Below are 112,005 nucleotides of genomic sequence, written 5' to 3'. Positions count from 1 at the left end.
CCCCGAGTCCGTCGCCTTCGGCGAGGCTGCGCAGCTCAAGCCGCTGCGCGGCGGCGAAGTCATGAGCTGGAAGCTCGACTGAGTCCTCGGTCGCAAACCCGTTGAAGTGAGACGGTGGTTGGGGACGGCAGTGCGTGGGGTTCCGGAGCTTGACTCCGGGGCCCCACGCACTGGCGGCCAACGCACAGACGTCAGCAGGCAGGCAGGCGCCCTCACTTGAACTGATACGACGCCGACAGGTAGAAGAACCGTCCCCTCGGATCGGTATAGCTCGGGTCATACCCCGAGATGAAGAAGTAAGCCTGGTTCGAGAACGGCGGTGCCTTGTCGAACAGGTTCTTCACGCCGGCGCGGAGGGTGAGGGCGGAGGTGGCGTCCCACCCGCCCGACAGGTCCCAGAGCGAATATGCCTTGACCTTGTTCTTCCCGACGATCAGCCCGGTGTTGGTATCGATGGCCGAATTCTGGTCGTCGTAGCCGCTGGAGAACGAGTTGGCCAGATTGACGCTCCACGCTCCGCGGGACCAGTCGAAGTTGACGCGGTGCCGCCAGCGCTGGACGACGCCGTCGGTGACGAAGCGGCCCAGGTTGCTGATGTACGGATCCCCGTTGCCGGTCTGCTTCTTGGAGCTCAGCGTCCAGGTCCCGACCAGCTTCACCCCAAAGCGTCCCAGCGACGAGGCCGGTGAGCGGTACTGCATCGTGATGTCCAATCCCGAGGCCTTCTGCTTGCCGCGGTTTTCCTTGTGCAGCTCGATGTAGCAGATGTCGGAATCATCCGGGTCATAGTCGCAACCGGCGAGCCCCTCGTTCTCGTTGTAGCGATGCACCAGCGGCTCGTACTTGTCGAGGTTGGCGAGGATCACGTCATCGCCGATCGTGCTGATCAGGTTGCGCTTCTCGATGTGCCAGTAGTCGAGCCCGAGGCTCCATTCGGGCGTCGGATCGGTCAGCAGGCCGATCGAGAACTGACGCGACTTCTCCGGCTTCAGGTTCGGGTTCGAGTAGGTCCGCGTTTCCCAGTTGTTGGCGCAGAACCCGAGGTCGTTGTCGTTCTCCAGCATGCACACCGGATCGGGCAGCGTGGCGGTCTCGCTGGTCTTGACCGAGCGATAGAGGTCATTCATCGACGGCGCTCGGAAGCCCGTGCCGGCCGACGCCCGGAAGGTCAGGTTGTCCATCGGCGCGTAGCGCAGTCCCACCTTCGGGTTGGTCGTCGCTCCCACCTTCTGGTAATGGTCGTGCCGCAGCGCGAACTGGAGTTCCCATTCCTTGGTGATGGGCGCCAGCAGTTCGCCGTAGGCGGCCCAGACCTTGCGCGAGTTGTTCGTGAACTGCGCGTCGCCCGGCGTCGGATCGCCGAGGATCTCGTCGGAGATCAGCAGGTCGCTGGCGGCCGAACTGGACTTCTCGCGTCGCAGTTCCGCGCCGAGCGCCAGCGCCAGATCGCCACCGCCGAGTTTCATCAGGCTGCGCGTGGCCTTGACGTCGAGGCTGTCCATTGATCCGCGGGCGCTGCGCACTTCCTGGTTGATGTTGTTGTTCCGCAGGAAGGCGAGGCCGGCCTCGCTCGACGGACCGAAGGGGTTGAGCAGTCCGTCGGCGTAGGCCTGCAGGGTCTCGGTGTAGGGCAGGTAGCCGCGCACGTCGCGATCGGACACGCGATTGACGCTGTGGTTGTAGCCCCAGTCGTAGTCCCACGCGCCGACCGTGCCCGTCATGCCGACCACCACGCGACTGCCGGTGCTGATCAGCTCGCTGGCGCGGGGCCCGGCCTCCAGCATGCGGGTGCGCACGGTGATGAGGCGGTCGTCCGGCAGCGCGTCGCCCAGGCCCGTCGCGGCCAGCGCCGGGATCATCGACACGTCCAGGTCGGCGTCGATGCGGTTGCTGGTGCCCACGTACCAGCTCTTGCTGCGCGTGTAGGAGGCTTCGACGAAGGCCTCATGGTTGTCGGCGACCTTGAACACGCCGCGGCCCAGGAAGCTGCCCTTGTCGGTCTTCGGATAGAGCTCCAGGTCGCGCATGTAGTCGTAGGTGCAGCCGTCCACGCCGCCGATGCCCGCGGGCAGGTAGAGCGTGTGCGGCGGCTGGCAGTTGGGTGCGCTGAGGTTGATGTTGCGCGACGTGATCGGTTTGCCGTTGATCGCGAAGCCCTGCGACTCGAGGTAGTCGAATTGATCGCCGCCCAGCCGGATGTTGCCGGGGAAGCCCGCCGACGACAGCAGATGCGGCAACCGCTCCGGGATGCGCAGGTCCGAGATGAAGTCGCGCTGCGAGGTCCGCAGCGCGCCGGTCTTCTGGAAGTCCAGCACGCCCATCACGTTGAAGCGGTCGCGCGCCAGGTCGCCATGACCGGCGGCGATCGATGCGGTGCGCTTGCTGGCGCCGCCTTCGCCGGTCTTGCCGCCGTAGACGTCGACCTGCACGCCCTGGTAGTCCTTGCGGGTGATGAAGTTGACGACGCCGCCGATCGCGTCGGTGCCGTAGATCGCGGAGGCGCCGTCGAGCAGCACCTCGACGCGCTCGATCGCCGCGGCCGGGATGTTGTTGAGGTCGACGCCGTTGTCGTCCCCGGGCGACGCGAAGTTGGCCATGCGCCGGCCGTTCAGCAGCACCAGCGTCGAGGAGGTCCCCAGCCCGCGCAGGTTGGCCGAGTTGAAGCCCATCTGGTCGCGGAAGCCGCCGGTGCCGATGCTGACGCCGTCGGTCAGCGCGTTGCTCATCGCGGAGACGGTGGCCATGATCTCGGCCGCCGTCGTGACGCCGGCCTTGACGATGTCGCTGCGGTTGATCACCTGCACGGGCAGCGCGCCCTCGTCGGCGATGCGCTTGATCGCGGAGCCGGTGATCTGCACGCGCTGCAGCTTCTGCGGGGCGGAGGGGGCCGATGCGGCCGACTCCGGCGGCGCCACCTGCGCGTGCGCCACGCCGCACAGCGCGATCAGTGCCGCGGCCGCGCAGACGCGGGGCGCGAACGGCGGGCGATGCGTGGCGCGGCTGACGCGCGAAGTGCGGAGGGTCATGGTGGGCTCCCTGGGCCAATGGGGGTGGCTCTGTCGGACCAGTCTAGGGAGCGGACCGTCACGGACAAGGGTGATGACCCGCGACAGTCGCGACGAAGCAACTGACCTGTGACCAATGGTCACCCGTTGGGGGGTGGGGGAGGCTATGGTGGTGTGAGAAGCCGCCCCCGCGCGGCGGGAGGCTCTGACGATGTTCGATCGCTGTCTGCTGCGCCGCGCCGTCGGCGCGCTCCTGTTGTCGTGGACCGTGCTGCCGGCGCTCGCTGCGCCGCCCGCCACTCCCGCGCCGCCCCGGTCGGCGGCGACCGGGAAGACGGCCGCGCCGGCCTCCGCCTCTCCCGCAGCCTCTCCCACAGCCGCTCCCGCTACCACGGCCGCTCCCGCTGCCATGGCCCCATCGTCCGCGCCGCCGACCCAGGCAACGACTGGCCCCTCGTCCGATGTCCCCATTAAAGGCCACGCGATGGCCATCGGCGGCGCGCTGAAGGCCGACAACGACGAGGTCTGGAATCGCCTGATCGCGCTGGCCGGCGGACGCGGCGCGCGCTTCGTCGTGTTCGGCACCGCGGCCGAGGATCCCGAGGCCAGCGCCAAGCAGGTCGTCGAGCAGCTGCAGCGCCGCGGCGCCATCGCCGAGGCGCTGCCCGTCGCGCCGAAGTTCTCCTGGGTCGACCTCAACAAGGTCGTGCGCGACGCCGCGCTGATCGCCAAGGTGCGCAACGCCAAGGGCATCTTCTTCACCGGCGGCTCGCAGGAGCGCATCGTCGACGTGCTCTTCCCCGGCGGGCATTCGACGCCGATGCTCGACGCCATCTGGGACGTCTACCGCAAGGGCGGCGTCGTGGCCGGCACCTCGGCCGGCGCCGCGGTGATGAGCACGGTGATGTTCCGCGACGCGCCCAGCGTCATCAGCATCCTCAAGGGCCAATGGGAGGAGGGCAAGCAGATCGACCGCGGCCTGGGCTTCGTCGGGCCCGGGCTCTTCGTCGACCAGCACTTCCTCAAGCGCGGGCGTTTCGGCCGCATGGTGCCGTTGATGCTGGCCAAGAACTACCAGCTCGGACTCGGCGTGGACGAGAACTCCGCCGCCGTGATCCGCGGCGACGAGGTCGAGATCATCGGCCACAAGGGCGCGCTGCTGGTCGACCTGAGCGAGGCGTCCTCGGACCGCGGGCTCGGCGTCTTCAACCTGAAGAACGCCCGGTTGACCTACCTCGACCACGGCGACCGGATGAACCTGCGCACCCGCGGCGTCACGCCGTCGGCGGTGAAGCTGCGCGGGCAGAAGCTCGAGCCCGGCGCGCCCGACTACAAGCCCTACTACACGCTGCCGCAGTTCTACACGGACATGCTGGGCGACTCGACGATCTCCACGGCGATGTCCATCCTGATCGACAGCGTGCAGCCCGAGTTCCGGGGGTTGAGCTTCGAGGCCGCGCCCAGGGCCGGCGATACGCTGGCGGATCTGGGTTTCCTGTTCCGGCTCTACAAGGGACCGGGCAGCATCGGCTGGAGCACCGATGAACTCGGGCCCGAGGACTACACGGTGGTCAACCTCTACCTGGACGTGACGCCGGTGCGCATGCCGCTGCCGCTGTTCGGCCCCTGGCCCGGCGAGCCTCGCCCGAAGAAGCCGGCCGCGGCCGAGGAGCCCCCTGCCGGAGAGCGCCCCCAGCAGTGAGTCACGAGTGCCTGCAGGCCTGTGCCCCTCGGCCGCGCCCTGCTTGGCCGCCCGGGCGGCAGGCAAGGCCGTCCGGCATCCCGATTGCTGCCGGCCGGGGCAAAGCCGCTAGCATGCGGCGTCCGCTCTTCCTTGCTCTTCTCCTGGAGTCTCCTGCGTTGTCGCGAAAACCTCTCACCCCTGGGCGTGCCGCCGCCGGGGCGGTCCTGCTGCTGCTGAGCGCGGCACTGGGGCTGCCCGCCGCGGCGCAGACACGCCCCGCGCCGGTGGCGCCGGCCTCGCCCGTCGTGCCGCATTCACCGGCCCTGCCGACCACCCCGGCCGTCCCGCCCAGCGCCCCCTCGATCGCCGCCAGCCAGGCGATGCCGTCGGCGCCGGTCTCGGCCAGCGCGCGCCGGCTCTATGACCGCAGCCGTTCGCAGCTGCTGCAGGTCCGCACGCTGTACAACGGCAGCCAGGCCTCGGTGGGGTCGGGTTTTGTCGTCAGCGCCGAAGGCCACGTCATCACCAACTACCACGTCATCAGCCAGCACGCCCTGGAGCCGGAGCGCTACCGCCTGCAGTACCAGACGCCCGAAGGCGACGGCGGCGACATCGAGCTGCTGGACTTCGACGCCCGCCGCGACCTCGCGCTGCTGCGCATCGTGCGCAAGGGCGCCGCGACGGATCCCCAGGGCGATCCCAAGAACGTGATCGCCCGCATGACGGCCACGCCGCTGGTGTTCCGCAAGGCGGACCAGCCGCTGGCCAAGGGCGAGCGCATCTACTCGATGGGCAACCCGCACGACGTCGCGTTCGCCGTCGTCGAGGGCACGTACAACGGCCTGGTCGAGCGCAGCTTCGATCCGTTGATCTACTACTCCGGCTCGATCAACCCCGGCATGAGCGGCGGTCCGGTCATCGACGAGGACGGCGAGATCGTCGGCATCAACGTGTCCACGATGATCTTCGCGCAGCAGATGAGCTTCCTCGTCCCGGCGGAGCACGCGGCCGCGCTGCTCGCGCGCAGCCGCAACGCCGCGCCGATGAAGGGCGCCGCGTGGCCCAAGCTGCGCCAGCAGCTGATGGCCTACCAGGACGAGCTCTCGCGCAACTTCCTCGCGCAGCCGTGGCGCACGCTCACGCATCCGCGCTACCGCTTCCCGATCCCGCAGGAGGAGTACATGCGCTGCTGGGGCAGCGGCTCCTCCGCCGACGAGCAGGGCCTGCAGATGCAGCGCACGCAATGCCGGATGGAGCATGCGCTGTTCATCAGCGAGTCGCTGCAGACCGGCTACTTCGGCGTCACCGAAGAGGTCTACGACGGCAGCAAGCTCGGCGCGATCCGCTTCTCCGCGATCTATTCGGCGAGCTTCCGCAATGAACGCCTGGGCGGACCGGATCGCGACCGCACCGCGCCCTACTGCCGCGAGGACTTCGTCCAGCAGAAGGAGGGTCCGCCCTTGCGGGCGGTCGCCTGCCTGCGCGCCTACCGCAAGCTGGAGGGGCTCTTCGACCTGACCGTGCTGGTCACCAACGTGGACGCCGCGACCGAAGGCGCCCTCGGCCGCTTCGACGCCCGCGGCGTCAGCTTCGCGAATGCCACCAAGCTCACGCGTCACTATCTGCAAGGATTCGCATGGACCACGCCGCGGTAATCGAGATCGTCGACCGGGACGGTCATTGCCGGGAAGTGCACCGCGTGCGCGCGTGGCCGCTGCGCATCGGGCGGTCGCCGGATTGCGACCTCGTGCTATCCGATCCGCACCTGGCCGGCGCCCACGCGTTGCTGCACTGGGACCGCGGCGAACCGGCCGCCGAGCGCAGCGACGAGACCCTGGACGAGCAGGCCGCGCCTGCCGCGGGTGGCCCTGTGCTGGAACTGCTGCCCAGCCAGAACGGCGGATGGCTCGACGGACGCCGGCTCGCGGCGGGCAGCCGCGCGGCGTGGCCGTCGTCGGCCCTGCTGCAGATCGGCACCACGCGGCTGCGGCTGCGCACGGTCCTGGATCCCTTGCCGGCCGAGAAGCCGATGAACCGCGCCGACGAGCCCGTCAAGCGCGACGCGCGGCCGTCGTGGGCGCTGCCCGCCATGCTGGCGCTCTGGGCGCTGATGCTGTGGGGCTCCAACTGGGCAGGCAACGACGGCTCCGCGAGCTGGGTCGATACGGTGAGCGCGCTGCTCGCGCCGATCGGTGTGGCGCTGATCTGGTCGGCGCTCTGGGCGCTCATCACGCAGCTGTTCCGGCACTGGTTCGCGTTCGGCGCCCACCTGTGGCGGGCGCTGGTCGCGACGGTCGCCATGCAGCTGCTGGACCTGCTGCTGCCGCTGGTGGCCTACATGTTCAACGCGCCGCGGCTGCTGGCGCTGGAAACGGTGGTCATGTCGGTGGGGGCCGCATTGCTGCTGTGGTGGCATGCGACGGTGGTCTGGCCGCGCGCCTCGCGGCGCGTGGCGGTGGGCATCGGCGCGATGTGCCTCGTCGGCCTGGTGCTGACGGTGGGACGGCGCACCGAGCAGCAGTACTGGCTGGGCCCGAACTACATGGCCACGCTGGCCCCGCCGTCCTTGCGCCTGGCCACGCCGAAGCCGGTGGACAGCTTCATCGACGGCATGGACAAGCTCGAGGCCCCGCTGCTGAGGCAGGCCGAGAAGCGCAACGAGCAGGCCGGCGGCAGCGGCGACAACGAGGAGTAGGGCCTAGCCGGTGGTCATCGCGACCGGCGCCGCGCGTGGCGCCGCGCGCCGTCGCAGCCAGGCGACCACCGGCAGCTCGAGCCATCGCCCGATCAGCCACCCGCCGACGACGGCCGCCACGACGGCGATCGAGAAGGTCGCCACTTCCGGCAGTGCGCGATACACGCCGGCTTTTGCCAGCAGCGCCAGCACGATGTTGATGAGCAGGCAGTGGGCGAGGTAGAGCGAGTACGACACCGCGCCGAGCTGCGCGAGCGCGGCCGGCACGCGGACTGCATGGCGCCGTTCCATGGCCACGAGCGTGGCCAGCACCGACGCCGAGGCGAGCCCCAGCGCGACGCGTCCCCCGAAGGCATGCGCCCCTTGCGGCCCGAGGCGTTCGTAGAGCACGGCGGCGACGAAGATCGTGCCCACCATCCACCCCTGCCAGCGGACCAGCGGCAGCGTCGCGCGGCGCGCCAGCAGCCCGGTCGCGACGCCCATCAGGAACTGCAGGCAATGCGGGTCGCCGAGCTTCCAGGGCAGGGTGCCCGGCAGCGCGCCGAAGGTCTGCGCCACGACGAGCGCGGCCCACAGCCCATACAGCGCGAGGCCGCCGCGCAGGTGCAGCAGCAGCACGCAGAAGCTCAGATAGAACATCACCTCGTACTGCAGCGACCAGGCGACGCCGACGTACTCCGGCTCCTTCGCCCCGATCCACAGCAGCAGTGTGCCGGGGATGTCGTCGCTGCCGAGTTCCGAGACCGGCGTGCGGCCGGCCAGCAGCCTCGACAGGATCGAGGGTCCTGCGGTCATGGCCAGCACCATCCAATAGATCGGGAACACGCGCACGAAGCGCTTCCACAGGTAACCCGGCCAGCGCGCCGCGCCGCGGCCCAGCTCCGCGTGGTGGACGAAGGTGATGATGAAGCCGCTCAGGACGAAGAAGAAGTCGACGCCGACGTAGCCGAAGTCGAACACGCCGCCCAGCGCGACATGGCCGGTGAACTGCGGCACGCGCATCAGGTGCGTCGCGTGCATGAGCACCACCGCCAGCGCGGCGAGCGCGCGGGCGGCCTCGATCGAAGCCAGCTTTGGCGCGGCGGCGTGGGGAGACGCGTGTGACGCGTGTGACGCGTGGGGCGCGTGGGAAGGGGCGGTCGGGGCCATGAGGCGGCGGCGCGTCGGCGAGAGCCAGGACAGCTTCGCACGGTACGGCGGCACCGCGGCGTCGGTTCACCGGACGTCCCCCGGGACGGGGGAACCCCTCCAGGGGACAGCGTCGCGCGTGTCGACGCCCGGTCAACGCTCGGTCGACTTCAGTTGGCCGTCAGGCGCTTTTCCATGAAGACCGACAGCGGGTCCTCGGCATAGTTGCCGAACGGCGCGCGGCGGTCGTAGCCCAGCGTCTCGTACAGCTTCAGCGCCTCCGGCTGGTGCACGCCGGTCTCCAGCCGCGCCAGTTCGATGCCTTGCGCCCTGAGGTGGGACTCCAGCTCTTCCATCAACACCTTGGAGATTCCGCGTCCCCGGAAGTGCGGCTGGACGAAGACCCGCTTGATCTCGCCGTAGGGGACTTCCGCGTCGTCGACCACCTTCACCGCCGCGCATCCGGCCAGCCATTCCGCCAGCCACACGCCAATGAAACGCACCCGCGGCTGGGCCAGCGCGTGCGGATCCTCGAGGTGGTTGCTCTCGCTCGGGTAGAGGGCCGCCATGTACGCGTCCGACTGCGCCAGCAGGGACATCGCGGCGGGGCTGTGGGGGTCCAGAGGTTCGATCTGCATGGCCCGAAGGTAGCAACCGATGTGCCCAACCGGGCCGGATCCGCGAAAGACCCTGAAAAGTTCTGCAAGCCAATGTTTGCTTGCAGGTTTGTCATAAGCGTGAAGCAAGCCGATAGGCCGGATTCTGTGCGCGGATCCTCTTGCGATTTTCCGCGTGACCGCCATTCATCTGGGCCGGGCATCACTGCCCGGCTCGGTGCCACCTACCCGCCAGCTCTGCGAGCCGCATCAACGCTGGCCTACTTGGTGTTGCTGCGCGTAGAGATTGCCCGTTTCACCCGAAGCGGGCCTTGCCCGCGTCGGGTGGCTGCTCGGTCTGCGCTTGCGCGCAAGTCCGCGATGCTTGCGCCTCACGGACGAGAGGGCTTGCGCCCTCTCCCTCACAGAACACCCGATTGGCGGAACCCGCTTCGACTCGTCTCTGTTGCTCTGATCCTCGGCTTTCGCCGGGCAGCCGTTAGCTGCTACGCCGCTCTATGCAGTCCGGACCTTCCTCCAGTGCCGTGTTTCCACGATCGCACCAGCGGCGGTCTGGCTTGCTTCACGGGCGCGAGTTTACCCCGGGGGCGGGGGGGCTCAGGGCTGGCCGGCGAGCACGGCCTCGATGGTCCTCTGCACCGCCAGCGCCTCGGCGAAGCCCGGCAGGCTGTGCGAGTGTCCGTCCAGCATCGCCGACCAGTGGCTGAGCTGGTCCGTCATGCCGTTCATGCGCAGCGTCTCGGCGTCGCCCATGCTCTGGACGCGTTCGCCCTGGCGCTGCTGCGTCACGCCGAACCAGTCGCGCAGCTCGATCTCGCCTTCGCTGGCGCGCCACAGCATGCGGTTGTCGTCGGCGCGATCGCCGCCAAGGCTGGCGCTGATCGTCACCGGCACGCCGGCGGCGACCAGTTCCGCCTCCACCGCGAGCTCGGATCCGACGCCGTCGTCCGGGTACTCGACCTGGCTGCGCACGACCTTGGCCGGTCCCAGCACCCGCTGCAGCACGAAGATGAAATGCGACAGCACCTCGCGCGAGAAGCCGCCCTCGGCGCGCTGCGACAGCCAGGCGCCGGCGCCGGCCTGCCAGGGGCGCGGCCACGCGGCGAAGCGCAAGTCGATGGCCACGCCGTGCAGCGCGCCCATCGGCCGCCGCGATCCGGCGCCGAAGGCCAGCTGCAGCTGCGCCAGTCCGGTCGACGACGCGAGCGAGTAATTGACCGCCGCCCGCTGCCGCTCGCGCTCGATGCGCTCGATGCAGGCGCGCGCGGCCTCGAAATCGGTGGTCAGCGGCTTCTCGCACAGCACCACGAGGCCCGCGTCGAACGCCTGTTCCGTCAAGGCGATGTGCGGCCCCGGCGGCGTCGCGATGTAGAGGCCATGCAGGCCCGGCTCGCGGATCAGCGCCTCGGCGCTGGTGGCCGCGCGCAGCAGCGGGTCGTGGGCCAGCGCCTGCGCCAGCACCTCGGGGTTCTCGTCCCAGACGCGGGTCACCCGCAGCCGGGCGTGACCGGCCAGACGCGCCAGCATCCGCTGACCCATCACCCCCAGTCCGACCACCCCAATGCTCAATACGCCTGGCACCACGTTCCCCGCCCGAAGTTCCGCAAAAGTCCCGCAGTGTAGGGGCCCCGCTACACTGCCGGTCATCGCCCGGGACGCCCGGGCGACCCGCGCACGCTTCACCCGCAAGCGGCGTTCCCGGCCTGCATGACGGCCAGCTCCGCGGCTTGCCGGCGTTATCGTCGGCGGCTTCCTCGCACGCTCGCACCGCATCCACGCATGAACCCCGAAGCCAGCCAACTGTGGCGCGCCCCGCGCTGGGCCCTCGCCATCCTGCTGGCCGCGCTGGCCACGGTGGGGCCGTTCTCGATCGACACCTACATCCCGGCCTTCGCTGGCATCGCCCAGGCGCTGGACGCGACGCCGATCGAGATGCAGCAGACGCTGTCGGGCTACCTGCTCGGCTTCGCGGTGATGAACCTGTTCCACGGCGCGCTGTCGGACAGCTTCGGCCGCCGCCCGGTCGTGCTGTGGGGCATGGCGGTCTTCGCGCTGTCCTCGATGGGCTGCGCGCTGGCCGGCAGCATCGGCCAGCTGGTGTTCTGGCGCACGGTGCAGGGGCTGTCGGCGGGGGCGGGCGTGGTGGTCTCGCGCGCCATCATCCGCGACATGTTTCCGCCGTCGGAGGCGCAGCGGGTGATGTCGCAGGTGACGATCTTCTTCGGCCTCGCGCCGGCGATCGCGCCGATGATCGGCGGCTTCCTCTACGTGCACGCCGACTGGCACGCGATCTTCTGGTTCCTGGTCTTCGTCGGCGCGTTGCTGTTCGCGATCACCTGGCGCCTGATGCCGGAGACCCTGCATCGCGACCACCGCCAACCCTTCCATGTCGGCTCGCTGCTGCGGGGTTACCGCTCGCTCGTCGGCAGCCGCCGCTTCCTGCTGCTGGCGCTGGCCAGCGGCATCCCGTTCAACGGCATGTTCCTGTACGTGCTGGCCGCGCCGGTCTTCCTCGGCGAACACCTGGGCCTGGCGCCGACGCAGTACTTCATCTTCTTCCTGTTCAGCATCGGCGGGATCATGGGCGGCGCCTGGCTCAGCGGCCGGCTCGCCGGCAAGATCGCGCCGCGCAAGCAGATCCGGCGCGGCTTCCTGATCATGGGCTTCACGTCCGTCGCCAACATCGTCTGCAACCTGACGCTGCCGCACAGCCCGCTGTGGGCCTTCCCGCTGATCAGCAGCTTCGCGTTCGGCTGGGCGCTGATGGTGCCGGTGGTGACGCTGCTGGTGCTGGACCAGGCGCCCGAGCGCCGCGGCATGGCCTCCTCGCTGCAGGCCTGCATCGGCAGCGCGGCCAACGGCCTGGTGGCGGGCGTGCTGGTGCCGCTGGTGATGCACTCGATGCTCGCACTGGCGGTGACCTCCGCCGCGATGATGTGCATCGGGCTGGTCGCCTGGACCTGGGTCAAGCGCGAGGTGTCCGCGGCGGCGCCGCCCGCGTGACATCGGAACATCGGGCATCGGGACAACGGGCGACCCTCAAGATGCCCGGCCAGGCTCCGAAATAGACAGGGCGATCCTTCTGTCGTTCCCGGAGCTCCCTTTCATGTCTGACCGTCCCGCATCCGGTGTCCTGCTGCCGGCGGCCCTCTGCCTGTGCCTGCTGCTGCCTGGCGCGCTCCGCGCGGCCGAGCCTGCGCCTGCGCCCGCTCCGAAAGGGGAGGCGTCCGGGGAACAGTTGCGTGACCGCTTGGCGGACCGCCTGAAGGAGGACGCCGCCGCGCTCAAGCTGAGCACCAAACCGGCCGGCGCGGCGGTGGACGTGAAAACCGCCAACCCGGTTGACCTGCGCGCGCGCCGCGCCGCCAAGCCCGCGGTGGCGGCCTCCGCGGCGAAATCCTCGATCCCCTGGGCCTACACCGGCGAAGGCGCGCCCGACAAATGGGGCCAACTGCAGCCTGAGTTCCGCCAATGCGCGATCGGCACCCGCCAGAGCCCGATCGACCTGCGCGACACGATCAAGGTCGACCAGGAGCGCATCCAGTTCGACTACAAGCCCAGCAGCTTCTCCGTGGTCGACAACGGCCACACGATCCAGGTGAATGTGGCGGCGGGCAATGCCCTGACGATCATGGGTCGGCGCTACGAACTGCAGCAGTTCCACTTCCATCGCCCGAGCGAGGAGCGCATCAACGGCCGCCAGTACGACATGGTGGCCCACCTGGTCCACAAGGATGCCGAGGGGCGCCAGGCCACGGTGGCGGTGCTGCTGGAGCGCGGCCAGGACCAGGCGCTGATCCAGACGGTCTGGAACTACCTGCCGCTCGAACGCGGCGATACCTATACGGCGCCGGTTCCCATCGACCTCACCCAGTTGCTGCCGCGGGACCAGGCCTATTTCTCGTACATGGGCTCGATGACCACGCCGCCCTGCAGCGAAGGCGTGCTGTGGCTGGTGCTGCGCCAACCGGTGCAGGTGTCGTCGCAGCAGATCTCGGTGTTCTCGCACCTGTACCCGATGAACGCCCGGCCGCTGCAGGCGCAGTCGGGCCGTCTGATCAAGGAATCGAACTGAATCAGCGAAGGGTTCGTCTCTTCAATTTCTGAGCCGCGGAAAGCACTGTTTCCGCTTTGGGCCGAGGCCGTGACCACCGTCACGCCTCGGCCTTCTTATTGGTGGAAACCCTTGGTTGGAGGTGACGCTACCCGCACAATGCCGGCCTCCTCCCCCCCCCGGACTCCCACCGTGTTGAAGACCATCAAATCGCGCCTGATCGCCATCAGCATCCTGATCGTCGTGGCGGCCGTCGCGCTCGCCACCTTCGCCAGCTACTGGGCCGTGCGCGATCATGCGCGCCGCCAGGTGCAGGCCCAACTGACCGATCTGGCCACCGCCAATGCCGCCGGCATCGCCGCGTGGGTGAAGACGCAGAAGGACGTGGTCACCGCGATGGCACCGGCCGCGCAGCTCGAGGACCCGCGCCCCGTGCTGACGCAGGCCTTGCAGTCGGGCCGGCTGGATCTGGCCTACGTCGGCGGCGCGGACAAGCGGATGATCTCCATCCCCGACCGCCAACGCCCGGCGGAGTACGACCCGACCGGCCGCGGCTGGTACAAGCTGGCGTCCGGCACGGACCAGCCGGTGATCACCGCGCCCTACGTGGCGGCGTCGAGCAAGAAGCTGGTCGTCACCTTCGCCAGCGCGGTGCGCGCGGGCGGCGAACTCAAGGCCGTCGTGGGCACCGACGTGGCGCTGGACGACATCGTCGCGACGATGAAGTCGATCAAGCCGACCGCGAGCGGTTTTGCGATGCTGCTGGACAAGCAGGGCACCGTCATTGCGCACCCGGACGCGGCACTGACCTTGAAGCCGGTGAAGGACCTGTCCGCCGCGATCGACGGCGCGTTGCTGTCGACCGCCCATGGCGACGAGCCGACGCTGGCCGAGGTCGGCGCCGCCCGCTTTTTCCTGAAGGCCGTGGACGTGCCCGGCACGGACTGGGTGCTGGTGGCCGCAGCCGAGCGCAACGAGGCTCTGGCCGCGCTGTCCGACGTGCTGCGCAACGCGGGCCTGACGATGCTGGTCGTGACGACCGTGGCGGCACTGGTCGCCGCCGCGGCGGTCGGTGCGTTGCTCAAAGGCCTGGCCGGCATCAAGCGCGCGATGAACGACATCGGCGCCGGCCAGGGCGATCTCAGCCAGCGCCTGCAGGTGCGTGGCGAGGACGAGCTTGCCGACATCTCGCGCGGCTTCAACCAGTTCGTGCACAAGATCGAGCAGGTGATGCTGCAGGTGCGCGAGACCAGCCAGTCGATCGCGGTGGCGTCGCGCCAGATCGCCGCCGGCAACCATGACCTGAGCCAGCGGACCGAGGAAACGGCCAGCAACCTGCAGGAGACGGCGAGCTCGATGGAGGAGCTCAACAGCACCGTGGCCAACAGTGCCGCCAACGCCGACCAGGCGCGGCAACTGGCTGATACCGCCAGCCGCGTCGCGCGCCAGGGCGGCGAGGCGATGGGCCAGGTGGTCGCGACGATGCAGGACATCAGCACCAGCTCGCGGCAGATCGGCGACATCATCGGCACGATCGACGGCATCGCCTTCCAGACCAACATCCTCGCGCTGAACGCCGCCGTCGAGGCCGCGCGTGCGGGCGAGCAGGGCCGCGGTTTCGCGGTCGTGGCGAGCGAGGTGCGTGCGCTGGCGCAGCGTTCGGCCGGCGCGGCCAAGGAGATCAAGACGCTGATCACGGCCAGCGTCGAGCGCGTCGACACCGGCGCGCGCCAGGTGTCCTCCGCCGGCGAGACGATGAACGAGGTCGTCGGCAGCGTGCAGCGTGTGGCGCAGATGATCGGCGAGATCAGCCACACCGCGCAGGAGCAGAGCCACGGCATCGGCCAGGTGAACGTGGCCGTGGCGCAGCTGGACCAGGTGACGCAGCAGAACGCGTCGCTGGTCGAGGAATCGGCGGCTGCCGCGGAAAGTCTCAAGGACCAGGCGCAGAAGCTGGCCGACGTCGTCGGCACCTTCCGCCTGAGCGGCTCGGCGTCGACGACGTTCTGATCCCCGCCGTTCTTACCCCCTCTCCCGCTTGCGGGAGAGGGAAGGGGTGAGGGCCAGCGGCCTGCGCAGGATGGCGATGCCGGGCGCGCCGCTCAGCGCGCCGGATCGACCGCGTGGAAGCGCAGGAACATGTCGGTCGCCGAATCGGCCACCTGCCGCTGCTGCGCCTTGTCCAGCGGCGGCTGTCCCATCGTGATCTGCGGCCAGAAGGCGAAGCCCTTGACCAGGGCCTGCAGCTGCGCCGCGGCGAAGGCCGGATCCCCGTCCTTGAGGCGGCCGTCCGCCATCGCCGCGCGGATCCACACGGTCAGCGCTTCCTCTCGGCCGCCGAGCCGGCACAGCATCTCCCGCGCGCGTTGCGGCGCGTGGATCGCCTCGGCGATCAGGACCCGCGCCAGATCCAGGAACTGCGGGTCGTCGCTCATCGCGAGCTTCTGCTCGACCAGCGTCAGCAACTGCTCGCGCAGTGGCCGGTCGGCGCGGTAGGTCAGCTTGAGCTTCGCCTCGGTCGCGACCCAGAGCCGCTCCAGGATCGCGTCGAACAGGGCGTCCTTGCCGCTGAAATGGTTGTAGACGGTGCGCTTGGACACCTGCGCGCGGCCCGCGATGCGGTCCATGTTCGCGACCTCGAAACCATGCTCGCGGAACTCCGCGATGGCCGCGTCGACGATCGCCTGGCGCTTGCGGTCGGTCAGCCGCATGCGCTCGGCCTCGCCGTAGGCGACGAGTTCCTCGGGAGCGAGCGGCGCTGGCAGGGGGCGGGCGGCGTCGGAAGTCATGGGATCAATCTTACACCGGGGAGTTTACTTTTCAGGATTGAGCGTCTAGACTGCTGCAAAACTACACTGTGTAGTGCAAGTTTTCAAATGAGCCCTCAGTCTCCCCGCCACCCCGTCGTCCGCAGCGCCCGCGCCTTGTTGCCGCGCTCCTTGAGCGCGCTGAGCAGCGTTGCCGCCGTCCTGATTGTTGGAGCCCTCGCCATGACCGCTTCCCGCGTGATGTCCTCGCCCGCCGCCATCCCCTCGAAGGGCGTCTCCGCCCCCGCGCCGGAGGGCACCCAGCCCGCCGTCGAGCAGTCGCCGCAATGGGCGAAGGGCCAGTTCCACAACCCCGCGGTGGAGCCCGAGCAGGGCTTCTGGAAGACGATGGGCATCATGTGGGACTTCATGTTCCACAAGCCTGCCGGCACCGCGCCGGACACGCCCATCGAGGTGCAGGCGCTGACCAAGGCCCAGTTGCTGGCCGCGCCGGACCGGACGCTTTTCCGGCTCGGTCACTCGACGGTGCTGCTGAAGCTGCGCGGCCGCTTCTGGCTGACGGATCCGGTGTTCTCGGAGCGCGCGTCGCCGTTCTCGTTCATGGGTCCGAAGCGCTTCCACGCGCCGCCGATCGCCCTCGACGAGTTGCCGGAGATCGAGGCGGTGATCCTGTCGCATGACCACTACGACCACCTCGACCACGACACCGTGCTCGCGCTGGCGCCCAAGGTGCGCCACTTCGTGACGCCGCTGGGCGTGGGGCAGCGCCTGATCGACTGGGGCGTCCCCGCGGCCAAGGTGCAGCAGTTCGACTGGTGGCAGGGCACGTCGATCGCGGGCGTGCAGTTGACCGCGACCCCCGCGCAGCATTTCTCGGGCCGCAGCCTGAGCGACCGCAACTCGACGCTGTGGGCCTCGTGGGTGCTGATCGACGACGACCTGCGCGTGTTCTTCAGTGGCGACACCGGCTACTTCGACGGCTTCAAGGCGATCGGCGAGCGCTTCGGCCCCTTCGACCTGACGCTGATGGAAACCGGCGCCTACGACCCGCGCTGGCCCTACGTCCACATGCAGCCGGAGCAGACGATGCAGGCGCATGTCGACCTGAAGGGCAAGCGCCTGCTGCCGATCCACAACGGCACCTTCGATCTGGCGATGCACCGCTGGCAGGACCCGTTCGAGCGCATCAGCGCGCTGGCGCGGCTGCGCAACGTGGAGCTCGTGACGCCGGTGATCGGTTCGCCGTTGGCGATCGAACAGCCGGGGCCGACGCCGCAGTGGTGGCAGGGTGCAGCCGTCGCTTCGCCGGTCTCCACGGGCGCGGGCCAGCCGGCGGCCGCATCGACCGCCGCATCCGCTGTGACCCCCTGAGCCTCGGCCGCTAGGTTTCGAACCGCTCTCCCACCAAAAGCCCGGCCTGGCCGGGCTTTTTGCATGGCTCCCACTTTTCCGCCACTGTCGGACGGTGGATAGCTCATTGAGGCAGGGTGGGAGCGCGGCCGGCCCCCACATTGGTGCCTCCGCCTGGGGGCCGCTGTCCCGGTTTCAGGCGGGTACGACAGTCGATTTGAGTTGATCCATCACTTGCACTGCAGTTGTTAAGTCCTTCATTTTGAACGACTTTTATTTCACGCACTGGCTTGAAAATGGGAGCTAAGTAATTGATTTGATTGGGAAAAACGCCAAATTACCTTGACCGGGGCGCGGCCCGCCATTAAAGTGGGAGAAAGTGCAATTCGGTGGGGCAAAGTGGCGAATGTCGTGTTTCAGGGGGCGAGTGCCTTGGCGTTGGACGCCAAGGGGCGCTTGACCGTCCCTGCTCGGCACCGCGAGGTCCTGCAGGCGCTGTGCGGCGGCCAGCTCACGCTGACCAAGCACCCTGAAGGCTGCCTGATGGTCTTCCCCCGTCCCGCCTGGGAACAGTTCCGCGACAAGGTCGCCGCGCTGCCCATGTCCGCCGCCGGCTGGAAGCGCGTCTTCCTCGGCAACGCCCAGGATGTCGAGATCGATTCCGCCGCCCGCGTGCTGATCGCGCCGGAGCTGCGCACCGCCGCCGGGCTGCAGAAGGACACGATGCTCCTCGGCATGGGCAGCCACTTCGAGCTCTGGGACGCCCAGGCCTACGCCGCCCATGAGGCCGCCGTGATGCAGTCCGAGATGCCGGCCGTGCTCCAGGACTTCAGCTTCTGACCATCATGAGCGAGCAGTCCCCGTCCTCCGCCGCCCCCGCCTTCGCCCACACGACCGTGCTGCTGCACGAGACGGTGGACGGCGCCTTCACGACCCCCGACGGCATCTATGTGGACGGCACCTTCGGGCGCGGCGGCCACTCGCGCCTGCTGCTGTCACGGCTGGGGGAGAAGGGACGGTTGATTGCCATCGACCGCGACCCGGAGGCGGTCGCGGCCGCAACGTCCGGACAGACGCGGGTCGACGACCCGCGTTTCCACATCTGCCACAGCGCGTTCGCCGACATGGGCGCGCAACTCGACGCGCTGGGCGTCGACCAGGTCGACGGCATCCTGCTGGACCTGGGCGTCTCCAGCCCGCAGATCGACAACCCGGAGCGCGGCTTCAGCTTCCGCTTCGACGGCCCCCTCGACATGCGCATGGACACGACGCGGGGCGAAAGCGCCGCCGAGTTCATCGCCCGCGCGGAGGTGGACCAACTTGCACAGGTGATCCGCGACTATGGCGAAGAACGGTTTGCTCTCCCGATTGCAAAGGCGCTTGTGGCTCGCCGGGAAGGCGGGCGCCCTGTCCGGACAACCGCCGAGCTTTCCCAAGTCGTGGCTGGTGCAGTCAAAACCCGCGAGCCGGGCAAGGATCCTTCGACGCGCACATTTCAGGCTCTACGGATATTCGTCAACGCCGAGCTTGAAGAGTTGCAGCAGGGGCTGAAGGCCGCGCTGGCCAAGCTCAAGCCGGGCGGCCGGCTGGCGGTGATCAGCTTCCATTCGCTGGAAGACCGCATCGTCAAGAACTTCATCGCTGAACACAGCAAGGAAGTGTTCGACCGCCGCGCTCCGTTCGCCGAACCCAAGCCGCAACCGCTGCGCGCCATCGCGCGCGTCAAGCCCAGCGAGGACGAGGTGCGCGGCAACCCGCGCTCGCGCTCCGCCATCCTGCGGGTGGCCGAGCGCACCGACGCGCCGCTGCCGCCGCCGGTCGCCGAGGACACCGGCAAGCGCAAGAAGGGGGGGCGTCGATGATCGGCCGCCTGAACCTGCTGCTGATCGCCGCGGTGATGGTGTCCGGCATCTACATGGTGCGCAGCGCCTATGAATCGCGCCGCCTGTTCACCGAGCTCGATCGCGCGCAGACCGAGGGCCGCCGGCTTGACGCCGACTATCAGAAGCTGATGGCCGACCGCCAGGCGCAGGCGACCAACCTGCGCGTCGAGCAGGTCGCGCGCGAGCGGCTGAAGATGCGTCCGATCTCGCCGGCGATCACGTTCAATCCGGAGGCGCCGGCGATCGAGGCCAGCGGTGTGCGCGGTCGTGCGCAGCCTCCAGTGCAAGGAGCCGCCCGATGATCGGCAAGCTCCGCAAGAAGCTGGGCAACAGCGCCCGGAACGCCTCGCGCAACGCAGCGCGCAACGGCTCGACGCGTGGCGTCAGCTATTCGAGCAGCCCGCTGCTGGCGTCGAAGACGCCGCCGTGGCGCTCGCGGTTCCTGGTCGCGCTGGTGGGCCTGGCGTTCGCCGGCCTGCTGGCGCGCGCGGCCTACATCCAGCTGATCGGCGAGGACTTCTTCCAGCGCCAGGGCGAAGCCCGCTACGCCCACAAGATGGAGCTGCCGGCCAGCCGCGGCAAGATCAGCGACCGCAGCGGCCAGGTGCTGGCCGCCAGCGTGGCCGTGCCGTCGATCTGGGCCTTCCCGAAGGAAGTCGACACCGATCCCGACAAGCGCCGCCAGCTCGCGAAGCTGCTGGACATGTCGCGCGCGGAGCTCGACAAGCGCCTCGACCCGGCCAACCGTTTCGTGTTCCTGCGCCGCCAGGCCGACGACGAAACCGCCCGCAAGATCAAGGAACTCGGCCTGAAGGGCGTGTTCCAGGACCGCGAATACAAGCGCCAGTACCCCGAGGGCGAAGCCGCCGCGCACATCGTCGGCTTCACCAACATCGAGGAGCAGGGCCAGGAAGGCATCGAGCTCGCGTTCCAGAAGGACCTGCAGGGCCGCGACGGTTCGCGCTCGGTCGTGCGCGACCGGCTGGGCCGCGTCGTCGAGGACATCGGCGAGCGTGTGCCCGAGACCAACGGCAAGGACATCGAGCTGTCGATCGACGCGAAGGTGCAGTTCTTCGCTTACCAGCGCGTGCGCGACGCGGTGGCGGAGAACAAGGCCAAGGCAGGCTCGGTGGTCGTGCTGGATGCCCACACCGGCGAGGTGCTGGCGCTGGCCAACTTCCCGAGCTACGACCCGAGTCACCGCCAGAACCTGTCCGGCGAGCAACTGCGCAATCGCGCGCTGACCGACGTCTTCGAGCCGGGCTCGACGATGAAGCCGTTCACGACCGCGCTGGCGCTGGAGACGGGCCGCGTGCGTCCCGACACGCTGCTGAGCACCGGCCCGCGCAGCGTGGTCATCTCCGGCTGGTCGCCGACCGATGCGCACCCGCACGGCGACCTGACGGTGACGCAGGTGATCCAGAAGTCCAGCAACATCGGCGCCGCGCGGATGGCGCTGATGATGCAGCCGCGCGAGATGCACGAGATGTTCACCGCGATCGGCCTGGGCCAGCGGCCGCAGATCGACTTCCCCGGCGCGGTGACCGGCAAGCTGCGCCCTTGGAAGAGCTGGCGCCCGATCGAGCAGGCGACGATGAGCTACGGCTACGGCCTGTCCGCGTCGCTGCTGCAGCTGGCGCGCGCCTACACGGTCTTCGCGCGCGAGGGCGACATCATCCCGATCACGATGACCCGGCGCCCGGCCGACCAGCCGGTGAACGGCATCAAGGTCTTCAGCCCCAAGGTCGCCGCGGACATCCGCGGGATGCTGCAGATGGCGGCAGGCCCGGGCGGCACGGCGCCGCAGGCGATGGTTCCCGGCTACAGCGTCGGCGGCAAGTCCGGCACGGCGCACAAGCAGGAAGGCAAGGGCTATGCGAGCCACAAATACCGTTCGTGGTTCGTGGGCATCGCACCGATTTCCAAGCCGCGCATCATCGTCGCGGTGATGGTCGACGAGCCGAAGAACGGCCAGTACTTCGGCGGCGCCGTGGCGGGTCCGGTCTTCAGCCAGGTCGTGGCGCAGACGCTCAGATTGCTGGGCGAGCCGCCGGACCTCGACGTGAAGCCGCAGATCGTGGCGCAGCAACGGCTGCAAGCCGTCGACGAGAGTTTCTGAGCGGGCACGAACCATGTTGATGCATCTGAAATCCCCCGAAGCCGCCGCCCGCTGGCTGCAGGAATGGACGCCGAGCGGCCAGCTGCGCACGGACAGCCGCGCCGTGGGCGCCGGCGACGCGTTCATCGCGTGGCCCGGTTATGCGAAGGACGCGCGGCAGTTCGTCGCGGGCGCGCTGTCGGCCGGCGCGGCGACCGCGCTGGTCGAGCATGCGGGTGCCGCCGAGTACGGCTTCACCGACGCCCGCATCGCGTCGCTGCCCGACCTGAAGCTGAACTGCGGCCGCATCGCGTCGGCGTTCTACGGCGAGCCGAGCAAGCGCCTGAACGTGCTCGCCGTCACCGGCACGAACGGCAAGACCTCCAGCGCCTGGTGGATCGCGCAGGCGCTCACGCTGCTGGGATCGCGCTGCGGCGTGATCGGCACGCTGGGCGTCGGCCAGCCGCCGGTACCCGGCGCCACGACGAATGCCTCGATCGAAGCCACCGGCCTCACGACGCCCGATCCCGTGCGCCTGCAGGAAGCTTTCAAGCGCATGGCCGATGACGGCTTCGGCGCGTGCGCGATCGAGGCCTCCTCGATCGGCATCGAGGAACACCGGCTCAGCGGCACCACCATCCAGGTCGCGCTGCTCACCAACTTCACGCAGGACCACCTCGACTACCACGGGGGCATGGACGCCTACTGGGTGGCCAAGCGCAAGCTGTTCGACTGGGACGGCCTGAAGGCCGCGGTGCTCAACATCGACGATCCGAAGGGCGTCGAGCTCGCCGCCGAGTTGAGCGCTGCCGGCCAGCTCGACGTGTGGACCTACGGGCTCAACCGGGCCGATGCGCGCCTGAGCGCGATCGACCTGCGTCACGACGCGCACGGTCTCGCCTTCACGCTGCGCGAGGGCACCGCGACGGTGCCGGTGCAGACCGGCCTGATCGGCGACTACAACGTGTCCAACCTGCTCGGCGTGATCGCCGGTCTGCGGGCGCTGGGCCATGGCCTGGAGGACATCGCGCGCGTCGCCGCGCTGGTGACGCCGGTGCCGGGCCGCATGCAGCGCGTGGGCAGCGGTCGTGAGCTGCCGCAGCTGGTGGTCGACTACGCCCACACGCCGGATGCGCTGGAGAAGGCGCTGAGCGCGCTGCAGCCGCTGGCCGCCGCGCGCGGCGGCGAGTTGCGCGTCGTGTTCGGCTGCGGTGGTGATCGCGATCCGACGAAGCGCCCGCTGATGGGCGCGATCGCCGCGCGCCTGGCCGCGCACGTCGTGCTGACCAGCGACAACCCGCGCACCGAGGACCCGCTGAAGATCCTCGCCGACATCGAGGCCGGCCTGCCGGCGGGTGTCGCGCGCGAAGTGATCGCGGACCGTGCCGAGGCGATCACGCGCGCCGTCGATCAGGCGGGCGCGCGGGACGTCGTGCTGGTGGCCGGCAAGGGGCATGAGGACTATCAGGAGATCCACGGCGAACGCCGGGCGTTCTCCGACGTGCAGGCGGCGCGTGCCGCGCTGATCGAGAGGGCCGGGCTGTGAGCGACACGACCCCGATCAACGCCGGCTCCGCCGCTCCGGGTGCATCGAGTGCGCTGAGCGCGTCGAGCGAATCGAGCGCGCCGATGATGACGCTCGGCCGCGCATTCGAACTGCTGTCGCCGCTGCTGCCGGCGGCGACGCTGGTGGGCGAGCCGTCCACTCCGCTGCTGCGCGTGCACACCGACACGCGCTCGCTGCGCGCGGGCGACCTGTTCGTCGCGCTGCGCGGCGAGCGTTTCGACGCCAACGACTTCCTCGCGCAGGCCAAGGCCTCCGGCGCGGCCGCGGCCATCGCCGAGCGCGGTCTGGCCGAGGCCGGCCTGCCGGGCCTGCTGGTGCCCGACGCGAAGGCCGCGCTGGGCCTGCTCTCGCAAGCCTGGCGCGAACAGCATCACCTGCCGGTGATCGCCGTCACCGGCAGCAACGGCAAGACGACGGTGACGCAGATGATCGCGTCCATCCTGCGCGCCTGGCTGGGCGACGCGGCGATGCTCGCGACTGAAGGCAACTTCAACAACGAGATCGGCGTGCCGCTGACGCTGCTGCGCCTGCGCCAGAACGAGGCCGCGTGGCATCGCGCCGCGGTGGTCGAACTCGGCATGAACCATCCTGGCGAGATCGCCCCGCTGGCCGCGATGACGCAGCCGACGGTGGCGCTGGTCAACAACGCGCAGCGCGAGCACCAGGAGTTCATGCACACCGTCGAGGCGGTCGCGCGCGAGAACGGCGCCGTGATCGGCGCGCTGGGCACGGCCGGTGTCGCGGTATTCCCCGCCGAGGATCCGTGCGCGCCGGTGTGGCAGTCGCAGGCCGTGGGCCGCGCGACGCTGAGCTTCGCGCTGCAGGGCCAGGCCGACGTGATGGGCCGCGCGCAGTGGGTCGCGCCGACCGATGCGAGCGTGATCGCCGGCGGTGCGGGTCACTGGGCGATCGAGATCCTCACGCCCGCCGGCGCGATCCCGGTCGCGCTGGCGATGGCCGGCCAGCACAACGTCCGCAACGCGCTGGCCGCCGCGGCCTGCACGCTGGCCGCGGGGGCGCCGCTCGCGGCGATCCGCGACGGCCTGCAGTCGTTCAAGGCCGTGAAGGGCCGCTCGGCGCTGCAGACGGCGGTGTGGCAGGGCCGCCGCATCACGCTAATCGACGACAGCTACAACGCCAACCCCGACAGCGTCCGCGCCGCCATCGACGTGCTGGCGGAACTGCCGGGCGCGTCCTGGCTGATCCTCGGCGACATGGGCGAGGTCGGCGAGCAGGGCCCCGCCTTCCACCAGGAAGTCGGCGCGCACGCGGCCGACCAGGGCCTGGCCGCGCTGTGGACGGCCGGCGCCGCCGCGCGTGACGCCGCGACCGCGTACGGCGCGGGTGCCCGCGCGTTCGACACCGTCGCCGGGCTGATCGGCGCGCTGAAGGACGCGCCGCAAGTGCAGAACATCCTCGTCAAGGGTTCGCGCTTCATGAAGATGGAACAGATCGTGGCCGCCTTGCAGTCCGGCGGCCCAGGAGACCCCCATGCTGCTTAGTCTGGCCCAGTGGCTGCAGGCCAATTACTCTGAACTCGGGTTCCTCCGCGTCTTCAGCTACATCACCTTCCGCGCCGTGATGGCGGCGCTGACGGCGCTGCTGATCGGCCTGGCCTTCGGCCCGTGGGTGATCCGCCGCCTGACCGAGCTCAAGATCGGCCAGCCGATCCGCGAGTACGGCGTGCAGCAGCATCTGGCCAAGAGCGGCACGCCGACGATGGGCGGCGTGCTGGTGCTGATCGGCATCGGCATCTCGACGCTGCTGTGGTTCGACTGGTCCAACCGCTTCGTCTGGGTGGTGATGCTGGTGACGATGGGCTTCGGCCTGATCGGCTGGGTCGACGACTACCGCAAGGTGGTCAACAAGGACCCCGAGGGCATGCGCAGCCGCGAGAAGTTCCTGTGGCAGTCGATCATTGGCCTGATCGCGGCGATCTACCTGGCCTTCAGCGTGTCGGAGACCAGCTTCCTCGGCGTCGTGCAGCTGTTCTTCCGCTGGGTCACGAGCGGCTTCTCGACCGAGCTGCCGCCCAAGGCCGACCTGATGCTGCCGTTCTTCAAGTCGATCAGCTACCCGCTGGGCGTGTTCGGCTTCATCGGCCTGTCCTACCTCGTCATCGTGGGCACCAGCAACGCGGTGAACTTCACCGACGGCCTGGACGGCCTGGCGATCATGCCGGTGGTGATGGTGGGCTCGGCGCTGGGCGTCTTCGCCTACGTGACCGGCTCGTCGGTGTACAGCCGCTACCTGCTGTTCCCCTACATCCCCGGCGCGGGCGAGCTGCTGATCTTCTGCGCCGCGCTCGCGGGCGCGGGGCTGGCCTTCCTGTGGTTCAACGCGCATCCGGCGCAGGTGTTCATGGGCGACGTGGGCGCGCTGGCGCTCGGCGGCGGCCTGGGCACGCTGGCCGTCATCACGCGCCAGGAGATCGTGCTCGGCATCATGGGCGGCGTCTTCGTCGCCGAGGTGCTGTCGGTGATGCTGCAGGTGACCTGGTTCAAGTACACGAAGAAGAAGTACGGCGAGGGCCGGCGCATCTTCAAGATGGCGCCGCTGCACCACCACTTCGAGAAGTCGGGCTGGAAGGAGACGCAGGTCGTCATCCGGTTCTGGATCATCACGATGCTGCTGTGTCTGGTCGGCCTGGCCAGCCTGAAGTTGCGCTGAGCGGGAACGGAACGACGATGTCCTCCCTCCACTTCCCGGCGCTCTTCCAGGATCGGCACGCGCTCGTGCTGGGCCTGGGCGACTCCGGGCTCGCGATGGCGGCCTGGGCCGCGCGCCTGGGGGCGCGCGTCACGGTCTGGGACAGCCGCGAGCAGCCGCCGCAGCTGCCCGCGCTGCGCGAGCGCCTGCCCGACGCCGCCTTCGAGCACGGCGACTTCTCGCCGGAGCTGCTGGGCGCGATCGACCACAGCTGGGTGCTGCTGAAGAGCCCCGGCCTGTCGCCGCTGGATGCGCGCCTGAAGCCGCTGCTCGCGCGGGCGGAGGAGATCGGCCTGCGCGTGCGCGGTGAGCTGGAGCTGTTCGCGCAGGCGCTGGCGGAGCTCAAGACGCTGTACCGCTACGAGCCCGGCGTGCTCGCGATCACCGGCACGAACGGCAAGACGACGACGACCAGCATGACCGCGCTGCTCGTCGAGCGCGCCGGCCGCCGCGTCGCGATGGCCGGCAACATCGGCCCGACGCTGCTGGGGACCTTGAGCGACGTGCTCGACAAGGAGCCGATGCCGCAGCCGAAGGACGAAGCAGTCGCCGATGCGGCGACCGACGTCGATGCGGCCGAAGAGGCGATCGTCGACTTGGCTGTCGAGGCGGTGGTGCCCGACGATGACGCTGCCGATGTCGCCATCGACGATCCGGCCGATGTGCTGCTGGCGCCGGTCGACGAACCGGTGGTGGAAGCGCCGACCGACGACCGCACCGCGCTCGAGACGGTCGCCGACCTGCTCGACGAGCAACCGCTGCCGATCAAGCCGCCGCCGCCCAAGCCCGCCGAGTTCGAGGTGCTGCCGCAGGTCTGGGTGCTGGAGCTGTCGAGCTTCCAGCTGGACGGCGTGAAGGGCTTCGAGCCGAGCGCCGGCGCGGTGCTCAACATCACGCAGGACCACCTGGACTGGCATGGCGACATGCCGGCCTACGCGCGCGCCAAGGGCCGCATCTTCGGCGAGCACGGCGTGCTCGTGATCAACCGCGACGACCCCGAGGTCGAAGCGCTGGTGCCCGCGCCGATCACCGTCAAGCAAGGCCGCGGCCGGCCGGCGAAGGTCGTGGAGCGCAACGTCGTCCGCTTCGGTCTGGACGCGCCGCGCCGTCCCGGCGACTTCGGCTTGCTCGTCGAGAATGGCATGGCCTGGCTGGTCCGTGCCCGCGAGCAGGAAGAAGAGCTGAAGGGCCTGAAGCGCCGCAAGGACGATGACGAAGACCTCATCATCCAGCGCCTGATGCCCGCCGACGCGCTGCGCGTGCGCGGCCGCCACAACGCGGCGAATGCGCTGGCGGCACTGGCGCTCGCCACGTCCATCGACTGCCCGCTGGCCCCGATGCTGCACGGCCTGCGCGAGTACCGCGGCGAGCCGCATCGCGTCGAGTTCGTCACCGCGATCAAGGGCGTCGACTTCTACGACGACTCCAAGGGCACCAACGTCGGCGCCACCGTCGCCGCCGTGATGGGCCTGGGCGCCGACCGCGCACCGGCCAAGCTGGTGATGATCCTGGGCGGCGACGGCAAGGGGCAGGACTTCTCGCCGCTCGCGACGCCGATCGCGCTGCACGCCCGCGCCGTGGCATTGATCGGCCGCGACGCGCCGCAGATCGAAGCCGCGCTGCAGGACAGCGGCGTCGTGATGCATCGCCACGACTCGCTCGAGGCCGCGACGCACTGGGCGCTCGCGCAGGCGCAATCGGGCGACAGCGTGCTGCTGAGCCCCGCCTGCGCCAGCCTGGACATGTTCCGCAACTACGCCCATCGCGCCGAGGTGTTCATCGCCACCGTGCGCGAACTGGCGGAAGACGAGGGCCTCATCGGATGAGCGCCGCATCGATCTTCGACAACCTGAGCGAGCGCATGCGCGCGCTGGCCTCGCGCCGCGGCATGGGCGCGGGGGCCGCGGGCGCCGGTGGCGCCGGCAGCGTCGACGTGCCGGTGCGCGACTGGGTCTCCACCTCGTCCGGCCAGCCCACGCGGCTGCTCGGCTTCGACCTGACGCTGATCTGGGTCGTGCTCTCGCTGCTGGCGCTGGGCCTGCTGATGGTCTATTCGGCCTCGATCGCGCTGCCGGACAACCCCAAGTTCGCGAAGTACCAGCCGATGCACTTCTTCGTGCGTCAGAGCCTGTTCATCGTGATCGGGCTGCTGGCCGGCTGGATCACCGTGATGGTGCCGGTGAGCTTCTGGGAGCGGCACGCGCCCAAGATCTTCGTCGTCGCGCTGGCGCTGCTGATGATCGTGCTGATCCCGCACGTCGGCAAGGGCGTCAACGGCGCGCGCCGCTGGCTGCCGCTGGGGGTCATGAACTTCCAGCCGTCCGAGCTGGCCAAGCTGGCCATCGCGATGTACGCGGCCAACTACATGGTCCGCAAGATGGAGGTGAAGGAGAACTTCGTCCGCGCCGTGTGGCCGATGGCCGCCGCGCTGGCGTTCACCGGCATGCTGCTGCTGGCCGAGCCGGACATGGGCGCCTTCATGGTCATCGCGGCCATCGCGATGGGCATCCTGTTCCTGGGCGGCGTCAACGGCCGCATGTTCTTCCTCAGCGTCGCGGTGCTGATCGGCGCTTTCGTGCTGATGATCACCTTCAGCGATTTCCGTCGCGAACGGATCTTCGCCTACCTGAACCCGTGGGACGAGAAGTACGCGCAGGGCAAGGCCTACCAGCTGACGCACTCGCTGATCGCCTTCGGGCGCGGCGAGTTCTTCGGCCAGGGCCTGGGGTCCAGCCTCGAGAAGCTGCATTACCTGCCCGAGGCCCACACCGACTTCCTGCTCGCCGTCATCGGCGAGGAGCTCGGCTTCATCGGCGTGGCCATCGTGATCTTCGCGTTCTTCTGGCTGTCGCGCCGGCTGTTCCACATCGGCCGTCAGGCGGTGGCGCTGGACCGCGTCTTCGCCGGTCTCTACGCGCAGGGCATCGGCATCTGGATGGGCGGCCAGGCCTTCATCAACATGGGCGTGAACCTCGGCGCGCTGCCCACCAAGGGCCTGACGCTGCCGCTGATGAGCTACGGCGGTTCCGCCACCGTCCTCAACTGCGTGGCATTGGCGATCTGCTTGCGAATCGACATTGAAAACCGCCAACTCATGCGAGGAGGCCGAGCATGAGCGGCTGGACACATCGTGGCCAGCCGGCCGCGCGAAGCGAGGCTTTGCGGGTTCGGCGCAGCCAGAATAGACAACTGATGCGAGGGGGCCGCGCATGAGCACGCGTCACCTCGTCGTGATGGCCGCCGGTACGGGCGGTCACGTCATTCCTGGACTGGCCGTGGCCGCCGAGATGCAGCGCCGCGGTTGGACCGTGTCCTGGCTCGGCACCGAAGCCGGCATGGAGAACAAGCTCGTGCCGCCGTCGGGCCTGCCGATGGACCGGCTGTCCTTCGCCGGCCTGCGCGGCAAGGGCCTCAAGCATTCGCTGCTCGGCGTCGTGCGCCTGTTCAAGGCGCTGGGGCAGAGCGCCCACATCTTCAGCGCGCGCCAGGCCGATGCAGTGCTTGGCATGGGTGGTTATGTCTGCTTCCCCGGTGGCCTGATGGCCTGGGTGATGCGCCGTCCGCTGATGCTCGTGAATGCCGACGCGGCGCTGCTGCTGTCCAACAAGGCGCTCGCGCCGGTGGCGAAGAGGATCGCCTTCGGCTTCGACGGCCTTGCCGCCGCGCAGCAGAAGAAGAGCGTCGTCACCGGCAACCCGGTCCGCGCCGAGATCGAGGATCTGCCCGCGCCCGAACTGCGCTTCGCCGATCGCAACGGTCCGCTGAAAGTGCTGGTGGTCGGCGGCTCGCTCGGCGCGCGCGCGATCAACGACGTGCTGCCGCAGACGCTCGCGCTGTGGGACGAACACCAGCGTCCGCTGGTCACGCATCAGACGGGCGAAGCCAACTTCCCGCTTGTGCAGGCCGCCTACGCGAAGGTCGGCGTGCAGGCCGAGGTCGTGCCCTTCATCAACGACATGGCGCAGCGCCTGTCCGAGGCCGACGTGGTGATCTGCCGCGCCGGCGCGGTGACGGTGTCCGAGCTGTGCGCCGCGGGTGTCGCCAGCATCCTGGTGCCGCTGGTCGTCAGCACGACCTCGCACCAGCGCGACAACGCGCAATACATGGCGCAGCACGGCGCCGGCACGCACCTGCCGCAGGGCGAGCTCAGCGCGCAGGCGCTGTTCGACCTGCTCCAGCAGCCGCGCGAGCACTGGCTGGCGATGGCGTCGAAGGCGCGCTCGCTGGCGCGCCCGCGCGCGGCGTCGCGCGTGGCCGACGAGCTCGAGGCGCTGGTGAATGCGCGGGACGCGAAGTCCGGCAATGGAGTGCGCACATGAAGCACGCCATCCAACGCATCCACTTCACCGGCATCGGTGGCGCCGGCATGAGCGGCATCGCCGAGCTGCTGGCCGCGCAGGGCTATCGCGTCAGCGGCTCCGACCAGGGCGAGAGCGACACCACGCGCCGCCTGCGCTCACTCGGCGTGGACGTGAAGATCGGCCACGCCGCCGAACACGTCGGCGCGGCGCAGGTGCTGGTCAAGTCCAGCGCGATCAAGGCCGACAACCCCGAGCTGATGGCCGCGCACCAGCACGGCATCCCGGTGCTGCTGCGCGCGCAGATGCTCGCCGAGCTGATGCGCCCGCGCATGGGCATCGCCGTCGCCGGCACGCATGGCAAGACGACGACCACCTCGCTGCTGACGACGGTGATGCAGCAGGCCGGCCTCGATCCGAGCTACGCGATCGGTGGGCAGCTGCTGGCCGCGGGCGCCAATGCGGCGCTGGGTGGCGGGCTGCACATGGTCGTCGAGGCGGACGAGTCCGACGCCTCCTTCCTGCACCTGCTGCCGCAGCTGGCGATCGTCACCAACATCGACGCCGACCACATGGACACTTACGGGCACGACCTGGCCCGTCTGCGTCAGGCCTTCGTCGACTTCCTGCACCGGATGCCGTTCTGGGGCGCGGCCGTGCTGTGCGGCGACGACGCGGGCGTGCGCAGCATCGTGCCGATGCTGTCGCGGCCGGTGATCCTGTACGGGCTGGACGCGGGCAATGCCGTGCGCGCGACCGACGTCAGCGCCGAGGCCGGCGGCGGCATGCGCTTCAACGCGCTGCGCCGCGACCGCCAGGGTCGCGAGCTGCCGCCGCTGCAGGTGCTGCTGCGCCTGAACGGCCAGCACAACGTGCTGAACGCGCTGTCGGTGATCGCGATGGCGATGGAGCTGGGCGTCGACGACGCGGCGCTGCTGCAAGGTCTTGCCAACTTCGGCGGCGTGGGCCGGCGCTTCCAGTCCTATGGCGAGCTGCCGGTGCTGGCCACAGGGGAGGGCGCCGATGCGGCCTCCAGCGGCGCGGCGGGCGTGGGCACCGCACTGCTGATCGACGACTACGGCCACCACCCCGTCGAGATGCAGGCCGTGCTGAAGGCTGCGCGCGGCGCCTATCCGGGCCGTCGCCTGGTGCTGGCCTTCCAGCCGCACCGCTACACGCGCACCCGCGATTGCTTCGAAGAATTCGCCGACGTCCTCGCGCAGGCCGACGGCGTGCTGCTGACCGAGATCTATGCCGCCAGCGAGTCCCCGCTGCCCGGCATCAGCGGCGAAAGCCTGGCGCGGGCGGTCACGGACCGCGGCACCGCGGCGGGCTTCGTCGGCGACTGGCAGGGACTGCCGCAGGCGATCGCCCACCAGGCGCGCGCCGGCGATGTGGTGATCGTGATGGGGGCCGGCTCGATCGCCGCCGTCCCCGCGCGCACCGTTGAACTCATGATGAAGGGAGGCCGCGCATGACCACGGACCTCGACAATTCCTCCGCCCCCTCGGCGCCGTCGGCGCTGTATCAGCAGCTCGGCATCGCCGGCATCGATGCGAAGGCGCTCGGCAAGGTCGCCGTGCTCTTCGGCGGCGACTCGGCCGAACGCGAGGTCTCGCTGATGTCCGGCGGCGGCGTGCTGGCCGCGCTGCAGTCGGAGGGCGTCGACGCGCACGCCTTCGACCCGGGCCAGCGCAACCTGCTCGAACTCAAGACGGAAGGCTTCCAGCGCGCCTTCATCGCGCTGCACGGCCGCCACGGCGAGGACGGCACGGTGCAGGGCGCGCTCGAGCTGATGGGCATCCCGTACACCGGCTCCGGCGTGATGGCTTCGGCCATCGCGATGGACAAGATCACCACCAAGCGCGTCTGGCTGGCCGACAAGCTGTCGACGCCGCGCTGGGTCAGCCTCAAGCGCGGCGAGTTGCAGCGCGAGCGCGTCCGCACCGTGCCCGATGAACTGGGCCTGCCCATCTTCGTCAAGCCGCCGCACGAGGGATCCTCCATCGGGGCGAGCAAGGTGATGGGCTACTCGGACATGCAGGCGGCCGTCGAACTCGCCGCGAAGTACGACGCCGAAGTGCTGTGCGAGGAATTCGTCGACGGCGCCGAGCTCACCTGCCCGGTGCTGGGCGAGGGCGCCGACGCGATCGCGCTGCCGGTCATCGAGATCCGCGCCGAGGGCGGCAACTACGACTACCAGAACAAGTACTTCACCGACACGACCCAGTATCTGGTCGGCCAGTTGCCGGCCGACGAGCAGGCCCGCGTGCAGGACCTGGTGCTGGCGGCCTACCGCTCGCTGGGCGCGCGCGGCTGGGGTCGCGTCGACGTGATGCGGCGCACCTCCGACGGCCAGCTGTTCCTGCTGGAGATCAACACCTCGCCGGGCATGACCTCCCATTCGCTGGTGCCGAAGGCGGCCGCCGCCGTCGGCATCTCCTACCCGAAGCTGTGCCTGTACCTCCTGTCGCAATCGCGGCTGGACAGCCAGGCCTGAACGGACACCGGGTCACCCCCCACCAGCCACCCCCATGGGCGCCACCTTCACCCACACCGCCAGCCCGCTGCCGCCGGACATCCGCGTGATGAACGGCGTGGCCGGCCTGCTGCTGGCCATCGTGGCGCTGGCGGCGGGGGCCGTGGGACTGCATTGGCTGGCGCGGCAGCCGGCGTTCTCGATCAAGTCGATCACCGTCGAGGGCGACGTCAGCCGCAACAGCGGCGCGTCGCTGCGGGCGAATGCGCTGCCGCGACTGAGCGGCAACTTCCTGACGATGAACCTGCAGCAGGCGCGCGCCGCCTTCGAGGCGGTGCCCTGGGTGCGCCACGCGACGGTGCGCCGCGTCTGGCCGCTGCACCTGGTCGTCGCGCTCGAGGAACACCGCCCCGCCGCCTATTGGGAAACCAAGGCCGAAAACGCGGACGCCGACAGCGAGGCGGTCGTCGATACCCGGCTGGTCAACAGTTTCGGCGAGGTCTTCGAGGCGAATCTCGGCGACGTCGAGGACGAGGATCTGCCCACCCTGGCCGGCCCCGCGAAATCCTCGGCCGCGATGCTGGCGATGTGGCGGCAACTCGACCCGCTGACCCACGGAAAACTGGACGAGGGTGTCGCCCGGCTGGATTTGTCCGGCCGCGGCTCCTGGAAGGCGACGCTGGAAAAGGGCGCGATCGTCGAACTCGGCCGCGGCAGCGAGGCCGAGGTCGTCGCCCGGTATGGCCAATTCATCGCCAGCATTCCCCAGATCACCGCCCGCTACCGCACCTCGCTGGTATCGGCGGACCTCCGCCACGAATCCGGATACGCGGTCCGGCTCGCGGGCGTGACGACGGTTACCACTGCGCCCAAGGGCGCCAAGAAGAATTGAGGACAGGCATGGCCAAGGAATACAAGGATTTGGTCGTCGGGTTGGACATCGGCACCGCCAAGATCATGGCGGTGGTGGCCGAGGTGATGGGGGACGGCCAATTGCGCATCGCCGGTCTGGGCGTCGCGCCCAGTCACGGGCTCAAGCGCGGGGTCGTGGTCAATATCGACGCCACCGTCCAGTCCATCCAGCAGGCCTTGAAAGAGGCCGAAATGATGGCCGACTGCCGGATCTCGAGGGTTTACACCGGGATTACCGGCAGCCATATCCGCGGCCAGAACTCGACCGGGATGGTCATCGTGCGGGACAAGGAAGTCACGCCGGTGGATGTCGCCCGGGTCGTGGAAACCGCCAAGGCCATCAATATTCCGAACGACCAGCGCCTGCTGCTGGTCGAACCCCAGGAATTCGTGATCGACGGCCATGAGGTGAAAGAACCGATCGGCATGAGCGGCGGCCGGCTGGAGGTCAAGGTCCATATCGTGACCGGCGCCCAGAGCGCGGCGGAGAACATCGTCAAGTGCGTGCGTCGCTGCGGGCTGGAAGTCGAGCAACTCGTGCTCAATCCTAGCGCTTCCAGTTTGGCGGCACTCACTTCCGACGAGCGCGACCTGGGCGTGGCGCTGGTCGACATCGGTGCCGGCACGACCGACGTGGCCATTTTTACCGGCGGTTCGATCCGCCATACCGCGGTGATTCCGATCGCCGGCGACCTGATTACCAGCGATATCGCGATGGCGCTGCGCACCCCGACCAAGGATGCGGAGGAAATCAAGGTCGAGCATGGCGTGGCCAAGCAATTGCTGGCCGATCCGGCGGATCAGGTCGAAGTGCCGGGTTTGGGCGACCGGGCACCCCGGATGCTCTCCAAGCAGGCTTTGGCCGGGGTGATCGAACCTCGTGTCGAGGAAATCTTCTCCCTCGTCCACCAGGTCATCCGGGAATCCGGCTACGAGGAACTGTTGTCCTCCGGAATCGTCCTGTCGGGCGGTTCGTCGGTGATGCCGGGGATGGTGGAACTGGCCGAGGATATTTTCCTGAAACCGGTGCGCCGGGGAAATCCGACCTACAACGGCGCGTTGTTCGACATGGTGGCCAATCCCCGTTCGGCCACCGTGATGGGATTGTTGGAGGAAGCGCGGCTGTCGCGCACACGGGGATTCAAGGCGGCGCAGCAGGCGGGGTCCGTGAAGACCTTGTTCGGTCGCGCCAAGGACTGGTTCCTGGGGAATTTCTAAGAAGCTGGCACTGACCGGCTCACGCTTTCTTTACGACGTTTGAGGGTTTTGCCCCCTAAAAAAGGGTGGATCCCACTTCTATTTTGCTGATGGCAACTGCACAATATGGACAGGAGGTTTGATATGGCGATCGAGATGATCGAAGAGTTTGATCAAGGCACCCAGATCAAGGTGATCGGCGTGGGCGGCGGCGGCGGCAACGCGGTCGAGCACATGATCAGCCAAGGTGTCCAGGGCGTGGAATTCATCGTGGCCAACACGGATGCCCAAGCCCTGAATCGCTCCAAGGCCGATCAACTCCTGCAACTGGGCCATACCGGCCTGGGCGCCGGTGCGAAACCCGAGGTCGGCAAAACCGCCGCCGAGGAAGCCGAGGCGCGCATCCGCGAATCCATCACCGGCGCGCACATGCTGTTCATCACCGCCGGCATGGGCGGCGGGACCGGCACCGGCGCGGCGCCCGTGATCGCCCGCGTGGCCAAGGAAATGGGCATCCTGACGGTGGGCGTCGTCACCAAGCCGTTCGAGTTCGAAGGCAACCGCCGCGGCAAGGCCGCGGACCTGGGCCTGCAGGAACTCGAGGCGAACGTGGACTCGCTGATCGTCGTGCTCAACGACAAGCTGCTGGAAGTGCTGGGCGACGACGTCACGCAGGACCAGGCCTTCGCGCACGCCAACGACGTGCTGAAGAACGCGGTCGGCGGCATCTCCGACATCATCCACATGCCGGGCCTGGTCAACGTCGACTTCGAAGACGTCAAGACCGTGATGAGCGAGCCGGGCAAGGCGATGATGGGCACGGCGGTCGCGGCCGGTCCGGACCGCGCGTCCAAGGCGGCGGAAGGCGCCGTGGCCTGCCCGCTGCTGGAAGGCATCGATCTGTCCGGCGCGCGCGGCGTGCTGGTGCTGATCGCGGCCAGCCGCAACAACTTCAAGCTGGCCGAGAGCCGCAACGCGATGACCGCGATCAAGCGCTACGCCGCTGAAGACGCGCACATCATCTACGGCACGGCCTACGACGAATCGCTGGGCGACCAGCTGCGCGTCACCGTGATCGCGACCGGCCTGAGCCAGCGCGCCGCGGCGCGCCAGCAGCCGCAGCTCGTCGTGCAGCAGCCGCAGCTGCGCACCGGCACCGACAACATGCCGGTGCTGACGCAGCCGGTGGTGATGCCGGGTTCGGCCGCCGCGCAAGGCACGCCGGCGGCGGCGCCGATGTCGGCGACGGACTTCGGCGGCATGAGCGTGCCGAGCGTCTGGCGCCATGGCCGCACGGCCGCGGCGAAGGTCGAGGCCCTGTCGTCCAACGGCATGGACGAGATCGAGATCCCGGCCTTCCTGCGCAAGCAGGCGGACTGAGACCGAACGCTCTCGACGCCATCAGCTTCAAGGCCACGTCCGCCAGGACGTGGCCTTTTTTCTTCCCGTGGCCGCCAGGGCAGCGCTTTGGGCGCCCCGCGTCGTTGCGAATCCTCGTCATAGCGCCGCTATGACTCCGGTTCGCGCCTAGCGGTGCATCCCAAAGCACTGCCCTGGCGGCCGCGGGAACGCGCCCGCGCCCGCGCCCGCGCATTTGAGGGATGCGGGGCGTCTGTTGCAAATGAACGCTCGTGCCACTCGGTGAACTTCGGCACACTGGCGCGCGATCACAAGACAGAGCGAATGCATGGTCCACGGTGAGGTTGGGAAAACGACGTCGGCACTGCCGGCCGCGCGTGCGCGGCGGGCGTGGGCGTCGCGCCCGTCGACACCGCTGTTGATCGCGCTGCTGGCCAGCGTGGTGCTGGCGCTGTTCGCGTTCATGCCCGAAATGGGCCGAGCGCAAGGCGGACAGCCCGCGCAGGCGACCGGCGCGGCACCCCCCGCGCAGGTCTTGCAAGCGTCGCCGCTCGGACCGGCACGGCCGGTGCCCGAGGCGGCGCCGCTCGCCGGCGCGCAGCGCGCGACCGAGGCGGAGGTCGCCACCAGCGACTGGACGCAGGATCAGCTGAAGGCCTGGTGGCGCTCATTGCGTGTCATGGACGGCGCGAACGGCGCGCTGCCGCGGGGACTGCTGCCGCCGGAGGACCCGGCGGCGTGGCAGCGGATCCGGCTGCCCGAGGTGCAGCAGCGCGAAGCGACCCAGGACACGAGCGACGTGCGCTTCCAGATGCGCTGGTACCGCGTCCGCTACGCCGCGCCGAACGGCCGCTGGCCGACCAGCGTCGCGCTCTACATGCCGCGCCTGGTGGCGCTGGCGGCGGCGGTGCTGGTGAAGACCGACGACGGCTGGCGGCCGGTCTTCGACAACCAGTCCGGCGCGCGCGAGCAATGGGTGCGGCCGCTGTGGGTGGTGCTGCCGTCGGCGCTGACCGAGATCCAGCAGGCGCGCGAGATCGAGGTGATCATCGCGGTCCCCGTGATGCAGGCCGGCTACTACTCCGTGTCCAGCGTGTGGCTGGGCGCGCGCGAGGACCTCGAGCCGCGCCACGACCGACGCTGGGTGCTGCAGATCGGCGTGCCGCAGGCGACCGGGCTGACGCTGGTGACGCTGGGGCTCTTCGCACTCGTGCTGTGGGTGAAGCGGCGCGAGGACCCGTCCTACCTGCTGTTCTCGCTGGCGACGGTGGCGTGGCTGGTGCGCAACCTCCACTACCACCTGGACCTGCCGCGCACGCGCGACGCGCTCGAATGGTTCTGGTGGGTCACGCACGCCTCGATGTCGTGGGTGATGCTGCTGACCTTCCTCTTCGCGCTGCGCTTCGCGCGGCAGCGCTTCACGCGCTTCGAGCGCGGCATCGGGCTCTTCGTGCTGGTGTCGAGCCTCGCGTCGATGCCGCTGTGGGGCAACGGTTTCGACGCGCTGGTGCTGCTGCACATCTGCAATGCGGTCGTGGGCCTGGCGGGCACCGGCTTCGTGGCCAGCGTGGCCTGGCGCCAGGGCACGCGCGAGCTGCGCGTGATGGCCGCGGCGCTGGTGATCGGCGTCGTGCTGGGCGTGCACGACCTGGGCCTGCTCGCGGGCTGGTGGTGGCCGGAGCACATCTACCTGATGCCGTTCGCGACCCTGGTGATCCTGGCGAGCTTCCTGTACGCGGTGCAGTTCCGCTACATCGAGGCGCTGCGCGGGGTGGAACGCGCCAACGGGGAACTCGCGCAGCGGCTGCAGGAGCAGAGCGTGCAACTGAGCGCGCAGCACGACAAGCTGCGGGAGGTCGAGCGCCAGCAGGCGCTGCTGCTGGAGCGGCAGCGGATCATGCAGGACATGCACGACGGGCTGGGTTCGTCGCTGCTGTCGGCGATGGTGGCGGTGGAGCAGGGCTCGATGCCGCAGGATCAGGTCGTGACCGTGCTGCGCGAATGCGTCGACGACCTGCGGCTGGTGATCGACTCGCTGGAGCCGGTGGGCCACGACATCGTGTCGCTGCTGGCGACCATGCGCTACCGCTTGGGCAAGCGGCTGCAGCTCGGCGGGCTCAAGCTGGAATGGGACGTGCACGACCTGCCGCCGCTGGAATGGCTGGAACCGCCCGACGCGCTGCACGTGCTGCGCCTGATGCAGGAGGCGCTGACCAACGCGCTGAAGCATGCGAGAGCGTCGCGGGTGCGGGTGGTGACGCGCGACCTCGGCAAGCGCGTGGAGATCCGTGTCGAGGACGACGGCGAGGGCTTCGACGTGGCGTCGATCGCGCAGGGCCGCGGGCTGCGCGGCCTGCAGCGCCGCGCGAAGGTGCTGGGCGGATTGCTGCGCGTGGACAGCAGCCCCGGGCACGGCACCGTCGTGACGCTGAGACTGCCGGTGGCGCGCGCCGACCATGAGGCCGTGATCCAGGCCGGCGCCCAGCAGGGTTGACCCCGTTTTGGGACAATACGTCCATGATCAAGCAACGCACCATCAAATCGCTGACCCGTGCGGTCGGGGTCGGCATCCACAGCGGCCAGAAGGTGGAGATCACGCTGCGCCCGGCCGCGCCCGGCACGGGCATCGTGTTCCGGCGCGTCGACCTGGCCCAGCCCGTCGACATCCCGGTGAACACGCACAGCGTCTGCGACACGCGCATGGCCACGACGATCAGCCCGCAGGGCGATCCGGGGTTGCCCAAGGTGCAGACGATCGAGCATCTGCTCTCGGCCTGCGCGGGCCTGGGGCTGGACAACCTGCTGATCGACATCAACGCGGACGAGGTCCCGGTGCTGGACGGATCGGCGGCGAGCTACGTCTTCCTGCTGCAGTCCGCGGGCATCGAGCTGCAGAACGCGCCCAAGCAGTTCCTGCGGGTGAAGAAGCCGGTGGAGGTGCGCAAGGGCGAGGGCAAGAGCCTGATGTGGGCGAAGCTGGTGCCGCACCACGGCTACACGCTGAGCTTCCAGATCGAGTTCGACAACCCGGCGGTGTCGGCGACGGGCCAGCAGTATGTCTTTGACATGGGCAGCGGCCAGTACAAGCGCGAGATCGCGCGGGCGCGCACCTTCGGCATGACCAAGGACATCGAGCTGATGCGTTCGCGCGGGCTGACCTTGGGCGGCAGCATGGACAACGCGATCGTGGTCGACGACTACCGCGTGCTGAACGCCGAGGGCCTGCGCTACGACGACGAGTTCGTGAAGCACAAGATCCTGGACGCGATCGGCGACATGCAGGTCGTGGGCCACCCGCTGCTGGCGGCATACACCTCGTTCAAGGGCGGGCACGCGCTGAACAACCTGCTGCTGCGTGAGCTGCTGTCGGACGCCGAGGCGTACGAGATCGTGACCTTCGAGGACGAGCGCGACGCGCCGGCGGGATTCGCCGAGCTGGCGCCGGCGTGGTGAGCCCGAAGGATCGCTGAAGGTGCTCGTCTTCCGTCTCGTCTTCGCGCTGCTGCTGGCTGGTGGCCTCCTTTGCTTCGCCGTCTACATCGGCACGAGGCAGCCGATCTGGCGCCGCCGCGGCATCCTGCTGATCAAGTGGACCGTGATCGCCGGCATCGGCTTCTTCGCGGTGCTGATCCTGGAGCGTTTGGTGCTGCTGGTGTAGCCGAGCTCCGCGCTCCTCCTCCAACGAAGAAGGCCGCTCATCGAGCGGCCTTCGCACTTTCAGGGCGGGAGCATTACTCCTCCAGCGCCTGCAACTGCACCAGCCGCTGATAGATCCCGCCGTCGATCGCCATCAGCGCGTCGTGCGTGCCGCGCTCGTCGAGGTGGCCGTGGTTCAGCACCACGATCTGGTCGGCGTCGCGGATCGTCGACAGCCGGTGCGCGATCGCGATCACCGTGACCTGGCCTCGCAACGCGCGCAGTGCCTCGCCGACCTGCGCCTCGGTGGCGCTGTCGATGTTGGCCGTCGCCTCGTCCAGCAGCAGGATGCGCGGATCGCCGGCCAGCGCGCGGGCCAGCGCGATCAGCTGCTTCTGCCCCGTCGACACCGCCAGCCCGCCGTCGCCCAGCCGGCTGTCGTAGCCCTGCGGCAGGGCGCTGAGGAACTCATGCGCGCGCGACGCGCGGGCCGCCGCCTCGATCTTCTCGTCGGAGATCGCGCGCCCCATGCGGATGTTCTCGCGCACGCTGCCGGCGATCAGGTACGGCTCCTGCGGCACCAGGCCGAGCGCCGCATGGAAGGTCTCGTCGGGCAACTGGTCGAGCGGCTGTCCGTCGATCAGGATCCGGCCCTGCTGCGGTTGGTAGAAGCGCAGCAGCAGCGCCAGCAGCGTCGACTTGCCCGAGCCCGTGTGGCCCGCGATGCCGACGAAGCTGCCGGCCGGGATGTCGAGGTCCAGGTCGCGCAGCACCGGCTGCTCGGGCTTGTAGGCGAACTGCAGGTGCTCGAAGCGGATCGCGCCCGGGCCGACCACGAGGTCGGGCCGGTACGACCGGGGCTCGCAGGGCTCGCGCAGCAGCGCGCGCACGCGCGACGCGGCCACCAGCGCCTGCTGCAGCTGGCTGAACTGCATCGTGATCTGGATCAGCGGTTCCACGACACGCGCGATGTAGGCGAGGAACGCGTACAGCAGCCCCACCTCCAGGCCCGACAGCTCGCGCAGCCCGAAGCCGTAGATCACCGTGACGATCAGCAGCACGTTGAGCAGGTCCAGCGCCGGGCGCAGCAGCCAGGCGTTGGCGCGCAGCTCCTGCACGCGTGCGTCGAGCTGCGCGCGGTTGGCGGTCTCGTAGCGCGCCGCGAAGCGCTGCGCGGCGCCGGCCGACTGCAGCATCGCCATGCCCGCCATGCTCTCGGCCATCTGCGCGTTGAGCTCAGCGCGCAGCGCGCGGGCCCGCTGCACCGGGCCGCTGCTCGCGCGCTGGTAGAGCCAGATGATCCCGGAGCTCGCCGGCACCAGCGCCAGCACGATCAGCATCAGCCGCCAGTCCAGCCAGGCCATCGCGACCAGCGCGCCGGCCACGACGATGGTCGAGTCCAGCATCACGAACAGCACCTGCCGGTACAGGTTGTTGACCGCGTCGGTGTCGTTGGTGATCCGGCTCAGCAACTGGCCGGTGATGCTGCGGTCGAAGAAGGCCATCGGCTGCGCCAGCACGTGCGCATAGACCTGCTCGCGCAGGCGCAGCACCGAGCGCCGCGCGACCGAGGCCATGCGGCGCAGTTGCGCGTAACGCAGCAGGCTGGCGGTCCAGCCTGCGAGCAGCATGGCCCCCAGCAGCAGCGCCATCGGGCCGAGCTCGAAGTTGCGCGTCAGCACGTGCGCATCGATGAAGTGCTTGCCGAGGATGGGGCCGATCGCCTCCAGCGACGCCGCGACCACCAGCCAGCCCAGTCCCTTCACCAGGCCGCGGCGCTCCGGCGCGGCGGCCTGCGCCAGCAGCGCCAGCGCTTCGCGCGGCGAGTGGTCGTTCTGAGCGCTCTGCGCGCTCTTCTCAGGCGGCGTCAAGGCTGGCCTCCAGTTGTTGATAGCGCCACTGACCGGCATACCAGCCGCCCAGCGTGAGCAGCTCCTCATGACGGCCACGTTCGACGATGCGGCCCTGCTTCAACACGACGATCTCATCGGCCTCCATGACCGCCGACAAGCGATGGCTGACCACGGCGAGGCTGCGCTCGGGATGCCGTTGGCGCAGCCCGCGCCAGTGGTCGAGGATCTGCGACTCGGTGCCGCTGTCGACGGCCGACAGCGCATCGTCCAGCAGCAGCACCGGCGCCTCGGCCAGCAGCGCCCGCGCGATCGCGATGCGCTGGCGCTGGCCGCCGGACAAGGTGACGCCACGTTCGCCGACCAGCGTGTCGTAGCCCAGCGGCAGCCGCGCGATGTCGTCGTGCACGGCGGCGAGTTCGGCCACGGCCAGGATCTGCTCGCGCGTCGCGTCCGGGCGGGCGAGGGCGATGTTGTCCGCGACCGAGGCCGAGAACAGGAAGGGCTCCTGCGGCACCCAGGCGAGCGCGCGCCGCAGCGCCTCGAGGCGGATCTGCGGCGCGGGGATGCCGCCCAGGCGCACGGTGCCCGCGTCGGGCTCGTACTGCCTGAGCAGCAGACGCAGCAACGTGGACTTGCCCGATCCCGTCGCGCCGACGATGCCCAGCGTGCGGCCCGGCGGCAGCGTCAGCGCGATGTCCTCGAGCGTCGGCTGCGTCATGCCGGGGTAGCGGAAGGACACGTGCTCCCACGTGATGCCGGCGTGCGCGGGGACGTCGCTCGTCCCGGTGTCCACCAGGCTGACCGGTGCATCCAGCACGGGTTGCAGCCGCGACCAGGCGGCGCGTCCGCGTTCCAGCAGCGACAGCACCCAGCCCGCGGCGAACATCGGCCAGATCAACTGGCCGAGGTACATCGTGAACGCGGTCAACTGGCCGATGCTGATGACGTCCGTGCCGACGAGCCACGCACCGACGCCGAGCGCGATCACCGTCGCCGCGCCGAGCGATAGGCCGACGGCCGGCTCGAACATCGCTTCCCAGCGCTGCGCCTGGTAGGCGGCGTCGCCGGCGTCGCGGGCCAGTTCGCCGAACTGCTCGCGGCTGCGGCGCACGAGGCCGAGCGCGCGCACGGTGCGCACGCCGGCGAGGCTGTCCTGCACCTGCTGGTTCAGCGCGGAGAAACGCTTCAGCGAATCGGAGGAGGCGACGTGGATCCGCGTCGAGATGCGCCAGAAGGCGTAGGCCATGAACGGGAAGGGCACCAGCGCGGCCAGCCCCAGGCGCCAGTCGACACCGATCGTCATCATGCCGAGCACCAGGATCAGCGTCAGCGAGCCGTCGAAGGCGGCGAGCAGCGCCTCGCCCGCGGCCATCTCGATGGCGTCGACGTCGTTGGTCGCCAGCGCCATCAGGTCACCAGTGCGCTGGGCGTGGAAGAACGCGGGGCCCTGATTCGTCAGTTGCGCGTACAGCCGCATGCGCAGCTGGCGGCCGAGTTCATAGGCGGTGCGGAACAGCGCCAGGCGCCAGCCGACGCGCAGCAGGTAGATCGCGAGACCGGCCAGCACGAGCAGGCCCAGTTGTCCGATCAGCTCCCAGCCGGCGAGGCGGTGCGAGACCAGCGCGTCGACGACGTGGCCCACCTGCCGCGGGATCCAGACCGTCAGGACGGCGATGGTGCTGAGCATCAGCGCGCTGGCCGCGTAGGGCCGCCAGTGGCCGCGGATGTGGCCGACGATCAGGCGAGAGAGGGACGACGACATGGCCGCGCATTGTGCCCGCCGGGTCCTGACCGCCGGAAGGTCAGGGCCATGGTCCGGGCGAGCCTCAGGGCGCGGAGGCCGCCCGCGCGATCATGCCGATGCGCGCGTGGACCAGATCGGCGAGCACGCGCAGGCGCCGCTCGTCGAAGCTGCCGCTGAGCGCGTAGGCCAGCTTCCCGTCGATCCAGTACAGGCTGCGCGTGGTCTGGCCCGCCTCGACACGCCGCATCAGGCGGAAGGCCACCGGCGCCTCGGGCGAGCTCGCGCCGGTGCTGACGTAGAGCGTGAAGCGTTCGCCGGCCTCGTTCTCGTACATGAACTGCGCGCGGGCCAGCGCCGCGCCGACGGATGCATCGTCGCCGGCGGGCAGCAGGCGGCCGCCGACCAGCTTCCAGCCGTAGTCGCGCAGGACCGGCGCGTAGAGCGGCTGGCCGAGCCGCTTGCTCAGCCATTGCATCAGGTGATCGGCCTGGTCGGCGCCGACCTCGACCGGATGGCGTTTCTCGGGCTGGTAGACGGCATGCGCGATGGCGGCGTCGCGGACGTATTCCGGAATTGAAGGATCGCGGCCGGCGGCGCGCGCGGCCGCATCGGCGGCGGCCATTGCGGCGGCTTCCTTCTTGCCGTACCACCAGGCATGACCGCCCCAGCCGCCCGCGGCGCCGGCTCCCAGGCCGACGGCCAGCAGCAGTGCCGCCGCCCAGGCGCGCGGCCAGCGTGAGGCATTGGCCGCCGGCGGGCGCAGCGCCGTCGTGAGCGACGCCGGCACGGGTTCGTCGAGCCAGTCGCGATGCAGCGCCTTCAGCGACTCGCGCTGTTCGCGCCAGCCGAGCACCTGCTGCGCGGCGCGTGGGTGGCGCAGCAGCCAGTCCGCGACCTGCGCGGCGCGTTCGGGCGGCAGTTGTCCGTCCACGTACGCGTGGAGGGTGGATTCGTCGAAGTCGATGTCGTCGGGCGTCATGATGCGGCGCTCATTTCACCACCCGCAGCGGCGGGCGGCCCGATGCGGCGCCGTCCATCGACAGGCGCAGCCGGTCGCGGGCGCGCGACAGCCGCGACATCACCGTGCCCACCGGCACGTCCAGGACGCGGGCGGCGTCCTGGTAGCTCAGTTCCTCGACGCAGACCAGCAGCAGGATCTCGCGCGAGGCCGCCGGCAGCGCGGCCAGCGCCCGTTCGAGGTCCAGCCGCAGGGCGACGCGCTGCTGCGGTTCGTCGATCGTCGGCTGCGGGGTGTCGTCTTCGTCGAGCGAGTCGTGCAGCGCCTCGCGGGCGTCGCGCCGCTGGTTCAGGTAGAGGCGGTGCATCAACGTCAGCAGCCAGTTGCGCAGCGCATCCTGGCGCGCGGGCCCCGGCTCGGCATGGAACAGCGCGCCCTTGCGGGCGGCACGTTCCAGCGTGTCCTGCAGCAGGTCGTCCGCCCGGGCATGGTCGCCGCACAGCAGCCGCGCGTGGCGGCGCAGGCGGGGAAGCAGCGGCAGCGCTTCGTCGAGGACCAGAGGCATGGGCGAGACGGTCTGCGAGCCAGGCCGTTTATGGCTTTGCAGCGTGCCAGACCTGGTTGACGCCGTCACCGCTGCGTTCGCCCGGCTTGGTGTCCTTGACCCAGAAGTACAGCGGCTTGCCCTTGTAGGCCCATTGCTTGGAGCCGTCGTCGCGGGTGATGACGGACCAGTCGCCGGAGGCCTTGTCCTCGGCGCGGGCCATCAGCGGCGGCCAGTTCGTGGCGCAGCCGCCGTTGCACACGCTCTTGCCGCTGCCGGCGGTGTCCTTGTCGAAGGTGTAGAGCGTCATCTCGTTCGGGCCGACCAGCGCGTCGCCCTTGGCGGTCGCGGGGGCCGACTGCGCGGCGGCGAGGCCGGCGGCGGCCATCAGGATGGCGGCGGCGGTCAGCGTGAGGGTCTTCGTCATGCGGAGTCTCCTGGGTTGAAGTCAGGTGGGGGGTATTGCATGAACACGGTGGGAGGGCCACTTATTCCAACTGACCTTCGTCCACCCTCGGAGGGATCGCCACGTCGGGGGCAGGCCCTTACGATCCGGCGGTCTCCGATCCGGGGACGTCCATGTTCACACGAGAAAGAGGGAGTGCCATGAATTTCGGCGATTCGATCCAGACCTGCCTGCGCAAGTACGCGGACTTCAACGGCACCGCGAGCCGGTCCGAGTACTGGTGGTTCGTGCTCTTCCTGGTGCTGGGCTCGGCGATCCTGAGCGTGTTCTCGGACAAGCTGAGCCTGGTCTTTTCGCTGCTGACGCTGCTGCCGTCCTTTGCCGTCGCGGCGCGCCGGCTGCACGACATCGACCGCAGCGGCTGGTGGCAGCTGATCGGCATCATCCCGCTGATCGGCTGGATCGTGATGATCTACTGGCTCGTCCAGCCAAGCCAGCCGAACCGCTACGGCGCGGGCACGGCGACGACGGCGTGATGATCACGCGCTGAGCCTCAGCACGTAAGTCCATCGCTTCTGGGGGCCGGCGGCACAGCCGTTGGCTTCGAGCAGTTCGGGGACGATCTGCTGCAGTCGATCGTCGAGCGTCACAAGGTCGCCGGCCTCGATGGCAAGTCCTGGCACCTTGGATGAGTGGGCGATCCAGACCTCGGCTTCGGGGTCGTGGTTGACGTCGATCTGGAATGGTTGAGGCATGGGTGCTCCTGAAGGTCGGGAGCAATCAATGCTAGTCAGCGATGTCCCCATGGTCTGCGGCATGGATTGGTAGGGGAGCGGTTTCAAAGCTAGTCTGCGACTACCGGAACGCGTGGCACCCGCCACTTCAGTTTGTCAGGATTGCCAGGAGACCCCCGCATGACCGACCGCGCCCAGGCGCTAGCCGCCCAGCTGATCCGCAACTTCCACGAGGCCGAGCTGACCTCGTTCAAGCGCGAGCCGATGTACGAGGCGCGCTCCGCGCGTCTGGCGCGCGGGACCGCCGCGCGCAAGCTCGGCGCGTCCTACGACATCGTCGAGCCCGGCAAGACCACCTGCCCGTACCACCTGCACTACGCGCAGGAGGAGATGTTCATCATCCTCGAGGGCACCGGCACGCTGCGCGTCGCCGGCGAGCGCCTGCCGATCAAGGCCGGCGACGTGATCTTCATCCCCGCGGGGCCCGAGTACCCGCATCACATCATCAACACCTCGGACGCGCCGATCCGCTACCTGTCCGTCAGCACGATGGAACAGCCGGAGATCTGCGTCTATCCGGACTCGAACAAGTTCATGGCCGAACACGTGCCCGCCAACGCGACCCAACCGTTCGAGGCCATCCGCAAGGTGGGCGAGGGCGACCTCGACTACTGGCACGACGAACCCTGAACCGGGCCGCCGCGCTCAATACGTCCGCGAGCCCTTGAACTGCGCGTGCTGCCGACGCTGCAGCGTCGTCTGCTTGCCCATCGCCTCGAAGGACACGCGGGCATGCGCGTCCATGATCGCGATGCCCAGCGCATCCGCCGCGTCCTTGCCCGGTTCGCCGGGCAGCTTCAGCAGCCGCGCCACCATCGCCTGCACCTGCGACTTCGCCGCGCCGCCGTGCCCGGTGATGGCCTTCTTCATCTGCACCGCGGTGTACTCCGACACGTGCAGGTCGCACGACACCAGCGCCGTCAGCGCCGCGCCGCGCGCCTGCCCCAGCAGCAGCGTGGACTGCGGGTTCACGTTGACGAAGATGATCTCCACCGCCGCGCAGGTCGGCTGGTAACGCGACACCACCTCGCGGATGCCGTCGTAGAGGATCTTCAGCCGGCCCGGCAGGTCGCCGGTCGGCAGCGCGTTGGTCTTGATCGTGCCGCTGGCCACGTACGCCAGCCGCGGCCCGTCCGCGTCGATGACGCCAAAGCCGGTCGTCTGCAGGCCGGGGTCGATGCCGAGGATGCGCATGCCGTCGACTCCTTCAAGTCTCAGGTGCCGGCGCGGAAATACCACCGCACCGAATGGAAGAACACCGGCGCCGCGAAGCACATCACGGCGATGCGGTCCAGCAGGCCGACCGCGCCGGTGATCGCGCTGCGGTTGCCCCAGGCGTTGATGCCCGCGTCGCGCTTGAGCGCCTGCATCACGAACACGCCGAAACTGCCGCAGCCCGCCGCGACGAACGCGGCGATCGCCGCCTGGCCCGCCTTGAACGGCGTGATCCAGTAGAGCAGCGCGCCCGCGAGCGCCGCCGTGAACGCGCCGATCCACCACGCCTTCATCGTGAACGAGCGGCTGATGCGGCGCGCCACCGGCTTGGCGCGGAAGCGGCTGGTCGCGATCGCCTGCGCGATCTGCCCGCAGGCCACCACGGCCACCAGGAAGAACAGCAGGAAGGCGCCGCGGCCCTCGTACTTCGGGAACTCGAGCAGCAGCAGCGCCGGCGCGTGCGACAGGCCGTAGACGCAGACCATGATGCCCCACTGGATCTTCGAGTTGCGCTCCAGGAAGCGACCCGGGTCGTCCGCCAGCGCGCTGGCCACCGGGATCGCCAGGAAACCGTAGACCGGGATCAGCACCGAGAACAGGTCGAAGTGGCGCGTGCCCACCAGCACGTACTGCAGCGGCAGGATCACGAAGAAGGCCATGATCAGCCCGCGATGATCGGCGCGGCGGGTGTGCAGCAGCGTGATGAACTCGCGGAAGGCCAGGAACGAGAACACGGCGAACAGCAGCGTCGCGCCCACCGGCCCGGACACCCACGCGGCCCAGAACAGGCAGGCGCCGACCCAGACCATGTTGAGCTCGTGCCGGAACCTGGCCCAGCGCGCCTGCCAGGCCTCCTGCTGGTCGTCCGGGCGCTCGCGCAGCGACCACAGCACCGAGCCGATGCTCACCAGCAGCAGCGCGCCGAACAGCACGACGAACAGGAAGGCGACCTGCTCGCCGCTGTTCAATGACTTGAGCCACCTCATTCCTTCCATCCTCCGGGACGCAGCGCCATCACCGCCGAGCGCGCGCGTTCCAGGAAGGCGCGCTTGTCCTCGCCGGGTTCGATCCGGATCGGCGCCCCGAAGGTGACGGTGCACAGGATGGGCACCGGCACGATCTCGCCCTTGGGCATGACGCGCTGGACGTTGTCGATCCAGGTGGGGATGAGCTGCACGTCGGGGAACTGCTCGGACAGGTGGTAGAGGCCGGCCTTGAAGGCCTGCGGCGCGCCCTTGTTGGAGCGCGTGCCCTCCGGGAAGATGACCAGCGAGTCGCCGCCCTGCAGCGTGTCGACCAGCGGCTCGAGCGGATCCTCGTCGGGTGTCGCGCGCGTGCGGCTCACGTAGACCGCGTTGAACACGGCGCTCGTGAGCCAGGTCTTGAGCGCGGAACTGGTCCAGTAGTCGCGCGCCGCGATCGGGCGGGTACGGGCGCGGAGTTCGCCGGGCAGCGAGGCCCAGATCAGCACCCAGTCGAAGTGGCTCTGATGGTTGGCGAAGTAGATGCGTTGTTCGGACGTCGGGGGACAGCCTTTCCAGTGTCCCTGCGCGCCGGTGATCAGGCGCGCCAGCCAGGACAGGAACAGGCCGGTGATTTCGGCAAGGACCATGGGACGGATTATCCCGGACTGCGGGTGGGGCGGCTCGGAGTCTCGTTCGGCCCAGGACCCGTCTGCGCCGACACCGGAGACGATGACTCCATTCAACGAGGGTTCCACGCCACGATGGCTCCACTCAACGAGGGGTTCAACTCAAGTAAGTCGGTTTCGTTGGAAATCTTGCAAGAACCGGTCATCGTCTCCGGCGGGCGTATGACAAGACACTGGGAGTCTTCTGTCCTTTCCGGTTACGCAGCACGCCGATGACGACCTCCACTCCTGCCCCAGCCAGCAAGACCACGATCGGGATGCCGCCCGTGCCCACCACGACGCCGGTGGCGGACCTTGCCCTGCCCGCCGCGTCCCTGTCCGCCGTGTCCCTGTCCGCCGGCGCGCCTGCATCCGGCGCCACCCGCAGGCCCCGAGGCCACCAGCCCGACGAGGCCGCTCCGCTGGAGGCGTCGGACGGCGGGAACGAGGCGGACGGCTCGACCGACGCCCCGACGGCGTCCGGGGAGGCACCGCCCGCGGCGACGGAGGACCCGGGCAAGGTGGCGGGCGCCGACGTCGGCGCCGACGCGGACGCGGCGACGCACCAGGCGGACTCCTGCCGCGAGGTCCACAGCGACGGCACGGAGGAGGATTGCCACCACGATGCCGTGTGGCCGTGGATGATCGCCGGCGCCGGGGTCCTGCTGGCCGGCGTCGCGAGCGCGGGCGGCCACGGCGGCGACAGCCATGCCAGCGACAGCCGCGCCTCGGCCGCCGGCACACCGTCGGCGCCCACGCCGCCGCCGTCCCCGCCCGCACCCCCCGCACCCCCCGCACCGCCGGAAGCCCCGCTGCCCGCGGCGCCGCGGCTGTCCACCAGCTCCGGCAAGGACACGATCGATGGCGCGGGGCATGTCGATGTCGCGCTCGCCTCGCCGGGCGGCGCGTGGGTGTACCGCATCGACGGGGACAACACCTGGCACGCCGGCCAGGGCAGCCGCATCGATGCCGCCACCTTGAGCCGCGGCGTGCACGCGGTGATGGTCGCGGAGCTCGACGATCAAGGCCGCCGCGGAGACGTCGCCACGCTCGCGGTCCGGGTCCACGACGAGGTACTGGCGCCGACGCTGACGCTGGCGCACGACAACGGCAGTTCAGGCAGCGCGTCGAACGACGGGCTGACCAATGACGGCACGATCGCCGTCTCCGGCCTCGCGCCGGGCGCGACCTGGTTCTACCGGGTGAACGACGCGGCCGACTGGGTCCAGGGCACGGGCGACCAGGTGCCGGGCAGCGTGCTCGTCGCGGGCCTGAACAAGGTCGAGGCCTTCCAGGTCGACGCCGGCGGCGAACATGGCCCGCTGAGCCACCTGACCGTGACACTGGACCTCACGCCGCCGGACGCGCCGGTGCTGCAGACCAGCAGCGGCACCGACCTGCTGAACACGAAGGACTTCATCAACGTCTCGGGCATTGAAGCCGGCGCGAGCTGGAAGTTCCGCGTGAACGGGCAAGGCGATTGGATCGAAGGGCAGGACGGGCGCATTCCCGCGACCGCGCTGTCGAATGGCGAGAACCGGCTCGACGTGCTGCAGGTCGATGCGGCCGGCAACCCGGGCGCCGCCGCGACACTGACGGTCCGCCAGGATCTGCATGCGCCGGACATGCTGCATGCCCACCTCGACGGTGGCCATGGCGATCTGGTGCCACTTCAGGGATCGGTCGTCCTCGACAACCTCGAGACCGACGCGACCTGGAAGTACCGCATCAACGGCGAGGGCGACTGGCACGTCGGCAGCGGCTCGCAGCTGGCGGCGAACTATCTGGTCGAAGGTCGCAATGACGTGGCGCTGATGCAGACGGACGCCTCCGGCCACGACAGCGCCGTGAGCGCGATCACCGTCACGCGCGACAGTCTGGCGCCGGACCGTCCCGACCTGGCGACCAGCAACGGCCTGCCGGCGATCAACGGACAGGGCAGCCTGCTGGTTCATCGGCTGGAGGACACCGCGACCTGGGAATACCGGATCGATGGCGGCGACTGGAAGGCCGGGACCGGAGATTCGTTGGCGGCCGGTGCGCTGCATGAAGGCCACCAGACCGTCGACGTGCGCCAGACTGACCTGGCCGGCAATGTGAGCGACGTCGAATCGTTGGCGGTCACCGTCGACAGCGTCGCACCGGACGCCGTGCTCGCGAGCGTCCACAGGCAGGGCGGCATCGCGGCGCCGGACAACCTGATCAATGCCAGCGGCTATGTCTCGGTCGACGGGCTCGAGCCGGGTGCGAGCTGGGAGTTCAAGGTCAACGGTGACGAGCATTGGCGCGAAGGCCATGGGACACAGCTGGCGACGCGTGTCCTGGATGAAGGCGCCAATACCGTCGAGGTCCGGCAGGTCGATGCCGCGGGCAATGCCGGGGCGGCGGACACGGTGCAGTTGTCCTTGGACACGACGCCGCCCGTGATCGAGGTGACGGCCCCCAATGCCCCCTTCGCGAGCGACTCGCTCCTGCAACTCAATGGACAGAGCGGCGTCACGGTGGCGACCCACGGCAGTGACGTCGTCGATGTGAGGATCGGCGGCTCCAGTTACGCCTTTGGCGCGGATGGCGGCGCCAGTTGGGCCGCAGACTACTTCAGCGCGGGACAGACCAGCAACACGCCGGCACAGAGCACCTTGCTGATCACGGCGTCCGACAAGGCCGGCAACACGTCGACCCGCGTGCTGACCGTGCGGGCGGACACGATTGCGCCCAACGCGCCGGACGTGACGCTGAAGAATGACACCGGTCCGTATCACGCGGACCGCATCACTGCGGATGGGACCGTGCTGGTCTCAGGGCTCAAGGCCGGAGAGTATGTCCACTACAGCATCGACAACGGTCAGCACTGGTCGGACTGGCAGAGCGGCGGAGAGATTCCGGGCTCGGCATTCGGCGCGGATGGCGACAAGCACGTGCTCGTGCAGTTGACCGACAGCTTCCTCAATCTCAGCCCGACGACGTCACTTCAGTTCACGCTCAACGCCTCGGTGATCTGACGGCCACGACCGGCCCGGTCAGCGGCTGACGCCCCGCCCTGCGCAGGGAGGCTTCCTCATTCAGCGCGGATCAACTGTGTCGCCTTCTCCGCGATCGCCACCACCGGCGCGTTCGTGTTGCCGCTGACCACGCTCGGCATGATCGATGCGTCCACGACGCGCAGGCCCTCGATGCCTCGCACGCGCAGGTGGTCGTCGACGACGGCCAGGTCGTCGTTGCCCATGCGACACGAGCCGACCGGGTGGTAGACCGTGTCGACGCGTCGGCGCAGCAGCGCCTCGATGTCGGCGTCCGCGTCCACGCCGGCGCTCCAGGTCTCGTTCTTCCAGAACGCCTTCATCGATGGCGCACGCATCAGATCGCGCGTGAGCTTGTAGCCCTCGATCAATTCCCGCACGTCCTCGGCGTCCTGCAGGAAGGCCGGATCGATCCTCGGCGCGGCCAGCGGATCGGCGCTGGCAAGCGTCAGCGCGCCGCGGCTGCGTGGCCTGAGCAGGCATACGTGACACGACAGCCCATGCCCCAGCCGCAGCTTGCGCGCGTGGTCCTCGACCAGCGCCACGACCAGGTGCAGTTGGACATTCGGCGCGGGCAGGCCGGGGCGCGTCGACAGGAAGCCGCCGCACTCGGCGAAATTGCTGGTCACGAGCCCGCGCCGTTCGCGGCGATAGCGCTGCAGCTGTCCGACGAAGCGGGCGCTGCCGCGCGCGGAGATGCCCGCGAGATCGAGGCAATCGGACTCATAACCGAAGACGAAGTCCGGATGGTCGTGCAGGTTGCGGCCGACGCCGGGCAGGTGGTGCCGCACCGCGATGCCGTGCGCCTGCAGCTGCGCGCCGTCGCCGATGCCCGACAGCATCAGCAACTGCGGCGACTGCAGCGCGCCGGCGCAGACAATGACTTCGCGCCTCGCCCGCAACGTACGTCGATGGCCGCCCTGCAGCGCCTCGACGCCAACCGCACGCCGCTCGTCGAGCACCAGCGACAACGCGCGCACGCCGGTCTCCACGCGCAGGTTGGGCCGCCGGCCCAGATGCGGTTCGAGATAAGCGCGCGCGACGCTCCACCGCTCGCCCTCGTGCTGCGTGACCTGATAGACGCCGAGGCCCTCCAGGTCGGCGCCGTTGAAATCCTCGAGGACCGCGTGGCCCGACTCCCGCGCCGCCGCCCGCCACGCCGCGTGGATCGGCGAATCGGTGCGCAGGTCCCCGACGCGCAACGGGCCGTCCTGCCCGTGCCACGGGGCGCCGAAGCGCTCGTTGCGCTCGGCCTGGATGAAGAAGGGCAACAGGTCGTCGTAGCCCCAGCCGACGTTGCCGGCCGCGGCCCATGCGTCGTAATCGCTGCGGTGTCCGCGCGTGTAGACCATCGCGTTGATGGCGGACGATCCGCCCAGCGCCTTGCCGCGCGGCTGGTAGCCGCGCCGGCCGTTCAGGCCGGACTGCGGCTCGGTCTGGAAACCCCAGTTGTTGAGCTTCGCGGCGACCTGCAGCACCCCGGCGAAGGGCGTGGTCGTGACCCAGCTGTCGCCTCGGCCTCCCGCTTCGAGCAGCAGCACGCGACAGCCGGGATCCTCGCTGAGCCGGCTCGCGAGCACCGCGCCCGCAGAGCCGCCGCCGACGATCACGAAGTCGGCATCGCTTCCGTCCGCCGCGCTCATGCGATCTTCTTCAGCAGGCCGAGGAGGCGGTCGAAGGTCGCGCCGTACGGCGGATGGAACAGCTTCGTGCCGGCGAAGCGCGACTGCAGGAACACCGGCTTGAGCTTGCTGAAGGTGTTGAAGCCCCAGACGCCGTGGTACGCGCCCATGCCGCTGGCGCCGACGCCGCCGAAGGGCTGTTCCTCCTGGCCCAGATGCCAGATGCAGTCGTTGACCGTGACACCGCCGGCATGGGTGCGGGCGAGCACGTCGTCGCGCGCGGCCTTGTCCTCGCCGAACCAGTACAAGGCCAGGGGCCGGTCGCCGCCGTTGACGTGCGCGATGGCCTCGGACGGATGACCGTACGGCACGATCGGCAGCAGCGGGCCGAAGATCTCCTCGCGCATGACCGCCATCTCGGGGGTGGTGTCGAGCAGCAGCGTCGGGACGAGGCGACGGTCCGCGGGGGCGTCGTCGTGCGTGGGTCGCAGCGCCGCGCCGCGGGCTTGCGCGTCTTCCAGCAGGCCCTTCAGCCGCGCGTGATGGCGCGGACTGACGATGGCGGTGTAGTCCGGATTGCCTTCGATGCGGGGATACAGCCGACGCACGGCGGCCACGATCGCATCGGCCAGCGGTTGCACGAGCTCCTTCGGTGCCAGCACGTAATCCGGCGCGACACAGGTCTGTCCGGCGTTGAGCAGCTTGCCGAAGGCGATGCGCTCGGCGGTGCGGGCGAGGTCGGCGCTGCGGTCGACGATCGCCGGCGACTTGCCGCCGAGTTCGAGCGTGACCGGGGTCAGGCGTTGCGCCGCGGCCTGCGCGACCAGACGACCCACGGGCGTCGAGCCGGTGAAGAACAGATGGTCGAAGGGCAGTTGCGTGAAGGCCTTGCCGACCTCCGCATCGCCGGTGACGACGGTCATCTCGTCGGGCGCGAAGTGCTGGGCGACGAGCCTGGCCATCAGCGCCGAGGTGGCCGGCGTCAGCTCCGACGGCTTGATCATCACGCGATTGCCGGCGGCCAGCGCCGCGAGCGCGGGCGCCATCGCGAGGTAGTACGGATAGTTCCACGGCGAGACGATGCCGACCACGCCGAGCGGCTGCGGCATCAGCCGGTTGCCGGCGGGCAGGAAGTGCAGGGCGGTCGGGGCGCGCTTGACGGCCATCCAGCGCTTGAGATGCCGCATCGCATGCCGGGCGCCTGACTGCACGGTGAACAGATCGGCCAGCAGGCTCTCGTGCCGCGAGCGGTGGCCGAAGTCGCGGGACATCGCGTCGGCGAGCGCCTCCGCGTGCTCGACGCTCATCCGCAGCAGCCGCGCCAGACGGTCCCGGCGCTGCGCACAGGTCGGCATCCGCTCGCGATCGAACGCGGCGCGCTGCTGCTCCAACACAAGGTGCAGGCGCTCGTGCAGGGCTTGGTCCATGGGGTGTCTCCGCCTTGTCGTTCTTGAATGGGAGCAAGCGTACGCCCGCTCCGCGGCCGCGCCCAGGCCGTGCGATCCCGAGTAGAGACCAATGACTAATCCGCGTCAGTCACTTGACGCATTTCGAGCATTGCGAGACTTTCAGTCCATGCGCGAAGGTGTGATCGTCGTTCCCGACGCTGACACGCTCTTCGGCTCCGCCACACGGGCCTTGGTGATCTATCTGCACTACGCCGGACTTGTCCGCCTGCGATGGAGTGGCGCGCTCCGAACTGATGCATCCAGATCAGTTGGGTCAGGGCCCTATTGCTCCAACAACGCAAAAGCCCGGCCGAAGCCGGGCTTTGTCTCGCGGGCTCCGAGGAGCCCGTCCGGATCGCCGCGAGGCGATCGCGGCGATCAGAAGCGGTAGCCGACGCCCAGCGTCACGCCGGTCGCCTTGACGCTGTCCTTGTTGTAGTAGCTGGTGTAGTCCAGCGCGCCGTACCACTGCTTGTTGAAGGAGTAGCTCACGCCAACGCCGTACGACACGTCGCCGTCGCTGTCGGAACCGGACTCGTTGCCGAAGCTGGACTTGATCTTCGTGTGCACGTAGCCCAGGCGGCCGAACACTTCGAAGCCGTTGCCGAAGTCGTACTTCGGCTTCAGGTACACGCCGTAGGCGTTCGAGACCTTGGTCTTGACGCCAAAGGTGTTGTCGTCCTTGACGCCGGTGGCCAGCATGCCTTCGACGGCCAGGTAGGGGTGCACGTTCCAGCCCACGAGGCCGCGCAGCAGGCCCGGCTCGAGGTCGGTGCCGCCGGCGTCGATGGTGATGAAGCTGTAGCCCACCTCACCGTACAGCTCTGGCTTCGGTGCTTGGGCTTGGGCGGCGCCGGCCAGCAGGAGGGCGGCGGCAATGGCGGAGATCTTTTTCATGTTTGCTTGCTCTTGAACAACAGCACCAGAACGGTGCCGGAGCGCAAGGTAGCACCGGGATCAGGGGAAACCCGATCGCCAGCGCCGCGAACATGTCACATTTCTTTCCGCAGTTGTCCCCGCGCGACGGCAAGACCGTCGCGGGGCCATCGTGGGGCGAGGGCCGGATGTGTGTTTGACGACGCCTTCACGCGACGGTGAAGGCGCGCTCGCACTCAATGACGGAAGTGGCGCACGCCCGTGAACACCATCGCGATGCCGCGCTCGTTGGCGGCGGCGATGACTTCCTCGTCGCGCATCGAGCCGCCCGGCTGGATCACGCAGGAGGCGCCCGCATCGGCCAGCACGTCCAGGCCGTCGCGGAACGGGAAGAACGCGTCGCTCGCCACGGCCGAGCCCGTGAGCGGCAGGCCGGCGTTCTCCGCCTTGATCGACGCGATGCGCGCCGAATCGATGCGGCTCATCTGGCCGGCGCCGACACCCAGGGTCATGCCACCGCCGCAGAAGACGATCGCGTTGCTCTTCACGTACTGCGCGACGGTCCACGCGAACATCAGGTCGTCCAGCTGCTGCGCCGTCGGCTGCAGCGTCGTGACGACCTTCAGGTCGGCCTTCGTCAGGAAGTGGTTGTCGGCGGTCTGCACCAGCAGGCCCGAGCCGACGCGCTTGACGTCCTGCGCGTTGCGGCCCTGGTCCCAGGGACGCGCGCCGCCCGGCGGCAGCGCGATCTCGAGCAGGCGCACGTTGACCTTGCCCTTGAAGACCTCGCGCGCCTCGGCGCTGAAGGACGGCGCCATCAGCACCTCGACGAACTGCTTGGACACCAGCTCCGCGGCGGCGCGGTCCACCTCGCGGTTGAAGGCGATGATGCCGCCGAAGGCGCTGGTGGGGTCGGTCTTGAAGGCCTTCGCGTAAGCCTCGGCCGCGTTCGCCGCCACGGCCACGCCGCAGGGGTTCGCGTGCTTGATGATCACGCAGGCCGGTGCGTCGAAGCTCTTCACGCATTCCCAGGCGGCGTCCGCGTCGGCGATGTTGTTGTAGCTCAGCTCCTTGCCCTGCAGCTGCTTGCCGGTCACCAGCGAGCCGGGCGCCGGATGCAGGTCGCGGTAGAGCGCGGCGGTCTGGTGCGAGTTCTCGCCGTAGCGCAGGTCCTGCACCTTGATGAAGCTGCTGTTCATCTGCGCCGGGTACTCGGACAGCGAGCCGTCTTCCAGGCGCGCGCTCAGGTAGTTGCTGATCGCGGCGTCGTACTGCGCGATGCGGTTGAAGGCGGCCACCGATGCGGCGAAGCGCGTCTTGTCGCTGGTCTTGCCGTCGGCCTTCAGCTCCTCGAGCACCTGCGCGTACTGCGACGCGTCGGTCAGCACCGTCACGTCCTTCCAGTTCTTGGCCGCGCTGCGGACCATCGCCGGACCGCCGATGTCGATGTTCTCGATGGCGTCCTCCAGCGTGCAGCCGGGCTTGGCGACGGTGGCTTCGAACGGGTACAGGTTGACCGCCAGGATGTCGATCGTGTCGATGCCGTGCTGCTGGATCGCGGCGACGTGCTCGGGCAGATCGCGGCGGGCCAGCAGGCCGCCGTGGATCTTCGGATGCAGCGTCTTCACGCGGCCGTCCAGCATCTCCGGGAAGCCGGTGTGCTGCGCGACCTCGGTCACCGGCAGGCCGGCGTCGGCCAGCAGCTTGGCGGTGCCGCCGGTGGACAGCAGGCGCACGTTCAGCGCGTGCAGCGCCTTGGCGAAATCGACGATGCCGGTCTTGTCGGAGACCGAGATCAGGGCGGTGAGTTGGGCCATGGGAGCTCTCTAAAGGGGATTCGGTTCGGCGCGCGGGGCTCAGATCAACTTATGTTCGACGAGTTTGCGGCGCAGCGTGTTTCTGTTGATGCCGAGCCACTCGGCGGCCTTGCTCTGGTTGCCGTCGCTGTGCTGCATCACCACTTCCAGCAGCGGCTTCTCGACAAGGCGGATCAGCATCTCGTGCATCGAGTGCGGGACTTCGCCGCCGAGGTCGCGGAAGTAGACCTCCAGGTTTTCGCGGATGCAGGAGTCGATCGGTTTGGGCGTCATGCCGTCAGCCTTCTTTCTTGGTCTTGGTGTTGTTCGTCGTTCGCGGCGGCGGCTGCGTCAGTGTTGTCGTCTTCGAGGCTGTCGTCGTTCGCCGGCAGGTAGGGCAGCCGGTCATGGTCGTCCGCCAGCGCGTCGAGCCAGTCCGTCAGCGCGCGGACCTGGTCGTCGCAACTCTCGAGGGTGTTCATGCGGCGGCGGAAGTCCTCGCCGCCGGGCAGCGCGCGCACGGCCCAGCCGATGTGCTTGCGCGCGCTGCGCATGCCGGTCAGTTCACCATACAGCGCGTAGTGGTCGTGCAGGTGCTCGATCAGCCAGCCCTTGGCGTCGGCGATGCGCGGTGCGGGCAGTTCCTCGCCGGTGGCCAGGAAGTGCGCGATCTCCGCGAAGATCCACGGGCGGCCCTGCGCCGCGCGGCCGACCATGATCGCGTCCGCGCCGGTGGCGGCCAGCACCTCGCGCGCCTTGAGCGGCGTGTCGATGTCGCCGTTGGCGACGACCGGGATGCGCAACGCCGCCTTCACCGCGGCGATCGTGTCGTACTCGGCGCGGCCGCTGTAGCCCTGCTCGCGCGTGCGGCCGTGCACGGTGACCATCGCGATACCGGCGGACTCCGCCGCGCGCGCCAGCGCCACCGCGTTCTTCTCCGCCTGGCACCAGCCGGTGCGCATCTTCAGCGTGACCGGCACGCCGCGCGGCGCGCACGCGGCCACCACCGCCTCGACGATCTCCAGCGCCAGCGCCTCGTCCTGCATCAGCGCCGAACCGGCCCACTTGTTGCAGACCTTCTTGGCCGGGCAGCCCATGTTGATGTCGATGATCTGCGCGCCACGGTCCACGTTGTACGCGGCGGCCTCGGCCATCATCGACGCCTCCGTCCCGGCGATCTGCACGGAGATCGGCGCCGACTCGCCCTCATGGTTCGCGCGGCGCGAGGTCTTCAGGCTGTTCCACAAGTCCTTGCGCGAGGTCACCATCTCGCTCACCGCATACCCCGCGCCGAGCTTCTTGCACAGCACGCGGAAGGGCCGGTCGGTCACACCCGCCATGGGGGCGACGAACAGACGGTTCGGCAGGACGTAGGGACCCAGCGTGAGAGGGCCGGGCAGCGGCGTGGGCATCGGGAACAGTGGGGCGGTTGCACAAAAATGAGGCAGAAGTATACCGCCCCCGACCCGCCCGTTCCCAGTTCCCGTCAGAGCGACGGCTGCTTGCGCCAGAGCATGAAGCCCTGCTCGACGAAGCGGTTCATCACGCGGTCCTGCGACAGCTTGTAGACCGCGCGGGCGATGCGGCCCCGCAGCTCCGGCGAGTTGCAACGCGAGCGGTGCGACAGCGTCACGTAAAGGCCCTCGCGCGCGATCGCCGGCATCAGCGGCTGGATCGCCGGACCGCCGTTGCGCGCGGCATAGGCCTCGGCCGGCGTGTCCTCATAGATCATGTAGTCGGCGCGGCCGCGCTGCAGCATCAGGATCGCCTGCTCGATGCTCGCGACCTGGCTGATCTTCAGCGACTGGCGGGCGTAGTTGTCGAACTCGACGCCGAAGCTGTTGTTGATCACCGTCACGCCCTGCTTGGGCGCGAGGTCGCTCCACCGCTTGTACGCGACCGGCGCCGCGGTCCGCGTCCAGATGACGCTGCGCGTCTCGCGGAACGCGGGGTGGAAGTAGTCCATGTACTCGGTACGCGGCAGCGTGAAGAAGGCGCCCGCGATCAGGTCGATGCGGCCCGCGCGCATCTCCTCCTGCACGCGGCCCCACGGCCCGACGTAGCGGGTCTCGATCGGGATGCCGATCTCCGCGGCGAACCACTGCATCATGTCCGCATTGGCCCCCACCAGCTTCTGCTCGTCCGTCGGATCGCGCCAGAGGTAGGGGGGATACTGAGGATTGCCGGACGCGATCAGCATCGGGCAGCCGGCGATCGGTGCCGGGGAAGTCTGCGGGGACGTCGACGGCCCGGGCGCCGCGCTTGCCTGTGGGGCGGACTGCGGCGGCGCGGTCTGCGCCATCGCGACGACACCCCACTGCGGCGGCCCGCCGGGCCCCGACCCGGCGACGGTCAGGCCGATCAACGCGAACGACGAGACGGCAAGGCGGCGCAAGGACATGGTCTTCAGATAATCCCACGCATGGAAGCTTGGCTGCAACAGATGATTCACCTGATGCTGGAGACCCTATCTCTCCCGCAGGTGGGGCTGGGCGCGGTGTTCGTCATCGCGCTGGTCTCGGCGACCTTGCTGCCGATGGGATCGGAGCCCGTCGTGCTGCTGCTGGTGCACGCGAAGCCGGAGCTCTTCTGGCCCGCGATCCTCGTGGCCACGGCCGGCAACACGATCGGCGGCGCGATCACCTGGTGGATGGGCTACGGCGCGGAACGCGCGTACGAAGCCGCCGTGCACCACACGCCGCGGGACCAGCGCGTGCTCGGCTGGCTGCGTCGCTTCGGTGCCAGGACCTGCCTGATGAGCTGGCTGCCCATCGTCGGTGATCCGCTATGCGCCCTCGCGGGCTGGCTGCGTCTGCCGTTCTGGCCTTGCGTGGCCTACATGGCGGTGGGCAAATTCATGCGCTACCTGCTCATGACCGCCATCGGCATCGCCATTTTTGAGTGAGCCGCGTCGGCCGCGGGTGGGTTGGGCTTCCCGGCACAATTCCGGGACCCAAGAGGAGACCCCCCATGAGCACCCCCAGCACCCCGGCGTACGACGCCCTGTGCCAGCGCCACCAGCGCATCCATCGTCTGTCCCACCTGCAGGCGATCGCCTCGTGGGACCAGTCCGCCTTCATGCCGGCGCGTGGCGCGCAAGCCCGCGCCGAATCGCTCGCCGAGATGGGCGGGCTGCTGCACCAGCTGGGCACCGACCCGGCGCTGCGCCAACTGCTCGACGACGCGGCGCAGGAGCCGCTCGACGACTTCCAGCGCGCCTCGCTGCGCGAGATGCGCCGCGTGTGGCGCTCGGCGAACGCGGTGCCGCAGCGGCTCGTGGAGGCGCGCTCGCTGGCCAACTCGCATTGCGAGCATGAGTGGCGCCATCAGCGCGCCGCCAACGACTGGACCGGCTATGTCGAGAACCTGCGCCCGGTCGTCCGCTACGCGCGGGAAGAGGCGCAATGCCTGTCCGATGATTCGGGCCTGAGTCGCTACGACGCGCTGCTCGACCACTACGAGCCCGGCATGCGTTCGGCCGACATCGACCGCGTCTTCGGCGATCTGCGCCAGTGGCTGCCCGGCCTGATCCGGCAGGTGATGGCGCGTCAGTCGACCGACAGCGTCATCCATCCGCAAGGGCCGTTCCCCGCCGCGTCGCAACGCGCGCTGGGCCTGGATGCGATGAAGCTGCTGGGCTTCGACTTCGAGGCGGGTCGCCTCGACGAGAGCGCCCATCCGTTCTGCGGCGGCGTGCCGGAGGACGTGCGGATGACGACGCGGTATCGCGACGACGGCTTCCTGCAGAGCCTCACCGGCACCATCCACGAGACCGGCCACGGCCGCTACGAGCAGAACCTGCCGCGCGAGTGGCTCGGCCTGCCGGTGGCCGGCGCGCGATCGATGGGCCTGCACGAGAGCCAGAGCCTGTCCTTCGAGATGCAGCTGGCCTCGCATCCCGGCTTCGCCGGACTGCTGCAGCCGCTGGTGGAGCGCCATCTCGGCCAGCAGCCGGGATTCGCCGCGGACAACCTGCACAAGCTGATGACGCGCGTCGCGCCGGGCTACATCCGCGTGGACGCCGACGAGGTGACCTACCCGGCGCACGTGATCCTGCGCTACGAGATCGAACGCCCGCTGATCGAAGGCGAGATCGAGGTCGAGGACATCCCCGCGCTGTGGGACGCCAAGATGCAGGAACTGCTGGGACTGGACACGCGCGGCAACTACAAGGACGGCTGCATGCAGGACGTGCACTGGGGCTGCGGGCTCTACGGCTACTTCCCCTGCTACACGCTGGGCGCGATGTACGCGGCGCAGTGGTTCGCGACGATGCGCCGCGAGCGGCCCACGCTGGATGCGGAGATCACGCGCGGCGAACTCACGCCGGTCTTCGACTGGCTGAAGGCCCGCGTGTGGTCGCAAGGCAGCCGCTGGGAGACGCCGGAGCTGGTGCAGCGCGCCAGCGGCGAGGCGCTGAATCCGGCGCACTTCCGCCGCCATCTGGAAGCGCGCTACCTGGGCTGACGCGACGCCGCATCGCCAATGGAAAGGGCACCCCGCGTGGGGTGCCCTTTTCTCCTTGCGCGTCCGCGGTCTCTACCCACGGCGCTCCCAACGAGTCGTCGAGGACTCGAATGCTGGATGACAGCTCGCCCCTGGCGGGGTCAGGCCTTGCCGGCGGCCTTGCGGCGCACGACGACGCCCATCATCCCGAGGCCGGCCAGCAGCAGCACGATGCTCTGCGGTTCCGGCACGGCGCTGACGCTGACGTTGTCCAGCGAGGTGCCGTAGGAATCGCTGATGCCCGCCGCGGCGAAGCGCAGCGTCATCGGGCTGCCGGTGCCGGTGAAGGTGGTGGTCAGGGTCTGCCAGGTGGTGGTCGTGTTGTTGCCGACCAGGCCGCTCAGGCCGCCGATGCTCCAGTCGATGCCGTTGCTGGCGGCGCTGCGGAAGTCGGGGCGGTTGGCGTAGGAGAACGACAGCGTGTAGGTCGCGCCCGCCACGGTGTTCAGCGTCTGGCTGATCCAGCTGTTGCCGGTGGTGTCGAGCTCGACGTAGTTGCCGCCGCTGAACGCGCTGCCCGCGACGTTGTTGCGGATCTCCAGGCCGTTCGGGCCGACGGTCCAGCCGGCGGTGCTGCCAACGATGCTGTAGCTGCCGTTGCCGATCGCGTTCGATTCGAAGCTGCCGTTGTTGATCAGGTTCACCGGGGCCGCCAGGGCGACCAGCGGGGCGGCGAAGAGGACGGCGGCGAAGAGGCGCTTCATGGGACAGGCTCGGGAAGTTCGACAAGAGGTGCGCAGGAGCGTCTGCGCTTGTGTCGAATTGTTCGAGACCGTCTCGCGGGTGCCATCCCCCTGGGCGATGGGGATGGCGATGCGTTTCGTGACGCAGTGCACGCCGCAGCGCGGCGCGCCGGGGTCAGGTGGTGCGCTTGCCGCCCTTCGTGGCGTTCGTGGCCTTCGCGGCCTTCGTCGTCGGGCGCTTCGGGCTGGGCTTGGTCGCCGGCTTGGGCGCCACGCCGGCCTGCGCGGCACGCAACATCGCGACTTCCGCGGACAGCGCCCCGATGCGTTCCTTCAACTGCGCGACGTCGTCCGCCGCCGGCACGCCCAGCCGTGTGAGCGCGCGCGCCACGCGATCCTCGAAGATCGATTCCAGCTTGTCCCAATGCTGGCCGGCACGCGAGCCGACTTCGCCGGCCAGATCGCTCATCCGGCGCGCGGTGGCGTCGAGCGTCGCCTCGGCCTTGCCGACGGTGGTGGTGCCCTGGTCCTGCGCTTTCGCGAACGCCGCCAGCCCGGCCGACCAGATCTGCTGCGCCGAGGTCTTCACCTGCTCCGCGAACGGCGTGTCCGCCGCTTCGGCCGCCTTGGCCTTGGATGCTTTGACCGCCTTGGCCGCCTTGGCCGAGTCTGGCGAGGCGGACCCGGCATCCTTGCGGCGGCCTTGCGCGGGCTGGGGCGCGGCCGTCTTCTGTTGCTTCTTGACCATGGGCATTCCTTGTCGTCGTGGGGCGAGGGATCTGAGGCCCGTCGCTCGCCGAGAACCGGACTATAGGCGGCGTGTCGTGCCTCACGCTGACTTCGACCTGACCCGCAACCCCCCATCGGGGCGATGGGTGCAGGGACCAGAATATTGGCCATGTCCTTGCCGCCCTCTTTGCCGACCTCGTCGCGGGGCCGCCACCCCGGCGACGAATTCCCCGACACCGTGCCCCAGCCGCTGACTGATCCGTCCCCGGCCCTGCCGCCGCTGGCGATGGCGGCCGAGCTGCCGCTGCGCAAGGGCGCGTTCATCGACTGTCCGCAATGCCGCGCGCCGATGCGCCACGTGAGCCTGCCCGGCCACCACGCGCCGGCGACGGTCGACATCGATCATTGCGAGCCCTGCGGCCTGGTCTGGTTCGACGCGCGCGAGTCGGTGCATCTCTCGACGGCCGCGTGGATCCAGCTGTTGCGCGACCTGAATCGCCTGCGCCGAAGCGACCGGCCGCATCAGCCGAACCGCGCCTGCCCGCTGTGCGCGAAGGCGCTGAAAGAGGTTCGCAACCTCACGCGCTACGGGCGCTTCCCGGTGCTGGAGTGCGGCAGCTGCGGCGGCCATCTGCATAGCCAGGCCGGCATGCTGGCCGAGCGCGGCCTGGTCCGCCCCCTGCTGCCCGGCGAACGCTACGCGCTGCAGGCCGAGAAGCGCACGCTGTCGTGCCTGAGTTGCGGCGGCCCGGCGGACGGCAAGAGCGAGGACTGCGCGTGGTGCAAGAGCCCGCTGCTGATGGTGGACATGCCGCGCCTGGCGAATGCGCTGCGCAGGCGCTCGCCGTCGGAGCCGCTGCTGATGCCCAACGGCGGCAAGCCGGTCGGCTGGTCCTGCCGCGGTTGCGGCGCGCCGATGGACCCGACGCGCGAGACGCGCTGCGGGGGTTGCCATCACACGGTCGTCGCGCCGTCGATGGACGACCTGGGACCCTTGCTCGACGCCCTCGAACACGATGGACAGGAGGCCGACGAGCAGCTCGAGCGCGAGCGCCGCGCGCGGCTGGCCTCCTATAACTTCGAGCAGCGCGATCCGGCCGGCGGCAAGCACGGCCTGTTCTGGAAGGGCAAGTACGAGAAGCGCTACGACGCGGAGAACGAGCGTCGCGAGGGCCGCCGTGATGGCGGGCGCGACTGGTCGTCGTCGGGTTGGCCCTCGTCCTCGGACGGTTCGCCGCCCACGCTGATCGAGATCGCGATGCGTCTGGCTTCTCTGTTGCTGAAGTGATCCGTGCGCGCCGTGAGCCTGGCGCCCGAATGAACACGCAGGGCGCGCCGTGGGCGGCGCCCGGTCAGAGTTCCAGCACCCCGATCGGCTTCGCGCAGGCCGCGGGCGTGCCGCCGCCGCGCACGACGAAGGGCAGCTCGCCCCACGGGCCCGAATCGCGCGGGCAGCCGTTGCGCAGCGTCCCGCCCGGGCAGCCGCAGCCCTTGGTCTTCACCAGCTTGTCCAGGGTCTGCGACTGCTGCGGATTGAGCTTGGGCAAGTCGTGCCGGAAGACCAGCTGCAGCGCCGTGGTCGGCGCAGGGGCGTCCAGCGCGGGCACCGGGCCGAGCAGCGTCGCCATCGACTGGGTTTCCTTCAGCGCGGCCGCGGGCTTCATGCCCTTGGCGCGGCGCAGATAGTTCAGCGCCACTTCCATCGCCGCGTAACCGCGCGCTGCCGAGGCCGTGAACGGCTTGCGGAACGCGGCCCCGTAGGTGTTGGCCACCTGGTCCCAGCGGCCGCGGTCGATCGTCAGCACCGGGCATAGCACGGCGTCGACGCGCTCCGACAGCGTCGCGTCGAAGTCCATCCAGCACGAGGTCCGCGCGCTGATCCGCAGGCCGGTCTGGCGGCGCAGGTCGGCGGCGATCTTCTCGCCGGCATTGAGCTCGATGCGGCCCAGCTGCAGCTGCAGGTCCTGGGCCTTCATCCGCTCCGCGTTGCTGGAGATGAAGGGGATGCCCGCGGCCCGCAGCGCGTCCGCGCCGGCGTTGATCTCGCACCAGTTGCCCAGCACGACGTCGACCTTGGCCTTGATGAACTCCTGGGAGATGGCGTCCGCCTTGCGGGCGTCGCAGCCGCTGTCCTTGACGATCAGCTTGGGCGCGGCGTCGCCGGGCCAGGTCTTGAGTGCCAGCGTCATGCCGAGCTGGAGTTCCTCGGCCTGCTCGGCGCTTGGATAACTGCCCGGCAGGATGACCCCGATGGTGGCGGCGGCGGCGGGCGCGGCGGCGCACAGCCATGCGGCCGGCAGCACGGCGACCAGGGCGCCGGCCAGGACCTTGCGGATGTTCATGACGATCCCTCTTGTTCTTCGTGGCCGTGGTCGGCCGTTCGTTGACTTTGTCGCCCGAACTGCTTGGTGGCGTCCGAGTCCGGAGGTATCGCCTGCGCGGAGGGCGCGCGCACTGGAGGTTTTCCCGGAAGTCCCCACGAATGAAAACGCCCCGGCGGGCCGGGGCGGTAAGACGTCACAGTCGTGACAGGAAGTGCGGCATGCGCGCAACGCAGGCCGTACAGCGCACGAGGCTCAGAGAGGCCAACCCTGCAGCACCAGCTTGCCACGTTGGCGCTGACTCTCCTGCAGCGCGTGAGCGCGCTTGAGGGTCTCGGCGGTGATCGGGCCGACGACGTCGGACAGCGTCGTGCGGATCTTCCCGGCGTCGACCAGGGCCGCGACCTCGCTCAGCAGGCGGCCTTGCGCGGCAATGTCGTGCGTCGCATGCATGCTGCGCGTGAACATCAGTTCCCAGTGCAGTGACAGCGACTTGCCCTTGAGCGCCATCACGTCCAGGTCGTTCGGCCCGAAGTCGTCGATCATCGCCAGCTTGCCCTGCGGCTCCAGCGCCTCGACGAGCCCCTGGAAGTGCTGCGGCGTGTGGGTGAGGCTGGTGACGTAGCGCAGCGGCGGCACACCGTGCTTCTGCAGCGCGGCGATCTGCGGGGCGATCGGTTCGCGATGGTTGATCACGTGGTGCGCGCCCAGCGCCTGGAGCCACTTGCCGCCTTCACCGTCCGGCTCGGAACTGGTGCCGATGACCGTCAGGTGGTCGTACCGGCGCGCCAGCTGGACCAGGATCGAGCCCACGCCGCCGGCCGCGCCGGTCACCAGCAGGCTGACCGGACGCTCCGGCTGCTGCTGCACCTGCAGGCGGTCGAACAGCAGCTCCCAGGCGGTGATGGCGGTCAACGGCAGCGCGGCGGCTTCGGCGTCGCTGAGCGAGGCCGGCGCCTTCGCGGCGATGCGATGGTCGACACACTGGAACTGCGCGTTGCTGCCGGGACGCGTGATGTCGCCGGCATACCAGACGCGATCGCCGACGGCGAAGCCGGTCACCTCCGGTCCGATCGCGCGGACCGTGCCGACGGCGTCCCAGCCGAGGATCACGGGCGTCGAGCCGTCGGCGCTGGCACGGCGCACGCGGATCTTGGTGTCGACCGGGTTGACGGCGATGGCGGCGACCTCGACCAGCAGGTCCTTCGGACCGGGGGCGGGCGTGGGCAGCTCGAGGTCGATGAGCGACTCGGCCTCGGTGATGGGCAGGGACTTGAAGTAGCCGACGGCTTTCATGGCGGGACTCCTGGAGGTTCGGATGGAAGGGAAAAGGTGGGGAAGGACGGAGGTAGCGGGATGCTGTGGGAACGAATGGTGAGCCTTCCGGCAGAATCAATGAAGAGCGCTGAATCGCTATCAGTTTCAACACGGGATTGAAGATCGCCGGAGGGAGCCGCCATGGACATCGAGAACACCGCCGAACTGCGCCTGCTGATCGAATGCGCGCGCGGCGGCAGCCTGACGGCGGCGTCGCGGCAGATGGGTATCACGCCCGCGGCGGCCAGCGCGATGCTGAAGAAGCTGGAGGCGCGGCTGGGCGTGCGGCTCGCCGAGCGCAGCACCCGGGCGCTGCGGCTGACCGCCGCCGGCGAACGGCTGAGGGACTACGCGCAGCGCGCGCTCGAGCTGCTCGATGAAGGCCTCGCGCTGGTCTCGGAGGGCGGCGACGAGGCTTCCGCCAAGGGGCGCGGGGCGACGGCGCTGCGCGGGCGGATCCGCGTCAGCGCGTCCAGCGACCTGACGCGGCGCATCGTGCTGCCGCTGCTGGATGATTTCCTCGACTGGCATCCCGGGGTCGAGCTGCAGCTCAACGTGGGCGATGCGCTGCAGGACGTCGTGCGCGACGAGGTCGACCTGGCCCTGCGGTATGGCGAGCTGGCCGACTCACGGCTGGTCGCGCGCAAGCTCCATGACGGACGCCGGCTGCTGGTGGCCTCGCCGGACTACCTGAAGCGGCACGGCCGGCCGTCGCATCCCGGGGAACTCACGCAGCATGAGTGCATCCGCTTCAAGATCGGCGACCGGCTGGAGCGCGAATGGCGCTTCTGGCGACGCGACGCGATGCAGGCGGCGCCGCTGGACGTGACGGTGCAGGGGCGCCGCACGGCGGACGATGGCGGCATCGCCCATCAGTGGGCCCTCGAAGGGCGGGGACTGACCTACAAGAGCTGCCTCGACATCCGCGACAGCCTGGCGAGCGGCGCGCTGGTCGAGGTCCTGCCGGACTGGGTCGGGCGGCCGATGCCGCTGCATGCGCTGATGCCCAGCCAGCGCTTCCTGCCGCAACGGCTGAAGGCGCTGGTGGATCACCTGGCGGAGGGCCTCAGGCGCTGACGCGCCAGGAGAGCGCAGGAGCGCGCCGCTCGGCAGCCGTTCAATGCTTGTGGTCGCCGTGACCCGCGTGCGGGTCCTTGGCATCGGGCGACACGACGGGGCCAGTCCTTGCCGGGGCCTGGACGGTGACCGTCGAGCGGGACTTGTCCGCGCTCTCGAACACGAAGGTCAGCGGCACCGCGTCGCCAGTCTTCAGCGGGCCCTTCAGGTCCATCAGCATCACGTGATAACCGCCGGGCTTCAGTTCCACCGGCTTGCCTGCCGACACCGCCAGCGCGGTCACCGGCCGCATGCGCATCACGTCGCCGTCCATCGCCATCTCATGCACCTCGGCCACGCCGGCCGCCGGCGTGCTGACCGAGATCAGCTTCACGTCCGTCGGCGACTTGATCTGCATGAAGGCGCCCGTCGACTTCTGCTGCGGCACCGTCGCGCGCACCCAGGCGTCGGCGACGACGACCTGGGCCTGCGCCAGACCGGCGGTCAGCAGCAGGGCGGGAACAAGTGCCAGGCGGGCAAGGGAACGGGTCTTCATCGGGGCGTCCAATCCAGGATCTATGACGATCCGGAAGTATCGGTCATCGCTCTTCGAGCGCGCCCATCGAGCGCAGGACCTGATGGACGATCTCCGCCCGTTTCGGGGAGAAGGCGGGATCGGTCATGTCCATGTTCAGGGCGAAGTAGACGGGACGCGCGTCGCGGTCCTGCTCCACCCAGCCGACGAACCAGCCGAGGCCCGGCCTGGTGCTGTCGGCCCAGCCGGTCTTGGCGTACAGGCGCCAGCCGGGACCCTGGTCCCGCAACATCACCTGGCGCGCGATGTCGTAGGTGCGGTCGGACAGCGGCAGCGCGCGGTCATGCACGCGGCGCAGGAACTCGATCTGGCCGACCGCCGAGATGCGCATGTCGCCGTCGAGCCAGAAGCGGTCGCCGATCGGACCGGCGACGGCATTGCCGTAGCGGAAGTCGCGCACGAACTGCTGCACCGTCGGCTGGCCGATCTGCCGCGCCAGCGACTGGAACACCCACACCGCCGACACCTTGTAGGCCGAGGCGAGCGTCTGGTCGCGATTCCAGTCCTCGATGCGGCGCTTCGTGCCGTCCCACTTGAAGGCTTGTGTCTCGTCCACGGCGGCGCCGGTCTCCAGCGCGATCAGCGACATCGGGATCTTGAAGGTCGACGCCGGCAGGAAGCCTTCGAAAGCGCGGACACTGTCCGACGCAATCCAGCGATGCGCGCGGGTGTCGAGCAGCACGAGCGTGCCCTTCGTGCCGAGCTCGGTGAAGTGGCGTTGCAGCTCGGGCCGGGTTTCCCAGCGCTCGCGCTGATCGGCGGGCACGGTGGCGACGGCGCCCGAGGCGGTGGACGGCGACTGCGCGATCGATGCGCGGCAGGCCGTGAGGGCGAGGCAGGCGAGCAGGGCGCTCGCCATCAGGCGTGGAAAGGACATGGCGGTCTCCGGTCTGTGAGGGATGCCGCCAGTGTGCGAAGTCCACCGACCCCGGACCGCATCGAAGTGACGTTACGCCCGTTGCGCCCGGTCCGCCCGTTGCGCCCGCCGCTCCCGTCCCTCCGGTTCCGCCAAGGCCCGATCACAGCGAGTGCTGCCGGGGCCGGAATGATGTGGGGGGTTCGCGGAGGCGATGCCCCCCACGTCGTGGAGTGCCCGCGCTCGACCTCCCGCCGTGTTCAAAGGACCTCACGCCTGCCGCGACTGCGGCATCAACGCCTCGGCCTCGTCGAGATAGCGCCGCCTGGCCCCTTCATCGCGCAGCTTGCGCGCCTGCAGCCTGGCTTGCCGCACGAGGTCGGTGGCGCTGAACGCATCACCTTCATCGAGCGCATGCCGCGCCCACAGCAACAGGAACGCACAGCGCTGATCAGCCGGGATCTGCGACTGCCGTGCCCGGCAGGAGGCCCAGCGCTGCGCCGCGAGGTCGCCGAATGACGTGGCCGGCAGGGGCAGGCCTTGCGTGGTGGCCAGTCGCTGGAGCGCCGCGAAGTCCAGGTGTCCGAGCGCCGCGAGCCGCAGCAGGAAGATGGTGTTCAGCAGCGAGCTGCGCCCCAGCTGCCAACGCGCGCAGAGCGCGTCGCTGAGCAGCAGCCAGCGCAGCGCGTCCTCGATGCCCGGCCCGTCGGCGGGCAGCAGGTCGGCCTCGACAAGCCGGCCGAGCGCGTTGGACAGATTGGCGGCGCAGACCTGGAGCGCGTCGGGCAGTCCGGCCAGCGAGGCGCTGCGCAGCGCGTCGCCGAGGCTGGCCAGCGACTGCGTCGCGAGCGCCGCGTCGCCGCGGGCGATGGCGAGGTCGCGCAGCACGATGCCGCGCAGGTTGCCGTGGTCGCAGCGCAGCGTGGAGTCGGCGGCGAGCACGTCGGGATCGACCTCGTCGAGTTTCTCCAGCGCGGGCGCCGCCTGGCCGAGGCTGCCGAACCAGTGCCAGGCCGCGAGGATGGCGACACGGGCGCGCAGTTGACGTCGCTCCAGGCGCGGCAGGCGGCTGTTGTTGAGCGTCTGACCGAGGTCGCGCAGCTCGTCCTGCAGTGCGGCCCAGTCGCCGAGCCGGCGCGCGATGCGGGCGCGGCGCAGGCCGAGCGCGGCGGCGGCGGCGTCGTCCCCCGGCGGCACGTGCTGCGCGGCCTGCTGCAACGCGAGGCGGGCGGGATAGAGTTCGCCGCGGTCGAGCAGGTAGTCGGCGCGGGCGAGCGCCTCGGCGTAGGCCAGCGGGAGCAGCGGCGCGGCGGCTGGCGCGCGCACCGGGCGCTGCTGGCCGAGCCATCGGGCGAGGGCTTGGCCGGTGGCGGGTTCGCCGTCGATCTCGAAGCGGCAGGTCGGCAGCAGCGCGGCGTTGAGCCAGAACGGGCCGCTGCTGCGGGCGCTGGCCTCGATCAGCGCGGCCAGCGGTCCGTCGTCGAGCAGCGCGAGCGCACGCCAGACCTGCGTGCGGTGCAGCTCGGCCATGCCGGCGATGCGCTCGCGCAGCTCGGCGCGCGAGCACGGGCTGTCGATGCGCGCCAGTCCTTGCTCGTGCGCCTGCAGCAGCGCGGCGAGCAGGCGCGGCAGCAGCCGGCCGCGCAGTTCGGGCAGTCCGTCGATGCGCAGCCCCTGCGGCAGCAACTGGATGCGATGCAAGGGCAGGTCGGCGGCCGGAGCGGCAGCGACGAGGGAGGCGGCGGGAGCGGTCATTGGAGGCGCATTCTGCGCCGGGTGCTTCGGCGGTGTGACGGCATCGGCGTAACGGGCGTTACGTGCGTAGGTTACGCGGGGCCGGCCTGTTCACCGCTGATCCGCTGATCCGCTGACCCGCTGACCCGCTGACCCGCTGACCCGCTGATTGCTGACTGCTCACAGTTGACCGTGGACCTTCTGCTGACCTGCCGATGTGCCGACGTGCCGACGTGCCGACGTGCCGACGTGCCGACCTGCCGACCTGCCGACCTGCGGATCTGGGTGTCGGCCGGCGGATGGTGGAGAGGAGGGTAACGAAACGTCAGGCCCGCCCCTTGCCTGTAGCTGTCCATCACAACTCGAGGGGACTGCCATGGTGGCAAAGAATGAGGCCTGGTATCCAGGCGAGGCCGATGTCGGTGGAATCGTCGCGCCCCGCGCGTCGACTTCCGCAGTGTCATGGGGCGCGGTGCTGGCCGGCGCCGCTGCCGCGGCGGCGCTGTCGTTGATCCTGCTGCTGCTCGGCGCGGGGTTGGGACTGGCCGCCGCGTCGCCCTGGGCCGGCGACGGCGCGAGCGCCGCGACGCTGGGCGTGGCGGGCATCGTCTGGCTCGCGTTCACGCAATTGGCGGCGTCCGGACTCGGCGGTTATCTCGCCGGCCGGCTGCGCGTGCGATGGCGCGATACCGACGCGGACGAGGTCCATTTCCGCGACACGGCCCATGGCCTGCTGTCGTGGGCGGTGGCCACGCTGTTCACCGCCGCCGTGCTGACCGCCTCGGTCGGCGCGATCGCCGGGATCGGCGTGAAGGGCGCGGCGTTGGCGGCCGGGACCGCGGCCACAGGGGCGGCGGCTGCGACAGCTGCTGCCGGGACTGCGGCGGATGAGTCCGGCGTGAAGGGCAGTTCTTCGGGAACCGCGCGGACCGCGCTGGGGAGCGGCGATTTCGGCTACTACGTGGACACGCTGCTGCGGCCCGCAGCGACGGCGCCGACAACGGCATCGACGTCCTCTGCGGCGCCCGCCGGGGCCAATCCGGCGACGCTGCGCGCGTGGCCCGATGCCTCGATGGTCCATGCGGACGAGCAGTCGTCGGCGTCGTTGAATCGTCTGCTCGTGCGTGCGTTGCGCGATGGCGGGACGCTGTCGCCGGAAGACACGCGCGCCGCGGGACAACTGGTGGCGCAGCGCACCGGCCTGACGCAAGCGGAGGCGGAGCGGCGCGTCACCGAGACGCTGCAGCGGGCTCGCGCCGAGGCGCAAGCCCTGGAGACCCGTGCCCGTGAAGCCGCCGACGCCGCTCGCAAGACGGCGCTGACGACGGCGTTGTGGATGGTTGTCGCGCTGCTGATCGGCGCGTTCACCGCAAGTCTGCTGGCCACCTTCGGCGGCCGGCAGCGCGACCTCATCGATTGAGACAAGGAGAACTCACATGCGATCGTTGCTGCTCTTTTTCCTGGGCGTGCCCATTCCCATCATCATCCTGATCGCGTTGATCAGATGATCACCGCGCGACCGCAAGCCTGCGGTCGCGCGATGTCCGCAGGGCGATGAGCGCGGTGCCCAGAGCCCTTCTCGGATCAACCGTACTCGACGTCGTAACAACTGTTGTGACGACCGCTATGGAGAGAGGCGCTCGCCGCCGAATTCAACATCTTTCGCCGCACCGAATCGAAAGACTGGCCGTTCTCGGCGGCAAGGATGAGGGCGTCGGGTGAAGGACCGAAGTCACTGTCTTCCAGGAATTCCCTCGATTGCTCCAACGACTGGTTGAACAGCGCGGTGATGATGTCGAGCGCGTCCGGGCGCATGTGATCGACGGCCAGGGCCTGGACGTTGTAAGGGTAGTCAAGGAAGTCCAGCATCTCGGGGATGTTGCCCGGCGGGGTGCCATAGGGCTTGATCTTGACGTCGCCGGCGGGAGCGAGCCTCAAGACAAGTGAGGCCACCATGGACTTTGCTTCCCGCGCCATGCGCAGCGTCTGCAGGCCGTCGGTGCAGGACTTGAGCTGGGTCCGCAGTTGATCGAAGCGCGTCGCCAGCTTCGGCGCAAAGCGTGGGCACTCGGCCAATTCGGTATGGTCCTGGACGTACCGGGCGCAATCCTCGATGTGGGCCGCCTTGCCCTTCAAGGTGTCCGGCATGGGGCGTCGGAAAAGTTCGGTGGCCAGCTTCTCGGCGGGTGCGTACTTCGCCATGCTCTGGACGAACACGTCCCCGCTCAGCGGATTGATGACGAAGGCTTCAAGGGTCGGGAGAGGAAACGACATGGACAAGGACGGTTGATGAGGAAGGGCCATGAGTCCGGCTCAACCTGGTCCGGTTCGCCATTTCCTTCAGCGGCCCTCCGTTCGTCCAGCGGGTGACATCAGTCGGTGTTCAGTTCATCGACCGAGTGGCGGTCATGGCTGCGGGCTCGGTGCTTTCGCCGTATCGACGCCATGTATCAGGCGCATGCGACAGCCGATCCGCCACGACCTTGAGGACGGCGGGATTCCAGACCAGGCCGCAATGGCTGCCGTCGACCTCGACGTTCTCGACCATCGGATGGTCCTCGGGCTGCACGCAGGCCTGCCATGCGACGACGCCGTCGCTGCGGCTGTAGATCGAGGTCGTCGGCACTTGCGGCGCGGCGATGAGGCGCGACTTGAAGTCGTCGTCGAGCACCGGCAGCGTGCCGTTGATCCAGCGGTAGATCAGGCTGACGTTGGTCTGCGTCGCCTCGCCGGTGATCGGCGTGCCGATCGTGATGACCTGGCGCACCGGCAGCGAGATGCGCTTGGCGATCTCGCGGGCGTAGATGCCGCCGAGGCTCCAGCCCACCAGCGACACCGGCTGCGACTGTCCGGCGACGAGCGCCTCGATGTCGGCGGCGAGCGTGTCGAGCCACAGGTCGATGTCGCCGGTGGGACCGGTGTTGATGCCGCGTCCCCAGTCGCGTGCCGCATAACCGAGCCCGTGGCAGAAGCCCACCAGCGGCGCGATCGACTGCGCGTCCGCGGCCAGGCCGGGGAACACGATGACGGGGTGTCCGTCACCGGGCGGATGGCCGCTGCGGTCCATCATGCGGCAGCTGGCGTATTCCATCGCGGCACGCAACGGCTCGATGCCGAGCAGGGCCCAGGACGGGGAACAGATGACCGGTGCCGGGACGGGCATCGCATCGGGAAGGGCGGCGATCTTCTTCATGGTCTTGAGGCCGCCTTTCCGGCGTGACCTGCGAGGTCGGCGGCGAGGTCGGCAGAAGGACAGTTGAGTCGATCTTTCCGCAAGCCGCGTTCCACGGGCATCCCCACAAGGTCGCATGTGATCGTCGGACGGGACCTACATCCGGGGGATGGGCTGCGATCTCTCCCACCATTGACGGAAGTCAGAGGGAGAGGCGGTTTTTCGGCGGCGTTGAGGGCTACGCTTTCCTTCATCGAGCACGTTGTTGTGCCGCGTTGAAGGAGTGGCTGTGTTGACGAAGATGAAGATCAGTACCGACTGCGCACCTGACGAAGTTCGAATTCCGCCGGAGATCCTCCAGCATCTGGGCATCGAGCCTGGGGAGGCGATCGATGTCGACTTCTGGTCGAACGGAACCTGCATCCTGCACGTCACCAGGAAGAGCAGTCGCATCGAAAGTATTGTCGGAATCCTTGCGGATCGGACGCGCAAGAGGAAGAAACTTGTGTCGCTGAAGCAGATCAAGAAGGCGATCGAGAACGGCTGGGCGGGGAAACGGTGATGAAGGTGACTGCCGACACCAACTTGCTGTGTCGAATCGTCCTCGATGATGACCCGTGTCAAAAGGCGCTTGTTGAAAAAGCGTTCGAAGGCGCAGACATGATCGTCATCGTGGTCGCCAGTTTGTGTGAGGTGTGCTGGGTACTGCGTTCGCAATTTTCGGTGAGCGCCGCGAACATCGGCCTTGCGATCCGACAGTTGCTGTTGATTCCTCGAGTCGAGGTGGATAGGGAAGCAGCCGATGCAGGGCTTGAAGTGTTGGACTTGGGGGGAGACTTCGCCGATGGGCTCATTGCCTTTGAGGGGCGCCGTCGCGGCGGTTCGATTTTCATGAGCTTCGACCGCGGCGCCATTCGAAGGCTGCGACGGCTGGGCTTCGATGCAAGGGCCCCCTGAGTCCCAGCCGGACCGGATCAATGAAAATCCCGGCTCTCCGTCCTCAACCGTCCCAGCATCGGGGTCAGGTCTTGCAGGTGTCCGGCGATCAGGTTGCGCACGTCGCCGCTGCGCTGCCACTTGCCCTTCACCGCCATCAGGCGCGAGTGCAGCATGACGTGCCGCTGCCGCTGCCACAGCGCGCGGTGGACGATGACCTGGATGTCGCCGGTCTCGTCTTCCAGGGAAATGAAGATCGTGCCCTTGGCCGTCGCCGGCTGCTGCTTGACCGTCACGATCCCGCAGCCGCGCGCCGGTCGGCCGTCGGGCAATTCGTTCAGTTCCTCGGCCGACATCCAGCGCTGTTCGCGCAGCAGCGGCCGCAGCAGCGACAGCGGGTGGCGGCGCAGCGTCAGGCCCAGCGACGCGTAGTCGAAGACGATCTCCTCGCCCTCCGGCGCCTGCGGCAGCGCGAGGAAATCCTCCTGCACCGGCGCAGAAGCCAGCAGCGGCGGCGGCGCATGCTGCGCGGCCGCATCCCACATCTGCTGGCGGCGGTGGCCGCTGATGCTGGTCAACGCATCGCCCGCCGCCAGCATCGTCATCTGCTGCTGGTTCAGTCCGGTGCGTCGCGCCAAGTCCTCCGCGTCGTTGAACGGGCCGTTCCGACGCTCGCGGCAGATCAGTCCCGCCGAGGCCTGCTGAAGTCCCTTGACTAGCCGCAATCCCAGCCGCACCTTCACCGGCGCCGCGTCGGCCGCGAGCGCTTCCTCTGCGTCGAGGTAGGGGTCGCCATCGTCTTCCACGACGATGCCGTCCTCATCCAGCGGCATCGCATCGATCGTGTCGGCGGCCGCGCCGCGCTGCGTCGGACGGATGACACGCCCATCCGCGCGCTCCAGCGTGCAGTCCCAGTCGCTGTGCATCACGTCCGGCGGCAGCACCTCGACACCCTTGCGTCTGGCCTCCTGCACCAGTTGGCTCGGCGAATAGAAGCCCAGCGGTTGCGCGTTCAGCAGTCCCGCCAGGAACTCGGCTGACCGGTGCCGCTTCAGCCAGCTGCTCGTGTAGACCAGCAGCGCGAACGAGGCCGCGTGCGACTCCGGGAAGCCGTATTCCGAGAAGCCCTTCACCTGCTCGAAGATCTGCTCGGCAAAAGACACCGGGTAGTTCCGTTCCCGCATCCCGTCGATCAGTTTCGCGCGGTACTTGTCCAGGTTGCCCTTGCGCTTCCACGCGGCCATCGAGCGTCGCAGTTCGTCGGCCTCGCCGCCTGAGAATCCGGCCGCGATCATCGCAATCTGCATCACCTGCTCCTGGAAGACCGGGACGCCCAGCGTGCGCTTCAGGACCGTCTCCAGTCCCTGCGGATAAACGACCTCCTCGAAGCCCTGACGTCGCTGCAGGTAGGGGTGCACCATGCCGCCCTGGATCGGCCCGGGACGCACGATCGCGACCTCGATGACCAGGTCGTAGAAGGTCTCCGGCTTCAGACGCGGCAGCATGCTGCGCTGCGCGCGGCTCTCGATCTGGAACACGCCGATGGTCTCGGCACGCTGGATCATTTTGTAGGTCTCGTCGTCCCCGTCCGGGATGTCCTTCAGCTCGAACGGATAGCGCTCGCGCTTGCCGACGAAGTCCAGCGTCTTGCGGATCGCCGTGAGCATGCCCAGCCCCAGCACGTCGACCTTGAGCAAGCCCACCGCGTCGAGGTCGTCCTTGTCCCACTCGATGACGGTGCGGTCCGGCATCGAGGCGTTCTCCACCGGCACCATGCGGGTCAACGGTCCGTGCGTCAGCACGAAGCCGCCCGGGTGCTGCGACAGGTGTCGCGGGAAGCCCAGCAGCTCCGACGTGATCTCGACCAGTTGGCGCACCGCGAGGTCGTCGGCCTCGAGCCCGGACTCGCGCAGCCGCTCGGCATCGATGGTCTGGCCGTCCCACCATTGATGGTTGCCGCACAGCGTGTCCAGCACCTCGGGCTCGAAGCCCAGTGCCTTGCCGACGTCGCGCAGCGCGCTCTTCACGCGGTAGGAGATCACCACCGCCGCCAGCGCCGCGCGTTCGCGCGTGTACTTGCGGTAGAGGTACTGGATGACCTCCTCGCGGCGCTCGTGCTCGAAGTCGATGTCGATGTCCGGGGGCTCGTTGCGTTCCTTGCTGATGAAGCGCTCGAACAGGACCTGCATCCGCGCCGGGTCGACCTCGGTCACGTGCGTGCAGTAGCAGACGATGGAGTTCGCCGCGCTGCCGCGGCCCTGGCACAGGATGCCCTGCGAACGCGCGAACTGGACGATGTCGGCCACCGTCAGGAAGTAGTGCTCGTAGCGCAGTTCCTCGATCAGTGCGAGCTCGCGCTCGATCTGCTCGCTGGCCGCGGCCGGCACGCCCTCGGGCCAGCGACGGCCCGCGCCCTCGTAGGTCAGACGGCGCAGATGACTGGCCGGCGTCTGGCCGTCGGGCACGACCTCGGACGGGTAGTGGTAGCGCAGTTCGTCGAGGCTGAATTCGCAGCACTCGACGACGCGCAGCGTCTCGGCGAGCAGGTCGGCCGGGAAGCTGAGCGCGAGGCGGCTGCGGTGGCGCAGGTGGCGCTCGGCGTTGCGGTCCAGCGCCTGGCCGCACTCGGTCAGCGGCTTGCCCAGGCGTGTGGCCGTCAGCACGTCCTGCAGCGGCTTGCGGCTGCGCACATGCATGGTGACGTCGCCCACGGCCACCAGCGGGATTTCGGTCAGCGCGCCGGCCTCGCGCAGGCGCAGCAGGCGGATCTCGTCGTCGGCGTGCTGGGGCTGGTCGATGCCCAGCCAGCAACGCCCGGTGAAGCGCGACAACAGCCAGCGCGCCATCGACAGCAATTGCGCCGGCGTCGCATGTCGGTCGGGGCAGGCGATCACGACGCAGTCGTCCAGCGTCTGCGGGCCGAGGTCGGCCCGCGTGCAGTGGTAGGTGCCCTTCTCGGCCGAGCGCCGCAGCCGCGAGATGAACTGACACAGGTTGCCGTAGCCGTTCAGGCTGCAGGCCAGCACCACCAGCGTGAACGGGCCTTCGTCCCCCGCATCCTGCTCGCCCAACGTGCCCGACGTGCCCAACGCGCCTGAGGCGCGTCCTGGGGCGCCGCTGGGTTCAATGAGGAACTGGCTGCCCACCAGCAGCTTCATGCCGTGCTGCTTCGCGGCCACGTGCGCGCGCACCATGCCGGCCATGCTGCACTCGTCGGTGATCGCGAGCGCGGCGTAGCCGAGCTCCTTGGCGCGCACGACCAGTTCCTCGGGCCAGCTCGCCCCCTTCAGGAAACTGAAGTTGCTGAGGCAACGCAGCTCGGCGTAGTCGGGAAGGGCCGAGGCGCCAGGGAGGGCGGACATGGTGAGCGGCCTGTACGAACGGAGGGTGCCTGATCAGGCATACATCCCGTGCAGGAACCACGCCTGCACGGCGGACTTGTCGTCGTCGCCGTTGCCCGTCCCGCTCAGCCGTTCCTGATAGACGGCCAGCACGCCGGCGTTCTCGTTGACGGCGATCCAGTAGTCGCGGGTGACCTTGCGGTGCGCCTTCGTGTCGGGGATGCGGTCCCACCAGCCGCCCTCGATGCGATCCGGCCCGACCAGCAGCGTCAACGGGCCCTGGTAGTGCGGCCGGTGCTCGCGCACCGCCAGCCGCAGCGGCGGGTCGAGCAGGAAGGCGGGCTCCGGCACGGCCGGCGCGCGCACCGCCGCCTGCCGACCCTTGCGGCGGGAGGCCGTCCGGCCGTCGCCGCAGGTTCGCCAGCGCGTCTGCCATTCGGGTCGGTGATCGTCACCCAGGACCGGCTGCTGCACCCGCTCAGGACCGAGCCGCGCGGCGATGCGTTCCAGGGTCAGGTACAGCGTCTCGCCGGTGCGCACCACGTCGGGCAGCAGCGAGCCGCTGTCCTCCACCAGCGCCTGCACGCCGACCGCCTCCAGCCGCAGTTCACCGACCGGCGCCAGCAACTGGGTCTTGGCCAGATGCTCGGCCATCAGCCGGCAGAAGTGTTCGAGCTCGCGGATCGGCTCGGCGGTGCGGATCGTGAGGCAACCGCCTTCGCCGGCGTCCTTGGCGCGCATCGAGTCGTGCACCCAGTGCAGCGTGACGCCGGTGGCGCCCGCATGGCGCGCCGCCAGCCAGCCGCACAGCCGCATCAGCAGCGGCCGCGTGCCCAGCAGCAGCGCGGGCGCGTGGTCCTCGCGGCAGGGGAGCTCGACGCGGGCGTGGAAGTCCTCGGGCAGCGCGACCCAGGCTTGCGCCTCGGGCCGCAGTCCGTAGGCCTGGTCCAGCATCGTCAGCAGCGCCGCGCCGAAGCGGCGGCTGATGCCGCCGCGCGGCAGCGCCCGCAACTGGCCCAGCGTGTTGATGCCGGCGCGGCTCAACGGTTCCGCGTGTTCCGCGCCAGCGCTCAGCGCCTGCAGCGGCAACGGGTCCAGCACCGCCTGCAACAGCCGCCCACCGAGGTCGAGCACGCCGCAACGCGCCAGTACCAGCGCGGCGGTGGCCGACGGCGCCCAGCCGATGCCCACGGCGCCCAGGTCGGGCGCTTCGTCGCTCAGGCGCGCCTTCAGCGCGGGCAGGCCGCGGAATAGCCGCAGGCTGGCCTCGACCTCCATCACGACGGCGTCCTCCATCAGCGCCACGCGCGGCGTGAACTGCAGGCACCACACCGCCAGGCCCGCCTGCGTCTCCGCGCAGATCCCCCAGGGATGCGGCGGCGGCGCGGTCGACGGGTCCTCAAACGGTGCCGGCGGACGAGGCGGCAGGATCAGTGCGACCCACAACATGGGAGAACTCCGGGAACAGGGTGAGCGCAACGGGCTCGTGGAGGGATTCGGACACCGTTTCGAGCAGGGGCCCGGCACTGCCCTGTGCCTGGCTGCCCCTCTCGTTGACGGCTTCGGCCACGTCGGCGACCGGCACCGTCATCGGCGCCACCGGGCGCATCGTGCTGGGCCGCATCACGCGCGGGGTCAGGACATGCTCGAGCCCGCCGGGGATCGAGGCCAGCCGCAGCGGGGTCTCGTGGGCGGGGCCTTTGCGCTTGAGGATCTGGACGTCCAGGGCCCAGTCGACATCGATCGTCGCCAGCACCCGCAGCGGCGCCGGCGACGGGTCATGGCGGGCCGCCAGCGGCCGGAACAGGAACACCGGTCCTTCGAACGACTGCGCCAGCACCTGCAGCCGCCGCAACTGCTCGGGCGCGGCTTGCGGCAGCCAGGCCAGCACCGCGCCGGCGGCGTTGGACTTGATCAGCTGTTCGGTGCACCAGAGCCGCTCCGACGGCGCGCGCGCGTCGATCCAGACGAGGTGGCGCTCATCCAGCCCCAGGTGCATCAGGCCGGGCAGGTGGGGGCGCTTGGGCGGTCCGACCATCGCCACCGCGGCACCGTCGGCGACGACGCGTCGGAGCGCCGGTCCCGCCAACCGCCATTCGGCCAGCGAGAACTGCGGCAGCAGCACTTCGGTCAACTGGCGTCCGGGCCAGCCGCCGCCCGGCAGCTCGCCATCCAGCGTGTCGAAACCGCTCGGCCAGACGGTGTCGGTGCCGCGGCCCAATTCGTCGCCGCGCCAGATCGCCTCCGCCACGGCAGGCGGAAGTGGGGCGAGAGGGGCGGACAGGGCAGGCATGGCGGGCGTCGTCGAGAGACAAAAACGCCGGTTGAGGAACCGGCGTGAGATCACTGTATGTGCATACAGTATAGGACGACGACAGCCCCGTCCAGGGCTGTTTCAACTCAAATCGGGAGAATGTCCGGATGGCCGGCCGGCACCTCGGCGGAGGCGGGCGACGTGGGAAAAGCGAGTACGAATCGCGTACCCCCACGGGCCGGCGCTTCCAGGCTCACGGTCCAGCCCAGGTGCTCGGCGACGCGCTTGACGATGGCCAGGCCCAGGCCCGCGCTGCCGGCGCCCGCCGGGTCGACCTGCATGAAGCGGTCGAAGATCCGGTCGCGCACCGCCGGCGGGATGCCGATGCCGGTGTCCTCGATGACCACGCGGCCGGCCTCGAGCCGGATGTCGACACGGCCCTGGTCGGTGAACTGGCAGGCATTGCGGATCAGGTTGCCCAGCGCGATGGCCGCGAGCTCGGGCCGCGCGGGCACTTCCAGGCCGGCGTCGGCGGACGCGGCATGCAGCGTCATCTCGACCTCCTTGCCCTTGAGCAGCGGCCGGCAGCGTTCCATCTCCTGGCGCAGCAGCGGCAGCAGCGCGGTCGGCGGCGCGCCGATGCTGGCCGGGTCGCGCGACAGCAGCAGCATCGCGACGACGCGCTCGCTGGTGTCGGCCGCGGTGCGCCGGATGCGCTCGGCCAGTTCGACCATGTCGTCGCGATCGTGCAGCCGCGCTTTCAGGATTTCGGCGGCGCCCAGCATCACAGCCAGCGGCGTTCTCAACTCATGGCTGACATCGCCGGTGAACCAGCGCTCGCGGTCCAGGTAGCGCTGCTGCGCCTCGGTCTTGGCCGCGAATGCGCGCGACAGCACGCCCAGTTCGTCGGTCGAGTCCAGCAGCGGATATTCGCGCGGCGCGGTGTCGGTCTCGACGGCGCGGGCCAGCGCGGTGACCGGGGCGACGATGCGGCTCGCGGTCAGTTGCGCCAGGAACAGCGCCAGTCCCAGGCAGCAGACGAAGGCCAGGCCGAGCAGGCCGTAGACGCCCGCCTCGATCTTGGCGAAGTCCTCGTCGCGGTCGGTCAGCACGAAGACCGTCCCGAGGTCGTCGCGGACCAGGGCGGTGAAGGTGGCGTCCTCCTGCGGCAGCGTGTACTTGCCCGGCGGCTTGCCGCGCAGTGCCTGCGGGATGGCATCGCCCTTGTAGAGCGTGACGCTGGGCGGCAGGTCGGCTTCCAGGCCCTGCTTCTCGCGGGCGATCAGCTCGTCGGCGGTGCGGTCCAGGCGCTGGTCGACGAGGCGGTCCTCGATGCTCGAGGCGATGCGCACCGCGGCGACCGCGAAGGCGCCGCAGACCAGCAGCGTCAGCAGCAGGAAAGCGGCGGCCACGCGCGTGCGCAGCGTGGTCGGCGCGGCCGTCGAGCGGCCGGCGCGGGCTTCGCCACGAGGGTGGCCGCGTGGATCGCCGGGGTCGCGCCGCGGCTCATCCCGCATCGGGCGACACCAGCCGGTAGCCGATGCCCGGATGGGTCTTCAGCAGCGGGACGGGGAAGGGCTTGTCCAGCGCCGCGCGCAGCGCGTGGATGTGGGTGCGCAGCGCGTCGCTGTCGGGCGGATCGTTGCCCCAGACCTCGCGCTCGAGGTCCTCGCGGCGGACCAGCTTGGGCGCTTCGCGCAGCAGCGCGGACAGCAGCTTGTAGCCGGTGGGCGTCAGCTGCAGCGGCTTGCCGGCGCGGGTGGCTTCGAGCGTGTCGGGATCGAAGCTGACGTCGGCGTAGCTGACCGCCGAGCTGAGGTTCAGGCCGTGCGAGCGCCGCATCAGCGCCTTGAGGCGGATCTCCAGCTCGACCAGGGAGAAGGGCTTGACGAGGTAGTCGTCGGCGCCGCTCTCGAAGCCGGTGACCTTGTCGGCGATCGTGTCGCGGGCGGTCAGCATGAGGATGGGGGTGGGGCGGCGGAAGTCCTTGCGCAGGCGCCGGGCGACGTCCAGGCCGTCCAGGCCGGGCAGGGTCAGGTCCAGCACGATCGCGTCGTAGGAGCCGGCGGCGGCCTGCGCCAGCCCGCCCAGGCCGTTGCGGGCCACGTCCAGCGCGTAGCCCATCGGCTCGAGGTAGGCGAACAGGTTCGCGACGATGTCCGGGTTGTCTTCGATGACCAGCAGCTTCATCACGAGGCTCTCGTTCCTGCGGCGCCGGGCGCCGCGTCGTCCTGAGGGACGGGACCCGTTGGGGGAGAGGTCCCCCCGCGAGACCCGCGGATGCCGGGAATGCTATGCGAGCGGGGCCTGTCCGACCTGTCCGCGGGCTGTCGGCACCGCCCTCGCGAGGGGCATCCCCCTGTGATGCGGACACAAGGTGGGCGATTGGCGCGCGACGGGCTCGAAGCTTCCTCGGTTCCATGCGCTTGGTCACGTTTCGTGACGCAAGTCCGGGCCTGTCACCGACCGCCCGGTCGACGCTGCACTTGAAATCCGGGTTGGGCGCATAATTTGAGGGTTAACCCTATGCTTGCGCCCTTCATCTCCATCCCCGCCGTCGAGCGGCTCACCGCGACCCGCCGGCTGAGCCTGCGTCCGCCTGCCGCGGCGGATGCACGCGCCTTCCGCGACCTGCTGACCGATCCCGCGAATCGTCGATTCGACGCGGGTGGTCCGGCCGCGTCGGAGCGGTTGGAGCTCTGGCGCGCGCTGTGGACGCGCGACGGCCTGGGGCCGTGGGCGGTGGCGCTGCGGGAGCAGCCCTCGCTGGGCGCGATCGGTTTCGGCGGCTTGAGCCGGGGCCGCATCTGCGGCGCGCCGGCGCTGCTGCTGGAGTTCCACTTCCTGTCCGATCACTGGGGCCGGGGCTATGCGGCGGAGATGGCGACCGCGGCGCTGACGCTGGCCTTCGAGAGCCTGCATGCGACGTCGGTGCACGCGCTGCTGGCGCCGGGCAACACGGCGGCGCGCAAGACGCTGGAGCGTGTCGGCCTGCGATTGACCGGCTCGGTCGCCGACTGCCCGGGCGAGGCGGCGAGCCTGCTCTACGAGATCAACGCGGGCCAGTACGCGGCGCTGCCGCCGGAACCGCCGGAAGCGACACCGTTCGGGGCGTGAGGCCGACTGCCTCGACCGTCGTTGTCGAGTCCATCGTCGACGGGTCAGACGAGCACATCGCTACTGCTGCGGATACACCCTCAACCCCGCCAGATCGAGCACCCTGAGCCCGCCGTACTCGACGGCGATGAGGCGCTGTTCCTGCAGGTGGCGCAGCGCCTCGTTGACGCGCTGGCGCGAGAGTCCCACCAGGTGCCCCAGTTCCTGCTGCGTGATGCGCAGCAGTCCGTTCACCCCGGGGTAGAGCTGCGGGTGGAACAGCGCCGCCAGGTTGCGCGCCACGCGCAGGTCGGGGTCGCTCTGGCGGTCGATCTCGCGCGCGGCGATGAACTGGCCCAGCCGCTCGTTGAGCTGGTTGAGCACGTAGCGGTTGAAGGCCAGGCTGGTGGCCAGCAGTTCGTGGAAGCTCTCCAGCGGCAGCCCCGCCACCACGCTGCGCCGCAGCGCCTGGATGTTGTAGCGGTAGGCCTCGCGCTTGAGCAGCGTGCCCTCGCCGAACCAGCCGCCCGGCGGCACGCCGGTGAAGGTGACCTGCCGCGCCGCCGCCTCGTCGTTGCTCATCTTCAGCAGTCCGTCGATGACGCCGAACCAGAAGTTGGCCTCGCGCCCGATGCGACAGATCCGCTCGCCGACCTCGACCTCCGCCACCTGGATGCTGGAGGCGACGCGTTCGCGCAGTTCGGGTTCGATCGCCTTCAGCCACGGAATGGCGCTCATCTCCTGCGCGCTCGCGGCCCGCGCGCGCAAGCGGATCGGCTGCGTCGGCACAGCCCCCGAGAGGGGCGTCTGCAGGGCCGCATGCAGGGGGGAACCTGGCGCGGCGTGGACAACGGTGTCGGGGGTCGGGGCCATCCCCCGTTCATCGCGCCGGCGCATGACAGGAACCTGACGCGGTGCCCTGGGGGAAACACGGAGCAGGAACCTGTTTGACAACCCAGTTCACTAGCGCAGCTTCTTACCTTTTTGACGTGTGGCCTGATGTTTTCTGCAAGAACGACGACGCCTTCTTTTCCAATCGCTGTTGGCGCCACCATCCCGGTCAGCCGGTGGACGTCCGAGGACCAGCTTGCCAAGGACCAGCACCACGCCGAGGTCCGCTCGCAGCTGAATGACATCACCAGGCAGACCGACGCGCTGCTGGATCGGCACGCCCCGAAGCTGCTCGCTTCCGCTGAGGACGTCCTGACCGCGATCAAGGCGCAGGCCGCTCACTCGATCGTGGTCAAGGAGACGGTCGACCGTCTCATGAAGAGCGAACACTGCGGTCTCAGATTCTTCGTGGAGCGGGCCGGGGTGTTGCTGAAGGCGGCGCAGGAGTCGCGAAGTGAAGATCCCGGCGCTTCCACGCAGAGGCGCCAGCGCTATCTCGACGAATTGATGTCCCTGAACCGTTGCATGCTGTCGATCGCCGTCAAGGACTTGACCAGCGACGGGACACAACCGGAGTCGCCGTGTCCGGATGAGATCGTCATTCCCGGTAACGTCCCCCAGTTCGGATACCTGATCGGCAAACTCACGCAGCGCTGCAAGGAAGGCAACGACTGGCTCATCGGGCGCCGGCTCAGGTCGTTCCACGATCGCTGGCGCGTCGACCTGAAGAAGCCGGACGCTCTGGCCGAGCTGCAGGGAGACTTCCGCGGGCTGTGCACCGCCATTCGGACCGCCGAAGCCCCGCGTCTTCTCGGGCTCTCCTGGCCTGGGCTCGGGCCTCGTCGCGGACTCCCGGCCCTGACCATCGCGTCCGTGCCGCAACAGCCCGTCGGGCACCAGGCACGCGCGGACGCCATCGAGAGAACGCCCGCCTGATCCGGGAAAACGCTCCCCCGAAGTCTCCCTAGGACTGTCGTCGCAACGACAACACGACGTCAAAGAGCCGGCCTACAGTCGGCGCAACCCCGCGGCCAGAGCGCCTCCATCAGAGATGGCGACAGCGGGGAAGCACAAAGGAGACGACGGTGGAACAGACCTTCCCCCGCCTGCTGCTCGCTCACGCCGCCCAGCGCCCCCATGCGCCGGCGCTGCGCGAGAAGGAGCTCGGCATCTGGCAGACGCTCGACTGGGCGGCGCTGGCGGCGCTCGTGCGCGACCTCGCGCATGGCTTCGCCGCCGCCGGCATGACGCGCGGCCAGCACCTCGTCGTGATCGGCGAGAACCGGCCCCGGCTCTATGCCTCGATGCTCGCGGCGCAGTCGCTGGGCGCGATTCCGGTGCCGCTGTACCAGGACGCCGTCGCCGCCGAATTCGCGTACCCGCTGCAGAACGCCGACGTCGCCTTCGTCGTCGTCGAGGACCAGGAGCAGGTCGACAAGCTGCTCGAGATCCGCGATCAATGCCCCGCGCTGCGGCGCATCTGGTTCGACGATCCCCGCGGCCTGCGCCATTACGCCGCGGACGGACTCGCCTCGATCGACGGCCTGTGCGACGACGGCCGCGCGCATGCGCTGCGGCATCCCGGCTGGTTCGAGCGCGAAGTCGACGCGGGCCGCGCCGGCGACGTGGCGGCGATGTTCTTCACCTCCGGCACCACCGGCCATCCGAAGGGCGTCGTGCACACGCACACCTCGCTGATCGACCGCGCCCAGGCCGGCGCGCGCTTCGACAAGCTCAGCGCCGACGAGGAGGTCCTCGCCTACCTGCCCTGCGCCTGGATCGGCCAGAACGTCTTCAGCTACGCGCAGTGGCTGGCCTGCGGTTATGTCGTCAATTGCCCCGAGTCGGCCAGCACCGTCAGCATCGACCTCAAGGAGATCGGCCCGACCTACTACTTCGCGCCGCCGCGCGTCTTCGAGGGCCTGCTCACCAGCGTGATGATCCGCATGGAGGACGCCGGCGCGCCCAAGCGCTGGCTGTTCGCGAAGGCGATGGCGCTGGCGAACCGCGTCGGCCCGGCGCTGATGGACGGCAAGCCGGTCGGCGGCTGGGAGCGCTTCAAGTACCGCCTCGGCGACCTCGCGATCTACGGCCCGCTGCGCAACGCGCTGGGCTTCTCGCGGGTGCGCGTGGCCTACACGGCGGGCGAGGCCATCGGCCCCGATCTCTTCAGCTTCTACCGCTCGATCGGCATCAACCTGAAGCAGCTCTACGGCTCGACCGAGACCGCCGTCTTCGTCTGTCTGCAGCCGGACCACGAGGCCAAGTCGGACACCGTCGGCGTGCCCATCGACGGCGTCGAGATCAAGCTCGCGGACAACGGCGAGATCCTGGTGCGTTCGCCGGGCCTGCTCCAGGGCTACTACAAGAACCCGGAGGCGACGGCCGAGGTGCTCGGCGCCGACGGCTGGTATCGCACCGGCGACGCAGGCTTCCTCGACGCGGGCGGCCACCTGAAGATCATCGACCGCGCCAAGGACGTCGGCCGGCTGCGCGGCGGCGCGCATGACGGCGCGATGTTCGCGCCCAAGTACGTCGAGAACAAGCTGAAGTTCTTCGCCTTCGTGAAGGAGGCGGTGGCCTTCGGCGACGGCCGCGACCGCGTCTGCGCCTTCATCAACATCGACTTCGAGGCCGTCGGCAACTGGGCCGAGCGCCGCAACCTCGCCTACGCCGGCTACACCGACCTGGCCGGCAAGGCGGAGGTGCTCGGCTTGATCAAGGACTGCGTCGAGAAGGTCAACGCCGACCTCGCCCAGGACGAGCGCCTGGCCGGCAGCCAGATCACGCGTTTCCTCGTGCTGCACAAGGAGCTGGACGCGGACGACGGCGAGCTCACCCGCACGCGCAAGGTCCGCCGCGGGGCGATCGCCGACAAGTACCGCGTGCTGATCGATGCGCTCTACGAGGGCAAGACCTCGCAGTTCATCGAGACGGCGGTGCGTTTCGAGGACGGCCGCAGCGGCAGCGTCAGTGCCGACCTGCGCATCGAGGAGGCGACCACCTTCCCGCACACCCGGAGGGCCGCCTGATGAGCGCCAGTCTGACCGTCAATGCAGCGAGCGGCGGCGCCGCGGCCCCGGCCGGCGCGCAGTTCCAGGAGGCCGGCCAGGCCGTGCCGCCGACGACGCCGGCGCAAGGCGCGGCATCGCCGCGCTCCGCAGGCGACCCGGCGCCGGGCCGGCGCATCGGCGAGGTGATCCTCGAGGTCGAGCACATCTCGCTGTCTTTCGGCGGCGTGAAGGCGCTCAACGACATCAGCTTCGACGTCCGCGAGCACGAGATCCGCGCCATCATCGGCCCGAACGGCGCCGGCAAGAGCTCGATGCTGAACTGCATCAACGGCGTCTACCAGCCGCAGCAGGGCGACATCCGCTACCGCGGCGAGGACGTGCGCCAGTGGAGCCCCCGCACGCGGCTGCGCCGCATGGCCGAGCGCGGCGTCGCGCGCACCTTCCAGAACCTGGCGCTGTTCAAGGGCATGAGCGTGCTGGACAACATCATGTCCGGTCGCAACCTGCACATGAAGCGCCACCTGCTGTGGCAGGCGCTGCGGATCGGGCCGGCGGTGCACGAGGAGATCGAGCACCGCGAGAAGGTCGAGCGCATCATCGATTTCCTCGAGATCCAGGCGCATCGCAAGACGCCGGTCGGCGGCCTGTCCTACGGGCTGCAGAAGCGCGTGGACCTGGGCCGCGCGCTGGCGATGGAGCCCAAGGTGCTGCTGCTCGACGAGCCGATGGCCGGCATGAACGTCGAGGAGAAGCAGGACATGTGCCGCTTCATCCTCGACGTCAACGACGAGTTCGGCACGACCATCGTCCTGATCGAGCACGACATGGGCGTGGTCATGGACATCAGCGATCGCGTCGTGGTGCTCGACTACGGGAAGAAGATCGGCGACGGCACGCCCGACGAGGTGCGCGCCAATCCCGAAGTGATCCGCGCCTACCTCGGCGCAGGCGAGTGACGCCGGGAAGAAGACAAAGGAAACGATCATGGGCTTCTTCCTCGAAACCGTCTTCGGCGGCCTGATGGCCGGCATGCTCTACGCGCTGGTCGCGCTGGGCTTCGTGCTGATCTTCAAGGCCTCCGGCGTCTTCAACTTCTCGCAGGGCGCGATGGTGCTGTTCGCGGCGCTGGCGATGGCGCGCTTCGCCGAATGGTTCCCGCAGTGGTTCGGCTTCGAGAGCCTGCTGCTGGCCAACGTGCTGGCGCTGGCGGCCGCCGCGGCCTGCATGGTCGTCGTCGCCTGGCTGGTCGAGCGGCTGGCGCTGCGCGGACTGGTCAACCAGCCGGCGATCACGCTGCTGATGGCGACGCTGGGCATCAGTTACTTCCTCGACGGCGCCGGGCAACTGATCTTCGGCAGCTCGACCTACAAGATCGATGTGGGCCTGCCGAAGGATCCGCTGTTCGTGCTCGGGGATACGTTCCCGGGCGGGCTGCTGCTCAACAAGGAAGACCTGTACTCGGCCGTGATCGCCGGGGCGCTGGTGGGCCTGCTGTCGCTGTTCTTCCAGAAGACCCGCACCGGCCGCGCGCTGCGCGCGGTCGCCGACGACCACCAGGCCGCGCAGTCCATCGGCATCCCGCTGTCGCGCATCTGGGTGATCGTCTGGTCCGTCGGCGGCTTGGTCGCGCTGGTGGCCGGGATCATCTGGGGCAGCAAGCTGGGCGTGCAGTACTCGATCTCGCTCGTGGCGCTGAAGGCCTTCCCGGTCGTCATCCTCGGCGGCCTGACCTCGGTGCCCGGCGCGATCGTCGGCGGGCTGATCATCGGCGTCGGCGAGAAGCTGTCGGAGATCTACCTCGGACCGTCCGTCGGCGGCGGCATCGAGAACTGGTTCGCCTACGTGCTCGCGCTGAGCTTCCTGCTGGTGCGACCGCAAGGTCTCTTCGGCGACAAGATCATCGATCGCGTCTGAGTCCGTACTCGACGAACGATCAAGGAGACGACCGTGTTCTATCGTGAAAACGGCCAGTTCAAGGCCAGCTACCGCGCGGACCTGGCGCTGTTCCCGGTGGCGCAGGACCGCCGGGCGGTGCTCGCTCTGGCGTTGATCGCCTTCGTCGCCGTGCCCTGGCTGGCGAGCGACTACACCTTCCGCGCGGTGCTGATCCCCTTCCTCGTGCTGTCGCTGGCGGCGCTGGGCCTGAACGTGCTCGTGGGCTACTGCGGGCAGATCTCGCTGGGGACCGGCGCCTTCATGGCCGTCGGCGCCTACGCGGCCTACAACCTGCAGGTGCGCATCGAGGGCATGCCGCTGCTGCTGTCGCTGATCGGCGGCGGCCTGGCCGCGACGGTCTGCGGCGTGCTGTTCGGGCTGCCAAGCCTGCGCATCCGCGGGCTCTACCTCGCGGTCGCGACGCTGGCGGCGCAGTTCTTCATCGACTGGTTCACCAACCGCGTGCCGTGGGTGACGAACAACTCCTCGTCGGGCTCGGTGAGCGTCGGCACGCTGCAGCTGTTCGGCCTCCCGCTGGAGACGCCGGCGCAGCGCTACCTGCTGTGCCTGTCGCTGGTGGTCGTGTGCGGGATCCTGACCAAGAACCTGGTGCGCGGCGCCATCGGCCGCGAGTGGATGGCGATGCGCGACATGGACGTCGCCGCCGCCGTCATCGGCATCCGGCCGGTGCACGCGAAGCTGACGGCCTTCGCGGTCAGCAGCTTCATCGTCGGCGTGGCCGGCGCGCTGTGGGGCTTCGTGCACCTGGGCGCGTGGGAGCCGGCCGCCTTCGGCATCGACAAGTCCTTCCAGCTGCTGTTCATGATCATCATCGGCGGGCTCGGGTCCATCGCGGGCAGCTTCTTCGGCGCCGCGTTCATCGTGCTGCTGCCGCTGCTGCTGAACCACGTGCCGCATTGGCTGGGGCTGCCGCTGTCCACCGGCGCGGCCTCGCACCTGGAGCACATGATCTTCGGCGCGCTGATCGTGTTCTTCCTCATCGTCGAGCCGCACGGCCTGGCCCGCCTGTGGTCCACCGCCCGTCAAAAGCTGAGGCTGTGGCCGTTCCCTCATTGAGGGCGCCTTGAATCCCACCGATTTCAAACCGCACCGCAGAGTGCACCACCAGGAGACGACACCATGAGCTTGAAGACCTTCGCGCGTGGCGCGCTAGGCGCGGCAACGCTGGTCGCAGCCGCGCTGCCGACGATGCTGCCCGCCGTGGCGCAGGCGCAAGCCGCGACCGAGCAGTTCATCCCGCTGCTGGTGTATCGCACCGGGCAGTTTGCGCCGCTGGGCATGCCCTGGGCGGACGGCAAGCAGGACTACCTGAAGCTGATCAACGCGCGCGACGGCGGCGTGAACGGCGTCAAGCTCGCCTTCGAGGAATGCGAGACCGCGTACGACGCCGCCAAGGGCGTCGAGTGCTACGAGCGCCTGAAGGGCAAGGGCGGTGGCGCATCGGGCTTCGACACGCAGTCGACGGGCATCACCTTCGCGGTGACCGACAAGGCCTTCGTCGACAAGGTGGTCGTCGAGACCCCGGGATACGGCCTGTCGCAGTCGGCCGACGGCACCGTCTTCGAATGGAATTTCCCGCTGCTCGGGACCTACTGGACCGCCGCGGACGTCATGCTGCAGGACATCGCGAAGAAGGAGAAGGGCTCGCTCAAGGGCAAGAAGATCGCGCTGGTCTATCACGACAGTCCGTACGGCAAGGAGCCGATCCCGCTGATCCAGAAACGCGCCGCGGCCGAAGGCTTCGAGGTGCTGCTCTACCCGGTCACGCCGCCCGGAGTCGAGCAGAAGTCGACCTGGCTGCAGATCCGCCAGCAGCGGCCGGACTACGTGCTGTTCTGGTCCGCCGGCGTGATGACGCCCGCAGGCATCCGTGAAGCGCAGGCCAGCGGTTATCCGCGCGAGAAGATCTATGCGATCTGGTGGGCCGGCTCGGACCACGACGTCAAGGACATCGGCGCCGGCGCCAAGGGCTACAACGCGATCACGCTGCACAACAGTTCGGCGAAGGACAAGGTCCATGACGAGCTGAAGAAGTTCGTCTACGACAAGGGCCAGGGCACCGGCCCGGCCACCGGCATCGGCGCGATCGCGCACACGCGGGGGATGATGATCTCGATGCTGCAGGTCGAGGCGATCCGCACCGCGCAGGAGAAGTTCGGCAAGGGCAAGGTCATGACGCCGGAGCAGGTGCGCTGGGGCTTCGAAAACCTGAACCTGAGCGCGGACCGGCTCAAGGCGCTGGGCTTCGGCGAGGTCATGCGCCCGGTGCAGACCAGCTGCGCCAACCACATGGGCACGGACTGGGCGCGGATCGTCCAGTGGGACGGCGCGAAGTGGAACCTCGCGTCCGACTGGTACCAGTCGGACAAGACCCACATCGATCCGCTGGTCAAGGAGTACGCCGCCAAGTACGCCAAGGACAAGAACCTGAAGCCGCGCAGCTGCGGTTGAAGGCTGCTTGAGTTCCGCTTGAACCCCGCTTGAACGCCGCCTGAGCACCACCGCCATGCAAGCCACTTCCATCCCTTCCGCCGTCGCAGTGCCCGCGGCTGCGGCGGCGGCGCCCGCGCTGCTCGACGTCAACGGCATCGAGGTCATCTATCACCACGTGATCCTGGTGCTCAAGGGCGTCTCGCTGCGCGTGCCCGAAGGGGCGATCGTGGCCTTGCTCGGCGGCAACGGCGCCGGCAAGACCACGACGCTGCGCGCGGTGTCCAACCTGCTCGCGGGCGAACGCGGCGAGGTCACCAAGGGGTCGATCGAGCTGCGCGGCGAGCGCATCGAGCGGCTCACGCCGGCGGACCTCGTGCACCGCGGCGTGGTGCAGGTGATGGAGGGACGGCACTGCTTCGCGCACCTGACGATCGAGGAGAACCTGCTCACCGGCGCGTACACGCGCACCGACGGCAAGGCGGCGGTCGCGCAGACGCTGGAGAAGGTCTACAACTACTTCCCGCGGTTGAAGACGCGGCGGAGCTCGCAGGCGGCCTACACCTCGGGCGGCGAGCAGCAGATGTGCGCGATCGGGCGGGCCCTGATGGCCGATCCGAAGATGGTGCTGCTGGACGAGCCCTCGATGGGCCTGGCGCCGCAGATCGTCGAGGAGGTCTTCGAGATCGTGCGCGACCTCAACCAGAAGGAGCGCACGACCTTCCTCCTGGCCGAGCAGAACACCAACATGGCGCTGCGCTATGCCGACTACGGCTACATCCTCGAGAACGGCCGCGTCGTCATGGACGGCCAGGCCCAGGCCCTGCGCGACAACGAGGACGTGCGCGAGTTCTACCTCGGCATGGGCGGCACCGATCGCAAGAGCTTCCGCGACGTGAAGAGCTACAAGCGCCGCAAGCGCTGGCTGGCTTGAATTCAAGGATTGATGGGAGAGCAGTTCATGGACAACGACTTCTTCGCGCCCCCGCCGTTCAAGGCCGAGGAGGCGCTCGTGCAGTTGAAGCGCGCGCTGCGCGACCTGCGCGCGCTGACGGAGCGCGGCACCGGCTGGAGCTTCGAGAACCAGGAGGTGCTCCAGCTCGCGGCCGGCGACGGCCAGATCACCGCGAAGCTGGCGAAGAAGCCGGCACGCAGCCCCGACTGGGAGACGCGCGTCTGCCGCAACGCGGCCGACGTGCGCAAGCTGCAGGACGACCTCAAGCGTCGCCTGGCGCAATGGGCGGAAGAGTGATGGGCGCCGCCGATGCTGATTTCTACGACGCGCTGGAGACGCGCGATCCCGGCGCGCGCGAGGCCGCGCTGCTGGCGGCGCTGCCGCACCAGGTGGCCAACGCGCGGCAGAACACCGATGCGTTCGGCGAGCTGCTCGGCGACGTCGAGCCGGACCTGGTCCGCACGCGCGTTGCGCTGGCGCGCTTGCCGGTGACGCGCAAGTCGGAGCTGCTGGCCCGCCAGCAGGCGGTGCGCGCGGACGCGGAGCGCGTACCGTTCGAACCCTTCGGCGGCTTCTCGACGATCGGCTGGCGCGGCTTGAAGCGCAATGCCGGCGCGCGTCGCGTGTTCCAGTCGCCGGGCTCGATCTACGAGCCCGAAGGGCACGGACGCGATTACTGGCGCGTCGGCCGCGCCCTGCACGCGGCGGGTCTGCGCGCGGGAGACCTGGTCCACAACTCGTTCAGCTATCACCTCACGCCGGCCGGCGCCATGATGGAAGGCGGCGCGGAGGCGCTGGGCTGCACGGTCTTCGCCGGCGGCGTCGGCAACACCGAGCTGCAGCTGCAGGCGATGGCCGAGCTCCGGCCGCAGGCCTACGTCGGCACGCCGAGCTTCCTGAAGATCCTGCTGGACAAGGCGGCGGAGCAGGGCCAGCCCCTGTCCGTGCGCAAGGCGCTGGTCAGCGGCGAGGCCTTTCCGGCCGCGCTGCGCGACTGGTGCGGCGAACGCGGCGTCACCGGCTTCCAGTGCTACGCCACCGCGGACCTCGGGCTGATCGCGTACGAGACCGCGGCGCGTCAGGGACTGGTCGTCGACGAGGGCGTGATCCTCGAGATTGTGCGGCCCGGCACCGGCGACCCGGTGCCCGACGGGGAGGTGGGCGAGGTCGTCGTCACGACGCTCAACCGCGACTACCCGCTGATCCGCTTCGGCACCGGCGACCTGTCGGCGGTGCTGCCCGGCACCTGCCCGACCGGACGCACCAACGTGCGCATCAAGGGTTGGATGGGGCGCGCGGACCAGAGCGCCAAGGTGCGCGGCATGTTCGTGCACGCCGGGCAGGTGGCCGAGGTGCTGCGGCGTTTCCCGCAGGCGCGGCGCGGGCGGCTGGTCGTCGAGGGCGAGATGGCGCAGGACCGGATGACCTTGCGCGTCGAGACCGACGGCGGCGCGCTGGCAGGTCTTGCCGACGGTCTGGCGGCGGCGCTGCGCGATGTGACCAAGCTGCGCGGCGAGGTGGTGTTCGTCGCGGCGGGCGCGCTGCCCAATGACGGAAAAGTCATCGAGGACTTGCGGAAGTTCGACTGAATTCCCGCAGATGGAGGGGGGATGGCATCGGTTCTATGCCTCGGGGGATCCCGGCTTACGTAGTTTCCGTAAGTTGCAATGTGGGAGGGAGACCTAGCATCCGCGCCATCACCCACACTTCCAACGAGGAAGAGACACCATGAAGAAGATCTTGCTCGCTTCCGTCGCCGCGCTGAGCGTTGGCGCCGCCTGGGCCGACTACCCGGACAAGCCGGTGACCATCGTGGTCCCGTTCGCCGCCGGCGGCCCGACCGACAAGGTCGCGCGCGACCTGGCCGAGGCGCTGCGCAAGCCCCTCAATGCGACGATCGTGATCGAGAACGTCGGCGGCGCTGGCGGCACGCTGGGCGCCACCAAGGTGTCCAAGGCCGCGCCCGATGGCTACACGCTGCTGCTGCATCACATCGGCATCTCGACCTCGCCGGCCCTGTACCGCAACCTGCAGTACAAGACGCTGGAGGACTTCGAGTACCTGGGCCTGATCAACGAAGTGCCGATGACGCTGATCTCGCGTCCCAACCTGCCGGCCGCCAACTACGCCGACCTGGTCAAGTGGCTGGGCGACAACAAGGGCAAGATCAACCTGGCCAACGCGGGGCTGGGGTCCGCGTCGCACCTGTGCGGCCTGCTGTACATGAGCTCGGTCAAGATCGACATGACCACGGTCCCGTACAAGGGCACGGGCCCGGCGATGACCGACCTGATCGGCGGCCAGGTCGACCTGATGTGCGACCAGACGACGAACACCACGACGCAGATCGACGGCGGCAAGGTCAAGGCCTACGCGGTGTCGACGTCCAAGCGCCTGGGCGGTTCGCTCGCCAAGCTGCCGACGCTGGACGAGTCCGGCCTGAAGGGCTTCAACGTGACGATCTGGCACGGCATGTACGCGCCCAAGGGCACGCCGAAGGCCGTGCTGGACAAGATCAACACGGCGCTGAAGACGGCGCTGAAGGATCCCGAGTTCCACAAGCGCGAGGAAGCGCTGGGCGCGGTCATCGTCACCGACAACCGCGTGAACCCGGCCGAGCACAAGAAGTTCGTCGCCGACGAGATCGCCAAGTGGACGCCGGTCATCAAGGCGGCCGGCCAGTACGCCGACTGAGGCCCGATTGATGTCGGATTGGTGGCCGACTGATCGTCGACCACACCGAAGCGGGGAGACCCGCTTCCCTCAAGGCCCGCCCTCAGGCGGGCCTTTGCATTGGCGGGTTCGGAAGGACTTCCTCAGGCGGCCATCGTCACGCCGGCGACCGGCACACCACGCCCACCTTGTTGCCGTCCAGATCGCGGAAGTAGGCCGCGTAGAAGTTCGGCCCGTAGTTCTCGCGCGGGCCGGGGCGGCCGTCGTCCTTGCCGCCGCCGCTGATGGCGGCGGCGTAGACCGCGTCGACCTGCGCGCGCGTCGACGCCGCCAGCGCGAGCATCGTGCCGTTGCCGGGCGTCGCGTCCAGCCCGTTGAAGGGCTGCACCACCCACAGCTGCGTCTCGCCGCCCTCGGGGCCGTAGCCGACCATCTCGTCGTCCGAGTAGCCCGGCTTCAGGCCCAGCGGCGCGAGCGCGGCGTCATAGAACGCCTTGGCCGCGCGGCGGTCGTTGCTGCCCAGGGTGACGTAGCTGATCATGGTGGGTTTCCTTGCTTCGATGTGCAGTGGTAGTACCGCATTCTCATCACATCCGCATCGGAATCGTGACCGGCCCGTCGTTGACCAGCCGGACCTGCATGTCCGCGCCGAACTCGCCGGTTGCCACCACCGGATGCTGCGACCGCGCGAACGCGACCGCGTGGTCGTAGAGCCGGCGACCGAGTTCCGCCGGCGCGGCGCCGGTGAAGCTCGGCCGGTTGCCGCCCGAGGTGTCCGCCGCCAGCGTGAACTGCGAGACGATCAGCAAGCCGCCGCCCACGTCCTGCACGCTGCGGTTCATCTTGCCGGCGTCGTCGCTGAAGATGCGCAGCTTCAGGATCTTCTGCAGCAGTTTCTCCGCCACCGCCTCGGTGTCCTGCGGCTCGGCGCAGATCAGCAGCAGCAGGCCCGCGCCGATCTGTCCGGTGCAGCGGTCGCCGACATCGACCCGGGCTTCCTTCACCCGTTGCAGCAGCGCGATCATCCTTGTCCTTCCTGGTGGGGGGGGGCCGCGGTCGCGGCCGTTGAGGTGACGGGTGAGGTGGCCCCCGAGGTGGCCCCCGAGGTGGCGGTTTCGCGCGCCGCCATTTCGGCGAAGCGCGTCTCGACATTGATCGGCAGCAGCTGGATGCTGGCGCGCAGGCCGGGCAGGGCGCGCATCAGTGCCTGCTCGACCTGACCCCGCAGCGCGGCGGCTTCGCCGAGCGTCCATCGGGCCGGCACGTGCAGATGGAAATCGACATGGCGCTGCTGCCCGGCCACGCGCGTCGCGACGTGATCGAAGCGCAGCTCGGGCGCCTCGAAACGCGCGAGCACCTCGGCGATCGCCTGCTGATCCTCGGGGTCCAGCGCCATGTCCATCAGCCCGCCGGTGGACTTCCACATCAAATGCACCGCCTCGCGCAGGATGTTCAGCGCGACCAGGATCGCCAGCAGCGGGTCGAGCCAGGTCCAGCCCGTCAGCATCACGCCGATCAGGCCGGCGACGACGCCGACCGAGGTCCAGACGTCGGTGAACAGATGGCGCGCGTCGGCCTCGAGCGCGATCGAGCGATGCTCGCGCGAGGCCTGCAGCATCTTCCACGCCAGCGCCCCGTTGATGGCCGTGCTGACCAGCGACAGCGCCATGCCGAGGCCGAGCTGCTCCAGCGGCTGCGGCGCGCGCAGCCGCTCGACCGCGGCCCAGCCGATGCCCAGCGCCGCGATCAGGATCAGCGCGCCTTCGAAGGCGCTGGAGAAGTACTCCGCCTTGTGATGGCCGAAGGGGTGGTCCTCGTCGGGCGGCCGCCGCGCGACCGTCACCATCGCCAGACCGAAGAGCGCCCCCGCCAGGTTCACCCCCGATTCGAGCGCGTCCGAGGCCAGGCTCACCGAGCCGGTCCACCACCAGGCGGCCGTCTTCAGGGCGATGGTCAGCACGGCCACGCCGGCGGACAGCTTCAGATATTGCTGCACTTGCATGGCGTCGATTTTGCCGGTCCTAGAATGGCGCCCGTTTGGTCCCATCCCCTCAGCCTCCTCCGGACAGCACCATGAGCAACACCCCTCCCGTCCACGACGCCGATCTGAGCCACATCCCGCCGCGCGACAAGGCCGAGCTGCTGTCCCAGGCGCTGCCCTACATCCGCAAGTACCACGGCAAGACCATCGTCATCAAGTACGGCGGCAACGCGATGACCGACCCCGCGCTGCAGCAGGACTTCGCCGAGGACGTGGTGCTGCTCAAGCTGGTCGGCCTGAACCCGGTGGTGGTGCACGGCGGCGGACCGCAGATCGAAGACGCGCTCAACAAGCTCGGCAAGAAGGGCCACTTCATCCAGGGCATGCGCGTCACCGACGAGGAGACGATGAGCGTCGTCGAATGGGTGCTCGCCGGCGAGGTGCAGCAGGACATCGTCGGCCTGATCAACGTCGCCGGTGGCAAGGCCGTGGGCCTGACCGGCCGCGACGGCGGCATGATCCGCGCCAAGAAGCTCAAGCTGATCGACAAGGACGACCCGAACAAGGAGCACGACGTGGGCTCCGTCGGCGACATCGTCGCCATCGACCCCAGCGTCGTGAAGGCGCTGCAGGACGACCAGTTCATCCCCGTCATCAGCCCGATCGGTTTCGGCGAGAGCAACGAGAGCTACAACATCAACGCCGACGTCGTCGCCGGCAAGCTGGCCGAGGTGCTCAAGGCCGAGAAGCTGGTGCTGCTGACCAACACCCCCGGCGTGCTCGACAAGCAGGGCAACCTGCTGACCGACCTGTCGGCGCGCGAGATCGACGAGCTCTTCGCCGACGGCACGCTGTCCGGCGGCATGCTGCCCAAGATCGCCTCCGCGCTGGACGCCGCCCGCAGCGGCGTCAAGGCCGTCCACATCATCGACGGCCGCGTCCCCCACGCGATGCTGCTGGAGATCCTGTCCGAGCAGGCCTACGGCACGATGATCCGCTCGCACTGAGCGATTGCGCGTCACCCGGCCTCGCAAGAGGCCGCCCGCGCTGCCGTTCCGGTCCCCCTGATGGGTGGATCCATGCACCGAGCCCCCTCCGAACGAGGGGGCTCGGTCGTTTCTGCCGGGCCGCCAGGATCGCCGCTTGCCCTTGGCTGACCCGCTGGCCACCGGGCTTGGTCGAAGGTCATACCACTGCAAGCTGGGGATTGCCGCTGAAACACGCGACATCCCAGAATGCGCCACGAAACGGCTGCACAGGCCGTGAGGGATTGCATGTCACTTTTCAGCGTCTTGATCGTCGAGGATCAGCTTCGTTTCCGCGAAGCGTTCGCCCATGCCCTTGAGAAAGCGCCGGACATCCGTCTGGTGGGCATGGCCACCGATCTCCAGCAGGGCCGGAAGATGTTCGACCAGACGCGTCCCGACGTGCTGCTGGTCGACCTCGACCTGCCCGGCGGCAGCGGGATCGAACTGATCCGCCATGCGGCCCACGTCGCGCCCGAGTGCGAGGTGATGGTCATCTCCGTCTTCGGCGACGAGCAGCATGTGCTCTCGAGCATCGAAGCCGGCGCGACCGGCTACCTGCTCAAGGACTCGCTGGCGCTGGATCTGCCGGGCCAGCTCCGCTCGCTGCGCGCGGGCGGCAGCCCCATCTCGCCGGTGATCGCGCGGCGGCTGCTGCTGCGCCTGGCGCCGCAGGGCGCGGGCTCGCATCCGCGCGGCTTCGGCGATTCGGCCCCGATGCCGCTGGTCGACGAACAGGTCGTTGCGTTGTCCGAACAGGAATCGCGCGTGCTGCACCTGGCCGCCAAGGGCTTCACCTTCGACGAGATCGCGCAGTTCATGAACGTGTCGCCGCACACCATCATGACCTACGTGAAGCGCACCTACCGCAAGCTGCAGGTGCGCTCCAAGGTCGAGGCGATCTACGAGGCGCGCCGCCTCGGCTGGCTGCGCGACTGAGCGCGGACCGGCCGGGACCGCTCGACGACGGAACGGGCAAGGACTGCCGCCACCTCGCAGGGGGGCGGTCTTCCCGACATGAGCCGGAAACCGGCCTTGGGCGGCCTCGGGGCGTCCTCGGGGCGTCCTCGGGGAGTCGGCGTACGACGTCCGGCATCGACGTCAAGACGGCGTTCCGGCTGTGCCAGAATCGCCGCACACTTCGGCCCCTTCCATGCACCCCAGCTCCTCGGACACCCCGGACTCCGCCGCTGCCAAGCCGGCGGAGCTGCCACGCAAGCGGCTCAAGCCGGGCGAGCGCCGGGTGCAGATCCTGCAGACGCTGGCCAGCATGCTGGAGCAACCCGGCGCGGAACGGGTGACCACCGCCGCGCTCGCGGCGCGGCTGGAGGTCAGCGAGGCGGCGCTCTACCGCCACTTCGCCAGCAAGGCCCAGATGTTCGAGGGCCTCATCGAATTCATCGAGACCAGCATCTTCTCGCTGCTCAACCAGATCGCCGAACGCGAGACCGACGGCCTGGCGCAGGCCCAGCGCATCGTCGCGGTGCTGCTGCAGTTCGGCGAGCGCAATCCGGGCATGGCCCGCGTGATGGTCGGCGACGCGCTGGTCTACGAGAACGAGCGCCTGGTCGCGCGCATGAACCAGTTCTTCGACAAGGTCGAGTCCTCGCTGCGGCAAGGACTGCGCACCGCCGCGGAAGCCTCGGGATCGACCACGCCGACCGTCGAGGCCCAGGCGCAGGCCTCGGTGCTGGTGAGCTTCATCATCGGCCGGCTGCAGCGTTATGCACGTTCCGGCTTCAAGCGGCTTCCCACCGAACAGTTGGATGCCGCGATGCGAATGCTCGCCTGAGCTTTCGCGATGCCAAGCGCCCTGAACGGCTCGGGGCGCCGCCTACACTCGGTGGCTATGGCCAATGTTCCCGACGCCCTTGAAGCTGTGCTGCGGCGCGCCGACGCGCTGTTGAACCGCCTGGAGGCCGTGCTGCCCCAGCCCCTGACGCCGCCCGACTGGGACGCCGCGGTCGCCTTCCGCTACCGCAAGCGCGGCGCGAGCGCCCGGCTGGAGCCGGTGAAGCACCTCTCCACGATCCGGCTCGCCGACCTCAAGGAGGTCGAGCCGCAGAAGGATCGCCTGCTGCGCAACACGCGCCAGTTCGTGCAGGGCCAGCCCGCCAACAACGTGCTGCTGACGGGCGCGCGCGGCACCGGCAAGAGCTCGCTGATCAAGGCCTGCCTCAACGAATTCGCAGGACAGGGCCTGCGCCTGATCGAGGTCGACAAGGGCGACCTGGTCGACCTGCCGGACCTGGCCGACCTGGTCGCCGACCGCCCGGAACGCTTCGTGATCTTCTGCGACGACCTCAGCTTCGACGAAGGCGAGGCCGGCTACAAGGCCTTGAAGTCGATGCTGGACGGCTCGGTCGCCGCGGCCACCGACAACCTGCTGATCTACGCGACCAGCAACCGCCGCCACCTGCTGCCCGAGCAGATGAAGGACAACCTCGCCTCGACCTACTCGGAGCGCGACGGCAACGTCGAGGTGCATCCGGGCGAGGCGGTGGAGGAGAAGATCTCGCTGTCCGAGCGCTTCGGCCTGTGGATCAGCTTCTACAGCTTCAGTCAGCAGGAGTACCTCGCGATCGTCGCGCAGTGGCTGACGCATTTCGGCCTGGATGCCGCCCGCATCGAGGCCGCGCGCCAGCCGGCGCTGGTCTGGGCGCTGGAACGCGGATCGCGCTCGGGGCGCGTCGCCTACCAGTTCGCCCGCGATCTGGCGGGGCAGGGGGCTGCTGCGGGCGGTGCCGCCGACGGCGCCGCGGCCCCGGCCCGGGACGGCGATGCGCCGGAGGGCCTCGACCATGTCTGACAAGTCCATGTCTTCAAAGAACGAATCCGCGAACCCGCACAGCCCCTCCGCCGCGAGCGATCGCGTGCCGGTGGACGTGGCCGTCGGCGTGCTGGTGCGCCGCGAGCCGAACGGCCGCGAGACCGAGTTCCTGCTGACCTCGCGCCCCGAGGGCAAGGTCTACGCCGGCTACTGGGAGTTCCCGGGCGGCAAGCTCGAAGCTGGCGAGACCGTCGAGCAGGCCCTGCGTCGCGAACTGCACGAGGAGCTCGGCATCACGATCGGCGCGGCGCAGCCGTGGAAGATCGAGCTGATGGAGTACCCGCACGCGAAAGTGCGGCTGCACTTCTGCAAGGTGTACGAGTGGCAGGGCGAGTTCGAGATGCGCGAAGGCCAGTCGATGAGCTGGCAGCATCTGCCGGTGCAGGTGCAACCGGTCCTGCCGGGCACGATCCCGGTGCTGCAGTGGTTCGCCGCGGAGCGTTTCCACGTCGGGGCGACCCATGTCGTCTGAAGGCACGACCGATGGTGTGAACGCTGCCGCCGCGGCGACCGCGGACTACACTGCCCCGATGGACTGGCTGGATCAGATCAAGTGGGACCGCGACGGGCTGGTGCCCGTCATCGCCCAGGAACAGGGCTCGAACGACATCCTGATGTTCGCGTGGATGAATCGCGAGGCCCTGGCCCGCACCGCCGAGGTCGGCGAGGCGGTCTACTGGAGCCGCTCGCGCCAGCGGCTGTGGCACAAGGGCGAGGAGTCCGGCCACGTGCAGGAGGTCCACGGCATCCGGCTGGACTGCGACAACGACGTCGTGCTGCTGAGCATCACGCAGCACGGCCACGAACCGGGCATCGCCTGCCACACCGGCCGCCACAGCTGCTTCTTCCAGAAGCTGGAGAACGGCGTGTGGACGACGGTCGAGCCGGTCCTCAAGGACCCGGCCAGCATCTACAAGGCATGAGCGCCATGGATACGCCTGACCTGACCGCCGCGCCAGACACGCCGTTCCCGCCCGACAGCCCGTCGCCCGCGGTGACGGCACCGCTGAGTGCCGCGGCAACGGCTCCGCTGAACGGGACCGATGTCCTGGCGCATCTGGGCGATGTCGTCGCCCAACGCCGCGCCGAGGGCGATCCCGACAAGAGCTACGTCGCCAAGCTGTTCGCCAAGGGTCTGGACCAGATCCTCAAGAAGGTCGGCGAGGAAGCGACCGAGGTCGTGCTCGCGGCCAAGGACGGCGTGCCGGACAAGCTGGTCTACGAGGTCGCCGACCTGTGGTTCCATTCGATCGTCGCGCTGGCGGCCTTCGACCTGCGTCCCGAGCAGGTGCTGGCCGAGCTGGCCCGTCGCGAAGGGCTGTCCGGCCTCGAGGAATTCGCCCGTCGAAGCCCCCGTCCGGGGGACGCATGAAGGAGAACGCATGACCCAAACGTTCGAACCGCAGCCGCCCGACGTCGTCCTCGACCCGCAGCGCGAAGCAGGCCTGCGCACCGTCGGGATCATCAGCTACGCGCTGCATGCCGTCGTCGCGATCGGCGCGCTGCTGCCCGGCGTGCAGGCCAGCATCGTGCTGCTGATCGTCGCGGTGATCGTCGACCTGGTGAAGCGCGACGAGGCCGCCGGCACCTGGCAGGCCACCCACTTCTCCTGGCGGCTGCGCAGCGTGCTGTGGTGCGGCATCCTGTACGTCGTCACGATCCCGCTGTGGTTCCTGTTCATCATCCCGGGCTGGATCGCCTGGTGCCTGATCTCGATCTGGTTCCTCTACCGCATCGTGCGAGGCTGGCTGGCCATGAATGACCGCCGGCCCATGCCGATCTGACAACCGTTCACCGTTTCGACCGCTTTTCGACCGCTTCCGACCGCCGCCGACCATGAGCCACGACCCCAACTGCATCTTCTGCAAGATCGTCCAGGGCCAGATTCCCGCGAAGAAGGTCTACGAGGACGACGACCTGATCGGCTTCCACGACATCCATCCGTGGGCGCCGGTGCATTTCCTGCTGATTCCCAAGCAGCACATCGCCAGCATGGTCGATCTGCAGCCCGAGCACGCGCCGCTGCTCGGCAAGATGTCCGTGCTGGTGCCGACGTTGATGAAGGAACTCGGCGTCACGAATGGTTTCCGGACCGTCATCAACACCGGATCGGATGGTGGCCAGGAGGTGTTCCACCTCCACATGCACGCCATCGGCGGTCCGCGTCCCTGGTTGAAAGGCTGAGCGCCGGCCTCATTTACGGGCCGCCGCTGCAGCAATCCGCAGCGCAACCGTGGCGAACATGACGTTCGCTGTTCGCTCAGCGGGTAGCACGAGGTCCATAAGCCGCTGATGCGGCCATGGGCGGGCATTGATCGCCGACATGCCTGTCATGCGCGCACCGTAGAATTTCGGCTTCCGACTCTGGAGATTGTCATGGGTGGTTTGAGTATTTGGCACTGGCTGATCGTGCTGGTCGTCGTGATCGCCGTCTTCGGCACCAAGAAGCTGCGCAACGTGGGCGGCGACCTGGGTGCTGCCGTCAAGGGCTTCAAGGACGGCATGAAGGACGGCACCTCGTCCGAGACGCCGCCGCAGCAGGTGGCCAACGCCAACAAGGCGGCTGATCCGAACACCGTCGACGTCGACGCCAAGACGCGCTCCTGAGCGCGGCCCGCATGGTCGATTTCGGCTTTGACAAGCTGGTGCTGATCGGCGCCGTGGCGCTGGTCGTGCTCGGCCCTGAGCGCCTGCCGCGCGTTGCCCGCACCGTGGGCACGCTGCTGGGCAAGGCGCAGCGTTACGTGTCCGACGTGAAGGCGGAGGTGAACCGGTCCATCGAACTGGAGGAACTCCAGAAGATGAAGGGCCAGTTCCAGACCGCCGTCAACGACGTGCAGTCCAGCGTGCAGGAGCAGATGGACGCCGCCAACCAGTCGCTGCAGTCCACCTGGTCCGACCTGTCCGTGGACGGGACGAACGCGGACGGCACGATCGGTGGCTACGGCGGGCAGGTCCCTGTCTACGCGCATCCGAAGAAGAACTGGCGCCTCAAGCGCGGCGCCACGCCGGTCTGGTACAAGCAGCGGCAGGGCGTGCGTCGCCACGCCCAATCCGGCGCGGCCCGCGTGGCGCGCTTCCGTCCCTCCCGCCGAGCCCCATGAGCAGCCCCCAAGAAGACGAACTGGCCGGCACCGAACAGCCTTTTGTGTCCCACCTGATGGAGCTGCGCGACCGGTTGATCCGGGCGCTGGTGGCGGTCGCCATCGCTTTCGGGGTGCTGTGCGCCTGGCCCGGTCCGGGCGGTCTGTTCGACCTGCTGGCGGTGCCGCTGGTCTCGCACCTGCCGCAGGGCAGCTCCATGATCGCGACGAACGTGCTGTCGCCATTCCTCGTGCCCTTGAAGATCACCTTGCTGGCGGCCTTCCTGGTGGCCTTGCCGGTGGTGCTGTACCAGGTCTGGGCCTTCGTCGCGCCGGGCTTGTACTCCCACGAGAAGCGCCTGGTGATGCCGCTGGTGGTGTCGAGCACGCTGCTGTTCTTCGCGGGCGTGGCGTTCTGCTACTTCTTCGTGTTCGGCAAGGTCTTCACCTTCATCCAGAGCTTCGCGCCCAAGAGCATCACGGCGGCGCCGGACATCGAGGCCTACCTGGGCTTCGTGATGAACATGTTCATCGCCTTCGGGGCCGCGTTCGAGGTGCCGGTGGTGGTGGTAGTGCTGGCGCGCATGGGCATCGTCACGGTGCCGCAGCTCAAGCAGTTCCGCGGCTACTTCATCGTGCTGGCCTTCGTCATCGCGGCGGTGATCACGCCGCCGGACATCGTCTCGCAGCTCGCGCTGGCGATCCCGATGTGCCTGCTCTACGAAGTCGGCCTCTGGGCCGCCAACGCCTTCGCCCGCTACTCGAAGGCCCCGGACGCCGAAGCGGAAGAAAGCAACGGCACCTCGCCGAGTTGATCGGTACCCACCAAGCAAAACGCCCGATGCAAGCATCGGGCGTTTGTCTTTGGGGGCTGGGGAAGACTTATTCGGTCTTCGCTTCCGCCTTGCGTTCCTGCGCGACCTTGGAGACCGCGACCGGCTTGCCTTGCAGCTGGTTCAGCGCCTGGCGCAGCGGGAAGTCTTCCGCGCTGCCGAACTCGGGCAGCGGCTTCGGTGCTTCGGCGCGCTTGGCGTAGTCGGCTTCCAGCTTCTGGCGACGTTCCTCGCGGATCTTCTCCAGTTCCTTGGAGCGCGACTCTTCCGTCTTCTCGTCCGAGCCGTGGAGGTGCTTCTCAAGGTCGGCCTCGCGCATGCGCAGCTCGGCGAAGACGTTGCCCTCGGCGGTCTCGTCCAGCGGGATGTCCGGCACGATGCCCTTGGCCTGGATCGAGCGGCCGCTCGGCGTGTAATAGCGCGCGGTGGTCAGCTTGACCGCCGTGTCCGGGCCCAACTGGCGCACGGTCTGCACCGAGCCCTTGCCGAAGGTCTGCAGGCCCATCACGGTCGCCCGCTTGTGATCCTGCAGCGCGCCGGCGACGATCTCGCTGGCCGAGGCGGAACCTTCGTTCACCAGCACCACCATCGGCACGTTCTTGATCGCGTCCGGCAGGCGGCGCAGCGGATCGCCCGAGCCGCGGCGGGCGTAGAAGTCCGGATCGGCGCGGTAGCTGGCCTTCGACTCGGCGAGCTGACCATTGGTCGACACGACCTCGACGCCCTTGGGCAGGAAGGCCGCGGAGATCGCGACCGCGCCCTCGAGCAGGCCGCCCGGGTCATTGCGCAGGTCCAGCACGACGCCCTTGATCTTGGGGTCCTGCTTGTAGAGCTCGGCCAGCTTCTGGCTGAAGTCCTCGACGGTGCGGTCCTGGAACTGGCTCACGCGGATCCAGGCGTAGCCCGGTTCGACCAGCTTGGCGCGCACGCTCTGCACGCGGATTTCCTCGCGGCTGATCGTGACGGGGAAGGTGCGGCTTTCCGACTTGCGGTAGATCGACAGCGTGACCTTGGTGGCCGGTTCGCCGCGCATCTTCTTGACCGCTTGATCGAGCGTGAGGCCGCGCACGGCCGTGTCGTCGATCTTGCTGATCAGGTCGCCGCTCTTGAGGCCGGCGCGGAAGGCGGGGCTGCCTTCGATCGGCGAGACGATCTTGACCAGGCCGTCTTCCATGCCGATCTCGATGCCGACGCCGACGAACTTGCCGGACGTGCTCTCGCGGAATTCCTTGAAGCTCTTCTTGTCGAAGAACTGGGAATGGGGGTCCAGGCCGCTGACCATGCCGGAGATGGCGTCGTTGATCAGCTTCTTCTCGTCGACGGACTCGACGTAGTCGGACTTCACGATCCCGAAGACGGCGGCGAGCTGCTGCAGTTCCTCGAGCGGAAGGGGGCTGGTGGTGCTGCGGGCATTGGCCTGCAGCTGCATCGTCGTCATGACACCGGCCATCGCACCCAATGCGACCCAGCCCGCGACTTTCAGTTTGGCGCCCATGATGAAAAACCTTGAATCAGTACAGCCTGGCTGCTTGGCGCCGCATGGTCCGTCCCCGTTGTGCGGGACGGAACAAAGGCGTTCCCAGTATATGCGTGAGGCAAAAAAGCGGCCCGGCATGAAAAGCCGGTTTACCCCGCATTTACGCGTATCGCGAGCATCTTGCGCGCATTCCGGGCGCGGTGTGGAAACGGTGGGTACGCGGTGGGTGAACGCGGGGAATGACTTCCGGCAGGGTGTCGGCCGCCTCGGGGATGCGAACGGGCACGGACGGTGCCATGATCGATGCAACCCCAGCCGCGGTGCGACCTCGACGCGCCGCAGTCGCCCGCCCACCAGGAGGAGTTCCATGGCCTTGCCGCATGCCGCCCCCGCCCAGCCGATCGATGTCGCGCCGCTGGGTGCCGCGCTGACCGCGACACCGTCTTCCGCACTGTTCAAGTCGGAGGGCCTGGAGGTGATGCGTGTCGTCCTGCCCAAGGGCAAGTCGCTGCCGTCGCACAAGGTCGACGGCGAGATCACGCTGCATTGCCTGGAAGGCGAACTCGAGCTGATCGTCCAGCGCGACGGCGCGGAGCAGCGCCAGCCCTTGCGCGCGGGGCAGCTGTGCTATCTCGAAGGGGGCGTGGTGCACACGGTGACCGGCGTGGTGGACGCGTCGGCGCTGGTGACGATCGTGCTGAAGCGCTAGTGCCGCAGGAGCGCGGCGGAAGGCGTCGGGACCGACGCCAGGCGTTGGTCCCTCCGACAGGAATCGAACCTGTATTTGCCGCTTAGGAGGCGGCCGTTCTATCCATTGAACTACGGAGAGCCCGCGTGAACCGGCCCCGGTGGGGCCCTGTCCGCGAAAGCGGCGGATTCTCGCATGAAGCCGCGCGCCTCAGTGGGCCAGCCCGGGCTGGCGTGCAGGCGACCAGGCCGCTGCCGTTCCGACCGCCATCCCCGCCGCCATCCGACGGCCACGCGCATGCCATGCGCTTGCTATCGGACCGCTACTCCCACTTCCACTGCCAGATCACGTCCAGGCCCTGCTGGTACTCGTTGGCCTGCGCCCGCAGCGTGAAGCGCTGCGCGAGCTTGTAGATCACCTGCCACGACCCCGTGGTCGCGTTCAGGCCGCGCTCGTAGGCGACGAAGACGTTGCGGCTGACCTGCTTGCCCAGTCGCACCACGGTGCCGCGCGCATCGTCGCCTTCGCCGCTGAAGGACAGCTCGTCCAGACCGATGTTGTGGATCAGCTTGTCGCTGGCGCTCTCGCCGTCGCCGCTGATCAGCGCCATCGCGGCGCGTTGCATCAGCGCGGTGTCGCTGCGGCCCAGGTTGTCCGGCGAGCGTCCCAGCACCAGCCACGAGAGCTTGTTGGTCTCGCTCATGTCAGGCTCGGAATAGAGCTTGATCCGCGGGCTGCTGGCCGTGCCGGTGACCGTCACGCCGACGCGCACCGCTTCGTTCTCCATGTCGGGCCGGATCGCGAGCACGTCCAGCCGCGGGTTGTCCAGCGGCCCGACGAAGCTGAAGATGCCGCGCTCGACGACCAGTTTCTGGCCGTAGGCGTTGAAGGTGCCGCCTTCGCTGCGGACCTCGCCGGTCATCTGCGGCCGCGGCTGACCGTCCTGCGCGAGGTGCAGCAGGCCGCGCAGCTTCGTGTCGATGCCGTAGCCCTTGAGCTGCAGGCGCCGTCCGAGGTCCAGGTCCAGGTCGAGCTTGAGCCGCATCGGCTTGCCGCTGCCGTCGACGGCCTTGGGCGGCGCGTTCTGGCGCACGACCTGCACGTCGTTGTCGAGCTGCGGCGCATCGCCGCGCGAGAAGTCGAACAGCCCCTCGGCGACGACGAACTGTCCCTTCAGGTCCAGCAGCTGCGCGCTGGCCTTGAGCTGCGCGGCGCCGGTGGCGACGATGCGCCGGTCCACGCGCTGCAGCAGCGCGAAGGTGTCCGCCTTCAGCGACAGCTCCGCGCTGGGCTGCGCGCCGAAGCGCAGCGTGCCGTCCATGTTGACCGTGCCGTTGCCGGCGCGCGCGGTGAACTTCTCGAGCTTGGCTTCGCGGCCGCTCATCGTCAGCGCGAGCTCGCCCTGCTGCATGTCCACGCCCATCAGCGGATTGCGCAGCGACAGCTTCTGCGCGCCGGCCTGGCCGCGGACTTCCGGCGCGCCCAGCGTGCCGCCGAAGTTCAGCGTCGCGGCCAGGCTGCCGCCCAGGCGCCAGCCCGCCGGCAGCCACGGGCCCCAGTTGCCCATGTTGTCGACCTTGGCCTCGATGCCGCCCTCGAGCTTGGCGCCCGGCGTCGGCAGCGCGTGCGCATTGGCGGTCCGGAAGGTCACCGCGCCGCCGATGGCGCCCATGTTCTCGCCGGCCACGCCCTGCACCAGATGCCACACGCCCTGGTCCGCGATCACGCCCAGCCGCAGGTCGGTGAGCGCGAGCCGCTGCGTGCTGACTTCGTCGGTCACCGTCAGGTCGCCCTTGGTGCGTTCGAGCATCGCGTCCACCGTCAGGCCGCGCGCGTCGCGCCGCGACTTGAACCGGCCTTCGATCTGCAGGTCGCCGCCCCAGCCGAAGTCGGGCTGCAGCTTGCTCAGCACCGGTGCGGCGGCCAGCGGCTCCATCACCGCCTGGACGTCCCACTCGCCCGAGGGCAGGTTGGGCTGGTTGGAGTTCTGCCACATCATGCGATCCCAGCGCAGGCCGGCGCCGAGCAGCTCCATCCGCCCCGGCGCGAGCGTCGCCTGGCGCGGATCGAGTCCCGGGTCCAGCCGCAGCGCGAGCGCCAGCGGTCCGGCCTTCAGCAGCGGCGTGGCCTGCTGGCTGGCTTCCAGCGCGAGCGTCAGCCCGCGCGCGTTCCACACCGCGCCCTGGCGCCAGGCCTGCAGCGGATCGGCTTCCAGCGCGCCGTCCAGCGCGATCCGCGCGCGCGCGCCCTGCGGGTCCAGCGGCACCGTCTGCGCGAGGGCGGAACCGTTCGCGCTCGCCGCCTGTGCCCGCGCGACCACTTTGGTCGACGCCGGTTGCGTGAGCACCGGCGGCAGCGGCACCTGGCCCTGCGTCGTCAGCGTGAGGCGGTGCTGCGCCCAACTGCCGGAGAGGTCCAGCTGCAGCTCGTCGAGCCGCATGCTCTGCTGCGGCAGCCGCAGGTTGCGGAGCTGCGCGGTCCACGCGAGCTTCGCGTCCTTGAGGCTGGACAGCGTCCATTGGCCTGAGGCGTTGTCCAGCTGCAGCGCCGGCCGGCTGCCGGAGTTGGCCGGCAGGCCGGGCACGCCGGAGAGCCCGAAGCCCTGCAACTGCCACTTGCCGTCGCTGCCATACTGGGCCTGGCGCGCGCCCGGCTGGATCAGCACGACGGTTGCCTGCGCCTGCGCGCTGCCGACGATCGTCGCCTGCGGGAACTGCGCGCGCAGCATCGGCTGCAGGCTGGCGAGCCTGGGTGCGTTCGCATTGATCGACAGATCGACCTGCTCGCGCCGCGCCGCGGCGTTGATGCGGCTGCGCGCCTGCAGCGTCGCGTCGGCCAGTCGCAGATCGGCCAGCAGGTCCGGCGCGGCGGTCCCGTTGCGGCTGTAGCGGACCTGGCCGCTGAGGGGCAGGCCTTGCCATTGACTGGGTTGCAGGTCGAGCTCCGCCTTGCCCTGCGGCCACAGGCTGCCGCGCACCGACTGGAGCGCAGCCTTCAAGCGGCCGTTGATGGCCTGCGGCGCCGTGCCGGCGGGCAGGGGCTCCGGGCTGAGGCGGCGCGGATCCAGGCCCTGCACGGAGGCTTCCACGCGGGTCTTCCAGCCCGAGGCGAAGTCGAGGGCCTCGTTCAGCGTGAACTCGCCCGCGGCGTTCAGCGTGGCGGCGCCCGAGCGCGCCTGCAGGCGTTGCACGTCGATCGACTGCGTGCGCAGTTCCGCAGCCAGCGTGACCGCGAGCGGCGCCTGCAGCTTGCCTTGGCCGAGTTGCCCGGTGAGGTCGCCTTCGACCTGCAGCGACTGGTCCGCGGAGGCCTTCACCAGGTTGGCCTTGGTGCTGAGCTTGAGCTCACCGCGCGCCTGGACCACGGGCCAACGCGCGTCGATCTGGCGGCTGTCCAGGCCGGTGAGGCGCAGCGTCAGCACGCTGCCGTCGGACTGGCTGGTCTGACCCACCGCCTGCAGCCGGCCGCCGCCGGTCAGCAGCGCGTCCAGTCGAGGCAGGCGCAGCCGGGTCCAGTTCGACGGATCGAGCAGCAGGTCCAGCTGCAGTTGACGCAGCGGCAGGCGATCCTGGTCGAGCCGGCCGGCGGCGCTGTTGTCCAGGTCCGCCTTGACGCTGAGCGACTTGTCCGCGTTCGGCGTCATCGTGACCTTGCCGCTGAGGCCGGTGCGCGGCACGCCGGCGGTGCCGGGCAGCAGCGCGGCGAGGTCCAGGTCCTTGGCCTGCGTCTCCAGCTGCGCGACGGGGAAGGGCGCGAACGCCTGCAGCCGGGCCTGCACCTGCAGACGCTGCTTCGCCGCCTCGAGCGAGCCCTTCAGCGTCAGGTCCGCGATCGGGCCGTCGAGCTGGAACGGCGCGGTCCACGGCAGCTCGCCGGTCGGCTGGCTCAGCGTCCAGCGGCTGGCGAGCTTCAGGTCGTCCTGCGTCGCGATCCGTGCTTCGCCGGCGAGGGTCAGTTGTTGCCAGCCCAAGGACTTGACGGTCAGCGCGTGCTGCCTGCCGCCGTCGGCGCCCAGCGCCGCGCTGCCGCGCAGGCCGCGCAGCGGCTGCACCAGGCCGGGAGCGAAGACCTCGCCGATCTCCAGGTCCGCGATCGTGATCGCGACCGGCGACAGCAGGCTGAGCGGCGGCTTGGCCGGTTCGGTCGACGCGCTCGGCGCGACCTGCACCCGCAGGCGCGCGATGGCCAGCCGGTCCGCCCGGACTTCGCCCCACAGCAGCGGCGAACG

Annotated in this window: 100 protein-coding genes, 1 tRNA gene, 1 other RNA gene and 2 pseudogenes (2 of these 104 only partly in view); 61 read left to right on the top strand and 43 right to left on the bottom strand. The window is 69.3% G+C overall.

Translation table 11 applies throughout. The features are described 5' to 3' along the window. On the top strand, positions 1–82 hold the final stretch of the coding sequence (pyrC, locus tag AC07PR_RS15245) for a dihydroorotase (RefSeq protein WP_495135769.1). 953 nt of this gene lie to the left of the window's left edge; the window shows 82 of its 1,035 coding nt (coding positions 954–1,035); the start codon falls outside the window, past its left edge; it ends in the stop codon at positions 80–82. 130 nt (positions 83–212) lie between these two features. Here the strand turns inward: pyrC and AC07PR_RS15240 are convergent, their stop codons facing one another. Further along, the gene (locus tag AC07PR_RS15240; RefSeq protein ID WP_495135768.1) at positions 213–3,026 is read right to left on the bottom strand and encodes a TonB-dependent receptor; all 2,814 of its coding nucleotides are present in this window, start codon (positions 3,024–3,026) and stop codon (positions 213–215) included. A gap of 463 nt (positions 3,027–3,489) precedes the next feature. Between AC07PR_RS15240 and AC07PR_RS15235 the strand changes: the two genes are divergently transcribed. From AC07PR_RS15235 to AC07PR_RS15225, 3 genes are all read left to right on the top strand, one after another. Further along, entirely contained in the window at positions 3,490–4,707 is a 1,218-nt protein-coding gene (locus tag AC07PR_RS15235) for a cyanophycinase (protein ID WP_495135767.1), read from the top strand. Positions 4,708–4,865: 158 nt separating this feature from the next. Beyond that, positions 4,866–6,344 (top strand): S1 family peptidase, encoded by a 1,479-nt coding sequence (locus tag AC07PR_RS15230; RefSeq protein ID WP_483109067.1) that lies wholly within the window; start codon positions 4,866–4,868, stop codon positions 6,342–6,344. Then, complete coding sequence (locus AC07PR_RS15225; protein ID WP_377157144.1) at positions 6,326–7,384, top strand: FHA domain-containing protein; 1,059 nt, start codon at positions 6,326–6,328, stop codon at positions 7,382–7,384. Before AC07PR_RS15230 ends, AC07PR_RS15225 begins: the two co-directional genes overlap by 19 nt. A 3-nt stretch (positions 7,385–7,387) precedes the next feature. On the opposite strand, the gene AC07PR_RS15220 is transcribed toward AC07PR_RS15225, so the two are convergent. From AC07PR_RS15220 to AC07PR_RS15205, 4 genes are all read right to left on the bottom strand, one after another. After that, positions 7,388–8,587, bottom strand: coding sequence for an acyltransferase family protein (locus AC07PR_RS15220; RefSeq protein ID WP_495135766.1), 1,200 nt, complete (start codon positions 8,585–8,587; stop codon positions 7,388–7,390). Positions 8,588–8,682: 95 nt separating this feature from the next. Continuing rightward, positions 8,683–9,150 carry a GNAT family N-acetyltransferase gene (locus AC07PR_RS15215; protein ID WP_377157141.1) on the bottom strand — a complete coding sequence of 156 codons (468 nt, stop codon included), beginning with the start codon at positions 9,148–9,150 and terminating at the stop codon, positions 8,683–8,685. Positions 9,151–9,247: 97 nt separating this feature from the next. Further along, an RNA gene (gene rnpB, locus AC07PR_RS15210) (RNase P RNA component class A) lies at positions 9,248–9,693 on the bottom strand. Between the two features lie 33 nt (positions 9,694–9,726). Further along, positions 9,727–10,776 carry a Gfo/Idh/MocA family protein gene (locus AC07PR_RS15205; RefSeq protein WP_495135765.1) on the bottom strand — a complete coding sequence of 350 codons (1,050 nt, stop codon included), beginning with the start codon at positions 10,774–10,776 and terminating at the stop codon, positions 9,727–9,729. Between the two features lie 132 nt (positions 10,777–10,908). Between AC07PR_RS15205 and AC07PR_RS15200 the strand changes: the two genes are divergently transcribed. From AC07PR_RS15200 to AC07PR_RS15190, 3 genes are all read left to right on the top strand, one after another. Beyond that, entirely contained in the window at positions 10,909–12,132 is a 1,224-nt protein-coding gene (locus AC07PR_RS15200; RefSeq protein ID WP_483109069.1) for a multidrug effflux MFS transporter, read from the top strand. 103 nt (positions 12,133–12,235) lie between these two features. Further along, the gene (locus tag AC07PR_RS15195) at positions 12,236–13,204 is read left to right on the top strand and encodes a carbonic anhydrase (RefSeq protein ID WP_495135764.1); all 969 of its coding nucleotides are present in this window, start codon (positions 12,236–12,238) and stop codon (positions 13,202–13,204) included. 171 nt (positions 13,205–13,375) lie between these two features. Continuing rightward, positions 13,376–15,193: a methyl-accepting chemotaxis protein gene (locus AC07PR_RS15190; RefSeq protein WP_495135763.1), complete on the top strand. Its 1,818-nt coding sequence runs from the start codon at positions 13,376–13,378 to the stop codon at positions 15,191–15,193. 92 nt (positions 15,194–15,285) lie between these two features. On the opposite strand, the gene AC07PR_RS15185 is transcribed toward AC07PR_RS15190, so the two are convergent. Further along, complete coding sequence (locus AC07PR_RS15185) at positions 15,286–15,894, bottom strand: TetR/AcrR family transcriptional regulator (RefSeq protein ID WP_377161539.1); 609 nt, start codon at positions 15,892–15,894, stop codon at positions 15,286–15,288. Positions 15,895–16,191: 297 nt separating this feature from the next. On the opposite strand from AC07PR_RS15185, the gene AC07PR_RS15180 reads away from it, so the two are divergent. The 19 genes from AC07PR_RS15180 to AC07PR_RS15090 all read left to right on the top strand — a co-directional run bounded on the left by AC07PR_RS15180 (position 16,192) and on the right by AC07PR_RS15090 (position 39,461). Continuing rightward, entirely contained in the window at positions 16,192–17,322 is a 1,131-nt protein-coding gene (locus tag AC07PR_RS15180; RefSeq protein WP_495135966.1) for an MBL fold metallo-hydrolase, read from the top strand. A gap of 390 nt (positions 17,323–17,712) precedes the next feature. Next, complete coding sequence (mraZ, locus tag AC07PR_RS15175) at positions 17,713–18,141, top strand: division/cell wall cluster transcriptional repressor MraZ (protein ID WP_331614200.1); 429 nt, start codon at positions 17,713–17,715, stop codon at positions 18,139–18,141. A gap of 5 nt (positions 18,142–18,146) precedes the next feature. Next, positions 18,147–19,163, top strand: a complete 1,017-nt coding sequence (gene rsmH / locus AC07PR_RS15170) for a 16S rRNA (cytosine(1402)-N(4))-methyltransferase RsmH (protein ID WP_483109072.1) — start codon at positions 18,147–18,149, stop codon at positions 19,161–19,163. Next, the gene (gene ftsL, locus AC07PR_RS15165; RefSeq protein WP_377157130.1) at positions 19,160–19,486 is read left to right on the top strand and encodes a cell division protein FtsL; all 327 of its coding nucleotides are present in this window, start codon (positions 19,160–19,162) and stop codon (positions 19,484–19,486) included. The genes rsmH and ftsL overlap by 4 nt, the downstream gene beginning before the upstream one ends. Next, on the top strand, positions 19,483–21,303 hold the full coding sequence (locus AC07PR_RS15160; RefSeq protein ID WP_495135762.1) for a peptidoglycan D,D-transpeptidase FtsI family protein: 1,821 nt from the start codon (positions 19,483–19,485) through the stop codon (positions 21,301–21,303). Before ftsL ends, AC07PR_RS15160 begins: the two co-directional genes overlap by 4 nt. A 13-nt stretch (positions 21,304–21,316) precedes the next feature. Next, a complete protein-coding gene (locus AC07PR_RS15155; protein WP_495135761.1) occupies positions 21,317–22,828 on the top strand; it encodes a UDP-N-acetylmuramoyl-L-alanyl-D-glutamate--2,6-diaminopimelate ligase in 1,512 nt (503 codons plus the stop codon). A gap of 86 nt (positions 22,829–22,914) precedes the next feature. Then, positions 22,915–24,351: a UDP-N-acetylmuramoyl-tripeptide--D-alanyl-D-alanine ligase gene (locus tag AC07PR_RS15150; protein WP_495135965.1), complete on the top strand. Its 1,437-nt coding sequence runs from the start codon at positions 22,915–22,917 to the stop codon at positions 24,349–24,351. After that, positions 24,341–25,519 (top strand): phospho-N-acetylmuramoyl-pentapeptide-transferase, encoded by a 1,179-nt coding sequence (gene mraY, locus AC07PR_RS15145; protein ID WP_377157126.1) that lies wholly within the window; start codon positions 24,341–24,343, stop codon positions 25,517–25,519. The genes AC07PR_RS15150 and mraY overlap by 11 nt, the downstream gene beginning before the upstream one ends. Positions 25,520–25,536: 17 nt before the next feature. After that, entirely contained in the window at positions 25,537–27,384 is a 1,848-nt protein-coding gene (gene murD / locus AC07PR_RS15140; RefSeq protein ID WP_495135760.1) for a UDP-N-acetylmuramoyl-L-alanine--D-glutamate ligase, read from the top strand. A gap of 62 nt (positions 27,385–27,446) precedes the next feature. Further along, positions 27,447–28,673 (top strand): putative lipid II flippase FtsW, encoded by a 1,227-nt coding sequence (gene ftsW / locus AC07PR_RS15135; protein WP_377161531.1) that lies wholly within the window; start codon positions 27,447–27,449, stop codon positions 28,671–28,673. A gap of 94 nt (positions 28,674–28,767) precedes the next feature. Continuing rightward, positions 28,768–29,877, top strand: coding sequence for an undecaprenyldiphospho-muramoylpentapeptide beta-N-acetylglucosaminyltransferase (gene murG / locus AC07PR_RS15130; protein WP_495135759.1), 1,110 nt, complete (start codon positions 28,768–28,770; stop codon positions 29,875–29,877). Continuing rightward, a complete protein-coding gene (gene murC / locus AC07PR_RS15125) occupies positions 29,874–31,334 on the top strand; it encodes a UDP-N-acetylmuramate--L-alanine ligase (protein ID WP_495135758.1) in 1,461 nt (486 codons plus the stop codon). Before murG ends, murC begins: the two co-directional genes overlap by 4 nt. Beyond that, positions 31,331–32,356, top strand: a complete 1,026-nt coding sequence (locus tag AC07PR_RS15120; protein WP_495135757.1) for a D-alanine--D-alanine ligase — start codon at positions 31,331–31,333, stop codon at positions 32,354–32,356. The genes murC and AC07PR_RS15120 overlap by 4 nt, the downstream gene beginning before the upstream one ends. A 34-nt stretch (positions 32,357–32,390) precedes the next feature. Next, positions 32,391–33,227 carry a cell division protein FtsQ/DivIB gene (locus AC07PR_RS15115; protein ID WP_495135756.1) on the top strand — a complete coding sequence of 279 codons (837 nt, stop codon included), beginning with the start codon at positions 32,391–32,393 and terminating at the stop codon, positions 33,225–33,227. Between the two features lie 8 nt (positions 33,228–33,235). Beyond that, the gene (gene ftsA / locus AC07PR_RS15110; protein WP_067276931.1) at positions 33,236–34,465 is read left to right on the top strand and encodes a cell division protein FtsA; all 1,230 of its coding nucleotides are present in this window, start codon (positions 33,236–33,238) and stop codon (positions 34,463–34,465) included. A gap of 123 nt (positions 34,466–34,588) precedes the next feature. Then, positions 34,589–35,824, top strand: coding sequence for a cell division protein FtsZ (gene ftsZ, locus AC07PR_RS15105; RefSeq protein WP_377157122.1), 1,236 nt, complete (start codon positions 34,589–34,591; stop codon positions 35,822–35,824). A 307-nt stretch (positions 35,825–36,131) separates the two neighbouring features. Then, on the top strand, positions 36,132–38,297 hold the full coding sequence (locus AC07PR_RS15100) for a sensor histidine kinase (protein WP_495135755.1): 2,166 nt from the start codon (positions 36,132–36,134) through the stop codon (positions 38,295–38,297). A 23-nt stretch (positions 38,298–38,320) separates the two neighbouring features. Beyond that, positions 38,321–39,256: a UDP-3-O-acyl-N-acetylglucosamine deacetylase gene (gene lpxC / locus AC07PR_RS15095; RefSeq protein WP_377157118.1), complete on the top strand. Its 936-nt coding sequence runs from the start codon at positions 38,321–38,323 to the stop codon at positions 39,254–39,256. 19 nt (positions 39,257–39,275) lie between these two features. Next, the gene (locus AC07PR_RS15090) at positions 39,276–39,461 is read left to right on the top strand and encodes a hypothetical protein (protein ID WP_483109078.1); all 186 of its coding nucleotides are present in this window, start codon (positions 39,276–39,278) and stop codon (positions 39,459–39,461) included. 73 nt (positions 39,462–39,534) lie between these two features. Here the strand turns inward: AC07PR_RS15090 and AC07PR_RS15085 are convergent, their stop codons facing one another. The 5 genes from AC07PR_RS15085 to AC07PR_RS15065 all read right to left on the bottom strand — a co-directional run bounded on the left by AC07PR_RS15085 (position 39,535) and on the right by AC07PR_RS15065 (position 44,965). Next, on the bottom strand, positions 39,535–41,310 hold the full coding sequence (locus tag AC07PR_RS15085; protein WP_495135754.1) for an ABC transporter ATP-binding protein: 1,776 nt from the start codon (positions 41,308–41,310) through the stop codon (positions 39,535–39,537). Further along, the gene (locus AC07PR_RS15080; protein ID WP_495135753.1) at positions 41,297–43,054 is read right to left on the bottom strand and encodes an ABC transporter ATP-binding protein; all 1,758 of its coding nucleotides are present in this window, start codon (positions 43,052–43,054) and stop codon (positions 41,297–41,299) included. Before AC07PR_RS15080 ends, AC07PR_RS15085 begins: the two co-directional genes overlap by 14 nt. A gap of 64 nt (positions 43,055–43,118) precedes the next feature. Next, positions 43,119–44,015, bottom strand: coding sequence for an anti-sigma factor family protein (locus tag AC07PR_RS15075; RefSeq protein WP_495135752.1), 897 nt, complete (start codon positions 44,013–44,015; stop codon positions 43,119–43,121). Positions 44,016–44,025: 10 nt separating this feature from the next. Then, positions 44,026–44,559: an RNA polymerase sigma factor gene (locus AC07PR_RS15070; RefSeq protein WP_495135751.1), complete on the bottom strand. Its 534-nt coding sequence runs from the start codon at positions 44,557–44,559 to the stop codon at positions 44,026–44,028. A 28-nt stretch (positions 44,560–44,587) separates the two neighbouring features. After that, complete coding sequence (locus AC07PR_RS15065; RefSeq protein ID WP_483109083.1) at positions 44,588–44,965, bottom strand: COG4315 family predicted lipoprotein; 378 nt, start codon at positions 44,963–44,965, stop codon at positions 44,588–44,590. Positions 44,966–45,144: 179 nt separating this feature from the next. On the opposite strand from AC07PR_RS15065, the gene AC07PR_RS15060 reads away from it, so the two are divergent. Beyond that, on the top strand, positions 45,145–45,480 hold the full coding sequence (locus tag AC07PR_RS15060; RefSeq protein WP_377157105.1) for a DUF805 domain-containing protein: 336 nt from the start codon (positions 45,145–45,147) through the stop codon (positions 45,478–45,480). A 3-nt stretch (positions 45,481–45,483) separates the two neighbouring features. Here AC07PR_RS15060 and AC07PR_RS15055 read toward each other — a convergent pair whose 3' ends face one another. Beyond that, a complete protein-coding gene (locus AC07PR_RS15055; protein WP_377157103.1) occupies positions 45,484–45,699 on the bottom strand; it encodes a DUF1902 domain-containing protein in 216 nt (71 codons plus the stop codon). Between the two features lie 159 nt (positions 45,700–45,858). On the opposite strand from AC07PR_RS15055, the gene AC07PR_RS15050 reads away from it, so the two are divergent. Then, positions 45,859–46,368 carry a cupin domain-containing protein gene (locus AC07PR_RS15050; RefSeq protein WP_377157101.1) on the top strand — a complete coding sequence of 170 codons (510 nt, stop codon included), beginning with the start codon at positions 45,859–45,861 and terminating at the stop codon, positions 46,366–46,368. A gap of 15 nt (positions 46,369–46,383) precedes the next feature. Here the strand turns inward: AC07PR_RS15050 and ruvC are convergent, their stop codons facing one another. From ruvC to AC07PR_RS15035, 3 genes are read right to left on the bottom strand one after another with little or no spacing between them, the layout of a single operon-like run. Then, positions 46,384–46,932 (bottom strand): crossover junction endodeoxyribonuclease RuvC, encoded by a 549-nt coding sequence (gene ruvC, locus AC07PR_RS15045; RefSeq protein WP_331616849.1) that lies wholly within the window; start codon positions 46,930–46,932, stop codon positions 46,384–46,386. A gap of 20 nt (positions 46,933–46,952) precedes the next feature. Further along, the gene (locus AC07PR_RS15040; protein WP_377157099.1) at positions 46,953–47,939 is read right to left on the bottom strand and encodes a phosphatidate cytidylyltransferase; all 987 of its coding nucleotides are present in this window, start codon (positions 47,937–47,939) and stop codon (positions 46,953–46,955) included. Continuing rightward, positions 47,936–48,565 (bottom strand): lysophospholipid acyltransferase family protein, encoded by a 630-nt coding sequence (locus AC07PR_RS15035; protein WP_377157097.1) that lies wholly within the window; start codon positions 48,563–48,565, stop codon positions 47,936–47,938. Before AC07PR_RS15035 ends, AC07PR_RS15040 begins: the two co-directional genes overlap by 4 nt. A 251-nt stretch (positions 48,566–48,816) precedes the next feature. On the opposite strand from AC07PR_RS15035, the gene AC07PR_RS15030 reads away from it, so the two are divergent. Continuing rightward, positions 48,817–51,585, top strand: coding sequence for a hypothetical protein (locus AC07PR_RS15030; protein ID WP_495135750.1), 2,769 nt, complete (start codon positions 48,817–48,819; stop codon positions 51,583–51,585). A 56-nt stretch (positions 51,586–51,641) separates the two neighbouring features. On the opposite strand, the gene AC07PR_RS15025 is transcribed toward AC07PR_RS15030, so the two are convergent. The 7 genes from AC07PR_RS15025 to AC07PR_RS14995 all read right to left on the bottom strand — a co-directional run bounded on the left by AC07PR_RS15025 (position 51,642) and on the right by AC07PR_RS14995 (position 59,746). After that, the gene (locus AC07PR_RS15025) at positions 51,642–53,246 is read right to left on the bottom strand and encodes a GMC family oxidoreductase (protein WP_495135749.1); all 1,605 of its coding nucleotides are present in this window, start codon (positions 53,244–53,246) and stop codon (positions 51,642–51,644) included. After that, complete coding sequence (locus tag AC07PR_RS15020) at positions 53,243–54,652, bottom strand: coniferyl aldehyde dehydrogenase (protein WP_495135748.1); 1,410 nt, start codon at positions 54,650–54,652, stop codon at positions 53,243–53,245. Before AC07PR_RS15020 ends, AC07PR_RS15025 begins: the two co-directional genes overlap by 4 nt. Positions 54,653–55,051: 399 nt before the next feature. Next, positions 55,052–55,570: a porin family protein gene (locus AC07PR_RS15015; RefSeq protein WP_377157087.1), complete on the bottom strand. Its 519-nt coding sequence runs from the start codon at positions 55,568–55,570 to the stop codon at positions 55,052–55,054. Between the two features lie 215 nt (positions 55,571–55,785). Then, positions 55,786–57,366 (bottom strand): bifunctional phosphoribosylaminoimidazolecarboxamide formyltransferase/IMP cyclohydrolase, encoded by a 1,581-nt coding sequence (gene purH / locus AC07PR_RS15010; RefSeq protein WP_377157086.1) that lies wholly within the window; start codon positions 57,364–57,366, stop codon positions 55,786–55,788. Between the two features lie 39 nt (positions 57,367–57,405). Continuing rightward, positions 57,406–57,639, bottom strand: coding sequence for a helix-turn-helix domain-containing protein (locus AC07PR_RS15005; protein WP_088406111.1), 234 nt, complete (start codon positions 57,637–57,639; stop codon positions 57,406–57,408). After that, positions 57,636–58,757 carry a tRNA dihydrouridine synthase DusB gene (gene dusB / locus AC07PR_RS15000; protein ID WP_483109091.1) on the bottom strand — a complete coding sequence of 374 codons (1,122 nt, stop codon included), beginning with the start codon at positions 58,755–58,757 and terminating at the stop codon, positions 57,636–57,638. Before dusB ends, AC07PR_RS15005 begins: the two co-directional genes overlap by 4 nt. 74 nt (positions 58,758–58,831) lie before the next feature. Beyond that, positions 58,832–59,746: a substrate-binding periplasmic protein gene (locus AC07PR_RS14995; RefSeq protein WP_495135747.1), complete on the bottom strand. Its 915-nt coding sequence runs from the start codon at positions 59,744–59,746 to the stop codon at positions 58,832–58,834. A gap of 21 nt (positions 59,747–59,767) precedes the next feature. On the opposite strand from AC07PR_RS14995, the gene AC07PR_RS14990 reads away from it, so the two are divergent. Further along, the gene (locus AC07PR_RS14990) at positions 59,768–60,250 is read left to right on the top strand and encodes a YqaA family protein (RefSeq protein WP_431102026.1); all 483 of its coding nucleotides are present in this window, start codon (positions 59,768–59,770) and stop codon (positions 60,248–60,250) included. A gap of 65 nt (positions 60,251–60,315) precedes the next feature. Next, the gene (locus AC07PR_RS14985) at positions 60,316–61,812 is read left to right on the top strand and encodes a carboxypeptidase M32 (RefSeq protein ID WP_495135746.1); all 1,497 of its coding nucleotides are present in this window, start codon (positions 60,316–60,318) and stop codon (positions 61,810–61,812) included. A 140-nt stretch (positions 61,813–61,952) separates the two neighbouring features. Here AC07PR_RS14985 and AC07PR_RS14980 read toward each other — a convergent pair whose 3' ends face one another. Together AC07PR_RS14980 and AC07PR_RS14975 are read right to left on the bottom strand one after the other, a co-directional pair. Beyond that, positions 61,953–62,555, bottom strand: coding sequence for a DUF642 domain-containing protein (locus tag AC07PR_RS14980; RefSeq protein WP_495135745.1), 603 nt, complete (start codon positions 62,553–62,555; stop codon positions 61,953–61,955). 154 nt (positions 62,556–62,709) lie between these two features. Beyond that, entirely contained in the window at positions 62,710–63,282 is a 573-nt protein-coding gene (locus tag AC07PR_RS14975) for a phasin family protein (protein ID WP_495135744.1), read from the bottom strand. Between the two features lie 150 nt (positions 63,283–63,432). Here AC07PR_RS14975 and AC07PR_RS14970 point away from each other — a divergent pair, with 150 nt between their 5' ends. Further along, the gene (locus AC07PR_RS14970; protein WP_495135743.1) at positions 63,433–64,551 is read left to right on the top strand and encodes a TFIIB-type zinc ribbon-containing protein; all 1,119 of its coding nucleotides are present in this window, start codon (positions 63,433–63,435) and stop codon (positions 64,549–64,551) included. 64 nt (positions 64,552–64,615) lie between these two features. On the opposite strand, the gene AC07PR_RS14965 is transcribed toward AC07PR_RS14970, so the two are convergent. Beyond that, a complete protein-coding gene (locus AC07PR_RS14965; protein WP_377157072.1) occupies positions 64,616–65,605 on the bottom strand; it encodes a type 1 periplasmic-binding domain-containing protein in 990 nt (329 codons plus the stop codon). A 234-nt stretch (positions 65,606–65,839) separates the two neighbouring features. Continuing rightward, positions 65,840–66,880 (bottom strand): zinc-binding alcohol dehydrogenase family protein, encoded by a 1,041-nt coding sequence (locus AC07PR_RS14960; protein ID WP_495135742.1) that lies wholly within the window; start codon positions 66,878–66,880, stop codon positions 65,840–65,842. 162 nt (positions 66,881–67,042) lie between these two features. Here AC07PR_RS14960 and AC07PR_RS14955 point away from each other — a divergent pair, with 162 nt between their 5' ends. Next, a complete protein-coding gene (locus AC07PR_RS14955) occupies positions 67,043–67,978 on the top strand; it encodes a LysR family transcriptional regulator (protein WP_377157069.1) in 936 nt (311 codons plus the stop codon). Positions 67,979–68,018: 40 nt separating this feature from the next. Here the strand turns inward: AC07PR_RS14955 and AC07PR_RS14950 are convergent, their stop codons facing one another. The 3 genes from AC07PR_RS14950 to AC07PR_RS14940 all read right to left on the bottom strand — a co-directional run bounded on the left by AC07PR_RS14950 (position 68,019) and on the right by AC07PR_RS14940 (position 71,163). After that, a complete protein-coding gene (locus AC07PR_RS14950) occupies positions 68,019–68,513 on the bottom strand; it encodes a copper chaperone PCu(A)C (protein ID WP_483109098.1) in 495 nt (164 codons plus the stop codon). Between the two features lie 43 nt (positions 68,514–68,556). Then, positions 68,557–69,429 carry a class D beta-lactamase gene (gene blaOXA / locus AC07PR_RS14945; RefSeq protein WP_495135741.1) on the bottom strand — a complete coding sequence of 291 codons (873 nt, stop codon included), beginning with the start codon at positions 69,427–69,429 and terminating at the stop codon, positions 68,557–68,559. Positions 69,430–69,678: 249 nt separating this feature from the next. After that, positions 69,679–71,163, bottom strand: a complete 1,485-nt coding sequence (locus tag AC07PR_RS14940) for a hypothetical protein (RefSeq protein WP_495135740.1) — start codon at positions 71,161–71,163, stop codon at positions 69,679–69,681. Between the two features lie 355 nt (positions 71,164–71,518). Between AC07PR_RS14940 and AC07PR_RS14935 the strand changes: the two genes are divergently transcribed. After that, a complete protein-coding gene (locus AC07PR_RS14935; RefSeq protein WP_495135739.1) occupies positions 71,519–72,562 on the top strand; it encodes a hypothetical protein in 1,044 nt (347 codons plus the stop codon). 164 nt (positions 72,563–72,726) lie between these two features. On the opposite strand, the gene AC07PR_RS14930 is transcribed toward AC07PR_RS14935, so the two are convergent. Together AC07PR_RS14930 and AC07PR_RS14925 are read right to left on the bottom strand one after the other, a co-directional pair. Next, the gene (locus AC07PR_RS14930; protein WP_495135738.1) at positions 72,727–73,446 is read right to left on the bottom strand and encodes a hypothetical protein; all 720 of its coding nucleotides are present in this window, start codon (positions 73,444–73,446) and stop codon (positions 72,727–72,729) included. A gap of 79 nt (positions 73,447–73,525) precedes the next feature. Beyond that, positions 73,526–74,335 carry a hypothetical protein gene (locus AC07PR_RS14925; RefSeq protein ID WP_495135737.1) on the bottom strand — a complete coding sequence of 270 codons (810 nt, stop codon included), beginning with the start codon at positions 74,333–74,335 and terminating at the stop codon, positions 73,526–73,528. 271 nt (positions 74,336–74,606) lie between these two features. Here AC07PR_RS14925 and AC07PR_RS14920 point away from each other — a divergent pair, with 271 nt between their 5' ends. Beyond that, positions 74,607–74,876: an AbrB/MazE/SpoVT family DNA-binding domain-containing protein gene (locus AC07PR_RS14920; RefSeq protein WP_495135736.1), complete on the top strand. Its 270-nt coding sequence runs from the start codon at positions 74,607–74,609 to the stop codon at positions 74,874–74,876. Continuing rightward, positions 74,876–75,271 (top strand): type II toxin-antitoxin system VapC family toxin, encoded by a 396-nt coding sequence (locus tag AC07PR_RS14915; RefSeq protein WP_495135735.1) that lies wholly within the window; start codon positions 74,876–74,878, stop codon positions 75,269–75,271. The genes AC07PR_RS14920 and AC07PR_RS14915 overlap by 1 nt, the downstream gene beginning before the upstream one ends. A 17-nt stretch (positions 75,272–75,288) precedes the next feature. Here AC07PR_RS14915 and AC07PR_RS14910 read toward each other — a convergent pair whose 3' ends face one another. The 5 genes from AC07PR_RS14910 to AC07PR_RS14890 all read right to left on the bottom strand — a co-directional run bounded on the left by AC07PR_RS14910 (position 75,289) and on the right by AC07PR_RS14890 (position 83,035). Beyond that, on the bottom strand, positions 75,289–78,612 hold the full coding sequence (locus AC07PR_RS14910; RefSeq protein ID WP_495135734.1) for an error-prone DNA polymerase: 3,324 nt from the start codon (positions 78,610–78,612) through the stop codon (positions 75,289–75,291). A gap of 33 nt (positions 78,613–78,645) precedes the next feature. Then, a complete protein-coding gene (locus tag AC07PR_RS14905; RefSeq protein WP_495135733.1) occupies positions 78,646–80,040 on the bottom strand; it encodes a Y-family DNA polymerase in 1,395 nt (464 codons plus the stop codon). Further along, a complete protein-coding gene (gene imuA / locus AC07PR_RS14900; protein WP_495135732.1) occupies positions 79,991–80,884 on the bottom strand; it encodes a translesion DNA synthesis-associated protein ImuA in 894 nt (297 codons plus the stop codon). The genes AC07PR_RS14905 and imuA overlap by 50 nt, the downstream gene beginning before the upstream one ends. A 107-nt stretch (positions 80,885–80,991) precedes the next feature. Then, a complete protein-coding gene (locus tag AC07PR_RS14895) occupies positions 80,992–82,362 on the bottom strand; it encodes a sensor histidine kinase (RefSeq protein WP_495135731.1) in 1,371 nt (456 codons plus the stop codon). Beyond that, on the bottom strand, positions 82,352–83,035 hold the full coding sequence (locus tag AC07PR_RS14890; RefSeq protein ID WP_088406092.1) for a response regulator transcription factor: 684 nt from the start codon (positions 83,033–83,035) through the stop codon (positions 82,352–82,354). Before AC07PR_RS14890 ends, AC07PR_RS14895 begins: the two co-directional genes overlap by 11 nt. Positions 83,036–83,371: 336 nt before the next feature. Here AC07PR_RS14890 and AC07PR_RS14885 point away from each other — a divergent pair, with 336 nt between their 5' ends. Then, a complete protein-coding gene (locus tag AC07PR_RS14885; protein ID WP_377157050.1) occupies positions 83,372–83,962 on the top strand; it encodes a GNAT family N-acetyltransferase in 591 nt (196 codons plus the stop codon). 60 nt (positions 83,963–84,022) lie between these two features. On the opposite strand, the gene AC07PR_RS14880 is transcribed toward AC07PR_RS14885, so the two are convergent. Next, a complete protein-coding gene (locus AC07PR_RS14880; protein WP_377161525.1) occupies positions 84,023–84,679 on the bottom strand; it encodes a Crp/Fnr family transcriptional regulator in 657 nt (218 codons plus the stop codon). Between the two features lie 261 nt (positions 84,680–84,940). On the opposite strand from AC07PR_RS14880, the gene AC07PR_RS14875 reads away from it, so the two are divergent. The 10 genes from AC07PR_RS14875 to AC07PR_RS14830 all read left to right on the top strand — a co-directional run bounded on the left by AC07PR_RS14875 (position 84,941) and on the right by AC07PR_RS14830 (position 95,881). After that, on the top strand, positions 84,941–85,768 hold the full coding sequence (locus AC07PR_RS14875) for a hypothetical protein (RefSeq protein WP_495135730.1): 828 nt from the start codon (positions 84,941–84,943) through the stop codon (positions 85,766–85,768). A 149-nt stretch (positions 85,769–85,917) separates the two neighbouring features. Next, the gene (locus AC07PR_RS14870) at positions 85,918–87,864 is read left to right on the top strand and encodes an AMP-dependent synthetase/ligase (protein ID WP_495135729.1); all 1,947 of its coding nucleotides are present in this window, start codon (positions 85,918–85,920) and stop codon (positions 87,862–87,864) included. After that, complete coding sequence (locus AC07PR_RS14865; RefSeq protein WP_483109111.1) at positions 87,864–88,802, top strand: ABC transporter ATP-binding protein; 939 nt, start codon at positions 87,864–87,866, stop codon at positions 88,800–88,802. Before AC07PR_RS14870 ends, AC07PR_RS14865 begins: the two co-directional genes overlap by 1 nt. Positions 88,803–88,830: 28 nt before the next feature. Continuing rightward, positions 88,831–89,760, top strand: a complete 930-nt coding sequence (locus tag AC07PR_RS14860) for a branched-chain amino acid ABC transporter permease (RefSeq protein WP_483109112.1) — start codon at positions 88,831–88,833, stop codon at positions 89,758–89,760. Between the two features lie 33 nt (positions 89,761–89,793). Beyond that, positions 89,794–90,858, top strand: a complete 1,065-nt coding sequence (locus AC07PR_RS14855; RefSeq protein WP_377157038.1) for a branched-chain amino acid ABC transporter permease — start codon at positions 89,794–89,796, stop codon at positions 90,856–90,858. A 132-nt stretch (positions 90,859–90,990) separates the two neighbouring features. Then, positions 90,991–92,253 carry an ABC transporter substrate-binding protein gene (locus AC07PR_RS14850; RefSeq protein ID WP_377161523.1) on the top strand — a complete coding sequence of 421 codons (1,263 nt, stop codon included), beginning with the start codon at positions 90,991–90,993 and terminating at the stop codon, positions 92,251–92,253. A gap of 55 nt (positions 92,254–92,308) precedes the next feature. Then, positions 92,309–93,166, top strand: a complete 858-nt coding sequence (locus AC07PR_RS14845; RefSeq protein WP_483109114.1) for an ABC transporter ATP-binding protein — start codon at positions 92,309–92,311, stop codon at positions 93,164–93,166. 27 nt (positions 93,167–93,193) lie between these two features. Next, the gene (locus AC07PR_RS14840; protein WP_377157036.1) at positions 93,194–93,484 is read left to right on the top strand and encodes a hypothetical protein; all 291 of its coding nucleotides are present in this window, start codon (positions 93,194–93,196) and stop codon (positions 93,482–93,484) included. After that, complete coding sequence (locus AC07PR_RS14835) at positions 93,484–94,776, top strand: phenylacetate--CoA ligase family protein (protein WP_495135728.1); 1,293 nt, start codon at positions 93,484–93,486, stop codon at positions 94,774–94,776. Before AC07PR_RS14840 ends, AC07PR_RS14835 begins: the two co-directional genes overlap by 1 nt. Before the next feature lie 139 nt (positions 94,777–94,915). Further along, complete coding sequence (locus tag AC07PR_RS14830; RefSeq protein ID WP_377157032.1) at positions 94,916–95,881, top strand: tripartite tricarboxylate transporter substrate-binding protein; 966 nt, start codon at positions 94,916–94,918, stop codon at positions 95,879–95,881. A 136-nt stretch (positions 95,882–96,017) separates the two neighbouring features. On the opposite strand, the gene AC07PR_RS14825 is transcribed toward AC07PR_RS14830, so the two are convergent. From AC07PR_RS14825 to AC07PR_RS14815, 3 genes are read right to left on the bottom strand one after another with little or no spacing between them, the layout of a single operon-like run. Next, entirely contained in the window at positions 96,018–96,401 is a 384-nt protein-coding gene (locus tag AC07PR_RS14825) for a VOC family protein (RefSeq protein WP_377157031.1), read from the bottom strand. Between the two features lie 46 nt (positions 96,402–96,447). After that, positions 96,448–96,885, bottom strand: a complete 438-nt coding sequence (gene dtd / locus AC07PR_RS14820) for a D-aminoacyl-tRNA deacylase (protein WP_495135727.1) — start codon at positions 96,883–96,885, stop codon at positions 96,448–96,450. Next, positions 96,882–97,862, bottom strand: coding sequence for a cation diffusion facilitator family transporter (locus tag AC07PR_RS14815; RefSeq protein WP_495135726.1), 981 nt, complete (start codon positions 97,860–97,862; stop codon positions 96,882–96,884). Before AC07PR_RS14815 ends, dtd begins: the two co-directional genes overlap by 4 nt. Before the next feature lie 71 nt (positions 97,863–97,933). On the opposite strand from AC07PR_RS14815, the gene argB reads away from it, so the two are divergent. From argB to tatC, 13 genes and pseudogenes are all read left to right on the top strand, one after another. Next, positions 97,934–98,848, top strand: coding sequence for an acetylglutamate kinase (argB, locus tag AC07PR_RS14810; protein WP_377157025.1), 915 nt, complete (start codon positions 97,934–97,936; stop codon positions 98,846–98,848). Positions 98,849–99,115: 267 nt separating this feature from the next. Beyond that, the gene (locus AC07PR_RS14805) at positions 99,116–99,805 is read left to right on the top strand and encodes a response regulator (RefSeq protein WP_377157023.1); all 690 of its coding nucleotides are present in this window, start codon (positions 99,116–99,118) and stop codon (positions 99,803–99,805) included. 214 nt (positions 99,806–100,019) lie between these two features. Continuing rightward, complete coding sequence (gene slmA, locus AC07PR_RS14800; protein ID WP_297525826.1) at positions 100,020–100,658, top strand: nucleoid occlusion factor SlmA; 639 nt, start codon at positions 100,020–100,022, stop codon at positions 100,656–100,658. A 57-nt stretch (positions 100,659–100,715) separates the two neighbouring features. Beyond that, positions 100,716–101,675: an ATP-binding protein gene (locus tag AC07PR_RS14795; RefSeq protein ID WP_483109118.1), complete on the top strand. Its 960-nt coding sequence runs from the start codon at positions 100,716–100,718 to the stop codon at positions 101,673–101,675. 7 nt (positions 101,676–101,682) lie between these two features. Further along, positions 101,683–102,168, top strand: coding sequence for an NUDIX domain-containing protein (locus AC07PR_RS14790; protein WP_377161521.1), 486 nt, complete (start codon positions 101,683–101,685; stop codon positions 102,166–102,168). A 58-nt stretch (positions 102,169–102,226) separates the two neighbouring features. Next, the gene (gene hisI, locus AC07PR_RS14785; RefSeq protein WP_495135964.1) at positions 102,227–102,619 is read left to right on the top strand and encodes a phosphoribosyl-AMP cyclohydrolase; all 393 of its coding nucleotides are present in this window, start codon (positions 102,227–102,229) and stop codon (positions 102,617–102,619) included. 71 nt (positions 102,620–102,690) lie between these two features. Further along, the gene (locus AC07PR_RS14780) at positions 102,691–103,068 is read left to right on the top strand and encodes a phosphoribosyl-ATP diphosphatase (protein WP_495135963.1); all 378 of its coding nucleotides are present in this window, start codon (positions 102,691–102,693) and stop codon (positions 103,066–103,068) included. Between the two features lie 10 nt (positions 103,069–103,078). Continuing rightward, positions 103,079–103,480: a DUF4870 family protein gene (locus AC07PR_RS14775; RefSeq protein WP_377157015.1), complete on the top strand. Its 402-nt coding sequence runs from the start codon at positions 103,079–103,081 to the stop codon at positions 103,478–103,480. Positions 103,481–103,532: 52 nt separating this feature from the next. Next, positions 103,533–103,880 carry a histidine triad nucleotide-binding protein gene (locus AC07PR_RS14770; protein ID WP_377157012.1) on the top strand — a complete coding sequence of 116 codons (348 nt, stop codon included), beginning with the start codon at positions 103,533–103,535 and terminating at the stop codon, positions 103,878–103,880. Positions 103,881–104,072: 192 nt separating this feature from the next. Beyond that, a complete protein-coding gene (gene tatA, locus AC07PR_RS14765) occupies positions 104,073–104,303 on the top strand; it encodes a Sec-independent protein translocase subunit TatA (protein ID WP_377157010.1) in 231 nt (76 codons plus the stop codon). Between the two features lie 11 nt (positions 104,304–104,314). Next, positions 104,315–104,507: pseudogene (tatB, locus tag AC07PR_RS14760) on the top strand (Sec-independent protein translocase protein TatB); the annotation flags it as partial. A gap of 143 nt (positions 104,508–104,650) precedes the next feature. Further along, a pseudogene (tatB, locus tag AC07PR_RS14755) lies at positions 104,651–104,800 on the top strand (Sec-independent protein translocase protein TatB); the annotation flags it as partial. Then, positions 104,797–105,594: a twin-arginine translocase subunit TatC gene (gene tatC / locus AC07PR_RS14750; protein WP_377157009.1), complete on the top strand. Its 798-nt coding sequence runs from the start codon at positions 104,797–104,799 to the stop codon at positions 105,592–105,594. The pseudogene tatB (AC07PR_RS14755) and the gene tatC, both read left to right, overlap by 4 nt. A gap of 67 nt (positions 105,595–105,661) precedes the next feature. On the opposite strand, the gene AC07PR_RS14745 is transcribed toward tatC, so the two are convergent. Further along, on the bottom strand, positions 105,662–107,107 hold the full coding sequence (locus AC07PR_RS14745) for a S41 family peptidase (RefSeq protein ID WP_377157007.1): 1,446 nt from the start codon (positions 107,105–107,107) through the stop codon (positions 105,662–105,664). A gap of 349 nt (positions 107,108–107,456) precedes the next feature. On the opposite strand from AC07PR_RS14745, the gene AC07PR_RS14740 reads away from it, so the two are divergent. Continuing rightward, on the top strand, positions 107,457–107,798 hold the full coding sequence (locus tag AC07PR_RS14740; protein ID WP_377157006.1) for a cupin domain-containing protein: 342 nt from the start codon (positions 107,457–107,459) through the stop codon (positions 107,796–107,798). Between the two features lie 45 nt (positions 107,799–107,843). Here the strand turns inward: AC07PR_RS14740 and AC07PR_RS14735 are convergent. Both AC07PR_RS14735 and AC07PR_RS14730 read right to left on the bottom strand, forming a co-directional pair. Further along, positions 107,844–107,918: transfer RNA gene (locus AC07PR_RS14735), tRNA-Arg, on the bottom strand. A gap of 181 nt (positions 107,919–108,099) precedes the next feature. Next, positions 108,100–112,005 carry the 3' portion of a translocation/assembly module TamB domain-containing protein gene (locus tag AC07PR_RS14730; protein WP_495135725.1) on the bottom strand. 393 nt of this gene lie beyond the right edge of the window, so the window shows 3,906 of its 4,299 coding nt (coding positions 394–4,299); the start codon falls outside the window, past its right edge — the gene reads right to left on this strand; its stop codon occupies positions 108,100–108,102.

This window comes from Roseateles sp. GW821-FHT09H11 (assembly GCF_059415845.1).
The sequence above is the reverse complement of the archived record's forward strand: the minus strand, read 5'-3'. Positions and strand labels throughout refer to the sequence as shown.

Bases quoted from the DNA above. Each gene is read 5' to 3' on its own strand.
- AC07PR_RS15185 (WP_377161539.1), bottom strand. From the start codon at position 15,894: ATGCGGCTGACCGACCGCAAGCGCCAGGCGATCGTCGACGCGGCCATC.
- ftsL (WP_377157130.1), top strand. From the start codon at position 19,160: ATGATCGGCCGCCTGAACCTGCTGCTGATCGCCGCGGTGATGGTGTCC.
- AC07PR_RS14930 (WP_495135738.1), bottom strand. From the start codon at position 73,446: ATGGCCCTTCCTCATCAACCGTCCTTGTCCATGTCGTTTCCTCTCCCG.
- AC07PR_RS14805 (WP_377157023.1), top strand. From the start codon at position 99,116: ATGTCACTTTTCAGCGTCTTGATCGTCGAGGATCAGCTTCGTTTCCGC.
- AC07PR_RS15235 (WP_495135767.1), top strand. From the start codon at position 3,490: ATGGCCATCGGCGGCGCGCTGAAGGCCGACAACGACGAGGTCTGGAAT.
- murG (WP_495135759.1), top strand. From the start codon at position 28,768: ATGAGCACGCGTCACCTCGTCGTGATGGCCGCCGGTACGGGCGGTCAC.
- AC07PR_RS15115 (WP_495135756.1), top strand. From the start codon at position 32,391: ATGGGCGCCACCTTCACCCACACCGCCAGCCCGCTGCCGCCGGACATC.
- AC07PR_RS14830 (WP_377157032.1), top strand. From the start codon at position 94,916: ATGAAGAAGATCTTGCTCGCTTCCGTCGCCGCGCTGAGCGTTGGCGCC.
- purH (WP_377157086.1), bottom strand. From the start codon at position 57,366: ATGGCCCAACTCACCGCCCTGATCTCGGTCTCCGACAAGACCGGCATC.
- AC07PR_RS15200 (WP_483109069.1), top strand. From the start codon at position 10,909: ATGAACCCCGAAGCCAGCCAACTGTGGCGCGCCCCGCGCTGGGCCCTC.
- imuA (WP_495135732.1), bottom strand. From the start codon at position 80,884: ATGCCTGCCCTGTCCGCCCCTCTCGCCCCACTTCCGCCTGCCGTGGCG.
- AC07PR_RS14775 (WP_377157015.1), top strand. From the start codon at position 103,079: ATGACCCAAACGTTCGAACCGCAGCCGCCCGACGTCGTCCTCGACCCG.
- AC07PR_RS15060 (WP_377157105.1), top strand. From the start codon at position 45,145: ATGAATTTCGGCGATTCGATCCAGACCTGCCTGCGCAAGTACGCGGAC.
- AC07PR_RS15195 (WP_495135764.1), top strand. From the start codon at position 12,236: ATGTCTGACCGTCCCGCATCCGGTGTCCTGCTGCCGGCGGCCCTCTGC.
- AC07PR_RS15155 (WP_495135761.1), top strand. From the start codon at position 21,317: ATGTTGATGCATCTGAAATCCCCCGAAGCCGCCGCCCGCTGGCTGCAG.
- ftsA (WP_067276931.1), top strand. From the start codon at position 33,236: ATGGCCAAGGAATACAAGGATTTGGTCGTCGGGTTGGACATCGGCACC.
- AC07PR_RS14865 (WP_483109111.1), top strand. From the start codon at position 87,864: ATGAGCGCCAGTCTGACCGTCAATGCAGCGAGCGGCGGCGCCGCGGCC.
- AC07PR_RS15205 (WP_495135765.1), bottom strand. From the start codon at position 10,776: ATGACCGGCAGTGTAGCGGGGCCCCTACACTGCGGGACTTTTGCGGAA.
- AC07PR_RS14940 (WP_495135740.1), bottom strand. From the start codon at position 71,163: ATGACCGCTCCCGCCGCCTCCCTCGTCGCTGCCGCTCCGGCCGCCGAC.
- AC07PR_RS14840 (WP_377157036.1), top strand. From the start codon at position 93,194: ATGGACAACGACTTCTTCGCGCCCCCGCCGTTCAAGGCCGAGGAGGCG.
- AC07PR_RS15075 (WP_495135752.1), bottom strand. From the start codon at position 44,015: ATGACGCCCGACGACATCGACTTCGACGAATCCACCCTCCACGCGTAC.
- AC07PR_RS15040 (WP_377157099.1), bottom strand. From the start codon at position 47,939: ATGAGGTGGCTCAAGTCATTGAACAGCGGCGAGCAGGTCGCCTTCCTG.
- lpxC (WP_377157118.1), top strand. From the start codon at position 38,321: ATGATCAAGCAACGCACCATCAAATCGCTGACCCGTGCGGTCGGGGTC.
- AC07PR_RS15020 (WP_495135748.1), bottom strand. From the start codon at position 54,652: ATGGACCAAGCCCTGCACGAGCGCCTGCACCTTGTGTTGGAGCAGCAG.
- AC07PR_RS14970 (WP_495135743.1), top strand. From the start codon at position 63,433: ATGTCCTTGCCGCCCTCTTTGCCGACCTCGTCGCGGGGCCGCCACCCC.
- AC07PR_RS14935 (WP_495135739.1), top strand. From the start codon at position 71,519: ATGGTGGCAAAGAATGAGGCCTGGTATCCAGGCGAGGCCGATGTCGGT.
- AC07PR_RS14795 (WP_483109118.1), top strand. From the start codon at position 100,716: ATGGCCAATGTTCCCGACGCCCTTGAAGCTGTGCTGCGGCGCGCCGAC.
- blaOXA (WP_495135741.1), bottom strand. From the start codon at position 69,429: ATGTCCTTTCCACGCCTGATGGCGAGCGCCCTGCTCGCCTGCCTCGCC.
- AC07PR_RS15225 (WP_377157144.1), top strand. From the start codon at position 6,326: ATGGACCACGCCGCGGTAATCGAGATCGTCGACCGGGACGGTCATTGC.
- dtd (WP_495135727.1), bottom strand. From the start codon at position 96,885: ATGATCGCGCTGCTGCAACGGGTGAAGGAAGCCCGGGTCGATGTCGGC.
- AC07PR_RS14960 (WP_495135742.1), bottom strand. From the start codon at position 66,880: ATGAAAGCCGTCGGCTACTTCAAGTCCCTGCCCATCACCGAGGCCGAG.
- AC07PR_RS14770 (WP_377157012.1), top strand. From the start codon at position 103,533: ATGAGCCACGACCCCAACTGCATCTTCTGCAAGATCGTCCAGGGCCAG.
- slmA (WP_297525826.1), top strand. From the start codon at position 100,020: ATGCACCCCAGCTCCTCGGACACCCCGGACTCCGCCGCTGCCAAGCCG.
- AC07PR_RS15160 (WP_495135762.1), top strand. From the start codon at position 19,483: ATGATCGGCAAGCTCCGCAAGAAGCTGGGCAACAGCGCCCGGAACGCC.
- AC07PR_RS14990 (WP_431102026.1), top strand. From the start codon at position 59,768: ATGGAAGCTTGGCTGCAACAGATGATTCACCTGATGCTGGAGACCCTA.
- AC07PR_RS14965 (WP_377157072.1), bottom strand. From the start codon at position 65,605: ATGAACATCCGCAAGGTCCTGGCCGGCGCCCTGGTCGCCGTGCTGCCG.
- dusB (WP_483109091.1), bottom strand. From the start codon at position 58,757: ATGCCCACGCCGCTGCCCGGCCCTCTCACGCTGGGTCCCTACGTCCTG.
- AC07PR_RS14885 (WP_377157050.1), top strand. From the start codon at position 83,372: ATGCTTGCGCCCTTCATCTCCATCCCCGCCGTCGAGCGGCTCACCGCG.
- murC (WP_495135758.1), top strand. From the start codon at position 29,874: ATGAAGCACGCCATCCAACGCATCCACTTCACCGGCATCGGTGGCGCC.
- AC07PR_RS14995 (WP_495135747.1), bottom strand. From the start codon at position 59,746: ATGTCCTTGCGCCGCCTTGCCGTCTCGTCGTTCGCGTTGATCGGCCTG.
- AC07PR_RS14980 (WP_495135745.1), bottom strand. From the start codon at position 62,555: ATGAAGCGCCTCTTCGCCGCCGTCCTCTTCGCCGCCCCGCTGGTCGCC.
- AC07PR_RS14815 (WP_495135726.1), bottom strand. From the start codon at position 97,862: ATGCAAGTGCAGCAATATCTGAAGCTGTCCGCCGGCGTGGCCGTGCTG.
- AC07PR_RS15055 (WP_377157103.1), bottom strand. From the start codon at position 45,699: ATGCCTCAACCATTCCAGATCGACGTCAACCACGACCCCGAAGCCGAG.
- AC07PR_RS15180 (WP_495135966.1), top strand. From the start codon at position 16,192: ATGTCCTCGCCCGCCGCCATCCCCTCGAAGGGCGTCTCCGCCCCCGCG.
- AC07PR_RS15100 (WP_495135755.1), top strand. From the start codon at position 36,132: ATGGTCCACGGTGAGGTTGGGAAAACGACGTCGGCACTGCCGGCCGCG.
- AC07PR_RS15030 (WP_495135750.1), top strand. From the start codon at position 48,817: ATGACGACCTCCACTCCTGCCCCAGCCAGCAAGACCACGATCGGGATG.
- mraY (WP_377157126.1), top strand. From the start codon at position 24,341: ATGCTGCTTAGTCTGGCCCAGTGGCTGCAGGCCAATTACTCTGAACTC.
- AC07PR_RS15080 (WP_495135753.1), bottom strand. From the start codon at position 43,054: ATGTCGTCGTCCCTCTCTCGCCTGATCGTCGGCCACATCCGCGGCCAC.
- AC07PR_RS14985 (WP_495135746.1), top strand. From the start codon at position 60,316: ATGAGCACCCCCAGCACCCCGGCGTACGACGCCCTGTGCCAGCGCCAC.
- AC07PR_RS14890 (WP_088406092.1), bottom strand. From the start codon at position 83,035: ATGAAGCTGCTGGTCATCGAAGACAACCCGGACATCGTCGCGAACCTG.
- AC07PR_RS14950 (WP_483109098.1), bottom strand. From the start codon at position 68,513: ATGAAGACCCGTTCCCTTGCCCGCCTGGCACTTGTTCCCGCCCTGCTG.
- AC07PR_RS15015 (WP_377157087.1), bottom strand. From the start codon at position 55,570: ATGAAAAAGATCTCCGCCATTGCCGCCGCCCTCCTGCTGGCCGGCGCC.
- AC07PR_RS15150 (WP_495135965.1), top strand. From the start codon at position 22,915: ATGACGCTCGGCCGCGCATTCGAACTGCTGTCGCCGCTGCTGCCGGCG.
- AC07PR_RS14955 (WP_377157069.1), top strand. From the start codon at position 67,043: ATGGACATCGAGAACACCGCCGAACTGCGCCTGCTGATCGAATGCGCG.
- AC07PR_RS14790 (WP_377161521.1), top strand. From the start codon at position 101,683: ATGTCTTCAAAGAACGAATCCGCGAACCCGCACAGCCCCTCCGCCGCG.
- AC07PR_RS14925 (WP_495135737.1), bottom strand. From the start codon at position 74,335: ATGAAGAAGATCGCCGCCCTTCCCGATGCGATGCCCGTCCCGGCACCG.
- AC07PR_RS14850 (WP_377161523.1), top strand. From the start codon at position 90,991: ATGCTGCCCGCCGTGGCGCAGGCGCAAGCCGCGACCGAGCAGTTCATC.
- AC07PR_RS15070 (WP_495135751.1), bottom strand. From the start codon at position 44,559: ATGCCTCTGGTCCTCGACGAAGCGCTGCCGCTGCTTCCCCGCCTGCGC.
- AC07PR_RS14880 (WP_377161525.1), bottom strand. From the start codon at position 84,679: ATGAGCGCCATTCCGTGGCTGAAGGCGATCGAACCCGAACTGCGCGAA.
- AC07PR_RS15215 (WP_377157141.1), bottom strand. From the start codon at position 9,150: ATGCAGATCGAACCTCTGGACCCCCACAGCCCCGCCGCGATGTCCCTG.
- argB (WP_377157025.1), top strand. From the start codon at position 97,934: ATGAGCAACACCCCTCCCGTCCACGACGCCGATCTGAGCCACATCCCG.
- tatA (WP_377157010.1), top strand. From the start codon at position 104,073: ATGGGTGGTTTGAGTATTTGGCACTGGCTGATCGTGCTGGTCGTCGTG.
- AC07PR_RS14845 (WP_483109114.1), top strand. From the start codon at position 92,309: ATGCAAGCCACTTCCATCCCTTCCGCCGTCGCAGTGCCCGCGGCTGCG.
- AC07PR_RS15035 (WP_377157097.1), bottom strand. From the start codon at position 48,565: ATGGTCCTTGCCGAAATCACCGGCCTGTTCCTGTCCTGGCTGGCGCGC.
- AC07PR_RS14875 (WP_495135730.1), top strand. From the start codon at position 84,941: ATGTTTTCTGCAAGAACGACGACGCCTTCTTTTCCAATCGCTGTTGGC.
- AC07PR_RS14915 (WP_495135735.1), top strand. From the start codon at position 74,876: ATGAAGGTGACTGCCGACACCAACTTGCTGTGTCGAATCGTCCTCGAT.
- AC07PR_RS14895 (WP_495135731.1), bottom strand. From the start codon at position 82,362: ATGCGGGATGAGCCGCGGCGCGACCCCGGCGATCCACGCGGCCACCCT.
- rsmH (WP_483109072.1), top strand. From the start codon at position 18,147: ATGAGCGAGCAGTCCCCGTCCTCCGCCGCCCCCGCCTTCGCCCACACG.
- AC07PR_RS14825 (WP_377157031.1), bottom strand. From the start codon at position 96,401: ATGATCAGCTACGTCACCCTGGGCAGCAACGACCGCCGCGCGGCCAAG.
- murD (WP_495135760.1), top strand. From the start codon at position 25,537: ATGTCCTCCCTCCACTTCCCGGCGCTCTTCCAGGATCGGCACGCGCTC.
- AC07PR_RS15005 (WP_088406111.1), bottom strand. From the start codon at position 57,639: ATGACGCCCAAACCGATCGACTCCTGCATCCGCGAAAACCTGGAGGTC.
- ftsW (WP_377161531.1), top strand. From the start codon at position 27,447: ATGGGCGCGGGGGCCGCGGGCGCCGGTGGCGCCGGCAGCGTCGACGTG.
- AC07PR_RS15025 (WP_495135749.1), bottom strand. From the start codon at position 53,246: ATGAGCGCGGCGGACGGAAGCGATGCCGACTTCGTGATCGTCGGCGGC.
- hisI (WP_495135964.1), top strand. From the start codon at position 102,227: ATGGACTGGCTGGATCAGATCAAGTGGGACCGCGACGGGCTGGTGCCC.
- ftsZ (WP_377157122.1), top strand. From the start codon at position 34,589: ATGGCGATCGAGATGATCGAAGAGTTTGATCAAGGCACCCAGATCAAG.
- ruvC (WP_331616849.1), bottom strand. From the start codon at position 46,932: ATGCGCATCCTCGGCATCGACCCCGGCCTGCAGACGACCGGCTTTGGC.
- AC07PR_RS14910 (WP_495135734.1), bottom strand. From the start codon at position 78,612: ATGTCCGCCCTCCCTGGCGCCTCGGCCCTTCCCGACTACGCCGAGCTG.
- AC07PR_RS14860 (WP_483109112.1), top strand. From the start codon at position 88,831: ATGGGCTTCTTCCTCGAAACCGTCTTCGGCGGCCTGATGGCCGGCATG.
- AC07PR_RS14905 (WP_495135733.1), bottom strand. From the start codon at position 80,040: ATGTTGTGGGTCGCACTGATCCTGCCGCCTCGTCCGCCGGCACCGTTT.
- AC07PR_RS15065 (WP_483109083.1), bottom strand. From the start codon at position 44,965: ATGACGAAGACCCTCACGCTGACCGCCGCCGCCATCCTGATGGCCGCC.
- AC07PR_RS14740 (WP_377157006.1), top strand. From the start codon at position 107,457: ATGGCCTTGCCGCATGCCGCCCCCGCCCAGCCGATCGATGTCGCGCCG.
- tatC (WP_377157009.1), top strand. From the start codon at position 104,797: ATGAGCAGCCCCCAAGAAGACGAACTGGCCGGCACCGAACAGCCTTTT.
- AC07PR_RS15120 (WP_495135757.1), top strand. From the start codon at position 31,331: ATGACCACGGACCTCGACAATTCCTCCGCCCCCTCGGCGCCGTCGGCG.
- AC07PR_RS14975 (WP_495135744.1), bottom strand. From the start codon at position 63,282: ATGGTCAAGAAGCAACAGAAGACGGCCGCGCCCCAGCCCGCGCAAGGC.
- AC07PR_RS15240 (WP_495135768.1), bottom strand. From the start codon at position 3,026: ATGACCCTCCGCACTTCGCGCGTCAGCCGCGCCACGCATCGCCCGCCG.
- AC07PR_RS14745 (WP_377157007.1), bottom strand. From the start codon at position 107,107: ATGGGCGCCAAACTGAAAGTCGCGGGCTGGGTCGCATTGGGTGCGATG.
- AC07PR_RS14835 (WP_495135728.1), top strand. From the start codon at position 93,484: ATGGGCGCCGCCGATGCTGATTTCTACGACGCGCTGGAGACGCGCGAT.
- AC07PR_RS15050 (WP_377157101.1), top strand. From the start codon at position 45,859: ATGACCGACCGCGCCCAGGCGCTAGCCGCCCAGCTGATCCGCAACTTC.